This window comes from Rhodococcus sp. 05-2254-2, from assembly GCF_002259095.1.
Lineage (GTDB): Bacteria > Actinomycetota > Actinomycetes > Mycobacteriales > Mycobacteriaceae > Rhodococcoides.
In genome coordinates, this window is the sequence record NZ_NOZJ01000006.1 from 230,687 (window position 1) to 346,029 (window position 115,343).

General features: G+C 64.5%; 99 protein-coding genes, 1 pseudogene and 1 riboswitch (2 of these 101 running past the window's edge). Of the genes and pseudogenes, 61 read left to right on the forward strand and 39 right to left on the reverse strand.

The window, feature by feature from the left end:
- Positions 1–73 carry the start of a hypothetical protein gene (locus tag CH283_RS08755; protein ID WP_068047269.1) on the reverse strand. Its footprint begins 401 nt before the window's first position, so only the first 73 of its 474 coding nucleotides appear in the window; its start codon is at positions 71–73; its stop codon lies beyond the left edge, outside the window.
- Positions 74–153: 80 nt separating this feature from the next.
- On the opposite strand from CH283_RS08755, the gene CH283_RS08760 reads away from it, so the two are divergent.
- The 4 genes from CH283_RS08760 to helR all read left to right on the forward strand — a co-directional run bounded on the left by CH283_RS08760 (position 154) and on the right by helR (position 6,213).
- Entirely contained in the window at positions 154–642 is a 489-nt protein-coding gene (locus tag CH283_RS08760; RefSeq protein ID WP_094641768.1) for a hypothetical protein, read from the forward strand.
- Between the two features lie 2 nt (positions 643–644).
- Entirely contained in the window at positions 645–1,034 is a 390-nt protein-coding gene (locus tag CH283_RS08765) for a transcriptional regulator (RefSeq protein ID WP_255183148.1), read from the forward strand.
- A 604-nt stretch (positions 1,035–1,638) separates the two neighbouring features.
- Positions 1,639–3,834: a sensor domain-containing protein gene (locus CH283_RS08775; protein ID WP_094641764.1), complete on the forward strand. Its 2,196-nt coding sequence runs from the start codon at positions 1,639–1,641 to the stop codon at positions 3,832–3,834.
- A 231-nt stretch (positions 3,835–4,065) separates the two neighbouring features.
- The gene (gene helR, locus CH283_RS08780; protein WP_094641762.1) at positions 4,066–6,213 is read left to right on the forward strand and encodes an RNA polymerase recycling motor ATPase HelR; all 2,148 of its coding nucleotides are present in this window, start codon (positions 4,066–4,068) and stop codon (positions 6,211–6,213) included.
- On the opposite strand, the gene CH283_RS08785 is transcribed toward helR, so the two are convergent.
- Positions 6,210–7,103 (reverse strand): LysR family transcriptional regulator, encoded by an 894-nt coding sequence (locus CH283_RS08785; protein ID WP_094641760.1) that lies wholly within the window; start codon positions 7,101–7,103, stop codon positions 6,210–6,212. The genes helR and CH283_RS08785 overlap by 4 nt on opposite strands.
- A 72-nt stretch (positions 7,104–7,175) precedes the next feature.
- Between CH283_RS08785 and dapA the strand changes: the two genes are divergently transcribed.
- From dapA to CH283_RS08815, 6 genes are all read left to right on the forward strand, one after another.
- Positions 7,176–8,120 carry a 4-hydroxy-tetrahydrodipicolinate synthase gene (dapA, locus tag CH283_RS08790; protein WP_094641758.1) on the forward strand — a complete coding sequence of 315 codons (945 nt, stop codon included), beginning with the start codon at positions 7,176–7,178 and terminating at the stop codon, positions 8,118–8,120.
- A 6-nt stretch (positions 8,121–8,126) separates the two neighbouring features.
- The gene (locus tag CH283_RS08795; protein WP_094641757.1) at positions 8,127–10,511 is read left to right on the forward strand and encodes an ATP-binding cassette domain-containing protein; all 2,385 of its coding nucleotides are present in this window, start codon (positions 8,127–8,129) and stop codon (positions 10,509–10,511) included.
- Positions 10,512–10,544: 33 nt separating this feature from the next.
- Positions 10,545–11,099 (forward strand): isochorismatase family protein, encoded by a 555-nt coding sequence (locus CH283_RS08800; protein WP_094641755.1) that lies wholly within the window; start codon positions 10,545–10,547, stop codon positions 11,097–11,099.
- Between the two features lie 19 nt (positions 11,100–11,118).
- Entirely contained in the window at positions 11,119–11,796 is a 678-nt protein-coding gene (locus CH283_RS08805; protein ID WP_094641753.1) for a GAP family protein, read from the forward strand.
- A gap of 23 nt (positions 11,797–11,819) precedes the next feature.
- Positions 11,820–12,620: a HugZ family pyridoxamine 5'-phosphate oxidase gene (locus CH283_RS08810; RefSeq protein ID WP_094641751.1), complete on the forward strand. Its 801-nt coding sequence runs from the start codon at positions 11,820–11,822 to the stop codon at positions 12,618–12,620.
- 97 nt (positions 12,621–12,717) lie between these two features.
- Positions 12,718–14,121 (forward strand): NAD(P)/FAD-dependent oxidoreductase, encoded by a 1,404-nt coding sequence (locus CH283_RS08815; RefSeq protein WP_068047296.1) that lies wholly within the window; start codon positions 12,718–12,720, stop codon positions 14,119–14,121.
- 86 nt (positions 14,122–14,207) lie between these two features.
- On the opposite strand, the gene CH283_RS08820 is transcribed toward CH283_RS08815, so the two are convergent.
- The 8 genes from CH283_RS08820 to CH283_RS08855 form a co-directional block, all read right to left on the reverse strand.
- A complete protein-coding gene (locus CH283_RS08820) occupies positions 14,208–14,876 on the reverse strand; it encodes an urease accessory protein UreD (RefSeq protein ID WP_094641749.1) in 669 nt (222 codons plus the stop codon).
- Between the two features lie 6 nt (positions 14,877–14,882).
- A complete protein-coding gene (gene ureG / locus CH283_RS08825; RefSeq protein ID WP_094641747.1) occupies positions 14,883–15,587 on the reverse strand; it encodes an urease accessory protein UreG in 705 nt (234 codons plus the stop codon).
- A gap of 39 nt (positions 15,588–15,626) precedes the next feature.
- Positions 15,627–16,283 (reverse strand): urease accessory protein UreF, encoded by a 657-nt coding sequence (locus CH283_RS08830; protein WP_094641745.1) that lies wholly within the window; start codon positions 16,281–16,283, stop codon positions 15,627–15,629.
- Entirely contained in the window at positions 16,283–18,004 is a 1,722-nt protein-coding gene (locus tag CH283_RS08835) for an urease subunit alpha (RefSeq protein WP_094641743.1), read from the reverse strand. The genes CH283_RS08830 and CH283_RS08835 overlap by 1 nt, the downstream gene beginning before the upstream one ends.
- Positions 18,004–18,636, reverse strand: a complete 633-nt coding sequence (locus CH283_RS08840) for an urease subunit gamma (RefSeq protein ID WP_094641741.1) — start codon at positions 18,634–18,636, stop codon at positions 18,004–18,006. The genes CH283_RS08835 and CH283_RS08840 overlap by 1 nt, the downstream gene beginning before the upstream one ends.
- A gap of 85 nt (positions 18,637–18,721) precedes the next feature.
- Positions 18,722–20,002: a DUF6986 family protein gene (locus tag CH283_RS08845; protein WP_082898624.1), complete on the reverse strand. Its 1,281-nt coding sequence runs from the start codon at positions 20,000–20,002 to the stop codon at positions 18,722–18,724.
- Positions 20,003–20,007: 5 nt separating this feature from the next.
- Positions 20,008–20,424 (reverse strand): PaaI family thioesterase, encoded by a 417-nt coding sequence (locus tag CH283_RS08850; protein ID WP_255183164.1) that lies wholly within the window; start codon positions 20,422–20,424, stop codon positions 20,008–20,010.
- A gap of 267 nt (positions 20,425–20,691) precedes the next feature.
- A complete protein-coding gene (locus CH283_RS08855) occupies positions 20,692–21,453 on the reverse strand; it encodes a hypothetical protein (RefSeq protein ID WP_068047364.1) in 762 nt (253 codons plus the stop codon).
- Between the two features lie 181 nt (positions 21,454–21,634).
- Between CH283_RS08855 and CH283_RS08860 the strand changes: the two genes are divergently transcribed.
- The 3 genes from CH283_RS08860 (at position 21,635) to CH283_RS08870 (ending at position 25,073) form a co-directional block, all read left to right on the forward strand.
- Positions 21,635–23,110 carry a FecCD family ABC transporter permease gene (locus CH283_RS08860; protein WP_082898623.1) on the forward strand — a complete coding sequence of 492 codons (1,476 nt, stop codon included), beginning with the start codon at positions 21,635–21,637 and terminating at the stop codon, positions 23,108–23,110.
- A gap of 83 nt (positions 23,111–23,193) precedes the next feature.
- Positions 23,194–24,207 carry a FecCD family ABC transporter permease gene (locus CH283_RS08865; RefSeq protein WP_231893713.1) on the forward strand — a complete coding sequence of 338 codons (1,014 nt, stop codon included), beginning with the start codon at positions 23,194–23,196 and terminating at the stop codon, positions 24,205–24,207.
- Complete coding sequence (locus CH283_RS08870) at positions 24,204–25,073, forward strand: ABC transporter ATP-binding protein (protein WP_094641737.1); 870 nt, start codon at positions 24,204–24,206, stop codon at positions 25,071–25,073. The genes CH283_RS08865 and CH283_RS08870 overlap by 4 nt, the downstream gene beginning before the upstream one ends.
- A 9-nt stretch (positions 25,074–25,082) precedes the next feature.
- On the opposite strand, the gene CH283_RS08875 is transcribed toward CH283_RS08870, so the two are convergent.
- Positions 25,083–27,650 carry a bifunctional lysylphosphatidylglycerol flippase/synthetase MprF gene (locus CH283_RS08875; protein ID WP_373557663.1) on the reverse strand — a complete coding sequence of 856 codons (2,568 nt, stop codon included), beginning with the start codon at positions 27,648–27,650 and terminating at the stop codon, positions 25,083–25,085.
- 68 nt (positions 27,651–27,718) lie between these two features.
- A complete protein-coding gene (locus tag CH283_RS08880) occupies positions 27,719–29,020 on the reverse strand; it encodes an alpha/beta hydrolase (protein WP_094641735.1) in 1,302 nt (433 codons plus the stop codon).
- Positions 29,021–29,219: 199 nt separating this feature from the next.
- On the opposite strand from CH283_RS08880, the gene CH283_RS08885 reads away from it, so the two are divergent.
- The 4 genes from CH283_RS08885 to gndA all read left to right on the forward strand — a co-directional run bounded on the left by CH283_RS08885 (position 29,220) and on the right by gndA (position 34,258).
- Complete coding sequence (locus CH283_RS08885; protein WP_094641733.1) at positions 29,220–29,636, forward strand: BlaI/MecI/CopY family transcriptional regulator; 417 nt, start codon at positions 29,220–29,222, stop codon at positions 29,634–29,636.
- A 23-nt stretch (positions 29,637–29,659) separates the two neighbouring features.
- A complete protein-coding gene (locus tag CH283_RS08890; protein WP_094641731.1) occupies positions 29,660–30,616 on the forward strand; it encodes a M56 family metallopeptidase in 957 nt (318 codons plus the stop codon).
- Positions 30,617–30,892: 276 nt separating this feature from the next.
- Positions 30,893–32,638: a DEAD/DEAH box helicase gene (locus CH283_RS08895; protein ID WP_094641729.1), complete on the forward strand. Its 1,746-nt coding sequence runs from the start codon at positions 30,893–30,895 to the stop codon at positions 32,636–32,638.
- Between the two features lie 168 nt (positions 32,639–32,806).
- Positions 32,807–34,258, forward strand: a complete 1,452-nt coding sequence (gene gndA, locus CH283_RS08900) for an NADP-dependent phosphogluconate dehydrogenase (protein ID WP_094615060.1) — start codon at positions 32,807–32,809, stop codon at positions 34,256–34,258.
- A gap of 64 nt (positions 34,259–34,322) precedes the next feature.
- On the opposite strand, the gene CH283_RS08905 is transcribed toward gndA, so the two are convergent.
- Positions 34,323–34,793: a DUF4262 domain-containing protein gene (locus tag CH283_RS08905; RefSeq protein WP_094641727.1), complete on the reverse strand. Its 471-nt coding sequence runs from the start codon at positions 34,791–34,793 to the stop codon at positions 34,323–34,325.
- Between the two features lie 64 nt (positions 34,794–34,857).
- Here CH283_RS08905 and CH283_RS08910 point away from each other — a divergent pair, with 64 nt between their 5' ends.
- From CH283_RS08910 to CH283_RS08950, 9 genes are all read left to right on the forward strand, one after another.
- Positions 34,858–36,243, forward strand: coding sequence for a DEAD/DEAH box helicase (locus CH283_RS08910; protein ID WP_255183149.1), 1,386 nt, complete (start codon positions 34,858–34,860; stop codon positions 36,241–36,243).
- Positions 36,240–37,139 (forward strand): DMT family transporter, encoded by a 900-nt coding sequence (locus CH283_RS08915; RefSeq protein ID WP_094641725.1) that lies wholly within the window; start codon positions 36,240–36,242, stop codon positions 37,137–37,139. Before CH283_RS08910 ends, CH283_RS08915 begins: the two co-directional genes overlap by 4 nt.
- A gap of 11 nt (positions 37,140–37,150) precedes the next feature.
- Positions 37,151–38,587 carry a GuaB1 family IMP dehydrogenase-related protein gene (locus CH283_RS08920; RefSeq protein ID WP_094641723.1) on the forward strand — a complete coding sequence of 479 codons (1,437 nt, stop codon included), beginning with the start codon at positions 37,151–37,153 and terminating at the stop codon, positions 38,585–38,587.
- A 347-nt stretch (positions 38,588–38,934) separates the two neighbouring features.
- Positions 38,935–40,314, forward strand: a complete 1,380-nt coding sequence (locus tag CH283_RS08925; RefSeq protein ID WP_068047389.1) for a hemolysin family protein — start codon at positions 38,935–38,937, stop codon at positions 40,312–40,314.
- Positions 40,307–41,443: a hemolysin family protein gene (locus tag CH283_RS08930; protein ID WP_094641721.1), complete on the forward strand. Its 1,137-nt coding sequence runs from the start codon at positions 40,307–40,309 to the stop codon at positions 41,441–41,443. The genes CH283_RS08925 and CH283_RS08930 overlap by 8 nt, the downstream gene beginning before the upstream one ends.
- Complete coding sequence (locus CH283_RS08935; RefSeq protein WP_094641719.1) at positions 41,444–42,358, forward strand: 3-methyladenine DNA glycosylase; 915 nt, start codon at positions 41,444–41,446, stop codon at positions 42,356–42,358.
- Positions 42,359–42,423: 65 nt separating this feature from the next.
- On the forward strand, positions 42,424–44,598 hold the full coding sequence (locus tag CH283_RS08940) for a malate synthase G (RefSeq protein ID WP_094642349.1): 2,175 nt from the start codon (positions 42,424–42,426) through the stop codon (positions 44,596–44,598).
- A 67-nt stretch (positions 44,599–44,665) separates the two neighbouring features.
- Positions 44,666–46,324 (forward strand): substrate-binding and VWA domain-containing protein, encoded by a 1,659-nt coding sequence (locus CH283_RS08945; RefSeq protein WP_255183150.1) that lies wholly within the window; start codon positions 44,666–44,668, stop codon positions 46,322–46,324.
- 3 nt (positions 46,325–46,327) lie between these two features.
- Positions 46,328–47,467, forward strand: a complete 1,140-nt coding sequence (locus CH283_RS08950) for a metallophosphoesterase (protein WP_094641717.1) — start codon at positions 46,328–46,330, stop codon at positions 47,465–47,467.
- Between the two features lie 61 nt (positions 47,468–47,528).
- Here the strand turns inward: CH283_RS08950 and gcvP are convergent, their stop codons facing one another.
- The 12 genes from gcvP to idi all read right to left on the reverse strand — a co-directional run bounded on the left by gcvP (position 47,529) and on the right by idi (position 58,112).
- Entirely contained in the window at positions 47,529–50,420 is a 2,892-nt protein-coding gene (gene gcvP / locus CH283_RS08955) for an aminomethyl-transferring glycine dehydrogenase (RefSeq protein ID WP_255183151.1), read from the reverse strand.
- Positions 50,421–50,564: 144 nt separating this feature from the next.
- Positions 50,565–50,662, reverse strand: a riboswitch (glycine riboswitch).
- A gap of 12 nt (positions 50,663–50,674) precedes the next feature.
- Entirely contained in the window at positions 50,675–51,232 is a 558-nt protein-coding gene (locus tag CH283_RS08960) for a MerR family transcriptional regulator (RefSeq protein WP_094642346.1), read from the reverse strand.
- A gap of 396 nt (positions 51,233–51,628) precedes the next feature.
- Positions 51,629–52,102: a bifunctional nuclease family protein gene (locus tag CH283_RS08965; protein ID WP_068047418.1), complete on the reverse strand. Its 474-nt coding sequence runs from the start codon at positions 52,100–52,102 to the stop codon at positions 51,629–51,631.
- Between the two features lie 100 nt (positions 52,103–52,202).
- Positions 52,203–52,940 carry a transcriptional regulator FtsR gene (ftsR, locus tag CH283_RS08970; RefSeq protein WP_037189245.1) on the reverse strand — a complete coding sequence of 246 codons (738 nt, stop codon included), beginning with the start codon at positions 52,938–52,940 and terminating at the stop codon, positions 52,203–52,205.
- The gene (gene odhI, locus CH283_RS08975; RefSeq protein WP_032377955.1) at positions 52,937–53,434 is read right to left on the reverse strand and encodes an oxoglutarate dehydrogenase inhibitor Odhl; all 498 of its coding nucleotides are present in this window, start codon (positions 53,432–53,434) and stop codon (positions 52,937–52,939) included. Before odhI ends, ftsR begins: the two co-directional genes overlap by 4 nt.
- A gap of 213 nt (positions 53,435–53,647) precedes the next feature.
- Positions 53,648–54,052 carry a glycine cleavage system protein GcvH gene (gcvH, locus tag CH283_RS08980; RefSeq protein ID WP_068047421.1) on the reverse strand — a complete coding sequence of 135 codons (405 nt, stop codon included), beginning with the start codon at positions 54,050–54,052 and terminating at the stop codon, positions 53,648–53,650.
- Positions 54,053–54,093: 41 nt separating this feature from the next.
- Entirely contained in the window at positions 54,094–54,843 is a 750-nt protein-coding gene (locus tag CH283_RS08985) for a DUF881 domain-containing protein (protein ID WP_094641715.1), read from the reverse strand.
- A gap of 3 nt (positions 54,844–54,846) precedes the next feature.
- A complete protein-coding gene (locus CH283_RS08990) occupies positions 54,847–55,275 on the reverse strand; it encodes a small basic family protein (RefSeq protein ID WP_082898627.1) in 429 nt (142 codons plus the stop codon).
- Positions 55,272–56,141 carry a DUF881 domain-containing protein gene (locus tag CH283_RS08995; protein ID WP_094641713.1) on the reverse strand — a complete coding sequence of 290 codons (870 nt, stop codon included), beginning with the start codon at positions 56,139–56,141 and terminating at the stop codon, positions 55,272–55,274. Before CH283_RS08995 ends, CH283_RS08990 begins: the two co-directional genes overlap by 4 nt.
- Positions 56,142–56,176: 35 nt before the next feature.
- The gene (locus CH283_RS09000) at positions 56,177–56,779 is read right to left on the reverse strand and encodes a CDP-alcohol phosphatidyltransferase family protein (RefSeq protein ID WP_068047429.1); all 603 of its coding nucleotides are present in this window, start codon (positions 56,777–56,779) and stop codon (positions 56,177–56,179) included.
- 61 nt (positions 56,780–56,840) lie between these two features.
- Positions 56,841–57,476 (reverse strand): NUDIX hydrolase, encoded by a 636-nt coding sequence (locus CH283_RS09005; RefSeq protein WP_176460519.1) that lies wholly within the window; start codon positions 57,474–57,476, stop codon positions 56,841–56,843.
- A 27-nt stretch (positions 57,477–57,503) separates the two neighbouring features.
- Entirely contained in the window at positions 57,504–58,112 is a 609-nt protein-coding gene (gene idi, locus CH283_RS09010; RefSeq protein ID WP_094641711.1) for an isopentenyl-diphosphate Delta-isomerase, read from the reverse strand.
- A gap of 44 nt (positions 58,113–58,156) precedes the next feature.
- Here idi and CH283_RS28245 point away from each other — a divergent pair, with 44 nt between their 5' ends.
- From CH283_RS28245 to CH283_RS09020, 3 genes are all read left to right on the forward strand, one after another.
- A complete protein-coding gene (locus tag CH283_RS28245) occupies positions 58,157–58,315 on the forward strand; it encodes a hypothetical protein (RefSeq protein WP_176460520.1) in 159 nt (52 codons plus the stop codon).
- A 103-nt stretch (positions 58,316–58,418) separates the two neighbouring features.
- Complete coding sequence (locus tag CH283_RS09015) at positions 58,419–58,676, forward strand: hypothetical protein (protein WP_032398144.1); 258 nt, start codon at positions 58,419–58,421, stop codon at positions 58,674–58,676.
- Positions 58,673–59,935, forward strand: a complete 1,263-nt coding sequence (locus CH283_RS09020) for a cupin domain-containing protein (protein WP_068047435.1) — start codon at positions 58,673–58,675, stop codon at positions 59,933–59,935. Before CH283_RS09015 ends, CH283_RS09020 begins: the two co-directional genes overlap by 4 nt.
- A gap of 3 nt (positions 59,936–59,938) precedes the next feature.
- Here CH283_RS09020 and CH283_RS09025 read toward each other — a convergent pair whose 3' ends face one another.
- Both CH283_RS09025 and CH283_RS09030 read right to left on the reverse strand, forming a co-directional pair.
- Positions 59,939–60,700: an SDR family NAD(P)-dependent oxidoreductase gene (locus CH283_RS09025; RefSeq protein ID WP_068047438.1), complete on the reverse strand. Its 762-nt coding sequence runs from the start codon at positions 60,698–60,700 to the stop codon at positions 59,939–59,941.
- A gap of 26 nt (positions 60,701–60,726) precedes the next feature.
- Positions 60,727–62,523 carry an acyl-CoA dehydrogenase gene (locus CH283_RS09030; RefSeq protein ID WP_068047440.1) on the reverse strand — a complete coding sequence of 599 codons (1,797 nt, stop codon included), beginning with the start codon at positions 62,521–62,523 and terminating at the stop codon, positions 60,727–60,729.
- A 313-nt stretch (positions 62,524–62,836) separates the two neighbouring features.
- On the opposite strand from CH283_RS09030, the gene car reads away from it, so the two are divergent.
- Positions 62,837–66,364, forward strand: a complete 3,528-nt coding sequence (car, locus tag CH283_RS09035; protein WP_094641709.1) for a carboxylic acid reductase — start codon at positions 62,837–62,839, stop codon at positions 66,362–66,364.
- Between the two features lie 42 nt (positions 66,365–66,406).
- Here car and CH283_RS09040 read toward each other — a convergent pair whose 3' ends face one another.
- From CH283_RS09040 to CH283_RS09055, 4 genes are read right to left on the reverse strand one after another with little or no spacing between them, the layout of a single operon-like run.
- Complete coding sequence (locus tag CH283_RS09040; protein WP_068047443.1) at positions 66,407–67,987, reverse strand: regulator; 1,581 nt, start codon at positions 67,985–67,987, stop codon at positions 66,407–66,409.
- 9 nt (positions 67,988–67,996) lie between these two features.
- Entirely contained in the window at positions 67,997–68,710 is a 714-nt protein-coding gene (locus CH283_RS09045) for a cysteine hydrolase family protein (RefSeq protein ID WP_068047446.1), read from the reverse strand.
- A complete protein-coding gene (atzF, locus tag CH283_RS09050) occupies positions 68,707–70,539 on the reverse strand; it encodes an allophanate hydrolase (protein ID WP_094641707.1) in 1,833 nt (610 codons plus the stop codon). Before atzF ends, CH283_RS09045 begins: the two co-directional genes overlap by 4 nt.
- Before the next feature lie 57 nt (positions 70,540–70,596).
- Entirely contained in the window at positions 70,597–71,271 is a 675-nt protein-coding gene (locus CH283_RS09055) for a GntR family transcriptional regulator (protein ID WP_094642344.1), read from the reverse strand.
- Positions 71,272–71,374: 103 nt separating this feature from the next.
- Between CH283_RS09055 and CH283_RS09060 the strand changes: the two genes are divergently transcribed.
- Complete coding sequence (locus CH283_RS09060; RefSeq protein WP_068047452.1) at positions 71,375–71,671, forward strand: DUF503 domain-containing protein; 297 nt, start codon at positions 71,375–71,377, stop codon at positions 71,669–71,671.
- Positions 71,672–71,687: 16 nt separating this feature from the next.
- On the opposite strand, the gene CH283_RS09065 is transcribed toward CH283_RS09060, so the two are convergent.
- Complete coding sequence (locus tag CH283_RS09065) at positions 71,688–72,251, reverse strand: dihydrofolate reductase family protein (protein ID WP_068047455.1); 564 nt, start codon at positions 72,249–72,251, stop codon at positions 71,688–71,690.
- An 81-nt stretch (positions 72,252–72,332) separates the two neighbouring features.
- Between CH283_RS09065 and CH283_RS09070 the strand changes: the two genes are divergently transcribed.
- The 5 genes from CH283_RS09070 to CH283_RS09090 all read left to right on the forward strand — a co-directional run bounded on the left by CH283_RS09070 (position 72,333) and on the right by CH283_RS09090 (position 75,078).
- The gene (locus CH283_RS09070) at positions 72,333–73,484 is read left to right on the forward strand and encodes an NAD(P)/FAD-dependent oxidoreductase (protein WP_094641705.1); all 1,152 of its coding nucleotides are present in this window, start codon (positions 72,333–72,335) and stop codon (positions 73,482–73,484) included.
- Positions 73,485–73,503: 19 nt separating this feature from the next.
- Positions 73,504–73,794 (forward strand): hypothetical protein, encoded by a 291-nt coding sequence (locus CH283_RS09075; protein WP_068047475.1) that lies wholly within the window; start codon positions 73,504–73,506, stop codon positions 73,792–73,794.
- Between the two features lie 50 nt (positions 73,795–73,844).
- A complete protein-coding gene (locus CH283_RS09080; RefSeq protein WP_068282459.1) occupies positions 73,845–74,264 on the forward strand; it encodes a hypothetical protein in 420 nt (139 codons plus the stop codon).
- Positions 74,261–74,557, forward strand: a complete 297-nt coding sequence (locus CH283_RS09085) for a transcriptional regulator (protein WP_068282462.1) — start codon at positions 74,261–74,263, stop codon at positions 74,555–74,557. The genes CH283_RS09080 and CH283_RS09085 overlap by 4 nt, the downstream gene beginning before the upstream one ends.
- Positions 74,558–74,655: 98 nt before the next feature.
- Positions 74,656–75,078 carry a VOC family protein gene (locus tag CH283_RS09090; protein WP_068047305.1) on the forward strand — a complete coding sequence of 141 codons (423 nt, stop codon included), beginning with the start codon at positions 74,656–74,658 and terminating at the stop codon, positions 75,076–75,078.
- Positions 75,079–75,096: 18 nt separating this feature from the next.
- On the opposite strand, the gene CH283_RS09095 is transcribed toward CH283_RS09090, so the two are convergent.
- Genes CH283_RS09095 through CH283_RS09110 form a run of 4 tightly spaced genes read right to left on the reverse strand, consistent with a single transcriptional unit; the run spans position 75,097 to position 80,056 of the window.
- Complete coding sequence (locus tag CH283_RS09095) at positions 75,097–76,368, reverse strand: MFS transporter (RefSeq protein WP_094642343.1); 1,272 nt, start codon at positions 76,366–76,368, stop codon at positions 75,097–75,099.
- A gap of 13 nt (positions 76,369–76,381) precedes the next feature.
- Positions 76,382–77,014 (reverse strand): GyrI-like domain-containing protein, encoded by a 633-nt coding sequence (locus CH283_RS09100; protein ID WP_094642342.1) that lies wholly within the window; start codon positions 77,012–77,014, stop codon positions 76,382–76,384.
- A gap of 23 nt (positions 77,015–77,037) precedes the next feature.
- Positions 77,038–78,558 carry an amidohydrolase family protein gene (locus tag CH283_RS09105; protein ID WP_094641703.1) on the reverse strand — a complete coding sequence of 507 codons (1,521 nt, stop codon included), beginning with the start codon at positions 78,556–78,558 and terminating at the stop codon, positions 77,038–77,040.
- A 40-nt stretch (positions 78,559–78,598) separates the two neighbouring features.
- The gene (locus CH283_RS09110; protein WP_094641701.1) at positions 78,599–80,056 is read right to left on the reverse strand and encodes a purine-cytosine permease family protein; all 1,458 of its coding nucleotides are present in this window, start codon (positions 80,054–80,056) and stop codon (positions 78,599–78,601) included.
- Positions 80,057–80,184: 128 nt separating this feature from the next.
- Between CH283_RS09110 and CH283_RS09115 the strand changes: the two genes are divergently transcribed.
- Complete coding sequence (locus CH283_RS09115) at positions 80,185–81,693, forward strand: PucR family transcriptional regulator (protein ID WP_176460521.1); 1,509 nt, start codon at positions 80,185–80,187, stop codon at positions 81,691–81,693.
- A gap of 18 nt (positions 81,694–81,711) precedes the next feature.
- On the opposite strand, the gene CH283_RS09120 is transcribed toward CH283_RS09115, so the two are convergent.
- Positions 81,712–83,256: an alanine/glycine:cation symporter family protein gene (locus CH283_RS09120; RefSeq protein ID WP_094641697.1), complete on the reverse strand. Its 1,545-nt coding sequence runs from the start codon at positions 83,254–83,256 to the stop codon at positions 81,712–81,714.
- Between the two features lie 92 nt (positions 83,257–83,348).
- Positions 83,349–84,566: an EAL domain-containing protein gene (locus CH283_RS09125; protein WP_255183152.1), complete on the reverse strand. Its 1,218-nt coding sequence runs from the start codon at positions 84,564–84,566 to the stop codon at positions 83,349–83,351.
- Positions 84,567–84,745: 179 nt separating this feature from the next.
- Between CH283_RS09125 and CH283_RS09130 the strand changes: the two genes are divergently transcribed.
- The 20 genes and pseudogenes from CH283_RS09130 (at position 84,746) to CH283_RS28250 (ending at position 106,737) form a co-directional block, all read left to right on the forward strand.
- Positions 84,746–86,104 (forward strand): serine/threonine-protein kinase, encoded by a 1,359-nt coding sequence (locus CH283_RS09130; protein WP_255183153.1) that lies wholly within the window; start codon positions 84,746–84,748, stop codon positions 86,102–86,104.
- 30 nt (positions 86,105–86,134) lie between these two features.
- Positions 86,135–87,475, forward strand: coding sequence for a flavin monoamine oxidase family protein (locus tag CH283_RS09135; protein WP_094642340.1), 1,341 nt, complete (start codon positions 86,135–86,137; stop codon positions 87,473–87,475).
- Between the two features lie 123 nt (positions 87,476–87,598).
- Positions 87,599–89,047 (forward strand): alanine/glycine:cation symporter family protein, encoded by a 1,449-nt coding sequence (locus CH283_RS09140; RefSeq protein ID WP_255183154.1) that lies wholly within the window; start codon positions 87,599–87,601, stop codon positions 89,045–89,047.
- An 87-nt stretch (positions 89,048–89,134) separates the two neighbouring features.
- Positions 89,135–90,739: an SLC13 family permease gene (locus CH283_RS09145; RefSeq protein WP_094642339.1), complete on the forward strand. Its 1,605-nt coding sequence runs from the start codon at positions 89,135–89,137 to the stop codon at positions 90,737–90,739.
- Between the two features lie 186 nt (positions 90,740–90,925).
- A complete protein-coding gene (locus CH283_RS09150; RefSeq protein ID WP_094641692.1) occupies positions 90,926–92,989 on the forward strand; it encodes an AMP-binding protein in 2,064 nt (687 codons plus the stop codon).
- Positions 92,990–93,480: 491 nt separating this feature from the next.
- The gene (locus tag CH283_RS09155; RefSeq protein WP_094641690.1) at positions 93,481–93,918 is read left to right on the forward strand and encodes a carboxymuconolactone decarboxylase family protein; all 438 of its coding nucleotides are present in this window, start codon (positions 93,481–93,483) and stop codon (positions 93,916–93,918) included.
- A gap of 107 nt (positions 93,919–94,025) precedes the next feature.
- The gene (locus tag CH283_RS09160) at positions 94,026–94,241 is read left to right on the forward strand and encodes a response regulator (RefSeq protein WP_441344173.1); all 216 of its coding nucleotides are present in this window, start codon (positions 94,026–94,028) and stop codon (positions 94,239–94,241) included.
- A pseudogene (locus tag CH283_RS29120) lies at positions 94,217–94,309 on the forward strand (alpha/beta fold hydrolase); the annotation flags it as partial. The gene CH283_RS09160 and the pseudogene CH283_RS29120, both read left to right, overlap by 25 nt.
- A 117-nt stretch (positions 94,310–94,426) precedes the next feature.
- A complete protein-coding gene (locus tag CH283_RS28715) occupies positions 94,427–95,050 on the forward strand; it encodes an MFS transporter (protein WP_255183155.1) in 624 nt (207 codons plus the stop codon).
- On the forward strand, positions 94,999–95,994 hold the full coding sequence (locus tag CH283_RS28720) for an MFS transporter (RefSeq protein WP_255183156.1): 996 nt from the start codon (positions 94,999–95,001) through the stop codon (positions 95,992–95,994). The genes CH283_RS28715 and CH283_RS28720 overlap by 52 nt, the downstream gene beginning before the upstream one ends.
- A gap of 164 nt (positions 95,995–96,158) precedes the next feature.
- Positions 96,159–97,583 (forward strand): APC family permease, encoded by a 1,425-nt coding sequence (locus tag CH283_RS09175; protein ID WP_094641686.1) that lies wholly within the window; start codon positions 96,159–96,161, stop codon positions 97,581–97,583.
- Complete coding sequence (locus CH283_RS09180) at positions 97,580–98,815, forward strand: ROK family transcriptional regulator (RefSeq protein ID WP_176460522.1); 1,236 nt, start codon at positions 97,580–97,582, stop codon at positions 98,813–98,815. Before CH283_RS09175 ends, CH283_RS09180 begins: the two co-directional genes overlap by 4 nt.
- Before the next feature lie 72 nt (positions 98,816–98,887).
- Complete coding sequence (locus CH283_RS09185) at positions 98,888–99,778, forward strand: 6-phosphogluconolactonase (protein ID WP_217901100.1); 891 nt, start codon at positions 98,888–98,890, stop codon at positions 99,776–99,778.
- Positions 99,775–100,818, forward strand: coding sequence for a carbohydrate kinase family protein (locus tag CH283_RS09190; RefSeq protein WP_094641682.1), 1,044 nt, complete (start codon positions 99,775–99,777; stop codon positions 100,816–100,818). The genes CH283_RS09185 and CH283_RS09190 overlap by 4 nt, the downstream gene beginning before the upstream one ends.
- On the forward strand, positions 100,815–101,930 hold the full coding sequence (locus tag CH283_RS09195) for an aldose epimerase family protein (RefSeq protein WP_094641680.1): 1,116 nt from the start codon (positions 100,815–100,817) through the stop codon (positions 101,928–101,930). Before CH283_RS09190 ends, CH283_RS09195 begins: the two co-directional genes overlap by 4 nt.
- Positions 101,927–102,643 (forward strand): L-ribulose-5-phosphate 4-epimerase, encoded by a 717-nt coding sequence (locus tag CH283_RS09200; RefSeq protein ID WP_094641678.1) that lies wholly within the window; start codon positions 101,927–101,929, stop codon positions 102,641–102,643. The genes CH283_RS09195 and CH283_RS09200 overlap by 4 nt, the downstream gene beginning before the upstream one ends.
- 64 nt (positions 102,644–102,707) lie before the next feature.
- Positions 102,708–103,289 (forward strand): hypothetical protein, encoded by a 582-nt coding sequence (locus CH283_RS09205; RefSeq protein WP_255183157.1) that lies wholly within the window; start codon positions 102,708–102,710, stop codon positions 103,287–103,289.
- Between the two features lie 55 nt (positions 103,290–103,344).
- Positions 103,345–104,163 (forward strand): Fpg/Nei family DNA glycosylase, encoded by an 819-nt coding sequence (locus tag CH283_RS09210; RefSeq protein WP_094641674.1) that lies wholly within the window; start codon positions 103,345–103,347, stop codon positions 104,161–104,163.
- A gap of 311 nt (positions 104,164–104,474) precedes the next feature.
- Positions 104,475–106,166 (forward strand): DEAD/DEAH box helicase, encoded by a 1,692-nt coding sequence (locus CH283_RS09215; RefSeq protein ID WP_094641672.1) that lies wholly within the window; start codon positions 104,475–104,477, stop codon positions 106,164–106,166.
- Between the two features lie 409 nt (positions 106,167–106,575).
- Positions 106,576–106,737 carry a hypothetical protein gene (locus tag CH283_RS28250; RefSeq protein WP_176460523.1) on the forward strand — a complete coding sequence of 54 codons (162 nt, stop codon included), beginning with the start codon at positions 106,576–106,578 and terminating at the stop codon, positions 106,735–106,737.
- 33 nt (positions 106,738–106,770) lie between these two features.
- Here CH283_RS28250 and CH283_RS09225 read toward each other — a convergent pair whose 3' ends face one another.
- Positions 106,771–107,235 carry an SRPBCC family protein gene (locus tag CH283_RS09225; protein WP_068047344.1) on the reverse strand — a complete coding sequence of 155 codons (465 nt, stop codon included), beginning with the start codon at positions 107,233–107,235 and terminating at the stop codon, positions 106,771–106,773.
- Positions 107,236–107,509: 274 nt separating this feature from the next.
- On the opposite strand from CH283_RS09225, the gene CH283_RS09230 reads away from it, so the two are divergent.
- The 4 genes in view from CH283_RS09230 to CH283_RS09245 are tightly spaced (at most 25 nt apart) and all read left to right on the forward strand, a layout consistent with a single transcriptional unit that may run on beyond the window.
- Positions 107,510–108,454 carry a methionyl-tRNA formyltransferase gene (locus tag CH283_RS09230; RefSeq protein WP_094641668.1) on the forward strand — a complete coding sequence of 315 codons (945 nt, stop codon included), beginning with the start codon at positions 107,510–107,512 and terminating at the stop codon, positions 108,452–108,454.
- Entirely contained in the window at positions 108,451–110,163 is a 1,713-nt protein-coding gene (locus tag CH283_RS09235; protein ID WP_176460524.1) for an ABC transporter ATP-binding protein, read from the forward strand. Before CH283_RS09230 ends, CH283_RS09235 begins: the two co-directional genes overlap by 4 nt.
- Positions 110,160–111,920, forward strand: a complete 1,761-nt coding sequence (locus tag CH283_RS09240; protein ID WP_094641666.1) for an ABC transporter ATP-binding protein — start codon at positions 110,160–110,162, stop codon at positions 111,918–111,920. Before CH283_RS09235 ends, CH283_RS09240 begins: the two co-directional genes overlap by 4 nt.
- Positions 111,921–111,945: 25 nt before the next feature.
- Positions 111,946–115,343 carry the start of a non-ribosomal peptide synthetase gene (locus CH283_RS09245; RefSeq protein ID WP_176460582.1) on the forward strand. Its footprint extends 3,406 nt past the window's final position, so the window shows 3,398 of its 6,804 coding nt (coding positions 1–3,398); its start codon is at positions 111,946–111,948; its stop codon lies off the right edge, out of view.

The following is a 115,343-nucleotide window of genomic DNA, read 5'->3' on the forward strand; positions in this document are numbered from 1 at the left end:
CGCTGGTACCGATCACGGCTGTGAGCGCGCTGGCGAGGACGAGTGAACGAGTGACGACCGGATGCTTCTTCATGACCCTCCATGGATGTGCGCGGTGTACTTTCAGGAGTCAACGTAACACTTGCCTAGACGGAAAGTGTTAGAGTTGCCAACATGGAAAGCAATCAGTCGCCGGACGACGTGCGCGATCTGCTGGGTGCGCTCCACGCCGATCGCGTCTGCCTCGCAGATCGTCTCGCTGCACCGTCCTGGTTCTACCCGGTCTTCGCCGCCGTGACCGCTCTGCACATAGGAACGCCGGTATTGCCGGACAGCAACGTGGGTGCCGCATTCGCCGCCCTCCCGGTGGCAGCAGCCGCGACATTGGCTCTGCTCTACCCCCGGATATCCGGGGTGCGACCGGCGGCAGTAGGCATGGTGGGATGGGGTGTTCTCATCGGGCTCCTGGTGAGTGTGCTCGGCTCGTTGAGCGTGTCCTACGGTGTGATGGCGTCGCTGTCTGCGTGGTGGGTACTTCTGCCGCAGGCCGTGTGCTTTGTCGTCGTGCTGTTCGGCGGTCGTCTGTTCGACGGAGTGTACCGAACCCATCTGCACGCTGGAGGCATCCGGCAGCTCACCGGCCGCCGGTCCAGGAGTAACTGATCGTGACCGAAGATCCCGGTATCGGGCCGAAATTCGATTCCGTCATCCATGCTCCAATCCGCTTGCGCGTCTGCGGAATTCTGCGGCAAATCGACGAAATCGACTTCGCGGTCATACGCGACACACTCGAGATCAGCGACGCGTCGCTCTCGAAACATCTCAAAGCGCTCTCCGACGCGGGCTACGTCTCGATGAAGAAGACTGCGTCGCTGTCACGTTCGGACTCGAGGAGAGTGACATGGGTGAAGCTGACAGGTGCCGGACGGGAAGCGTTCGATTCTCATATCGCCGAGCTTCTTGTCATCGCCCACGGCCACCCGGAACCATCGCCGTCGCGACCACCCCTCGTGACGTGGAGTCCGACCTTCGGTGCCACACCCGAATTGGGCTGAACTGCATGTCACCGGGTGCAATTTCCACCACCCAGCATCCGAACGAACCGCCGCTGTACCGGCGACGCCGAGCCTGAGTCCGATCACCGCCATCGGCGACGACAGACTGCCCGTTGTCCGACCGGCACAGCCATCAGCTGGGGTCGGCCGCACAACGACGAATCGCCCCACTCCCCTGCACTCTGTGCTCACGTCGATCGGCTGACCGTGATCATCAACGGCGACAACCACTTCGGGGACGAGGTCGCACATCCATCCGTCGCTCGCATTCGTGTCGGGCAGCGTTCGTGCCGAACAGCGGACGGTCGTGCGGTGCCCGGGGTTGTTCGGATCGACAGTGATCGGCGTCGAACAGACGTACAAGGTGTGCGGTGAACGGCGCGACGACCTGCCTGGCTTACGACAAGTCCTGGCCGACAGATTCGAGCAGGTAGAGGTCACGATGGTGGGAAATGTGGCGTTCTTCGTCGCTCGACATCCCATCGAGGCACGACAACGGACAGACTGATACCCGGCGCGGACTGTTCGGGCACACTGACCACGAACGACGAATAACATGGACCCGGAGCCGCACGTATCCCGGCCCACACGGATCGGAGGGCCGATGTTCGATCTCCCGGGCGATCCGGTGAGTCTTCGATCCTTCCTGGAACGCTCCCCTGATTTCGTTGCGCTGTCCGATTTCACGGGGAAGATTCTGTACATCAATCCGGCGGGTTCGGAGCTGATCGGGGTCACGGACGTGGCCGATATCGGCCAGCTGTCGGCTTTGGATCTGCTGACTTCCGACGGACTCGATCTCACCGACGACATCGCCGCCGGTCTGCTCTCCGAAGGCAAGTGGGAGGGCTACTGCGAGCTGCGCCATCACGTGACCGGTACCGGCATGCCGGTCGTGGTGTCTTCCTATGTGATCAGTCGTGACGACGGTGGCCCCGACGTGGTCGTATCCACCATCAGGCACCGACACACGGTGGAACAGCGCAGTGCCAGGATGGCGGCCGACGCGGTGATCGCCGGTCGTCACGCGCTGGAGCAGAAGGCTCTCGCCGATCTGAGCCGATTCGCCGTCATCGCCGAGCTACCCAGGTTGCTCACCGCAGCAACCGACACGGCCGCCACCTTGATCGGCGTGGGCAACTCCGCCATCGCCCATCTCGAGCACCCGACCGATCCGTACTTGACCATGGACGCGGCCAGCGGTGCACTCGGCTTGCGTCAGAACGTTCCGTCCGGGAACGGTTCGTTGGTGGGATTCGTCCTGACGCTCTCGGAGCCTGTCGTGTGCAACGACAGTCACGCCGAGAAGCGTTTCCGTACCGACACGATGCTCTCTCTCGGCCTCCGCAGCGGCGTCGGAGTCCCCATCTTCACCGCCGCCGGAAAAGCATGGGGAGTTCTTTCCATCCACAGCGCCGAGGCCCGCCTCTATCGTGACGAAGAAGTGTCGTTTCTCAGTTCGGTGGCCGGCATCGTATCCGCGGCGATCCGACGGATCGACCTCGAACTCCAACTGCGACGACGTAGCACGCACGACGCCCTGACCGGTCTGCCGAACCGTACCCTCGCGTACGAGGTCATAGATTCGGCGTTGGACCGCGCCAGACAACAGTCAGGCACCGTAGCACTGCTTCTACTCGACATCGACGACTTCAAGATCATCAACGACAGCCTGGGACACGACGCCGGGGACAGAGCGTTGGTCAAGTTCGTCGAACGGCTCGCCTCGGCCATCAGAGACGCCGACACCATCGCGCGCCTGGGCGGAGACGAATTCTTGATCGTCTGCGAAGGCGTCGACAGCGTTGCTCACGCGGAGGAACTCGCTCGAAACATCTCGAGTTCCATCGCCGTTCCTTTCTCCGCCGAAGACGTGCCCATCCCCTTGAGCGCCAGCATCGGTATCGCGGTGTCCGAACCTGATTCGAGTCGGCACGAGCTTATCCACCGCGCCGACTTGGCCATGTACCGCGCAAAAGACAGTGGTACCGGTGGGCACGCAGTGTTCGATCCCACCGATCTCTACGATGCGGATCGCATCAGGTCGCTGTCGATCGATCTCCGAGCGGCGCTGCTCGCCGATGAACTCACTCTCGCCTACCAACCGTTGGTGGACATCGCCACCCGGAAGATCGTTGCCGTGGAGGCGCTCGCCCGCTGGAATCACCGCGAACTCGGGCCCATCGAACCGAGCGAGTTCGTCGGAGTCGCCGAAAGAACTGGTCTTGCAACTCCTTTGGGCGCGTGGGCGCTGCGTACTGCATGCACCGCCGCGGCGCGGTGGCGAACGTTCTCCGACATCGTGGTCCGCGTCAACGTCAGCGCGCTTCAACTCCGCGATCCCGATTTTCCCACCGAGGTCGCCTCGGTACTGGAAGAGACGGGACTGCCTGCCTTCGCTCTCGGCCTCGAGGTGACCGAAACCGTGTGGGTCGCCGACACCGAACGGGTCGCCGACACCGTCTCCGCCCTGCACGCCATGGGGGTGGCTCTCTTGCTCGACGATATGGGCAAAGGCCACAGCTCCATGTCGTATCTCGACCGCTACCCCATGTTCGAGTGCTTCAAGATCGACAAGTCGTACATAGCCCGGCTGCCGGCCCCTCGGGCACGTGCGATCGTCTCGGCAATCGTCTCGCTCGCCCGCGCATTCGACGTCACCGTCGTCGGCGAGGGAGTCGAAACCGAGGAGCAACTCGACGCACTGGCCGCCACCGGCTGCGACTTCGCGCAGGGATACCTCTTGGGTCGGCCGGTCGGTGCCGGAGCCATCGCCGATCTGCTTCTCGGCGATCGATGAACCCCCACCACGAGGGCAAGTTCGTGGGCCGCGCACCTGTGGCCTGATCCTGACTTCGAATCATTCGATGCACAGCCGGTTTCGTCGGCATTGGTGTCTGGGGACTGGATCGAAAGGGACCGTTACTTCCTGGCCCCTTTCAATGTATAGCGCACCCAGGGGCTTGCGGCAAGACCCCGTACAGGGCTCAGAATTGCACGCTGCAGCCACGTAGCAATCGATCGGAGTCCTGTGAAACATGCGTACCCGAGTGTTTTCGACCTACCCGACAATCTCGCGCGCAAGCGTGACTCGGCATTGATCGGCCAAGACGAGCAACACTTTTCAGCTATTCGCTCGAGTATCGAGAAGTCTCGTCTCGACACGTCGGCACGGCTGGAGGCAGCACAGAAGTCGTCGGGCCGAATGGGCCGAGAAGTGATGGAACGCGACTTCGAGATACACCGCTTGGGCGGCCGCCTCCGTTCACTGCGTCGGTACGGAGTCGATCTGTGCCTGGGTCGCGTCGTGACCACCGACGCGGACGAGCCGGTATACATCGGACGACTCGGACTGCTGGGAACCGCGGGCGAGCAACTCCTCGTCGACTGGCGCTCCCCCGCAGCCGAACCGTTCTTCGGTGCTACTCACGCCAATCCCATGGGGCTGCGAAGTCGTCGTCGATACAGGTGGACGAACGGCACCATCACCGACTACTGGGACGAGGTGTTCGATCTGACCGGACCGATCTCCGATGCTGCGCTGGACGATCAGTCCGCCTTCATCGCCAGTCTGGGTGCGGCGCGTTCACCTCGGATGCGCGACGTGCTGGGCACCGTCCAGGCAGATCAGGATGCGATCATTCGGTCGGACGCCCGCGGCGCGCTGGTCGTCGACGGTGGTCCTGGAACCGGGAAAACCGTGGTCGCACTGCATCGCACCGCGTATCTGCTGTACACGGAGACGCGTCTCGGACACAGCCGCGGCGGCGTGCTGTTCGTCGGCCCACACGAGCCGTACCTCGCTTACGTTTCCGACGTCCTACCGAGTCTGGGCGAGGACGGTGTGCAGACCTGTACTCTTCGAGATCTCGTCGCCGAAGGAACGAACGCGATCGACGAGACGAATCCTTCTGTCGCGCAATTGAAGGCGACCGAGAGCATGAGCGTGGCGATCGAAGCGGGCGTTGCGTTCTACGAGCAGCCACCGACTCGGACCATGATCGTGGAGACCGAATGGGCCGATCTGACATTGACTGCGGCCGATTGGGCCGAGGCCTTCGAGGCACCCGACCCCGGCACTCCACACAACGAGGCTCGTGAACAGGTTTGGGAATTGCTGCTGACGATTCTGATGGACCGCTACGACGGCGACGAGGCCCCGACCGACATACGAAAGTCACTGCAGAACAACGAGTCTCTGCGCGCGGAGCTGGAACGATCCTGGACGATCATCGATGCTCCCGACCTCGTCGCAGACCTGTGGAGCGTGCCGGCGTACCTTCGTTCGTGCGCACCATGGCTCGCCCCCGAGGACGTCCGCGCACTACAACGACCCGATCCGACGCGATGGACGGTGGCCGATCTCCCGCTGCTCGACGCCGCACGAATGCGGCTGGGAGATCCTGAACATGCACGGCGCATTCGGCGTCGGGAGCTGGCAGCTGTACACGAGCGCGCGCGAATGGACCGCGTCGTCGATGAACTCATGGCCGCCGACGACGACGAGATGATGGCTGCGCAGTTGCGGCAGGATGGGATTCGCGATGCGCTCGTCGATTCGGCGGGCTTCGAGGAGATCCCGTCGGATCCGTTGGCGGGGCCGTTCGCACACATCGTCGTCGACGAGGCGCAAGAGTTGACCGACGCCCAGTGGCAGATGGTCCTGCGCCGGTGCCCGTCGGGCAGCATCACCATCGTCGGAGACCGCGCGCAAGCGCGTCTGGGATTCGCCGAGTCCTGGCGCGAACGACTTCGACGGGTCGGACTCGACCGGGTCAGGATTGCCACCCTCGGCGTCAATTACCGCACCCCGCAGGAAGTCATGGCCGAAGCCGAGCCGGTGATCCGCGCGGCGCTGCCGGACGCGAATGTCCCGGTCTCCATCCGCAGTACCGGAGTGCCCGTCGAGTACGGAGACACGGCAGAGCTGGCGTCGATACTCGATCGCTGGCTGGAGTCGAACAACGACGGAATCGCCTGCGTCATCGGCGATCCCACGTTTGTCCCGTCGGAGCGCATCCGCTCGCTGACACCACAGTCGTCGAAGGGCCTCGAATTCGACCTGGTCGTACTCATCGACCTGGATTCGTTCGGCTCAGGAACAGCCGGTGCCGTCGACAGGTACGTGGCCATGACACGAGCGACCGGACATCTGGTCGTTCTGACCACTCAGCGCTAGGCCGCACCGAGGACGCCCAGCACGGCATGAATTGCCGGGCTGGCATCAGCGCTGCGCCGCCACGCGGCCTGCACCTCACGAGCGGGAGCGCGCTCGAGCGGAACCGCGACTAGACCGGCACCGAGCACCGGACGCGCGAGGCGAGGAACGAGAGCGAGCACGTCGTCCGCTTCGACCAGCGCGAGTTGCGTGGAGAAATCATCGACGAGATGGCGAACATCGATCTCGGCGGATGTCTCGGCGAACAGCCGCCGAAACCACTGGTGACAGACCGTCCCGGCCGGGCTCGTCACCCACGGGTACCGGGCGAGTTCCGCATGGGTCAACGCGGTCTCGCGTCGGGCGAGAGGGTGGGTTCGCTTCATGATCACGTCGCCGAAGTCCAGGTGAATCGGTTGGCGAACGACCGAGGGAGGAGCGGGTGCCGATACCCCGTCTGCATCGTGCACCAGCGCCAAATCTGCGGTCCCGGCATAGACGCTGTGCAGTGCACGATCCGGATCCTCCTCGCTGATGTGCACCGTCAGATCGGGATACCGTCGGTCCAGCTCGATCAGCGCGGGAGCCACCAATCCACGCACCGCGGTCGAGAAGCCGACCAACCGAACGACCCCACGAGCGACGCCCCCGTCGGCGGATCGAGCGGCCTCGACGCAGCGTTCCAGAGCGTCGAACACCTCCCCCGCGGACTCGACCACCGCCCGACCTGCGGGGGTGAGCACCACGCCTCTGCCTGCCTGTGCCAGTACCGGGGTGCCGATCTGCCGTTCGAGTCGTTTGATCTGCTGGGAGATCGCCGAGGAGGTGTAGCCGAGCTCGTCGGCGGCCCGCGCAAGAGTGCCGAGTGCAGCCACAGCGCGCAGTGCGTGCAGGGCGCTGGTATCGATCATGAAGGAACAGTACGCAGTAATGCCGAAAATGCATCGCTGGACCTCAGGTATCGAGCGGTCCACACTCGGACCATGAACACCAATCGGTCGCTCGCCTCGACGATCTTCGGTACGAACCTCGTCGCCATGGCGACCCCGATGCACCCCGATGGTTCACTCGACCGAGCCGGCGTCGATGCCCTTCTCACGCACCTGTCGGCGAGACGATGCGATGGCGTGGTCATCGCCGGAACAACAGGCGAGGCACCGACCTTGACGGGCCACGAGACCTCGCAGCTGATCGCTTGCGCCTGCAGGCATCGCGATCACGCTCTTCGCGTGATCGCTGGAGTGGGCACCAACGACACCTCCACGGGGATGGAGATGGCTCGGTCCGCAGCAGCAGCCGGTGCCGACGCACTGCTGATCACCGCTCCCTACTATTCGCGCCCCACCCAGGCCGGCATCGCGGAACACATCGTCGCCATCGCCGAAGCAGGTGGGCTACCCGTCATGGTGTACGACGTCCCGGCGCGCACAGGTGTGGCGATCGAGGCGTCGACGCTCGTCGAGCTCTCTCACCACCCGCTCATCGGTGCTGTCAAGGATGCCAAGGGTGATCTGTACGAGGCAATGACCGTCATGTCCTCGACGGACCTCGCCTACTACTGCGGAATCGACGAACTCGCACTGCCCTACCTCGCCTCCGGTGCAACAGGTTTGGTCAGCGTCACCGGAAACGTCGTGGCAGACCGCTATGCCGAGCTGATCGCGGCGATCCGCGTCGGCGACCTGGACCGAGCGAACGCAGTACAGCGATCGCTCCTGCCGTTGACCGACGCCGTCATGCGCACGACGCAGGGGGCCATCATGGCCAAGGCCGCGCTCGCCAGGATCGGCGTCATCTCCGACGCGACCGTGCGACGCCCACTTCTCGCATCCTCGGCCGCCGACCTGAGCCGACTCGACGTGGCCCTGTCCGCCACCGGATTCGATCAGGAATCGAGAAGCGAGCAGGTTTCGGTACGACTAGCGTGACTGCTCATGGCGACGAAGAAGGTCTCGGAGGGCTCGGCACGGCATGCTGCCGACAGTCACGATTCGATTCGTGTTCAGGGGGCGCGGCAGAACAATCTCCAGGACATCGATGTGGAGCTGCCCAAGCGGCGACTGACCGTGTTCACCGGGGTCTCCGGCTCCGGAAAGAGCTCGCTGGTCTTCAGTACGATTGCGGCCGAATCGCAACGCATGATCAACGAGACCTACAGTGCCTTCGTACAAGGATTCATGCCCACGCTCGGCCGCCCGGATGTCGACGTCATGGACGGACTCACCACGGCCATCATCGTCGATCAACAGCGCATGGGCGCCAATCCTCACTCCACCGTCGGCACCGCAACCGATGCGAACGCCATGCTGCGGATTCTGTTCAGCCGAATCGGAAAGCCGTACATCGGCTCTGCACAGGCCTTTTCGTTCAATGTCGCGTCGGTGTCCGGCGCAGGCGCGTACAAGGTGGACAAGGGCGGCAGGCAGACCACAGAGAAGAAGTCCTTCACCGTGACCGGTGGCATGTGCCCACGCTGTGAGGGCAGAGGCTCCGTCAGCGACTTCGATCTCACCGCTCTCTACGACGCGAGCAAGTCGCTCAACGAGAGCGCCATCACGATCCCCGGCTACAGCATGGAGGGCTGGTACGGCCGAATATTCCGCGGCTGCGGGTATTTCGACCCGGACAAGCCCATCTCGAAGTACACCAAGAAGGAACTCGACGACCTGCTCTATCGCGAACCGACGAAGATCAAGGTCGACGGAATCAATCTGACCTACTCAGGGCTCGTGCCGCAGATTCAGAAGTCGTTCCTGTCCAAGGACGTCGACGCCATGCAGCCCCACATCCGCGCCTTCGTCGAACGCGCGATCACCTTCACCACCTGCCCGGACTGCCTCGGAACCAGGCTCAACGAAGGTGCTCGGTCGTCGAAGATCAAGGGCATCAACATCGCCGACGCATGTTCGATGCAGATCAGCGACCTGGCGAAGTGGGTGAGCGGCCTGAAGGAACCGTCGGTGGCACCACTGCTGACCACACTGGGCGAGACTCTCGACTCGTTCGTCGAGATCGGGCTCGGCTACCTGAGCCTGGATCGTCCGTCGGGAACGTTGTCCGGTGGAGAGGCTCAGCGCACCAAGATGATTCGCCACCTCGGATCCTCGTTGACCGACGTGACATACGTGTTCGACGAGCCGACCACCGGTCTGCATCCCCACGACATCGAGCGGATGAACAACCTGCTGCTTCAGTTGCGCGACAAGGGAAACACCGTACTCGTGGTCGAGCACAAGCCCGAGACGATCTCCATCGCAGACCACGTCGTCGATCTGGGCCCCGGTGCGGGAAGCGCGGGCGGGCACGTCTGTTTCGAGGGCACCGTCGACGGATTGCGGCAGAGCGACACCGTCACCGGTCGGCATTTCGACGATCGGGCATCACTGAAGGAATCGGTGCGCGAGTTCTCCGAAGTACTCGAAATCCGCGGCGCGGACTCCCACAATCTGCGCGACGTGGACGTCGACGTTCCACTCGGAGTACTGGTCGTCGTCACCGGCGTCGCAGGCTCGGGCAAGAGTTCGCTCATTCACGGATCGCTTTCCGGGACAGACGATGTGGTGTCGGTCGATCAGGGGGCGATCCGTGGCTCGCGGCGAAGCAACCCCGCGACGTACACCGGGTTGCTCGAACCGATCCGCAAGGCGTTCGCCAAGGAGAACGCCGTCAAACCCGCATTGTTCAGCTCGAACTCCGAAGGCGCGTGCCCGACGTGCAACGGCGCTGGCGTCCTCTACAGCGACCTCGCGATGATGGCCGGGGTGGCCACGGTGTGCGAGGAGTGCGAGGGCAAGCGATTCCAGGCATCGGTACTCGAGTACCACTACGGCGGGCGCAACATCGACGAGGTGTTGTCGATGTCGGTCGCCGAGGCCGAGGAGTTCTTCTCCGACGGGCCGGCAAAACTGCTCCCGGCACACAGGATTCTGCAACGCTTGAACGACGTCGGACTGGGCTACCTGAAGATCGGCCAGCCGTTGACCACGCTGTCGGGTGGAGAACGCCAACGCCTCAAGCTGGCGACGCACATGGCCGACAAGGGCGGGATCTACGTGCTGGACGAGCCCACCACTGGATTGCACCTCGCCGATGTCGACAAGCTCCTCGGGCTGTTGGACCGGCTGGTCGATTCGGGCAAGTCGGTGATCGTCATCGAGCATCATCAGGCCGTCATGGCCCACGCCGATTGGATCATCGATCTCGGCCCCGGTGCCGGGCACGACGGCGGACTGGTCGTGTTCGAGGGCACGCCGTCCGATCTGGTGGCGGACGGTTCGACCCTGACGGGCAAGCACTTGGCCACGTATGTCGGGAGTTGACGTGCAACCGAACACGAGAACAAGGGAGACGCCGTGACCATCCTGCCCGACCGGACCGCAACCGCACTGGTGATCGTCGACGTGCAGAACGACGTGATGGTCGGCGTCCACGAGCGGCAGCGCGTCATCGACAACCTCGTGGCTCTGGTCTCGCGTGCACGGGAGACGAGCACGCGGGTGATCTGGGTGCAGCACTCCGCCGAGAAGGAGCTGCGCTTCGGGACGGACGGGTGGAAGCTTCTCGACGCTCTGCCCGTGGTTCCGGGCGATCCGATCGTCCACAAGAAGCACGGCGATGCCTTCGAGGACACCGGTCTCGAAGCCGAGCTCGCCGCCTCCGGTGTAGGGCATGTTGTCATCGCCGGAGCGCACACGGATTTCTGCATCAGGTCCACGCTGCACGGTGCCCTCGTCCGCGGATACGACGTGACGCTGGTGAGCGACGCACACACTGCCGAGGATCTGACCGAGTGGGGCGCGCCGCCACCTGCGCAGGTCATCGCGCACACGAATATGTACTGGGGCAACCAGACCGCTCCCGGCCGGACCGCCGAGGCCGTCGTCACCGAGAAGGTCACCTTCGACTGACCGATATCCTGGACCCTCCATGGTGACCTTGCTGCTTGCGCTTGTCGGATTTGCACTACTCGATTCACTCGACGTGCTGCTGATCGGCGTGACCGCTGCCATCGCTGTGCATTCGAGAACCACCCGCCGGTCTCCTTTCCGAGCCGGGCTGGCGTTCGTCGGCGGAGTGTTCACGGCCACGACCACGTTCGGCATCCTCACCGTTCTCGGCATCGACTTCTTCACCGATCTGTTCGACATCACCATCACTGCCACGCTCCGGTATCGCACGGAACTGGTTGTGGGGCTGGTGCTGATCGGTCTCGGTGCACTGCGCACCACCGAACGTCGCCCGCCGGCGTGGGCAGCCCGAGCCGGCTCGAGCATTCCCGTCGTTGCCCTGACCGGACTGACGATCGGTCTGGTGCAGGGCCCGACGGCAGTGCCGTATCTCGCCGGGTTGACGATGCTCTCGACCTACGATCCCCGTCCGCCGTGGTGGCCGGCCATCGTCGTCGTGTACTGCCTGATCGGGCTGCTACCGCCCATCCTCGTTCTGATACTGGCTTCGAGGAAGAGTCGCCGTTCCCGGCGGGCGTTCACCGCGACCGTGCGGGCTCTGACGCGGTACGGCCCGCCGACGGTCCGCGTCATCTTCGTCGTACTCGGTGTCGCACTCGTCGCCGACGCGCTCGTTCATGCCCGAGACCTCCTGTAGGTCGTCGCCGTAAGCTTCTGCGCATGGCACTCGATCATGGCGATCCCGGTGACGCCCCGTCCGTTCCCCCTCCCCTGGCCCCCGTCGTCGAGGACCGTCGGCCGTCCGCGGCCGAGGAAGCACGCACGATCGCTGCGTCCACCAACACCGCAACTCTTGCGAGCCTGACCGCGGACGGCGATCCCTGGGCTTCGTTCGTCACGTACGGATTGCTCGACGGCGCTCCGGTTCTGTGTGTCTCGCGAATGGCCGAACATGGACGCAATCTCACCGGCGATCAACGGATGAGCCTGTCGATCGTGGCACCGCAATCGCAGACCGATCCGCTGGCGTCGGGCCGAATCACGCTGGCAGGTGTGGTCGAGCGGCCGGAGGGCGACGAGCTGGCCGCAGCACGCGCGGCGCACCTCGACGGCGTACCGGCGGCGAAGTACTACCTCGACTACAGCGACTTCACGCTCTGGGTCATGCGCGTGCATCGGGTCCGGTGGGTCGGCGGATACGGCCGGATGGATTCGGCAACTGCCGAAGCGTATTCCCAGGCCGCGCCCGATCCGGTGTCGCCGACCTCCGCGTACGCGGTCGAGCACTTGAACGCCGACCATTCGAGTTCGCTGACTGCGATGGCCCGCGAACTGGGCGGCTTTCCCGATGCGACGTCCGCGGAGTGCACGGGAGCGGACCGCTACGGACTGGATCTGAAGGTGCTCACGCCGCGCGGAATCGCGTACACCAGGGTCGGTTATGCAACTCCGATCGACTCGGCTGCCGAACTGCGAGCCGCGACCGTGGAACTGGCGAAGCGCGCAGCAGCCGGCCGATAGGTGTGCGCTGCCACCACAGACACGACGACCTTGTCGAGACGTCGCGATCGATGGCGACTACCGTTGACCTCACACCGCAATCGTTAGGGAGCAGGTAATGAGCATCCAACCGCTCGAATCGAAGCGTCACCGCGTCGTCGTCATCGGTTCCGGGTTCGGAGGTCTGTTCGGCGTCAAGGCGCTCAAGAAAGCCGACGTCGACATCACCCTCGTCGCCAAGACGACACACCACCTTTTCCAGCCTCTCCTCTATCAGGTCGCGACAGGCATTCTGTCCGTCGGCGAGATCGCTCCCACCACCCGCGTCATTCTGCGCAAGCAGAAGAACGCCGAGGTGCTGCTCGGAGACGTGCTGAACATCGATCTCGAGGCCAAGACGGTCACGTCCAAGCTCCTCGAACGCATCACCGTCACTCCGTTCGACAGCCTGATCGTCGCTGCAGGCGCACAGCAGTCCTACTTCGGCAACGACCACTTCGCCGAGTTCGCGCCCGGCATGAAGACCATCGACGATGCACTCGAACTGCGCGGACGCATCCTCGGTGCATTCGAGCAGGCCGAACTCTCCGACGATCAGGAGGAGAAGGACCGCCTCATGACCTTCGTGGTCGTCGGCGCGGGTCCCACCGGCGTCGAGCTCGCCGGGCAGATCGCCGAGCTCGCCGATCGCACCCTCGACGGAGCATTCCGCAACATCGATCCGCGTGACGCCCGCGTCATCCTGCTCGACGCCGCTCCGGCCGTGCTGCCGCCGATGGGTGAGAAGCTCGGCCGCAAGGCTGCCGAGCGGCTCGAGAAGCTCGGCGTGGAAATCCAGCTCAACGCGATGGTCACCGACGTCGACAACGACGGCCTGACCGTCAAGGAGAAGGACGGCACGACGCGTCGCATCGAGGCGCAGTGCAAGGTCTGGTCCGCAGGCGTGCAGGGCAGCCCACTCGGCAAGCAGCTCGCCGACCAGTCCGGATCCGAGACCGATCGCGCCGGACGCGTGCTGGTCGAACCGGACCTCACCGTCAAGGGTCACCCGAACGTGTTCGTGGTCGGCGACCTGATGTCGGTCAAGGACGTTCCGGGCATGGCGCAGGGTGCCATTCAGGGAGCGACCTACGCTGCCAAGCTGATCAAGGCGTCGGTCAAGGGCCAGGACGATCCCGCCCAGCGGGCCCCGTTCAAGTACTTCGACAAGGGTTCGATGGCGACGGTGTCGCGATTCAACGCCGTCGCCAAGGTCGGCAAGCTCGAGTTCGGTGGATTCATCGCCTGGCTCATGTGGCTCGCTCTGCACCTGTACTACCTCGTGGGCTACCGCAGCCGCATCACGACCGTCATCTCGTGGTTCGTGACGTTCCTCGGCAAGGGGCGCGCGCAGATGGCGTCGACCGAACAGCAGGTGTTCGCGCGATTGGCCATCGAGCAACTCAACTCCCTCGAACGTGCGGGTGCCGTCAACACGGACGCAGCCGATCAGGAGCAGGAACGCGAGAAGGCCGCAGGCTGATCAGCAGCTGACCCGCCGCTACGACTACGACGCACGGGCCGACGACATACCGTCGGCCCGTGCGTCGTTCGTTTGTCGGGGCTGTCTCAGCCGAGCGAATCGATGGGCTGTAGACGACGCCCCACCGACGTACTCAGCGAACCGCCTCCGGCCAGCGCCAGCCGGACGGAACCGTCGGCCAGATCGACCTCGGACGCCCGGGTATCGGGATACCTCAGCGTGCTGGACATCGACAGCGGTGCCGACAATGCGTCGTGCGCAACAGATCCCGCGCCCAGTTCCACTCGATGGCGCAGCAGCGGGCTGCCTCCGACGTCGCATCGCATCGCACTGCTCCACTGTCCCGACGCTTCCTCGAAGCGGCCGATCTGCGTCCGCTCTCGCAACCACAACGTCGAATCCTGTTCCAGCACAACGGTGTTGATCACCGAGTGCGAGGCGTCGGAGACGACGACCATCGGTTCCGGGTCGAAGACCAGCGACGCACCTGCACCGACCTCGAAATGCCACTTCGCCGACGAGTGACGGTGCAGCCCACCGGGCATCGCCAACGACGCCGCGACACTGCGCACCTCCAGGTGCGCGCCGGCCGCCACCGAAATTCTGACCACGATGGTGTCACCGCCGAGAGGCGTTGCCGCCGTTCCGATCAGGTGAACTGTGTCCAGTCCCGTCTGTCGGCCGGCGAGTCCACCCACCGAGGTGATGCGTGGGCTCCGGCTGCGGCTCGCCTCGATGCAGAGCTCTGTGTGCATCGACGCTCAGTGTGTGTGGGCGTGCGCGTCGGCGTCGGCGATCACCTTCAGCTGCTCCCGCACCCACTCGAGCACCATGGTCGCGGCCGGATCGTCGGTGAGGGAGATCAGCGCAGTCGGGCGCCCCTCGCGTACCTGAGCCGCGTCCCGTTCCATGACACCGAGATCGGCTCCGACGTACGGAGCGAGATCGGTCTTGTTCACGACCAGCAGGTCGGAGAACGTCACACCGGGACCGCCCTTACGCGGCACCTTGTCTCCCCCGGCAACGTCGACGACGAATATCTGTACGTCGATCAGACCTGACGAGAACGTCGCCGTCAGATTGTCGCCACCGGATTCCACGAGAATCAGATCCAGGGGTGGGTTGTTCTCGATCAGATCGTCGATGGCGTCGAGATTGGCCGTGATGTCGTCTCGGATCGCGGTGTGTGGGCAGCCACCGGTCTGCACCGCCGTGATGCGCTCGTCGGGCAACACGGCGTGCCGACGCAGGAAGTCCGCATCCTCGGTGGTGTAGATGTCGTTGGTGAGCACGGCGAGCGAAAGTTCGTCGCGCAGTTCGCGGCACAGTGCCGCCACCAACGCCGTCTTCCCGGAACCGACCGGTCCACCGATGCCGACGCGCAGCGCGTCACCTGCCACCCGTGCGCGCTTGGGCCGATCCAAACCGTGGTCGTGGGGCTCACCGTCGATCAGGTGCGGGGGCATGTCGAACTCCTTGTCGCTAGAGAAAAAATGGATCCGTACTCAGGATACGAACAACGGCCGATCGCGGACGGCGTGGGCTTCGGCGAACATGTCCAGCAACGGATCCGACAACTCCATCAGCTCCGGTAGGCACTCGCACACCGCCGCGGTCACGTCGTCGCAGAAGTCGCCCAACCGAATGGTGCACGCCGCGACCTCGGCAGGATCGAGCGCGAGTAGACGCTGGGCGGCAATCGCCGACCCGGTCATGGTGATGTACACCTGGACGGCGGCCGTGTCGGCAACCGACAGGCCCGCCGCGAGTCCGACGTGTCCGGCGGCAACGGCCAGATGCGGCTTGCGGCCGATGGCCGCCCAATCTTGATGCGGCCAGGCAGATTTGGCCAACCGAAGCAGTCCACGGCCCTGAGCACGGGAGGCAGACCTGGCAGCCGGGGACGGGGTTCGGGCGTCGGACTCGGCATCGGCCTCGTCCGTGCTCGACGACCCGTACACCAGCGATGCGGCAATGGACGCCGTCGTGGCCCCGGAGGTTCGGATACGGCGTCGCAGAAACGCCTCGAGCGTCGCGATGTCTCGGACGAAGCCCGAGGCGATCGCTTCTTCCACTCCACCGGAGTGCACGTGGCCACCGGTGGGCAAGCGTGAATCTGCAAGCGAGAGCAGCGTCGTCACCTGTAGTCGGGCATCGGGCATCAGAAGAGGAAGTATCGCTGCGCCATCGGCAGTTCGGTTGCCGGCTGCTCCGTCCACACGTCCCCGTCGATACGCACGGTGAACGTGTCGGGATCCACCCGGATATCGGGCAGCGCATCGTTGAGTGCCATGTCGGACTTTCTGACACCGCGCACGTTCTTGACCGGAACCAACCGACGATCACAGTTCAGACGTCCGGCAAGTCCGTCCTCGATCGCCTGCGGGGCAACGAAATGCAGCGACGTCGCAGCAGCAGCCTTGGGTGACGCCCCGAACATCGGACGTGGTAGTTCGGGTTGCGGGGTCGGGATGGACGCGTTTGCATCGCCCATGGCAGCCCAGGCGATCATCCCGCCCTTGATGACCATGTGGGGACGCACCCCGAAGAAGGCCGGGTCCCACAGCACCAGGTCGGCGAGTTTGCCCGGCTCGATCGAACCGATCTCGTCGTCGAGGCCGTGTGCGACGGCCGGGCAGATGGTGTACTTCGCGACGTAGCGCATCACTCGGTTGTTGTCGGCTCCGTTGTCACCGGCCAGAAAGCCGCGACGAGACTTCATCACGTGGGCCGTCTGCCAGGTGCGCAGAACCACCTCACCTATACGGCCCATCGCCTGAGCGTCGCTGCCGATCATCGAGATCGCACCCATGTCGTGCAGCAGATCCTCGGCCGCGATGGTCGACGGCCGAATTCGACTCTCGGCGAAGGCCAGATCCTCCGGAATCGATGGACTGAGGTGGTGGCACACCATCAGCATGTCGAGATGTTCGTCCAAAGTGTTGACGGTGTGCGGACGCGTCGGGTTGGTCGAGCTGGGGAGGACGTGTGGCTGCGCCGCCACGGTGATGATGTCGGGTGCGTGCCCGCCGCCCGCCCCCTCGGTGTGATACGCGTGAATTCCGCGTCCCCTGATCGCATCGAGGGTGGTCTCGACGAATCCGGCCTCGTTGAGGGTGTCCGAGTGCAGTGCTGCCTGAACGCCTGCGTCCTCGCACACTCGCAGGCACGCGTCGATCGCGGCCGGGGTCGATCCCCAGTCCTCGTGCAGTTTGAATCCCGATGCGCCGGCGCGCAATTGCTCCCACATCGAGTCGGGATTGACCGTGTTGCCCTTGCCGAGGAGCACGATGTTCATCGGCCAGTCGTCCAGCGACTCGAGCATTCGAGACAGGTGCCATGCGCCCGGGGTGACGGTGGTGGCCTTGCTGCCTTCGGCAGGGCCGGTACCGCCGGCGATGACGGTGGTGATGCCACCACCGAGAGCCTCCTCCTTGATCTGCGGGCAGATCAAGTGGACGTGACAGTCGATACCGCCTGCCGTGACGATCTTCCCGTTGCCCGCGATGATCTCGGTGGACGGGCCGATGACGAGATCGGGATGCACCCCGGTCATCGTGTCGGGATTGCCCGCCTTGCCCAGCGCCACGATGCGTCCGTCGCGAATACCGAGATCGGCCTTGATGATTCCCCAGTAGTCGACGACGACAACCCCGGTGATGACCGTATCGGGAGCACCGTCGGCGCGGGTGGCTCGGGACTGACCCATCGATTCACGGATGACCTTGCCTCCGCCGAAGACGGCCTCCTCACCGGCGTTGCCGGGTCCGCCGCTGCGGTCCTCGGTGACCTCGATCAGAAGATCGGTGTCTGCCAAGCGAATTCGATCACCCGTGGTGGGGCCGAACAACTGGGCGTATCGACTGCGACTCATGCGCGCCATCAGCTGTCCAACTTTCCGGGAGGTGTCATGCTCAATCCGTGTACCTCGCGCGTGCCGCCGAGGGGCACGAGCCGAATCGTCTGTTCTATGCCGGGCTCGAAACGCACCGCCGTGCCCGCAGGGATGTCGAGGCGGCAGCCGTGCGCCCGTTCGCGGTCGAACTGCAGAGCTGCGTTCGACTGCGGGAAATGCACGTGGCTGCCCACCTGTACCGGTCGATCTCCCGCGTTGACGACGGCCATGAAGATCACCTCGGCGCCGTCGTTGATCTCGATGTCGCCTGCGACGGTGATGATCTCGCCCGGAATCAGGTGGCCGTCACCGCGCTTGGGTGAGATCGGCTCGTGCACCGTGATCAGCTTCGTACCGTCGGGGAAGGTCGCCTCGACCATGACCTCGGGGAGCAACTCGGGCACCCCGTCGAGCACGTCGTCGGCACCGAGAATCTCGCGACCCGAGGACATCAGGTCTGCGACCGAACGGCCATCACGGGCACCCTCGAGGAGATGATCGGTGATGACCGCGATCGCCTCGGGGTGATTGAGTTTGAGGCCGCGTGCCTGGCGACGCCGAGCGAGCTCGGCCGCGTAGCTGACGAGCAGTCGATCCTGCTCGTGCGGAGACAACCGCATTGGAGTTCTCCGTCCCGATCGGTGATGGTGCCCGGCAATTCTGACACGCCTACGACCCGCCGGCAGCGGAGCGCGCCGACGCATCTCATCCGAGCGGCACGGTCACCGATCGATCGAGCAGTCCCCGCAGCACGTTTCGGTCGATGCCGGCAGCCACGTTCTGCAACTCGGCGATGCCGAACGCGCCCGAATCCAGGCCCCGCACCAGAACGCCTGCCAACGCCTGCGCTGTCGCCGGCTCGTCCATCACCTCACCACCCTGGCGGTCGAGGTAGCTGCCCAGCCGAGCAGCAGCGACCGGCATGGCCTGACGGAAGAAGCCGAATGTCGCCGACCACCGCGTCACCAGGTGGCCGGGATGCATGTCCCAACCCTGATAGAAGCCGCGCTCGAGGGATCTGGTCACCAGCTCGAAATGTCGACGCGCCGATGCTGCCACCTGCGCGGAATCGCCCGTCGGCACCACCTGAGTCGAACCGTCGCACACCCATACCCCGGTTTGCGCCGCCGCCGCCAGCATGACGTTCTTCGCATGGTCCGCCACCGGATGGGCCAGTGACTGCTGCGCAGAGGTGATTCCGCAGGCGGCGCTGTAGTCGTAGGTCCCGTAGTGCAGGGCGGTACAGCGGCCGTCCGCCCTGGTGATCGCCTTCGCGAGGGTTGCCGTTCCGTCGGCCCCGATCACCGCCTGTGGGCTCTCGATCTGCAGCTCGAATCGAAGGGCGCGCTCGGGCAGGCCGTGCGCACGCTCGAGTTCCTCGCACAGGGCGACCACGGCGGCTACCTGCGAGGCGGCACGGAGCTTGGGTACGGTGAACACGAAGCCGTCGGGCACTCCCCCGGCGCCGTCCAGGACCAGCTCGAGGGTCCGAATCCCACGCCGACGCTCATGTGCGGCAAGCCCTTTGGCACGGATCCCGAGCCACGTCGGACCGGCCGGATCTTCGGCCAAAGTGGACAGAGCTGCCCCGACTGCGGTCGCGTGGCGGTCCTCGACGGCGTCGGATCGCCATCCGTAACCGTCCTCGAAATCGAATCTGAGGTCCTGGATGGGCGCACTTCCGAGTCGGTCGCGTACGAGAGGTAAGGCGTTCTGGGTGTCGAGTCCGGCGAACGCCTCGGGGTGGGCGTCCAGGATTGCCAGAGCGGCAGCACCCCATTCGGCGGGCACAGCCGCCGACGCATCCGAGGCCGATACGTAGACGGTGTGAGAGGGCTGGCCACCGACTCGGTCACCCGGATAATGCTGCGCGAGTTCGTCGTCGATGGGACCGAACAGTGATTCGAGGCGATCGAAGGCGTCGGCAGTCAGTGAAGTTGCGCCCGGCCGGATGGAAGAGTCGGCGCTGTCGCTGTGTCCCGTCATGGGCATCACTGTCCCAGATGCGCCGTGTTTTCGATATTCGCCAGCCGGACCTTGCCTTGAGCAACCAGGCGTCCACTCTCGTCCGTCATGTCGACCTGCCAGAGCTGCTGGGTGCGGCCCCGATGAATCGGATGTCCGTGCGCGGCCAGGGTTCCCGATCGAGTCGCGCGCAGGAAGTCGGTGTTGTTGTTGGTTCCGACCACGTGCCCCCGGGAGCCGAACCAGGCCGATCCGCCGATACTCGCCACCGACTCGACCACCGAGCACAAAACCCCACCGTGCATGATTCCGGCCGGCTGATGGAGCTGCGGAGTGACGGTCCATTCCGCGCGCACCTCATCGCCGGACACCTCGAGGTACCGCAGGCCCACGACCCCGTCGAATCCCCGTGCACACAATTCGGTGAGCTGTTCCGGCGTCATGGTGTCGAAGGAGGTCGCCCCCGTGGTGCCGTTCGAGTCCGTCATTGCTGTGCCTTCCGGTTGCGTCGAGAGGGTGGCCGACTCGGCAGTCGGCTCCCGTTCAGAGATACACGACGATGGACCCACAAAAATCGGTGGGCCTCTCGTTCGCGAAGAACGAGAGGCCCACCGTGGCAAGGACCGGGAGTCACTGCAGCCCTCAGGACTCCGGCGCGGTCCGTTGGTACGAAGTCAGCATAGGCAAACCTTAGTTACGGCGCAAGGCCTTCACGATGCCCGCAGTCTCGCGCGGCCAGGAACGCCGACGCGTGACCGCACGGGTGCCCCGGCCGCGACCATGGCGTCGAGCAGCATCTGACCCCGGCGCGCACCTGCCGATGCGCTCGCCCCAGCCAGAATCGGTACATACGTCGAGGCCCCCAGTATTGCGTCGCCGACCAGAGCCCAGAAGACACGCGCATCCAGCGGTGCGCGGTCGGCGATCGCGCGGAACACCGCGCCGAGCGACGTCGTGCATCGATGTGCAGTCCAGACCAACAGAGCCTGCTCGCACGGAAGTGTGACCGTGCCGGGCTCACCCGCGGCGGGATCCTCGGCTAGCACGCGCAGGATCGGCGATGTCACTCCTGCCCAATCGATCCCGCCGTCACTGTCCATGTGGATCCACAGATTGTCGATGCCCGGATCCCAGGCTCGCGCCTCCAACACCAGCAGCGCGGCCACGCGCCCGACGACGGCATGGATCAGAGCCGTAGCGACCTGCACTGCCGCAGCTTCGGGAACATCGAGATCCTCGAGCGATCGTCGGTACATCTGCTCGACGCGACCGTCGTCGAGACCCACCGCCAACTGCCACCAACGGCGCTTGCCCTCGTTCGCCATCGCTGCCACCGCGTACATCCGCGGGTAATCGGGGTTGAGTGCACGCAGGGTCGCACACGAGTCGGCCAACAGCGCCGCCCCGCCGGATCGACTCGAGAATCGATGCACATCGGCCCAACCCGTATACGACGCTGCTGCAACTGACACCTGATCGCTCCTCAGTTTCCCGGCGGGTGCACGCGTCACACCCCTACCCACTCAAAGTAGGTTAGCCTAACCAGATCATAAAGCGGTCAGGCACCGCTACCCTTACCTCACCTCACGCGCCGAGGAAGGGTTCCGTAACCTAAACCGTGTCCCTTCGAAACAGCGAGGAGTCACGAGCACTGTGACAACAGCTCCGCTACTCGGCCCCCACGGCGCACGCCGGTCTTCCGACGAGCCGTACGGGACCGAGGACGTGCCCACCGGGCCGCCGCCGCGTAGCTCTCGCCTCGCTGCAGCCGCGATCGACGCACTGATCGTGCTGATCCCCCTGTTCGTCGGCTGGTCGATCGTCGACGCGCTTCGTGACGACAACGGTGGCGGCCAGGCGGACCGATTCGTGTTCGGCACCATCGCGGTGTGCGTCGCGGCGGCTCTGTTCGTCTGGAACCGCGGATACCGCGACGGCAACGAAGGCCAGAGCACCGGCAAGCGCTGGCTGGGGCTCACGCTGCGAGACACCTCGACCCACGGCCCCATCGGCGCACGCCGGGCTCTGCGTCGTCAGTTCGGGATCGACACGTCGTCGTCGGAGGTGGTCCGCGACAAGACCGCGGCAGCAGAAGGATTCGAGCCCGTTCCCAAGGACGGCTCGGTCGCCGCGATCCGAAGGCGCAGGTTGCTCGGCCTGGCAGTCCTGGTCGTCGCGCTCGTGGCGGGCATCCTCGCCAGCATCGCCATCGGCGCGCGGCCACTGACGTTCGCCGAAATCGCCCATGCGCTGCTGAATTCGACGGGCACCGACACCGACATCATCGTGCGCACGTTGCGGATCCCACGCACGGTGCTCGCACTGGTCGTCGGCATCGCACTCGGCATCGCAGGCGCTCTCATCCAGGGGCACACCCGTAACCCGTTGGCAGACGCCAGCCTGCTCGGCCTCAATTCCGGGGCGGCGTTCTTCGTCGTCATGGCCATCTATCTGTTTCGGTTCACCTCGCCGAGTCAGTACCTGTGGTTCGCGTTCGCCGGTTCGGCGGTGGCGAGCATCGTCGTCTTCGGACTGTCGTCGATCGGGTCGGGCAGATCGAGCCCGGTCAATCTCGCCCTGGCCGGAGCCGGCGTCGCATTCTTTCTCTCGGCGATGACCAACGCCGTCGTGTTGCTCGATCAGACCAGCTTGGACGGCTACCGCTTCTGGGTGGTCGGATCCGTTGCCGGACGCGGCCTCGACGTACTGTGGCAGGTCCTGCCGTTCCTGGTGATCGGCGTCCTCATCGCACTGGCGAGCACCCCCGGCCTGAACGTCATGAGCCTCGGCGAGGACGTCGCACGATCGCTCGGGACCAACATCGCGATCACCCGAACCGTCGGCATCCTCGCCATCACGCTGCTCACCGGTGCAGCGACCGCAGCATGCGGGCCCATCGCGTTCGTCGGCCTCGTCGTCCCGCACATCGCCCGCGCGGTGACCGGACCCGACTACCGCTGGCTCGTCCCGTACGCAGGCCTCATGGGCGGAGTGATGCTCATGATCGCCGACGTCATCGGCCGGGTCGTGGTGCGCCCGGGCGAGCTTCAGGTGGGCATCGTTCTGGCACTGATCGGAGCGCCGTTCTTCATCGCTCTCGTCCGACGCCGGAAGTTGGTCGGCTTGTGACCGCCGACCTGCAGTCCCCCACACCGACGCCCGGCGAAGGCGGCGTTCGCACCCGGCCTGCGTTCCGCCTCGGTCCGATCTCGATGGTTCGACGGCCACTGATGGTCCTGACGACCGTCCTACTGGCTGCGGCGCTGGTGCTGGTCATGTGCGTGAACATCGGCCGAGGCGACTTCCCGCTGTCGATCGTGCAGGTCCTCGACGTTCTGCTCGGCGGCGGTTCGAGGATCGAACGATTCATCGTGATGGACCTGCGGCTGCCCCGATCACTGACCGGGCTCCTGGTCGGGGCCGCTCTCGGTATATCCGGCGCGATCACGCAGTCGATCTCCCGCAACGCCCTCGCCAGCCCCGACATCCTGGGCATCACGGCCGGTTCCAGTGCCGCGGCCGTCGCGTTGATCGTGCTCGGCGGTGGCAGCAGCTTCAGCGGGCTGCTCGCCACCCTCGGTCTTCCTCTGGCGGCATTGATCGGCGGGCTGCTCACCGCCATCGCGATCTACACCCTCGCCTGGCGCAAGGGCGTCGACGGATTCCGCCTCATTCTGGTCGGCATCGCCGTCAACGCCATGCTCACCGCGGTGATCGGCTGGCTGCTGATCAGCGCCGACATCAACGACGTCTCCCGTGCTCAGGTCTGGCTCAACGGGTCACTCAACGGAGCGGACTGGTCCGCGGTCTGGCCGGTGGCCATCGCGGTCGTCCTCGTCGGCGGCGGCACCGTCGTCGCGACGTTCACGCTGGGTGCCCTGAGACTCGGCGACGACAACGCACGATCGCTCGGGGTTCGTCTGCAACACAGTCAGGCCATGATGCTGCTCGCGGCCGTCGCACTCGCCGCGATCGCCACCGCCGCCGCGGGACCCATCGGATTCGTGGCGCTCGCCGCTCCCCAAATAGCGCTGAGGGTGCTGCGAACGCCCGGCCCGCCGATCATCGCGTCGGCACTTCTCGGGGGACTGCTGGTCGTGGCAAGCGATCTGATCGCGCGCACGATTCTGCCGGTGGAACTCCCGGTCGGCATCGTCACCTCGGCCCTCGGTGGACCGTTCCTGCTCTACCTACTCGTTCGCAGTAACCGAAAGGCCTCCGTATGACCACCAGCCACACCTCGCGTCTGATCGCGAACGATCTGAGCCTCGGGTACGGCGACCGCACCATCGTCGAACACCTCGATCTCGAGATTCACACCGGTGTCATCACCACGGTCATCGGACCCAACGGCTGCGGAAAGTCGACGCTGTTGCGTTCGCTCGGCCGTCTGCTCAAGCCCAAGGCCGGCAGCGTGATGCTCGACGGTCGGGCGATCTCGTCGATGAAGACCAAAGAGGTGGCCCGCACCCTCGGAATGCTGCCTCAGGCGCCCACTGCTCCCGAAGGACTGACCGTCGCAGATCTCGTGTCACGCGGTCGTCACCCCCACCAATCGTGGATCCGGCAGTGGAGCTCGGACGACGAGGCAGAGGTGGCGAACGCACTCGAACTGACCGGAATCAGCGACCTCGCCGACAGACCCGTCGACGAATTGTCCGGTGGCCAAAGACAACGCGCCTGGATCTCGATGGCACTGGCCCAGGGCACCGACATCCTGCTGCTCGACGAGCCGACCACCTATCTCGATCTGGCGCACTCCATCGAGGTCCTGGATCTCGTCGACCGCCTGCACGACGAACTCGGCCGCACCATCGTCATGGTCCTGCACGATCTGAACCTGGCAATCAGGTACAGCGACCGGTTGATCGTGATGAAGCAGGGCCGGATCGTCACCTCGGGCAGGCCACAGGACGTCATCTCCGAGCAGCTGCTGCTCGACGTGTTCGGCCTCGAAGCCGCCGTGATAGACGACCCGATGTCCGATCGTCCGCTCATCGTTCCGATCGGCACCCGCCACGTGTACGGGTCGGTCGGTGGACCCGTCCGGGCCGAGAGTCGCGCCGCCGCAGGGGCTTCCACCGAGCGGTAGCGCGGGCTCTCACCGCTCGATCATCGTGCGTACCAGCTTGACACCCTGACCGATCGACACGTCGGGCAGATACGCCCGGCCGATCGCATTTCCGATGCTGGGCAAAGCGGCCGGATCCGCGAAGGTCATGTGCATCGGTTCGTAGCGAGGCTGGAACTTCGACTTGAACGCCAGTAGGGAACGGAATCCGTAGACGGGTTCGAGGGTGCGTCCGAGGACGTCGAGCAACCGCTCGAGCAGCCCCGACAGCGTGGACTGCTCGGCGCTGGAGACGTGTTCGGGTTGCTTCTCGTCGACCTTGGCCAGGGGTGCGCCCGAGAGGCTGAGGAATCGGGCGCCTTCCTGTTCGAGCAGCAGGGCCGCCGATGCGATGAGGAATTCCATCGTGGGCCGGAAGCCCTCGGATCTGCGTCTCATGAAGTCGAGCGTCCATCCGACGATGACGCCGTCCTCGTACACCGGCATCCACGAGGTCACGCCGTGCACGGTCCGGTTCTCGTCGACGGCGATCAGGCACCGCACGTTCTCGTCGTCGACCTCCTCGAGACCGCCGAGAGTAAAGCCCATCTCGGGCATACCCTTGTCCGCGACCCATTCCTCCGAGATCGCAGTGATCTGGTCCGTGATCGCCAGCGGTGCAGAAGGAAAGCGGATCCACTCGGCGACGACGCCGGCTTTCTTCGCTCTGTTCAGCGCAGTCCGCACGTCCTGGAATCGCTTGCCGGTGAACGCAATGCCGTCGAGGTCCAGAACCGTTTCCTCACCGACCTGGATTCCTCCCCAACCGAGAGAGTCGGTGATGCGGCGGACGTCGGGGGTGACGGAGTAGAAGCACGGGATCCACCCGTTCTCGGACGCGAACTCGGCGAACTCGACGACGTTGTCCCGCAGGGACTCCCGCGGACCGACGGGATCCCCGGTGGTCAGTGCGACGCCGGAGATGACGCGGTAGGCGACGTAGCTGCGACCGTCGGAACCGAACCAGTACTTGTTGCCGCGCCACGTCGTCATCCACGACAGAGCGGACCCGCTGCTCGACATCAGCAAAGCGCGCGCACGTTCGGCGGCGTCGGTCTCGGTGCCGTACACCGGGGTGAGGAAGGTACTCGCAGCGAGCACGCAGACCACCACCCAGAACACCACGCCGGTCCACTCGAAGAGCAGGGTCGTCGGCGTGCTCTGCGGGAGCAGGGCAGGTTCGAGCCATTGCAGGTAGACCGGGGGAACCAAGCGTTGCGGGAAGTCCACCAGCAGTCCGCCGAAGGACGGCGAATCGGCGAAGCCACCGCGGGCCAGATACCCACCGATCGAGTAGATCAGGGCGAGTCCTGCCGCCACCCCGACCACCGAGGCCGCCCATCGACGGTAGGTACCCGAAGGCGCCGACACGTCGAAGAACTTGCGGGTGACGATCAGAACGAGCAACACGATCAGGGGCAGCAGAAACGGTACCGCAGTGCGGTACGCCGTCGGCGATTCCAAGCCGTAGAACAGCGACTGGTCGTCACCGGACTCGAGAAACCGAATCGCGAAGTTGGCCACCGACAGTGCGAGCAGAATTCCCTGCGAGACCACCGCCATGGCCCACGCGAAACGCCTGCCTCGACGCAGGCCGTCACTGACCACCAGCAGGAACAACGACGGCATGATGCTCAGGATGGTCGGGCCGACTCCCCCGAGTCTGAGATCGAGCAGACCACGACGGCATTCGACCGGGTCGGTGGTCGCGTCGGCGCAGATTTCGCGCACCTCCGCCGCCGTGTACGGAACCCCCCGCACCACATCACGAAGTACCGCGAACGGCCCGACAGCGTTGGGGCTCAGGGCCGCCAGTACCGGACCGAGGGCGCTCGCAGCGACAATCAATGCAACCAGCACCCGTCCTTCGCGTCGGGTACCCGCCAGTCGAGGGCCACGTGCGGATCGACCGACGATCCACGGGCCCACGACCAGGCCGATCACCGCCGCAGCGAGCCGAACGACGTCCTGCAGGTGTCCGCCGAACAATGCCAACGTCACCAGCAAGGCCAGCACGCCGACGCGGATTCGCCTGCGCCACAACGTATCCATTCGCGAGGTCGCGACCAGGACCACACCGAAGATCCAGGTCGTCGGGCCCACAGCGGTTCCGACGTGCAACCGGAATCCCCAGTCCGCGTCGAAGGTCTTGGCCAGAACCGCGAGACCGAGGCCGAACAACGAACCGGCCACCTGCGTCACGAACGCAGCGACGGCGAAGCGACGGGATCCGATACGGCGCTCGATCGGTGCGGCGGCCAGCAGCACCCCGACCGTGGCCACCACACAACCGGCGATGTTGGGCGCCGCCAGACCCGAGGTGAGCGGGGTCCACAGGTGCCAGTGCTCGAACGGCATGATGCCCACGGCGAAGTACTTGTCCATCTCGCCGCGGTTGTCCACGACCGCGGCGACGATGCCCATCACCCAGACGACGGCGAGCAAAGTGAAACTGACCGGTGCTCCCACGGCACCGAACACGATGAGCGCCCACACCCGCCGAAGCTGGCGCATCACTGCAGACGCACCGGACCTCAGGGATTCGGTGCGCGCGGACATCCACGACGGTTCGGCGGGTGTGGATACTTCGGCGTCGGCCGCAGACGGTCGATCCGGATCGGTCACGTTCACGAAATCAACCCTGTTCTCGTCGCCAGCCATGGCAGCTCACGTCGGAGGCCTTCCGACCACACCGCGAAGCTGTGTCCGCCCGGTACTTCGACGTACTGCACGTCCATTCCGGCGGCCTTCGCCGCGTCGTACATCTCCTGTTGGCCCGGTTTGTAGTCGTTGTCGTCGGACCCCACGACGAAGATCCCGGCCGACTCGGGGTACTGACGCGATTTCAGCAGGTCGAGTGGGTTTACAGCGGCGAACGCTGCCGCATTTCCGCCGAATGCCTCCCGGATGGTGCGATCCCTGTCGCCGAGACTGGGCTCGGTCTGACCCGACAGGTCGAGGAACGTGGGATAGACGTCAGGATGATTTGTCGCCATCTGGATGGAACACGTTCCGCCGTAGGACAGTCCACCTATCGCCCAGTGTGCGCGATTCGGATCGACCTGGAGAGCACTGTCGATCCAGTCGGGTACGTCGCGCGACAGGTACGTGTCGACGTTGCCCAGCGGAGAGTCGACGCACAGCGGGTTGTCGATCGGCGAACCGGTGCCGTCGGCCACCACCACGACCGGCGCCAGGCCGGCGTGGTCTCGGGCGAAGTTGTCCATTGTTTCGGCGAGCTTGCCGCCGTTGAGCCAGTCCTCCGGGTCACCCGGTTGCCCGGCCAGGAGTACGAGTACCGGCAGCAGCGGACGTGGATCGGAGAAATAGGCAGGGGGAAGGTATATCTGCGCATCTCGAGCAGAGAAATTCGATGCCGTGGCAGGGATGGCAGCCGAGGTGATCCGCCCCGCGGACGGCATTCCTGCCGGTGAGGTCCACACAGAATCGAGCGGCGTTCCGGTAACGGTCCGAGAGACCGCTCCCGGCACGTCGGAGAACTGAATGCGGCTCGCGGGCTCGACTCCCAGCGCAGTACCCACGGTCGGATACGCCTCGAACTTCAGGTTGATGTTCAGCGCCGAGACTGCGACGACGAGCACGGCCGCAACCACCGACGCGAGCGTACCCACGACCCCATGCGCCGCCACCGAGCGTGGGATCACCGCGAACAGGGACGCGATGCCGACACCGATCCAGACATAGATGGACGTCTCGATCGGATCCGGGAGCGGTCGCCACACCTTTTCGACGATCAGGTAACCGATCACCGTGACCACGACGGCCGCCGTTGCCGCAATCGGTAGCCCACGCGTCATGTATCGCCGCGAGCGGGAGACGAGCAGCCAAACACCGCCGAGCACTCCGGCGACCACAACGATGACAGGCAACGGTCCGTCGATCAAAGAAAGAGAATCGAACCAATCCACGTGAGAGCTCCGCTCGTCTGACGGATTCGGACCGAGATGCGGCACGAACTACCGTCAGAATATTCGTCCGCGACACCGCGCCGATGATGACCCGCCGAAATCGGGCACCAGCGACTATGACCGAACGCACACCGCCTCGGCGCTCGGTACTACCACGAGTAGTACGCATCCGCGTCGGACTAGCCGTAGACTCGGACGAATGGCTGGTCTTGGTGAACTAGAGCGCGCAGTGATGGACCATCTGTGGGAGTCGTCGGATCCCCAGACCGTTCGACAGGTCCACGAGGCACTCGCGACGCATCGCGAACTCGCGTACACGACGGTGATGACGGTGCTGCAGCGGCTGGCGAAGAAGAAGTTGGTCGTCCAGCAACGCGACGACAGAGCGCACCGCTACGCACCGTTGCACGGCCGCGACGAGCTGGTCGCGAGCCTCATGGTCGACGCGCTGTCGCAGGCACCGGCGTCGGGTGGACGCGCAGCGGCACTCGTGCACTTCGTCGGTCAGGTGGGGGCCGACGAAGCCGACGCCCTCCGTGAGGCGCTTGCCGCGTTGGAAGTGGCACAATCGACATCGAAGTCCCCTTCGGCTGGAGATCGCCGTCCGACGGACTGACGCTCGCGGCAGTAGGTGAGGACATGAACTCGACGACTGCGCTGGTATTCGCAGTACTCGCGCTGATCCTGGCTGGGCCGGTTCCGGCAGTGCTCGCGCGCGCGAGTTGGCCGTACCGGTCACCGCGCGCCGCCCTGGTGCTGTGGCAGGCAATTGCTCTCGCCGCGGTGCTCTCGGCTTTCAGCTCCGGCCTCGCGATCGGCGGACTGCTGCTCGTCCCCGGACCTGACGGTCGTCCCACGACGGCACCGACCGACGAGATCGACGCGCTCGGTTTACCCCTGTGGACTCTGTACGTCGTCGTCCTCGCCATCACGCTCGGCATCGGCGCCAAGCTCATGTTCTCTGTCGTTCGGGTAGCGGTCAGAACCCGTCGCCGGCGTTCGAGGCATCGCGTGCTCGTCGATCTGCTGGATCGAACAGACTTGGGAGAGAACCCTTTTCGCGGCCTTCGCGACGCAGACATCCGGGTACTCGACGCGGCCGAACCGATCGCGTACTGCCTACCCGGTCTGCGTCAGAGGGTGGTCCTGAGTCGAGGTACGTTGGCCAGCCTGTCCGAGGCCGAGGTCACTGCGATCCTCAGCCACGAGCGGTCACATCTGCGCGCCCGCCACGATCTGGTTCTCGAAGCGTTCACCGCCGTCAACGAAGCCTTCCCGCGGATCGTCCGTAGCAAGTCGGCGCTCGGCAGCGTGCAGCTGCTGGTCGAGCTGCTCGCAGACGACTCGGCGGTCAAGGTCACCGGTCCCACTCCGTTGGCCAGGGCATTGGTCACGTGCGCGGGGTCCACCGCCCCGCGTGGTGCAATGGCCGCCGGAGGGCCGCACACCCTCATCCGTGTGCAGCGCTTGAGCGGCCCGGGTAGCGATGTGCGCATCGCGGCGGCGGCCTACGCGGCGGCCGTGGTGATCCTGGTTCTTCCTACGATCTACGTCGCCATGCCGTGGCTGGAGGAACTGAGCAAGCTCATCGGGTGAGCTCGCACGCGGTCGGGGTCGCACAGGTCACATCGACTCGAGTCGAACAATTGGCGGTACGTCCCGTACAGTAGAGACCGGTCGCCATCGCGACCTAGCAATCGAAATGGCACAAACAGCCCCACTTTATGCAGTTCTCATCTGCATTCTGATGGCCAGGTGACAGTGCCCTGGCTCGTATCAATGTGTTCTGGCTGTTTTCGTGTTTCCCGGTTCTTCGGGTGCTCTCAGCTTCGGGCTTATTGGCGTGCCCGTAATCCGGAGAGGCTTTACTGCGTGACCCACGCTGTTTCCAACACACCCGTTTCCACCACTTCCGACACCACGGCAGTCCCGACGCCCGTAGCGGCACCGGCCTTCACCTTTGCCGATCTCGGACTGCCCGAGGCTGTCGTCGCCGCATTGGCGCGCAACTCGATCACCGTGCCCTCCCCCATCCAGGAGAAGGCGCTTCCCGACGCGATCGCCGGTAAGAATGTCCTCGGTCGTGCGCAGACCGGCTCGGGTAAGACCCTGGCCTTCGGCCTGCCGATCCTGCAGCGCCTGTCGCTGCACACCGATCGCCCGGCCGCCAAGCGCCCGCGTTCGCTCGTGCTGGTCCCCACCCGCGAGCTCGCCTTCCAGGTCGTCGAATCCCTCGCTCCCTACGCCAACGCTCAGGGCCTGCGAGTCATGCCCGCCGTCGGCGGTACCCCGTTCAACAAGCAGGTCGAGCAGCTCCGCCGCGGAGTCGACGTCCTCGTCGCCACTCCCGGCCGCCTCGCCGATCACCTCCGCCAGGGCACCTGCATCCTGGACTCCATCGAGATCACCGCGCTCGACGAGGCCGATCAGATGGCCGACATGGGCTTCCTGCCCGAGGTGCGTGCAGTGCTCGCCGATACCCCGGCAGACGGACAGCGCATGCTGTTCTCGGCCACTCTCGACCGTGAGGTTCAGTCACTGGTACGCCAGTTCCTGCCCGATCACGTCGAGCACTCCACCCAGGACGGCAAAGCCAGCGTCCGGACCATGGATCACTACGTCCTCATGGTCGACCGGGGTCAGAAGGATCTCGTTCTCTCCGAGATCGGTGCTCGCGAAGGCGGTCGCACCATCATGTTCGCGCGTACCAAGCTGGGCTGCGACGGGATCACCGATCGCCTCCGTGCGCTCGGTATCGCCGCGGAGTCGCTGCACGGCGGCAAGGCTCAGAACCAGCGCACCCGCGTTCTCGAGCGTTTCAAGAACGGCCGCACCCCCGTCCTCGTCGCTACCGACGTTGCTGCTCGCGGAATCCACGTCGACGGTATCGACCTGGTCGTCCACGTCGATCCGCCCGCAGACCACAAGGACTACCTGCACCGCGCAGGACGCACGGCACGCGCAGGCGAGAAGGGCACCGTCGTCGCGATCGTGCTCCCCAACCAGCGTCGTCAGGTTCTGCGTCTGACCGGTATGGCCGGCGTCAAGGCCACTGCCGTCAACGTCTCGCCCGGTTCGGCCGAGCTGAACAGCATCACCGGGGCGAAGAAGCCGACCGGTGAGCCTCTGCGCGCCGAGTCCGCTCCTCGTGACCGGAACAGCCGTCCCGGCTACCAGGGCTCCAACCCCCGTAGCGGCGGCGGATACCAGGGCTCCAACCCCCGCAGTGGCGGCGGATACCAGGGCTCCAACCCCCGCAGTGGCGGCGGATACCAGGGCTCGAACCCGCGCAGCAGTGAGGGCTACCAGGGTGACCGTCCCCGCACCGGATACCAGGGCTCGAACCCGCGCAGCAGCGAGGGCTACCAGGGCTCGAACCCGCGCAGCAGCGGCGGATACCAGGGCTCCAACCCCCGCAGCAGCGAGGGCTACCAGGGCGACCGCCCGCGTCGCTCCGAGGGCCGCGGCTACGAGGGTCGTGGATCCGACAACCGTGGCTCCGACAACCGTCGTCCCGCGTCCGGCCCCCGCCAGGACGAGCACCGCTCCGGAGGCTTCCGCAGCCGCACGGAACGCCGTTCGTACGACGGTTTCGACGGTCCGGCTCGCAGCCACTGATCGGTTCGTCACCGTGAGGTCGTGACCCGACCGGCACAGCACCACTCGAACACAACGGGTGCCGCATTCTTCGCGAATGCGGCACCCGTTGTCGTTGCCGGTGGTCGGGTTCGGCACCGGCCGGGGGGTTGGCTCGCGCGAAATCTCTCGGCAGGGAAAGCTGTCTGTATGACCTCAGCAGCAGAACCGACAGAACTGGCTCAGATCGGAGTCACCGGACTCGCCGTCATGGGCTCCAACATCGCCCGCAACTTCGCCCATCACGGCCACACCGTCGCATTGCACAACCGCAGTGTCGCCAAGACCGATGCCCTGATCGCCGAGCACGGCACCGAGGGCAACTTCGTTCGCACCGAAACCATCGAGGAGTTCGTCGCCGCTCTCGCGAAGCCGCGCCGAGTGCTCATCATGGTCAAGGCAGGCGACCCGACCGACGCGGTGATCGAGGAGCTCGCAGGCGCGATGGAGGAGGGCGACATCATCATCGACGGTGGTAATGCCCTCTACACCGACACCATTCGTCGCGAGGCGGCCATGAAGGAGCGCGGACTGCTCTTCGTCGGTGCCGGCATCTCCGGCGGCGAAGAAGGCGCGCTCAACGGACCGTCGATCATGCCGGGTGGTCCGGCCGAGTCCTACAAGGCACTGGGTCCGCTATTGGAATCGATCGCAGCTCAGGTCGACGGCACGCCGTGCTGCACCCATATCGGCCCCGACGGCTCCGGACACTTCGTCAAGATGGTCCACAACGGCATCGAATACGCCGATATGCAACTCATCGGTGAGGCGTACAACCTGTTCCGCGACGCTCTCGGCTACACGCCGGCTCAGGTAGCGGACGTGTTCACCGAATGGAACAACGGTGATCTGGAGAGCTACCTCGTCGAGATCACCGCCGAGGTTCTTCGGCAGGTCGACGCCAAGACCGGTCAGCCTCTCGTCGACGTGATCGTCGATGCTGCCGAACAGAAGGGCACCGGTCGCTGGACGGTCAAGGCGGCCCTGGACCTCGGGGTTCCCGTCACCGGTATCGCCGAGGCGGTGTTCGCTCGGGCTCTGTCGGGGTCACGCGCTCAGCGCAAGGCAGCCGTAGGACTCGCCTCGGGAACACTGGCCGACAAGCCGACCGACGCGGAGCAGTTCACACACGACATCAGTCGGGCTCTGTACGCGTCGAAGATCGTCGCCTACGCACAGGGCTTCGACCAGATCGCCGCGGGCAGTGCCGAATACGACTGGAATCTGCATCCCGGCGACCTCGCCACGATCTGGCGCGGTGGCTGCATCATTCGCGCGCGGTTCCTCGATCGCATCAAGGACGCGTACGACGACAACGCCGAACTGCCGAGCTTGATCCTGGCCCCGTACTTCCGTGATGCCATCGAGAACGCCATCGACAGCTGGCGTCGGGTCGTCATCACCGCGGCTTCGTTGGGCATTCCGGTCCCCGCGTTCGCGTCCTCGCTCTCCTACTACGACGCGTTGCGGGCAGAGCGTCTACCTGCCGCTCTGACACAGGGACAGCGAGATTTCTTCGGGGCGCACACCTACGAGCGAACCGACTCGGAAGGAAAGTTCCACACTCTGTGGAGCGGCGATCGTTCCGAAATAGAAGCCTGACCGACGACCGCCCGCCGGTGGCGCTGCGTGCATCACGCAGCGCCACCGGTGCTGGGTACCCCGGTCAGACGGGCACCGGCCCGAGTATCGGTTGGACCACCGTCGACGGGATGCCCTCCCACGGCAGGGCACCTTCCAGGTCCTTCCACACCGCCTGCACCGCACTGAAGCACCCTTGGCCGTACACGTCGGATGCGGTGTACAGAATATCCGCACAGTCCGGTACGTCGATGGTGAACAGCTCGAATCCTGCTGCAGTGCAACCGATTCCGGATTCGACCTCCAGCATTCCCGAGACCACCGATGCGCCGAGCGAATTGAGAATTCTCGAGGACTCGTGCGGCCCGCGCCCCGTCAGGACGATCTCCGGGCTACCGAAATTCGTGAGACCGACCGTGTAGCAGAACGCCGGATGGATACCGTCGGGATCGACTTCCGATTCGACGTACTGCAGGGCCCAGCCACACCTGTCGATGGTGCGTATCACGCCCTCGATGTACTCGTCGACGCTGTAGCCCTGACACATCTTGCACATAGCTCCCCCACACTCTGCGTGCGATCGCCCCCTCGGCAATCACGGTGTCGAACGCCGATCGAACATGCGTTCTGCCCCGAGTATTGCGCGGGGCACCGACAAGAAGATTCCGACGCACGGCCGACGCAGCGGTATGGTCACAGCCATGCCGGGTCAATCCGTTCGATCGTTCGCAGAACTGGGACTGCCCGTGGTTCTCGTGCACTCGCTCAGGAAAGCGGGTGTCTCCGAGCCGTTTCCGATCCAGTCCGCCGCCCTGCCCGATGCGCTCGCGGGCCGCGATGTGCTGGGCCGTGCTCCGACCGGATCCGGCAAGACTCTCGCGTTCGGGCTTCCGCTGCTCGTGCGGCTTGCCGGCCGACGCAGCGAGCCCGGTGCACCGCGTGGACTCGTGCTGGCTCCCACTCGCGAACTCGCGCTCCAGATCCAGGAAGTGCTCGACATCCATGGTGCGACGTTCGGCCTGCGCAGCGTCGGCGTGGTCGGCGGCGTTCCGCTCGAGCGCAATGTCCGAGAGATACAGCGCGGAATCGACATCGTGGTGGCCACACCCGGTCGCCTCAACGATCTCCTCGAGCGTCGTTCGATCACGTTGAATCGGGTGGAGGTCACCGTGATAGACGAGGCAGATCGCATGGTGGACATGGGCTTTCTGCCCCAGGTCGATTCACTTCTCGCTGCGACACCGACCGGCGGCCAGCGGTTGCTGTTCTCGGCGACCCTGGACGGAGACGTCGACCGCCTGGTCGAGAAGTTCCTCAGCGATCCGGCCGAACATTCCACCGCGGAGTCGGTGAGCGAACCCGACATCGCACATTACGTGTTTCGAGTCGATGCTGCCCGCAAGACAGAAGTAGCTGCGGCACTTGCCAACAGGGACGGTCGCACGTTGCTGTTCGTCCGCACCACTCACGCGGTCGACCGGCTCACCGACGACTGTCGCCGGCTGGGTGTATCGGTATCGTCGTTGCACGGCAACAAGACTCAGGCGCACCGCACACGTTCGCTGGCCGCCTTCGGCGACGGCGCATCGACTGCGCTGATCGCGACCGATGTCGCGGCACGTGGGGTTCACGTCGACGACGTCAGCCTCGTGGTCCACGTGGACCCACCACTGGATTCCAAGGACTACGTGCATCGCGCAGGTCGCACCGCCCGCGCCGGATCCAGCGGAACCGTCGTGACGTTGGCTACGGCCGAACAGGTGGATCACGTGTGCGCGATGGCGGGCGATGCCGGTGTCTCGGCAACGGTGGTCGACACCGAGAGCGATCCCACCTCGTGGCGTCGATTGACCGGGGCGCGTACACCCATCGGCAGGCCGCTCCCGGCCGAAGCGGTCGAAGCACCGGCACAACGTGGATCGCGGCGCGGTGCTGCGCCCGTCCGACACGAGCGAGGCGAGCGGACCGGGGGCAGGCGGGGCGGCAACAGAGGACGACGCGGGTGACCGCCTCGTGGTTGTCGATCGCGCTCGCCCTGGTTTCGGCATTCCTGTTCGCCTGTGCGTCGGTGGCACAGCAGAGCGCCGCGGCGTCGGTCCGCGAGGGAACGTCACTGCTCTCGGCTCTGATCCGAAGCCCCAGATGGTGGGTGGGCGTACTCGGCGACGGGGGCGGCTACGCCGTTCAGATCGCTGCACTGTGGGTCGGTTCGGTCCTGGTCGTGCAGCCGTTGCTCGTCACCGCCCTGCTGTTCGCACTCCCGATGTCGGCGAAATTGGCGGGCCGGGTTCTCCCTGCTTCGACGTGGGTGCTCGCATTCCTGCTTGCCGCCGCCCTCGCGGTGTTCATCGTGGTCGGCGACCCCAGCGAAGGTGACACCGACGCCCCTCTGTCCGACTGGATCGTTCCTCTGATCGTCGCCGCGGTCGTGATCGGCGGCGCAGCAGTGGGAGGTCTGCTCCTGACCGCCCCCGGTGTGCGGGCCCTGTTGCTCGGAGCCGCAGGAGGGTTGCTGTTCGGTCTGGCCGCGGCTCTGACGAAGTTGGTCACCGACCTCGTGGAGAACGAGAGGTTCGGCGCGTTGACGGCCTGGCAGACCTACGCCCTCGTCGGATCGGGAGTTCTCGGCTTCTACCTCCAACAACGCGCGTTTCAAGTCGGTCCGCTGTCCGCGTCCATGCCTGCCGTCACGATCGGCGAGCCCCTCGGCGCTGCGTTCATCGGCATCACGGTCCTGGACGAGCGAATCAGAACCGACGGGGCTTCCCTCGCCGTCATCGCCGTAGCGGTGTCCGTCATGATCGCCGCGACGATTCGACTGTCTCAGACCCAGGCGTCGACTCGCATCGAAAGGGAGACGGTGGACGGGGCGTCGACCCCGCCGATCCAGCCCGACCGGTAGTCTCGATCAACGTGCAGTTCCTCGATGGTCATCAGCCGCCCTACGATCTCACCTACGACGATGTCTTCCTCGTCCCCAACCGAACCGACGTCACGTCGCGATTCGATGTCGACCTCAGTACGGTCGACGGCTCGGGAACGACCATTCCGATCGTCGTATCGAACATGACCGCGGTGTCGGGTCGGCGTATGGCCGAAACCGTCGCACGTCGCGGAGCGATCGCAGTGATCCCGCAGGATCTCCCCACCGAAGCCGTCGCCGAAACCGTCGCATTCGTCAAGAGTCGCGACCTGATCGCGGACACACCGGTCGTCCTCGGCCCCAACGCATCCGTGTCCGACGCTTTGGCGCTGATGCACAAGCGTGCACACGGGTCGGTCGTGATCGTCGAACACGGCAAGCCGATCGGAGTCGTGTCCGAGGGTGCCTGCGCCGACGTCGACCGATTCGCGCGGCTCAGTTCCGTGGCGTCGGCCGATTTCGTGCGAGCCCCTCGCCACGCGTCGCCCAAGGAAGTTTTCGAGCTGATGGAGGCGGCACACGCCCACCTCGCCGTCGTCGTCGAGAACGACGGCTCCCTGGCAGGTGTGGTCACCAGGACCGGCGCGATCAGAACCGGAATCTACGCGCCTGCAGTCGACGCGTCGGGTCGCCTCCGTATCGCTGCTGCGGTCGGCATCAACGGCAACGTGGCCGAGAAGGCGACCGCACTGGTCGAGGCCGGGGCCGATGTGCTCGTGATGGACACCGCTCACGGGCATCAGCAGAAGATGCTCGAAGCCCTCGCTGCCGTGCGCTCCCTCGATCTCGGCGTTCCCCTGGCGGCCGGCAATGTGGTGTCCGCGCAGGGGACGCGCGATCTGGTGGAGGCGGGCGCGGACATCGTCAAGGTCGGTGTCGGGCCGGGAGCGATGTGCACGACACGCATGATGACCGGCGTCGGACGCCCCCAGTTCTCGGCTGTCGCCGATTGTTCGGCTGCGGCAGCCGAACTCGGGGCTTCGGTGTGGGCCGACGGCGGTGTACGCCACCCACGTGACGTTGCTCTCGCACTGGCTGCCGGCGCTGCGAACGTCATGATCGGCTCGTGGTTCGCCGGCACGTACGAGTCGCCGGGCGACCTGCGGGTGGACGCATCCGGCAATCGGTACAAGGAGAGCTTCGGTATGGCGTCCAAGCGAGCCGTTGCCGCCCGTACCGCCACCGATGGGGCGTTCGACCGGGCTCGCAAGGCCTTGTTCGAGGAGGGCATTTCCAGTTCGCGGATGCGCCTCGATCCCGATCGGCCCGGTGTCGAGGACCTGATCGATCACATCTGTGCCGGAGTTCGCAGTACCTGCACGTATGCGGGAGCCCGTTCGCTTGCGGAGTTGGCCGAACGAGCTGTTCTGGGAGTCCAGTCCGCTGCCGGATTCGCCGAAGGACGGCCCCTGCCCTCCGGGTGGTGATGGTCGGGCACGGTTAGACTCACCCACAGCAAACACAGTTGTTCGCGCTCGTCACTCGTCGGACATTCGAGCATTCGATTCCCGACGTGTGGCGGAACGGTCGGCTCCTCACGGGGTGGGACCACATCGCGAACCGGACAGAAGGGAATCAGGTGCCCGAGGCACCCACTATCTCGGTTGCCGTAGCGGCAACTGCGGAACAACACGACGACGGTTCCACTTCGGAGGGATCCTCTATCGAGCCGGGAGAGAGACCCGGCGACCCAGATTCCGGCAACCACGTGCATTCCGGCGGCGCGATGCTCCTGTCCCAGCTTCGACGGTCCCGGCTCAGGCGGAGCTGACGCGTGGCACTTCTTCTGACCATCGTCAGCCTGCTCGGTTTCGTCGCTCTGACGGCCGGGACCGCACTGTTCGTTGCGGCCGAGTTCTCTCTGACCGCTCTCGAACGCAGTGCGGTCGAGTCACAGGCCGACAACGGCGACCTGCGCTCACGCCAGGTATTGCACGCTCACAAGACACTGTCGTTTCAGCTGTCCGGTGCCCAACTCGGCATCACCATCACGACACTGATCACCGGTTACCTGGCCGAACCTGTGCTGGCCGGCTTCATTCGGCCGCTGGCCGACGCGCTGGGCGCATCCGAGACCCTCTCCGCAGGCATCTCGCTCGCGGTGGCGCTGATCCTGGCCACGTCGTTCTCGATGATCTTCGGTGAGCTGGTTCCCAAGAACATCGCCATTGCGAAACCGATGTCGACCGCTCGTGTCACCGCCGGTGCAATGGCCGGGTTCTCACTGGTCTTCAAATGGGCCATCAACGGGCTCAACGGTTCGGCGAACTGGCTGGTACGCCGGCTCGGGATCGAACCGGCGGAAGAACTGAGATCCGCGCGATCGCCGCAGGAACTGGGTTCGCTGGTCCGCACGTCGGCGCGGCAGGGATCGATCGACGAGAACACCGCCCGACTGGTCGATCGATCGTTGCAGTTCGGTGATCGCACGGCCGAGGAACTGATGACGCCACGAGTCAAGATCGAAACGCTCGCCACCGACGCCACGGTGGCCGATTTGATCGAAACGGCGGCGCGGACCGGCTTCTCGCGCTTTCCGGTGGTCGACGGCGATCTGGACGACACCATCGGCGTCGTTCACATCAAGCATGCGTTCACCGTCGCCGGAGCGCACCGTCGCTCGACGACGGTCGAGTCCCTGGCACGCGACGTTCCTGTCGTACCGTCCAGCCTCGACGGCGACGCGGTGATGGAACGGGTACGCGCCGACGGTATGCAGGTCGCGCTCGTCGTCGACGAGTACGGCGGCACCGCGGGCATGGTCACGATGGAGGATCTGATCGAGGAGATCGTCGGTGACGTGCGCGACGAACACGACGAGCCGGAGCTCGACGTCTCCAGGTCGGGCGACGGATGGGACTGCGCAGGCCTGCTGCGTATCGACGAGGTCGCGTCGGCCACGGGGTATTCCGCGCCGGAGGGCGAGTACGAAACCATCGGCGGTCTGGTTCTGACAGAGTTGGGTCGCATTCCGACCGAGGGGGACGCAGTTCTGTTGCCTCCGCCGGCGAACGAGGATCCGCTCGAACGAGACGGCGGTTGGGTGGCACGGGTGATTCGGATGGACGGCCGTCGCATCGACCGGGTGGTGCTCCTGCCCGTCGACGCGGCAGCGGTGGCTCGGATGAGATCGGACGGTGAGATCGATGGGTGATTTCCTCGGAGTCGGTCTCGCCGTTCTACTGCTCGCCGGCAACGCATTCTTCGTCGGAGCCGAGTTCGCACTGATCTCGGCCCGGCGGGATCGTCTCGAAGCGCTGCTCGCGCAGGGCAAGAAGCGCGCTCAGAGCGTGATCGAGGCCGGTCAGAACCTGTCGCAGATGCTCGCCGCTGCACAGCTCGGCATCACGATCTGCTCTATCCTTCTCGGTCGTGTGGCAGAGCCTGCAGTGGCACACCTGATCGAGGTTCCGCTCGAGGCAGTCGGCATTCCCGAGTCCTTCCTGCACCCGATCGCCTTCGCCATCGCGTTGACGCTCGTGGTCGTTCTGCACATTCTCATCGGTGAGATGGTGCCCAAGAACATCGCGATCGCCGGCCCGGAGAGCACCGCCATGATTCTGGTGCCCATCCATCTGCTGTTCATCAAGGTGGCGCTGCCGCTGATCTCGTTCTACAACATGTGCGCCAACCTCACCCTTCGACTGCTGCGGATCGAACCCAAGGACGAGCTGAGTTCGTCGGTGTCGGCGGTCGAGTTGTCGCAGATGATCGGCGAATCACGATCCGAGGGATTGATCGACGCCGAGGAGCATCGACGATTGCGGCAGGCGCTCGAGACGTCCGGCCGAACGGTGGGTGAGGTTCTGATTCCCTCGCACCAGGTTCGCAGTATCGAGTTGTCCGGTCCCGATCACACCCTCGGACCCACCCTGGGCTCGGTCGAACGAGCCGTCATCGAAACGGGATTCTCGCGCTATCCGGTTCGCGACGCCTCGGGTGCACTTGTGGGCTACCTGCACCTCAAGGACGTACTCGACGACATGGCCGACGAGTCGGCAGGACCGGACACGGTCATTCCCCGCAGTGAAGTGCGAGCACTGCCGGTGGTCTCCATCGACACGGTGCTCGACGACGCGTTGACCAAGTTGCGTCGGGCCAGCAGCCACCTCGGTGCCGTGCACGACGCGACCGGTGCCACGGTCGGTATCGTCGCGCTCGAGGACCTGGTCGAGGAGTTCGTCGGTACGGTTCGGGACGGCACACACCGGGTGGCCGGTCCCCGTCCGGGTCAATCGTCGTCCAACTTCAAGCCTGCGACCACTCCCCCACGGAACGCGTGAATGCCCAATTCGACGTTGGTGAGCGAAGGGCAGTGGACCGCTCGTCGTGTTGCGCATACGGCGCGGGTGGAGAACCTCGTCGGTGATTATCTGACCGACCGGGGCCACGGCGGCGTCCATCCGGTGCTCGATTTTCTGTTCACCTACTACAGTCACCGCCCGGGTCAGCTACGCCGATGGAATCCAGGTCACGGCGTCGTACTCACCGGCGATCGTGCGCGTGACTACGCGGAGTTCGCGTCCTACGAGCAGGTGGACACCGCCGACGGCCCGGGTTTTCGGGTGCGGTCGGATCTGGTCGAGCGTCGACGATCGAGCATCGAATTCACCCTCGGCCTGCTCTCCGCCACCCGAGACAGGCCGCCGGTGCTCGGATGTTTCGGACTGCACGAGTGGGCGATGGTTTACCGCGGGGGAACGTCGGCGCAGCGTCACGAGCAGGTGCCACTGCGTCTGGGACACGACGGAACCGATGCCGTGGTCGATTCGATGACGTTGCGGTGCACTCACTACGACGCCTTCCGCTTCTTCACTCCCGATGCTGCGCCGCGCAATGCTCTTACGCTGTCGGCGGAGTCGCGTCTGACATCCGAGCAACCCGGGTGCATTCACGCCTCGATGGATCTGTACAAGTGGTGCTACAAGCTCGGACCGCTGATCGATTCCGAGTTTCTCACCGACTGCTTCGAGCTGGCTCTGCACGCGCGAACGATCGACATGCGCGCGAGCCCGTACGACCTGAGTGACTACGATCTCGAACCCATTCGAATAGAGACCGCGGCCGGACGAGCGGAATATGTGCGCGCGCAGGGAGAGTTGTCGAGCGAAGCGGCACCTCTGCGCTCGGCGTTGATCGCTCGATGCCAGAATTTACTGATCGGCGGCGAGTTCGGCGTCGGACCTACCGCCGAGTAACATCGACAGCGTTGTCGTGGGGACACCGGTCACCGGTGTCCATGACCGGAAAGAGTGAGGAATTCATGACCGATCGTGTGCAGGCTGGTGGACTTCAGGTCGCCAAGGTCCTATTCGATTTCGTCGAGAAGGAGGCGCTGCCGGGTACCGACGTGGATTCGGATGCCTTCTGGACCGGTGCCGCGTCGCTGATCGCCGATCTCGCTCCCAAGAACAAGTCGTTGCTCGCTGTCCGCGACGAGATCCAGGGCAAGGTCGACGCCTGGCACGGTGAGCACGCGGGGCCGAACTACGACCGCGCCGCGTACAAGGCATTCCTGAAGGAGATCGGCTACCTGCTCGACGAGCCGGCCGACTTCCAGATCAGCACCTCCGGTGTCGACACCGAGATCACCACCACGGCCGGACCGCAGCTCGTGGTGCCGGTGCTCAATGCCCGGTTCGCGATCAACGCGTCCAACGCACGGTGGGGCTCGCTGTACGACGCTCTCTACGGAACCGATGCCATTCCCGAGACCGACGGTGCCGAGAAGGGCACCAGCTACAACAGGGTCCGCGGCGACAAGGTCATCGCCTTCGCGCGGGACTTCCTCGACGAAGCGTTGCCCCTGAGTTCCGGTTCGCACGTCGGTACCACCGGATACGTCGTCGACGCAGCGTCTCTGACGGTGACTCTCGCCGACGGAAGCACCGTCGGGCTGAAGGATCCGTCACAGCTGCTCGGCTACCGGGGCACCCCGGATGCGCCGTCGGCGATCCTGTTCGTCCACAACGGCTTGCACTTCGAGATCCAGATCGACCCCGAGAGCCCGATCGGCAAGACCGACGGCGCGGGAGTCAAGGACGTTCTGCTCGAGTCCGCTGTCACCACCATCATGGACTTCGAGGACTCCGTCGCTGCAGTCGATGCGGACGACAAGGTCCTCGGCTACCGCAACTGGCTCGGTCTGATGAAGGGCGACTTGACCGAGGAAGTCTCCAAGGGTGGCAAGAGCTTCACTCGTGCGATGAACAAGGACCGCACCTACACCTCGGTCGACGGTTCGGAACTGACACTGCACGGTCGCTCGCTGCTGTTCGTCCGCAACGTCGGTCACCTGATGACTTCGGATGCGATCCTCGATGCCGACGGCAACGAGGTGCCCGAGGGAATTCTCGACGCGCTGTTCACCTCGCTGGCCGGTATGCACTCGCTGACCTCGGACAACGTGCTGTCCAACTCACGCACCGGTTCGCTGTACATCGTCAAGCCCAAGATGCACGGACCGGACGAGGTCGCGTTCACCGCGGAGCTGTTCGGCCGTGTCGAGCAGGTCCTCGGCCTTCCGACCAACACACTCAAGGTCGGCATCATGGACGAGGAACGCCGCACGACGGTCAACCTCAAAGCGTGCATCCAGGCCGCATCCGAGCGGGTCGTGTTCATCAACACCGGCTTCCTCGACCGCACCGGCGACGAGATCCACACCTCGATGGAGGCGGGTCCCGTCGTACGCAAGGGCGCGATGAAGGGCGAGAAGTGGATCGCGGCCTACGAGGACTTCAACGTCGACACCGGTCTGGCTGCAGGCCTCGAAGGCAAGGCGCAGATCGGTAAGGGCATGTGGGCCATGCCCGATCTGATGCACGACATGCTCGAGCAGAAGATCGGCCACCCCAAGGCCGGAGCCAACACCGCGTGGGTTCCCTCGCCTACCGCTGCGACCTTGCATGCCCTGCACTATCACAAGGTCGATGTTTTCGCCCGCCAGCACGAGATCGCACAGGCCAAGCGGGCCAGCGTCGACGACATTCTCGAAATTCCTCTCGCGCCGTCCACGGACTGGACCGACGAGGAGAAGCAGAACGAGCTCGACAACAACTCGCAATCGATCCTGGGCTACGTGGTGCGGTGGATCGACCACGGCGTCGGCTGCTCGAAGGTGCCCGACATCAACGACATCGCACTCATGGAAGACCGTGCAACGCTGCGTATTTCGAGTCAGTTCATCGCGAACTGGCTGCGCCACGGCATCGTCACCGAAGACCAGGTGCGCGAGTCGCTGAAGCGGATGGCACCGGTGGTGGACCGCCAGAACGAAGCCGATCCGACGTACAAGCCGTTGGCTCCCGACTTCGACACCAACATCGCTTTCCAGGCTGCCAGTGACCTGATCTTCCAGGGCACCAGCCAGCCCAACGGCTACACCGAGCCGATCCTGCATCGTCGCCGACGGGAGTACAAGGCCGTCAACGCCTGACGGACTTGTCGATCACGTGGGTGAACATCGGAACACAGGGCGCGGGCGATCGATAGCCGCCGGACCCGTGATCGTCGTGATCACGATCGCGGTGCTGGTCGCGGCCGTCTTCGGATGGTTTCAACTGCGGGATCGTATCTTCGACCAAGGGGTCGAAGCTGCCGACACATGTGTGGAGGGATCGGCGGTGCTCACTGTCGCCGCCGATCCCGACATCTCCGGACCCGTCGAACAACTGGCTTCCCGGTTCAACGACACCGCACCGGTGGTGCGAGATCACTGTGTGACGGTGCGGGTTCGAGCTACCGCCTCCGATGCTGTGCGGACGGCATTGAACGCCGGTATCGACAACTGGGACGTCGGCGCACTCGGTGCTCGGCCGGGCCTGTGGATACCTCGATCGTCGGGTGACGTGGAGGCCGTGACCGACCGCGGGGCAGTCGACGGCACCCCGCGGCCACTGGCGTCGAGTCCGGTAGTGCTCGCAGTGCCGTCTGCCGTGGCCGACGCTCTGGCCACGGCAAGTTGGGCCGACCTGGTCCGCCTGCAACGTGATCCGCAGGCATTCGGCCTCGGCGAGTGGGGCGCACTCCGTCTCGCACTACCGACCGGATCCGATTCCGGCGCAACCACACTGGCGCTCGCCGCAATCGCTGCCGGGATACGCGAAGATCCGACCAGCGAATTGACCCTGGAACAGGCCTCGTCCAGAGAAGTGGTCTCGGCCGTGTCGGAGCTGGCCGTCACCGACACCGGAGCCTCCGCGACGTCCGAATCCACCACCTACGACGCGCTCGCGGCACTGGAGAACGCGCCCGGCTCCGATGCCCCCGTCCACGCGGTCCCGGTCACCGAGCAGCAACTGGCATCGACCGATTCGTCGACGTTGACCGCCGTCGAACCTCAGGGCCCCACTCCCGTTGCCGATCATCCCGCGGCCGTACTCTCCGGCGACGAGACATCGACTCGGGCGGCCGCCGCGTTCGTCGATTTCGTCCGGCAGCCGGACGGTGCGCAATTGCTCACGGATGCGGGCTTCGGCGTCGGCGAGACCCAGGACGCCGATGCCCTCGCTGCTCCTTCCGGATCGGTGGCCGACGCACTGCTGGCCGTGCTGCGAAGCCCGGTCCTGCCGCGCCGCGCCACGGTGCTGCTCGACGTATCCGAGTCGATGGGCACGTCCGAAGGCAGCGCGACTCGGCTGCAGAACACGGTTCGCGCTCTCGGCGAGCAGTTCCAGCGAGTGCCCGACGCCACCGAGCTGGGGCTGTGGAGCTTCGGCGAGGATCTGGACAATTCACTCCCCTTCCGGGTCGACGTTCCGACCGGGCCGATGTCGGCTGCGATCGGGCCGACGTCCAGGCGGGCTGCTCTGGAATCCAGCGCGGCCGCGTCGACGCCCGCGGGTGCGTCGTTCACGTTCGCATCCGTGCTGGTCGCGTACGCCGATGCTGTGGCCGGATACGTTCCGGGCCGGGTGAATTCGGTGGTCCTCGTCACCGATGGACCGGACGATTCGCCCATGTCCCCCGAGGAACTGCTCACCGACCTGAACTCGGTGTCCGATGCCGCGCGTCCGGTCGCAGTGAACGTGGTGATGATCGGCGACAACCCCGACGCGACTGCGTTCACCGACATCGCGGCCCGTACCGGCGGCACTGCCACGACCGTACCGACGTCCGATTCACCGGAATTCATCGATCTACTCGGAAAGTTGCTGTACTAGAACATGTCTCGTGTAATTTTTGTCGGCGTTTTTCTACTCCTCATCACCCTGTTCCTGCACTGGCGGTTCCTCTCCTTGACCAGGATGCCGACACGTCCCAAACGAGCTGTCGATGCTGCACTGGCACTGCTGTGGCTGGGTGCGGTGATCGGTTTCGGCAGCGGCGTGGAGTTCGATCCGTCCTGGGCACGAGGACCCGCCTTCGTCGGCCTCAGTTGGCTCGCCGTGGTGCTGTACCTGTTCCTGGGAACGATTCTGGTGGCCGTGGTCTGCACCGTCGTGAGAGTGGTGTTCGCGGCTCGTAAACGCGATTCGTCCGCTGTTCGACTGCGGGTGTCGCGGATCGGATCGGCGGCGGTGGCACTCGTCAGCGTGGTTGCAGTGGGATACGGACTCGTCGAGGCGGCGACTCCGCGTGCGACGAACACCGACGTCGTGCTCGACAGGCTACCGGCCGAATTCGACGGCGTCCGAGTGGCGTTGGTGTCGGATCTCCATGTCGGCCCCTCCCGCGGCGTGGATTTCGTGCAGAAGGTCGTCGATTCGATCAACGCCCAGAATCCCGATGTCGTGGTCCTCGACGGCGATCTCATCGATGGGACGGTTGCTCTGGTGGGAGAAGATCTCGAGCCGCTGCGCGATCTCGAAGCGCCGCTGGGAGTGTTCGCCGTCAGCGGCAATCACGAGTTCTACGCGGGCGACGGCGGCGAGTGGCTCGACTTCTGGTCGACGCTCGGCATCGACGTGCTGCGAAACGAGCGTACGACGATCACTCGTGGCGACGCTGCCATCGATATCGCCGGCATCAACGACGCCACCGCACCGGCTCCGTACGAACCCGATCTGGCCGCGGCATTGGACGGGATCGATCCTGATCGTTTCGTACTGTTGATGGCACATCAGCCGTTGCAGGCGGTGGAGGCATCGGACTTCGGAGTGGACATGCAAGTGTCCGGTCACACTCATGGGGGTCAGATCTGGCCGATCCGTTATCTGGTGCCGTTACAGCAGCCCAGTGTCCAAGGGCTGGACACGATCGGCAACACCACGCTCTACACCACCCGCGGTGCCGGCGCGTGGGGTCCACCGGTGCGGGTGGCCGCTCCGCCCGAGATCGCAATGCTCGAACTCACTCGGGGCTAGAAGCCTCCGACTCCACCACGCCAGAGCCCGCCACGTCGCTGTGGCGGGCTCTGTTCTCGGCTCAGGCGAACGCCTCGATCGGTGGGCACGAGCACACCAGATTGCGGTCTCCGTGGGCACCGTCGATGCGACGCACCGCCGGCCACACCTTCGGACGGTCGTAGCCCGCCGGGTAGGCAGCGAGTTCCCGTGAGTACGGGTGATCCCACTCGGTAACCAGACTCCGAGCGGTGTGCGGTGCACCTCGAAGTGGGTTGTCGTCGACCGTCCATTCGCCCGATCCGACGCGATCGATCTCTCCCCTGATGGCGATCATCGCATCGCAGAACGCGTCGATCTCCTCGAGGTTCTCGCTCTCGGTCGGCTCGACCATCAGAGTTCCCGGCACCGGGAAGCTCATCGTGGGCGCGTGGAAGCCGTAGTCCGCCAACCTCTTCGCTACGTCGTCGACGGTGACTCCGGTGTCCTTGGTCAAGCCCCGCAGATCGAGAATGCACTCGTGGGCAACCATGCCGTTGTCGCCGGTGTACAGAACCGGGAAGTACTCGTCGAGGCGACGGGCGATGTAGTTGGCCGACGCGATCGCCGTCAATGTCGCCTGCCGGAGCCCCGTCGCACCCATCATCGCGATGTAGGCCCACGTGATCGTCAGGATCGAGGCGCTGCCGTAGGGGGCACCGGACACCGTCGGTCCCGAACCGAGCTGCGGGGCCAGTGGGTGACCCGGCAGGTACGGCTGCAGGTGCGACCGCACACCGATGGGCCCGACACCGGGCCCGCCGCCTCCGTGTGGGATGCAGAACGTCTTGTGCAGGTTCAGGTGGCTGACATCGCCGCCGAATCGGCCCGGGCGCGCCAGACCGACGAGAGCGTTGAGGTTGGCACCGTCGACGTACACCTGACCGCCCGCGTCGTGGACCGCAGCACAGATCTCGGAGATCTCGTGCTCGTAGACGCCGTGGGTGGAGGGATAGGTGATCATGATCGCCGCGAGGGTGTCGGCGTGCTCGGCGATCTTGGCGCGCAGGTCATCGACGTCGACGTCACCGTTGGGACGGCAGGCCACCACCACCACGCGCATCCCGACCATCACCGCCGAGGCTGCGTTGGTGCCGTGGGCGCTCGACGGGATCAAGCAGACGGTGCGTTCGGCATCGCCGTTGCCGAGGTGGTAGCGGCGAATTGCGAGCAGCCCCGCGTATTCACCCTGGCTTCCCGCATTGGGCTGCAGGCTGACCGCGTCGTAGCCGGTGATGTCCACGAGCCACCGTTCCAGATCGGCGATCACCTTCAGCAGACCGGGCACATCCGAGGACGGAGCGAAGGGGTGCTGACGGGCGAACTGCGGCCAGGTGATGGACTCCATCTCCGCGGTCGCGTTCAGCTTCATCGTGCACGAACCCAGCGGAATCATGCTGCGATCGAGCGCAATGTCCTTGTCGGACAACGCACGCAGGTAGCGCAACATTGCCGTCTCGGTCCGGTACCTGGTGAATGCCGGGTGCGTGAGGTACTCCGAGGTTCGAGTCATGTTCGCCGGCAACGACTCGGCCCCGGAACCTGCGGTTTCTGCACCGAACGCGGCGAGCACGTTCGCGATGTGCTCGGGCGTCGTCGCCTCGTCGCACGCGACGGCCACGTGGTCGGCGTCGACAAGCCGCAGATTGATCCCGCGTTGCTTGGCAGCGTCGACGACGGCCTGAGCCTTACCCGGGACGGCCGCCAGGACGGTGTCGAAGAAGTCCGTGTGCACCACCTCGATACCTGCTTCCCGCAGGCCTGCCGCCACGGTTCGAGCACGCGCATTCACCCGAGTTGCTATGGCACGCAATCCGTCTGCGCCGTGGTAGCTGGCGTACATCGCGGCGACGATGGCCAGCAGGACCTGAGCGGTGCAGATGTTGGAGGTCGCCTTCTCGCGGCGGATGTGCTGCTCGCGGGTCTGCAGCGCCAGCCGGTAGGCGCGGTGGCCGTCGGCATCGAGCGAGACCCCGACCAGTCGGCCGGGCAGCTGACGGGAATGACCCGACCGCACTGCGAGGTAGCCGGCGTGCGGTCCGCCGTATCCCATCGGAACACCGAACCGCTGGGTGGTTCCGAAGCAGACGTCTGCGCCGATCTCACCGGGCGGGGTCACCACGGTGGCAGCGAGCAGGTCCACTCCCACTGCAACCAGGGCCCCCCTCTCGTGCGCGGCCTCGATGATCGCCGTGTGATCGACTAGACGGCCCGATGCTCCGGCCAGCTGCGCGAGCACACCGAAGAATTCTCCGTCGGGTAGTCCGTCGGTCAGATCGGCGTAGACCAGTTCGATGCCCAGCGGCTCGGCGCGGGTGGCCAACACGGCCTCGGTTTGCGGGAAGACATCGGAATCGACCAGTAGCCGAGGCGACTTCGACGCCCTGTTCGCGCGCCGCATCAAGGTCATGGATTCGGCGGCCGCCGTCGACTCGTCGAGCATCGACGCATTGGCCACGTCCATGCCGGTGAGGTCGGCAACCATGGTCTGGAAGTTGAGCAACGCTTCGAGTCGCCCCTGGCTGATCTCCGGCTGATACGGCGTGTACGCGGTATACCAGGCCGGGTTCTCCAGAATGCCTCGGGTCAGCACCGGCGGGGTGAGCGTGTCGTAGTAGCCCAGGCCGATCATCGACGTCGCCACGGTGTTCTGCCCGGCGAGGTCGGCCAGTGCTGAGAGCACCTCGTGCTCGCTCAGCGCGGGCGGTAGCGTCGCCAAGCCGTCGGGAACGCCGTCGACCACGGTATCGAGGATCGACGAAGGAACGGCCTTGCGGGCCAGCTCGTCGAGACTGTCGACGCCGATGGTGTCGAGGATGCGGACCAACTCGGTGGCGTCGGGGCCGATGTGACGGTCGACGAAAGTGTGTGCGGGCGAGCCGGTTCGGTCGGTCACGATGTGCTCCCAGGACGAGGCGTCGGACGGCCGAGGCATGCGCTCCGGCCGCTCCTCCCCCTCTGTCGTGTGCCCGCTGACGCGTGCGCCTGAGAGATTCGGTCGGACACGGCGCACCAGTGAAGCGCGCCGGCACCTTTCCCCTTGGGCGGGTGGGTGCTCCCACCACTTTCCAGAGTTGTCGAAGCCCACACGGTCCGTGTGCCTGAGAGATTGACGGGGAGGTATTGCTCCTTCGGCGTCCGAGACTGGATGCCTCGGAACTCTCCCGCGCGGGCGCGACGAAAGAAAGTCTAGCCGGTCTTGCGGCTCGCGCGATTCTTGCGGCGCGACGCCAACTCGTCCTCGGGGCTCGGCTGGCTTTCACCGCCGTCGGCTCGTTCGGCCGGGAAGTCGGCGATGGTACCGGTGAGCTCGCGCATCGCACCGTTCACGGCAATACCGAACACGCCCTGCCCACCCTGGAGCAGATCGACCACTTCTTCTGCCGACGTGCACTCGTAGACGGTGGTGCCGTCGGAGAACAGCGTGATGTTGGCGAGATCGCCCACCCCGCGCTGGCGTAGGTGATCGACGGCGACGCGGATGTTCTGCAGTGAGATACCGGTATCGAGCAGCCGCTTGACGATCTTGAGGACGAGCATGTCCTTGAACGAGTACAGCCGCTGGCTTCCCGATCCCGCTGCGCCGCGGATGGACGGGACGACGAGCCCGGTGCGGGCCCAGTAATCGAGCTGACGGTAGGTGATGCCGGCGATCTGGCACGCACTCGGCACGCGGTAGCCCACGAGTTCGTCGGGCACGGAGTCGTCGGGGAACAATCCCGGTTGAATGTCCTGGGGCGATTCGATTCGGGCGCTCGACGCCTGGTCGGGGGTGTCGACCCGAGCATCGGCACCGACCGGCGTGTCCTCGGTCCGGCCTGCGGCTTCGGACTCTCGACGGCCGTGATGCTGCTGCGGCTGATCTCCCACTGACTGCTCCCTCTCGGATGTCTCACTGCGTTCGGATCGAGTCAGTACTGCGATCCGTCCGGGACACTGGAAATGCCTCGGTGTACTCGCGTGAAGTCATACCGTGTACCAGGCCAGAGTACGCCTCGGCAGGTATCGAAGAGGCGTGAACCGAACCCGGATGGGTAGCGACGGCGATGAACTTCACTGGCACGAACGTTATGGGGACGTTCGTGCAGATTCAACGCAACGCGCCGTAAACCTGAACCTAAAGTTGAGGTTGAGACTCTTCTGTTACCCGTCGGTGGCTTTGAAGTCGTCCGGCGATACCGAGTCGAGGAACTCCTTGAACTTCTCGACCTCGTCCTCACGCTCGTCGGGCATGATCAATCCGGCTTCGGCGAGCACGGGCTCGTCGGCGAAGATCGGTACCCCGGCCCGCAGTGCGATGGCTACGGAGTCCGACGGCCGAGCGGAGACCCTGATGTCCTTGTCGAACACCAGATCGGCGTAGAAGGTGCCCTCCTGCAGGTCGACGATGCGCACCTCCTTGAGCTGGTGCCCGAGCGCCGAGATCAGATTCTTGACGAGATCGTGGGTGAGCGGACGGGCCGGCTGCACACCCTGCTGCTCCAAAGCAATTGCGGCAGCCTCGGTTTGGCCGATCCAGATCGGGAGGTACCGGTCGCCGTCAGCCTCACGCAGCAGCAACACGGGCTGGTTCTGCGGCTGTTCGACACGAATACCGACCACACGCATCTCACTCATCGTGTCTACCTCTCACCTCGAGAAATTCCGGGCTGCACTGAAAACTTGCTCAGCTCGTCGCTGCCGAGTCTATTGGAAGTCGGAACGACGCGAGCGAGCGTCACCGGTCGAGTGCACCGCGCACCGCGGCTTTGACCAGGCAGGTGTGCAAGGTCAAGGACAGTGCAGCCAATTCGCGAATCATTTCTTCTGCGCGATCGCGTGCACCGGCGTCTCGGCCCTTGGCCACGGGTCCAGCAATCTGCGCTACCAGACCGGCCTCGCGGTCCGCCGCGAGCTTGAAGGCGCGAAGGTGGCGCACCTCGAGACCGAATTGCAACATCGCGTGCGCCGTCCGAGCGAGCGTCACCGCTCCGTCGTCGTAGAAACCGGCCTGCCCCGGAGTGATCAAGCCGGCTCGCAACAGCTCGGTCAGAAACGCATCGTCGATCCCCGCCTGAGCGAGTAGATCTGCCTTGGCGATGCGGACCTCACGATCGGGAAGGAACTCCTCGGGAGAGACCTCACCCGCGGCAACCGTCAGCGACCGCGGACGCTTGACCGACGCATCGGCCCGTTCGACGGTCGCGACCCCGTGGTCGATGGCTTCGAGTTGTTCCTTGATGACCTTGAGCGGCAGGTACTGATCGCGCTGCGCGGTCAGCACGAAGCGCAGACGCTCGCAATCGGCGATGGAGAACCGCCGGTACCCCGACGGTGTGCGTTCCGGCGAGATCAGCCCCTCGGCTTCGAGGAATCTGATCTTCGAGATGGTGACATCAGGAAAGTCGGGCCGAAGTCGATCGAGGACGGAGCCAATCGACATCCCCCCGTTGGACTGCTGCCCGACGGCGGTCACTGGCTTCCTGCACCCGCAGACGCGTCGCCGACCTGAGATCCGTTGCCGCCCCGCGGTCCGGTGAGGAACACCAGCCGGAACTTGCCGATCTGGACCTCGTCGCCGTTGGCCAGCACAGCGGAGTCGACCGGCTCCCGGTTGACGTACGTGCCGTTGAGGCTGCCGACGTCGACGACCTGGAAGTCGTCCTCGTCCTGCCGGAACTCGGCATGCCGACGGCTGACGGTGACATCGTCGAGGAAGATGTCACTGTCGGGGTGCCGACCGGCCGAGGTGGTGGGCTGGTCGAGCAGGAACCGTGATCCGGCGTTGGGTCCTCGCTTGACGACGAGCAGCGCGGCACCGACAGGCAACCCCTCGACACCCGATACCGGAGCTTCGGTGCTCTGGGCGGCCGCGGAGTTGTCCAGCTCCTGCAGGAAATCTGCACGGAAGACCGAGGTGGTCTCTGCCGGTGACTCCCCGTAGTTGCTGTCGTTGTCGTTCTGGCTCACCGTTACTCCTTCTCAGTCCGTTCACCCGAGGCAGAGAACGCCGCGGGTAACGCAGTACATGGTCTTCACATCAGGTGTTGCTTGGCGTTCGGTGTTGCGTAGCGTCGTACAGCTTGCTGGACCTTCGCCCCGACAGGGTATTCGCTCGGTGTCGACCGTACCCCGCGCAGTGGTGGCCGTGTGGCCTGTTGGCTGGTGTCGACAGCCGGCCGATCACTCGGCCGTGATGAGAGCATATCCGGCGGCATCGAGCATCTGCGCCAGTGCCGCGTCCAACTCCTCCGGTGTCGAAACCTCGAGGTCGATCAGCCAGCCTCCGGTGTAGGGTCCCGAGTTCACCTTCTCCGGTTCACCGTCCAGATCCTCGTTCACGGCAACCACTTTCGCGGTCAGAGGGCTGAACACGTCGGACACGCTCTTGGTGGATTCGACCTCGCCGAGAGACGCGCCCGCGGTCACGGTGTCGCCGATCGAGGGAAGCTGAACGAACACCACGTCGCCCAACTGCGCCTGCGCGAAATCGGTGATACCGATTCGCACCGTTGCAGGCCCCGTCCGCTGCACCCACTCGTGCTCGGGGGTGTAGTACAGATCAGCTGGTGTGTCGATGTCGCTCAACGCGGCATTCCCTTCGATCGTGGCCCGGGGCGAGCGGGCGGTCAGTTACCGGGCTGAGCGTATTGACGCGGGCGCGGATCCCGCAAGGCGGACACCGTGACCTGGTCCGACTGCGCGATGTTCGACGTCGCACCGTTGCGAGTCACCGTGTCGACGACCCCGCCGGGAATGTTCAGTGCCGACGCGAGAGTCGGCGAATCCCCGATGGCAGTGAAGGTGTAAGGGGCCCGCAGTTCTCGACCGTCGACCACGATCCGACCCGCGGAACCGGCGATCCACGAATCGACGCCGATGCGCACGGCATTTCCGCCGCCCTCGATCTGGAGCGCTTCGGCACCTGCTGCGCGCAACTCCTGCATGGCGTCGAGCAGCACCTCCGATCCCACGCCCGAGTTCGGGTCCTCGATCACCAGTGTCACCCCCGGCCCCTGTGCCGCGACGGTACCGACTTGAATCGACAACGCGGACAATCGTTCCTGAGCTTCCGCCACCGCCGCCTCCGATCCCGATCCGGACTGACGCAGCGTCGCCAGAGTGGCCTGCAGGGTGCTGATCTCGTCCCGGATCGACGCCTCGCGTCGGGTCAGGGTGTCCAGCACGACCAGCAGGTCCTCGGGCCGAGAGTTCTCCAGGCCATCAGCGGTGCTCGTCTCTCGTACCTGCGTGGCCAGGCCGATTCCCAGGACGCACAACAGCGCGAGCGCGAGAACACCGAATGCCGCTCCGCGCCTTCGTCCCTCTGCACCAGTACGTCGCGCGCGCCATCCGTGCCGACCGCCGCCTGCCGTCATGATCTAGGCACCGAACAGACGCCTGCGCAGGGCGGCGGCGTTGCCGAAGATGCGGATGCCGAGGACGACGACGATTGCCGTGGACAGCTGAGTTCCCACTCCGAGCTGATCGCCGAGCCACACGATCAGAGCCGCGACGAGGACGTTGAAGACGAACGAGATCACGAACACCTTGGCGTCGAAGATGCCGTCGAGGAAAGCCCGTACACCGCCGAACACCGCGTCGATCGCCGCGACGACGGCAATCGGCAGATAGGGAGCAACCACGGCGGGAACCTGCGGGCCTGCAACCGTCCCGATGACGACGCCGACGATCAGTGCGGCGATCGCGGCAACAGCGTAGACCCCGTGGGTGGGGGTGATCGGCGAATCGGACGGTTCGTGCACGTCGGACTCCGCCGGGTGGGCACTCGGTGGATCGTGCTCCGTCATCGTCGGCCTACCTCCTCTGCCACGAACGACTCTCTCACAGCGGCGGGACCGAGTTCGAGATCGGTTGCCGGGCGTACCGTGAATCCGACGTCGTACAACTGCGCCACCGTACTCATTCGCAGATAGGCGTCGCTGACGACGAACTGGACCTGGATGCGTTGGGGCGGCCCTATCGCCTCGATGGCGTAGGGCGAGTCGATCGGGCGATTGTCCAGCAGCATTGCCCCGCCTGCCTGCCGGATGGTCACGTTGGGTCCGACGCGAATACCGTCCACCGACACCGCCTCGGCCCCGCTCGCCCACAACGAATTGACGATTGCAGCGATGTCTCGATCCAGCACGGCTGCGCCCGAACCTCCACGAATCGACCGATCCGACGCGGCGTCCTCGGCCACCGGCTCGGTGACGACGACAGAGAGCCCAGGGCCGGTCACCGAATCGATGCCGGCGGCGGATTCGACAGCACTCAACCGGTCCAGCAGGGCACTGCCCGTGACATCGGACTGCAGAGCTCTGTCACGCTCCGAGGACACCTGCTCGACCAGTGCCTGTAGTGTCGCTTCCAATTCGGCGCTGCGATCCTGCGCGGCGCGCACAGCAGCCGACGCATCGGAGCCCGCACGGTCCACATCGGCACCGCCGGAAGCCAGCTGCGAGAACGCGATACCGAAGATCACCCCGACCACGACCGCACCGCCCAACAACCAGAGCGCCGCAGGTACTCGCGGCTTGCGGGTGTGCTGCGCCGTACGTTCGGCAGCCGCCGCGCCGTATCCCGGGTCCAGATGGTCGGTCAACAAGGACGTCAGCAACGACGGAACGGGATTCCTCTTGACCTGCTTTTCCGGTCGTTCCGCAGGCTCCACTCCTGACCGTCCCGGTCGTTCCGCAGGCTCCACCGTCAGGTGCCGGCCACTGTCGGATCGACTGCCCTGGCGACAGCGATCGCCTTGCCGAGGTACAGCAGACCGGTCCAGATGTACAACGCGGTGCCCCAGATCAGCAACGCGTATCCGAGCGGTCCTGCGGCATCGGCCACCGAATTGCTGCCGGCAGAGACCAGGAGGACCGGCAGCGCGATCATCACCACGAAGGTCGCGGCCTTACCGAGATAGATGACGTCCGGAGGCGGGAGGGATCTGCGGCGATAGACGAACATCGTCAATCCGAGTACGGCATCGCGACCGATGAGTATCGCGGCAACCCACCACGGAATGATGCCGCGCAGCACGAACGCCACCAGGGTGCTGACCACGTAGAGCCGATCGACCAACGGATCGAGAACTGCACCCAGCTTCGATGCCTGACCGAGCATGCGAGCCAGTTTGCCGTCGAGCCAATCGGTTCCACCGCTGACCAGCAGGAGCACCAGCGCCCACCCGTCGGCCTCGGGGCCGAGCATGAGGTAGAGAAACAGCGGAACACCCAACAGCCGGATTGCGCTGAGAAGGTTGGGAACGGTCGCGATGCGATCCGATACCTCGAGCTCACGGTCGTTCGTCATCGGCGATCACCTCCTTCTCGTGCTGCTCGTCGCGGCCTGCCCGCTCGGGCTTGCGGCCACGTTAGCGCCACGCGAACACCGGCTGCTCGAAGTCCGCGACTCGGGTGTGTCGACCATGCAGTGCCACTTCACGGAACTGATGGACGATCGCGCCGGTCGGAGCATGGATGGCACCCCTTCGGTACGGCCACCGAATGACCGGACGCGTCGATTCGGGTATCGACACGAATTGGGCGTCGACGTCGAGTTCGTCGACTGTCACCTCGAACACTTCGGCCACCTCGTCCTCGCTGGGCAGCAACGTGGACGAGTAGTCGCCGACCCACACCACGAACGGAGTGATGACGTATCCGGATCGGGTGACGTAGTCGTCCAACCTACCGAGCACGTCGGTCTCGTCGGCACGAATTCCCAACTCCTCGGCCAATTCCCGCAGACAGGCCTGCATCCGAGACTCGCCCGGGTCCACACCTCCGCCGGGCAACGCGTATTGGCCCGGATGTGCGCGCAACCGATCCGGCCTCCTCGTCAGCAGCATGCGCCTGTCCCCCGGCGGTCCACCGACCGCAACGGCAACGGCGGCGGCGCGGAGTCCGTCCGTTTCGGCGGTGCGGTGGGAGAAGCGGGCGAGTTCGCGCGCGACGGAGGCACGATCGAGCAGGTCCTCGTTCGGCCTGTCGGAATTGTCGACGGTCACAGCACGAACCCTAGAGGCCGGGCAGGATCAGCGGGTGTCGGCAGGACGGGCAGCAGGGGGAAGCATCTTGTCCGGCGATGCCGGCCAGCCGAGTGGCTCGTCGGCCAGAGCGGTCAACTGTTCCACCTGCGTTCGGCACCAGGGTGATACGTCGATGGTGCCGCCCCGCACCCCCGCGGAGAACTCACGCCACGACACCCATCGAGTCTCCTCCACCTCGTCCGGATCGGGATCGAGTGTCGCGTGCTCGTCGACTCTCACGCGGTACACCGGGCATATCTCGTTCTCCACGATTCCGTTGTCCATGACGGCCCGGTACCGGAAGTGCGGCAGTACCAACTCGGCGGATTCCGCATGCAGGCCCAATTCTTCGCCGATTCGGCGCAGTACGGCGTCGTCGAGTTTCTCACCGGGTGCCGGGTGGCCACAGCACGTGTTGGTCAGCACCCCTGGCCACGTCGTCTTGCTCGACGCTCTGCGTGTGAGAAGAACTGCGCCGTCCGATCTCACCACGTAGCTGGAAAATGCCAGGTGCAGTGGCGTGTCCAGCGTGTGGACGGTGGTCTTGTCGTGCGTGCCGACGGCGCGGCCTTCGTCGTCCAGCAGCACCACGTGCTGCGCTCGGGATCGATCCATCGTTCCATCGTCCCACGGCCTGCGCGGCGGTCTACTGTCGAACCATGGGACGTGACGAGAACACCGACAACGAGAACCCGACAGACGCCGAGAAGGCATCGGACACGCCGAAGGGCGGCCGACCAGGACCCGTGGACGGCGGCGGCGGAGGCGGAATGGCGACGCGGGAGAACGCGCCCGAGATCGCCGACGACTCTGCCTGAGATTCGTCACACCACCGCTGTTTGAGAAACAGAGTTTGCGTCAATACCTCCGATGTTCTCGCGCTGCGCGGGCACACGAACCTCCACGACCGGAAGGACCTCGATGAGCATCAACGACGACGACATCACCACCACGGGCGGAGCCGCAGGCGAAGGACCCGCCGACGGCGGATCGAACCCCGGTGGCCATGACGGCGGAGCAGACGGCCCCGCCGGAGCCGGTGAAGGACCCGCCGACGGCGGATCCAACCCCGACGGTCACGACGGCGGAGCAGACGGCCCCGCCGGAGCGGGCGAGGGCCCGGCCGACGGTGGATCGAACCCCAACGGACACGACGGCGGTGCGGACGGTACCGCTTGAGCACTGAGTCGAGCGGCGAGCGCGGATCGGATCATCGGTCCGCGCTTCGTCGTCTCACCGGTACCGACTTCAGGACGTTCGCGGACCGGTTCTGGGGTACAGCTCCCAAACTGACCCGATCCGCCGAGCTGTCGGACTCGTTCGACGATCTGATGACACTCGACGCGGTCGACGAGCTGATCTCGGAACGCGGAGTACGCACTCCTTTCGTGCGGATGGCCAAAGACGGTCGGTTGCTGGACAAGTCGCAGTTCACGTCGTCCGGCGGGTTCGGTGCCGAGGTAACGGACCAGGTCGACTCCGCAGCGGTGCTGGCAGCCTTCGCGGCCGGAAACACGCTGGTACTTCAGGGCCTGCATCGGCTGTGGCCGCCGCTGATTCATTTCGTCGGTGATCTCGTTCGCGAGCTGGGCCACCCCGTGCAGGTGAACTCGTATGTGACACCGGCTGCATCGCAAGGATTTTCACCGCACTACGACGTACACGATGTGTTCGTCGTGCAGATCGCGGGCACCAAGCGGTGGAGCATTCACTCCCCGGTGCACGTGCATCCGCTGAACAATCAACCGTGGTCGGACCGACGGTCGGCCGTCGAAGACCACGCATCGAACACTCCCGAACTGGACGTTGTCCTCGAGCCCGGCGATGTGCTCTACCTGCCGCGCGGGTGGATCCACTCGGCGCAAGCGCTCGGTGACACAACCGTGCACCTGACCATCGGCGTGGCGTCGTACAACGACTACGACCTCGCCCACCACGTGCTGAAGTCGCTGGGCGACGTCGAGAGTCTGCGCGCTCCCCTTCCCGCCGGCCTCGACCACTCCGACCCGGAGTCCATCGCTGCGCATGTACACCGAGTCGTGGACGCCATGCGCGCCGCGCTCGACGAGATCGACCGAGACCCCGACGCGATACGTCGACTGGCCGAACGCGTCGCTGATCGTCACGACGAGCTCGTCCGACCGGAACCGGTGCGCCCACTGGCAAGCGTCGCTGCAATGGGAGCGTTGCGGGGCGAGGATTCGATCCGACTACGGCCCGGCGTGTTCGCGCGTGTCGTGCGATCGGCCCACGCAGTGTCCGTGGTCGTGCGCGCCAAGACCGTGACGATGCCGCCCCAGTGCGCAGACGCTCTCGACCTGCTGAACCAGGGCGCACCGTGCCGCCTCGATGCCCTGCCCGGACTCGACACCGACGACGCGTTGGTGGTTGCGCGCAGACTGATCCGCGAGGGCATCGCCGTGCCGGCCGAACGATAGCCGTCAGGTGATCGTGATTCCACCGTCGACCGCGATGGTCTGACCCGTCACGTATCCCCCGGCGTCCGAGGCGAGCCAGATCGCGGTTGCAGCCAGTTCTTCGGCATCGCCCTTGCGTCCGAGAATCATTCGCGGAGCCATCGAGTCGAGGTATCCCGGCTGGTACGAGTCCGTCATCTCGCTCTGGAAGAAACCTGGCGCAATAGCGTTGACTCTGATGCCTTTTCGCGCGCCCCACTGCTGCGCCAGATCGCGGGTGAGGCCGATGATCGCTGCCTTGCTCGCGCTGTAGGCCGCCTGCGGAAGGCCTGCGGTGGTCAGCCCCAGAATGCTGGAGATGTTCACGATCGAACTGCCGGGCGCCATCACCCGTCCGCAGGCCTGCGCTGCCCAGTACGACCCGTTCAAGTTGATGTCGATCACCGAGCGGAACTGCTCGGGTGTCTCACGGGTTGCGGGGTAGGCCGTGCCTACCCCGGCATTGTTGATGAGAATGTCGACCTTTCCGAACTCCTTCACCGCGGCCTCGACCATCGCGGTGCACTGGTCCGGGTCGACCACGTCGGTGGCGACCGTGATCGAACGCCCTCCGACGCTGTCGATCAACTCTGCGGTCTGCGCCAACTTGTCCACTCGTCGTGCGGCGAGCACCACGTCAGCTCCCGCCTCGGCGGCTGCCTTGGCGAATGCCACGCCCAGTCCGGAGGAGGCACCGGTGACGATGACGACGCGTCCGTCCAGGCGAAATTTGTCCAAGATCGACATGTTCGATGAATCTCCTTGTTTTCGACTCAGAACCAAGCGGGTGACATATCGAGGGTGGTGCGGTCCAGTCTCGCCAACAGATCGAGCTGAACGTCCACCTTCGGCAATTCGTAGACGTAGAAGTATTTCGCTGCAGAACGCTTTCCGTCGTAGAAGTCTCCGGACTTCGTGCCGACCGCCAGCAACTGCTCGAGCCACATCCAGGCGATGACGGTGTGCCCCATCGCTTCGAGGTAGGCCGTGGAGTTCGCCAGCGCCACGGCGGCGTCGCCGGTACCCCACACTGCCGCGGTGACCTCGACGATTCTGTCCAAGCGTGCGTGCAGTTCGGCGGCGTACCGAGCAGCGTCACCGCCTGCTGATTCGGCCCGCGCCACCGTCTCCGCGATGTGTTCGGCCAGCAGAGCCAATCCCGCGCCGCCCTGCATGATCACCTTGCGCCCGAGCAGATCCAATCCCTGAATACCGTGTGTGCCTTCGTGAATCGGGTTGAGGCGATTGTCGCGGTAGTGCTGCTCGACGTCGTAGTCGCGGGTGTATCCGTAGCCGCCGTGCACCTGAATGGCCAGGCTGTTGGCTTCGAGGCACCACTGAGACGGCCAGCTCTTGGCGATGGGCGTCAGTACGTCGAGCAACAGTGTCGATCGTGCTGCTTCGGCATCGTCGGATGCCGAATCCTGATGGTCGACCAGACGCGAACAATAGAGTCCGAGGGCCAGCGCGCCTTCGACGTACGACTTCTGCGCCAACAACATTCGACGAACGTCGGCGTGTTCGATGAGCGCGACAGGGGGTGCTGCCGGATCTTTCGCACCGAGCGGTCGTCCCTGAGTACGCGTCTTCGCGTACTCGACCGACTTCAGGTAACCGACGTACCCGAGCGCGATGGCCAGGAATCCGACACCGATACGGGCCTCGTTCATCATGTGGAACATGTACGACAAACCACGGTTCTCCTCGGCGACGAGGTAGCCGACAGCTCCGGATTGCCCACCGGGAGAGTGGGTTCCGTCGCCGAACGCCAGCAGGGTATTGGTGGTACCGCGGTTGCCCATCTTGTGATTGAGTCCGGTCAACACGATGTCGTTGCGTTCGCCCGTACCGCCGTCGCCGTTCGGGAGGAATTTGGGAACGATGAACAGGGAGATTCCCTTGACTCCTGGCGGTCCTCCCGGGGTCTTGGCGAGCACTAGGTGGACGATGTTCTCGGTGAGTTCGTGATCTCCACCCGAAATCCACATCTTGGTACCGGTGATGCGGAAGCTACCGTCGTCCTGCGGCACTGCCTTCGTCGTGATGTCCGCCAGTGACGATCCGGCCTGCGGTTCCGACAGACACATGGTTCCGAACCAGCGCCCGTCCAGCATCGGCCGGACGTAATCACGGACTTGATCCGGCGTGCCGTACGTCGCGATCAGGTTGGCGTTGGCCATGGTGAGGAACGGGTACGAGGAGGTCCCGGCGTTGGCGGCCTGGAAGAACGCCATCGCTGCCCGAGAGACGGTCGCAGGCAGTTGCATCCCGCCTATCGACTCGTCGAACTGCCCGGCGATCAGACCCGCGGACGCATAGACATCGAGCGCTTCCTTGACTTCGGGTATCAGCTCGACCGAACCGTCCGCATTCATCGTCGGCTCCTGCGCGTCCGCCTTCTTGTTGTGCGGCGCGAAGTGCTTGCGGGCGATGTCCGCACTGAGGTCGAGGACCGCGTCGAAGGTCTCCTTCGAGTGCTCCGCGAAGCGCGGTCGAGCTGTCAGTGCCGCCACGTCCAGCCATTCGTACAGCAGAAAATCCAGGTCGCGTCGCGAGAGGACGTCCGACATTCACTTCTCCGATCGCGAGGGGTGACAGGTGCGCGACGGTGACGAGCACTGTGACGCACATGACTGTGGTTTCACCATACAAGTCTCGATCTCCCGCTTTCACCGAGTACCCACGGGAGCTGCCACCCCCCATGAGAGTCCGCGATCCGGGCCCCAAAAGTGCAGTGAGCCAGACTTTTACGACTTATCGGACTATGAGGAGCGTCACGATTGGCGAGATGCCCGACGGCATATACTTACCTTTGATAACGATATTGAGCGACAATCGCGAGGTCCCCGAACGATCGGCGGGCTTCGTCGGAGGGAGTCGAGCATGCCGCACACACTGGACGTCGACAGCCGACAGGATCGACAGAGCAGGCAACGCAGTCGGTTCCAGGAGCTGCACGAGACCGACCGGGAGTTTCGAGCCGCGGAACCGGACAGCGCCGTGGCCGATGCCGCCCAGGAGTTGTCGCCCAACCTGGCCCGAGTGGTTGCCGAGATCATGACGCGTTACTTTGATCGGCCGGCCCTCGGCCGCCGAGCTCGAGAGATCATGAAGATCGACGACGTCGACACGTTTCACCTTCTCCCCCGGTTCGACACCATCACCTACGGCCGAGCCTGGAGCGATGCCGGCGCACTGGCCTCGGCGCTGACGCACGACGCATTCGGTATCGCGCGAGGAGACTTCTTCGCAACCCTGGGATTCGCGAGCGCCGACTATGTCGTCGCGGAACTGGCCACGATCCGACTCGGTGCGATTGCCGTTCCGTTGCAAGCCGGTGCCACTGCAGGCCAGCTCTCGGCCATCGCCGACGAGGTCGAACCCGTCGTTCTCGCAGCAGATGTCGACAACTTGTCCGTTGCGGTCCAGGTTGCCACGCATTGTCGGTCCATTCGGCGAATCGTCGTCCTCGACTACGACGCTGCGATAGACGCGCACGCACGGACCATGAAGTCCGCGCTGGTCGATGCCGAGCAGGTGGGAGTCTTCGTCCGGCCGCTCACCGACCTGGTTCGCGACGGCGCGCAACTGCCGGAGATCCCGCTCCCCGACGACGAGGATCCCGACCGACTCGCGACGCTGATCTACACCTCCGGCAGCACCGGAACGCCCAAGGGAGCGATGCACACCGAACGAATCGTGTGCGGAGCCTGGACCGGTGCCTGGCACCACACCGGAGCTTCCTCCGAATCCACGGACCAGCCGGCTTTCCCTGTCATCACTGTCGACTATCTCCCGATGAGTCACCTGGCCGGGCGTGGTCTTGTCTTCTCGACGCTGGCGGCCGGCGGCACCGTCCACTTCGCAGCGGCGAGCGACCTGTCCACCCTGTTCGAGGATTTCGCGCTCGCTCGGCCCACGATGGCCCTGTTGATCCCGCGGGTGTGCGAGATGATTCGGCACAACGTCCTCGCCGAGATCGACCGAGAGGTCGAACGCTCTGCAGGTGGCGATGCCGACAGGACGCGTCGAGAGATTTTGGAGCGCAACAGGATCGAGCAATTCGGTGGACGTGTCCTGGCAGCGATGGTCGGCACCGCACCGATTGCTCCCGAGGTCAAGGACTTCGTCACGGAGCTGCTCGATATCGAGGTCCGCGACAACTACGGCTCCACCGAAGCCGGGATGGTGTTGCACGACGGCGTCGTGCAACGTCCACCGGTGATCGAATACAAGCTCGACGATGTGCCCGAACTCGGTTACTTCTCCACCGACACACCGCATCCGCGCGGTGAGCTCCTGCTCAAGACGGCGTCCATCATTCCCGGTTATTACAAGCGTCCGGACGTCACGGCCGACGTCTTCGACTCCGGGGGCTTCTATCGCACCGGTGACGTCGTCGCCGAGATCGAGCCGGACCGACTCGCCTACGTCGACCGACGCAAGAACGTTCTGAAACTGGCTCAGGGCGAGTTCGTCGCACTGGCGCGCCTCGAATCCCTGTTCGGTACCAGTGAGCTGGTCGATCAGATATTTCTCTACGGCAACGGCCAACGGGCGTATCTGTTGGCGGTCGTCGTTCCGGCCCAACCGGATACCACCGCGGGTTCGGTCATCGAATCGCTGCAACGGATCGCACGCACGGAAGCGCTGAACTCGTACGAGATTCCGCGTGAGGTCATCATCGAACACGAGCCGTTCACACAGGAGAACGGACTGCTGTCCGGTGCGGGCAAGCAACTGCGTCCCAAACTCGCCGAACGTTACCGAGACGAACTCGAGCGTCGCTACGCAGAACTCGAATCGGGTCAGAACGACCGGCTGCGCGAGCTCAGGCGCAGTGGTGCCGATGCCCCGGTCCTGGCCACGGTCGGCGATGCCGCCCAAGCCCTGCTGGGATGCGCTGGGTCCGATGTTCGCCCCGATGCCCACTTCAGCGACCTGGGCGGAGATTCGTTGTCGGCGTTGACGTTCTCGACGCTGCTCCGTGAGATCTACGACGTCGATGTTCCGGTCGGTGTGATCACTGGGCCCGCCATGGACCTGGCAGCGCTGGCCGAGTACATCACCTCGGCCCGCGACACCGATTCCGACACGGCCACTTTCGAATCGATCCACGGCCGCGGCGCAACCATCGCCGAGGCGTCCGACCTGCGACTGTCGGCATTTCTGGACGACACCCTCCTCGACGCAGCGCACCACATCCCGGGCCCGCGGGACCAGACCAGCACAGTGCTGCTGACCGGGGCCAACGGATACCTCGGTCGCTTCCTCTGCCTGGAATGGTTGGAGCGCATGGCCGAGGTCGGCGGAAAGGTGATCTGTCTGGTGCGCGGACGCTCCGATACCGACGCGCGAGCTCGACTCGATGCGGCCTTCGACAGCGGCGACGCAGACCTGTCGGAACGCTATCGAACCTTGGCCGACGCTGCGCTCGAGGTCGTGGCAGGCGATCTCGGGACACCTCGGTTCGGCGTGGACCCTGACGCGTTCGAGGCGCTGGCCCAACGGGTGGATCGCATCGTGCACCCTGCAGCGCTGGTCAACCACGCACTGCCGTACGAGCACCTCTTCGGCCCCAACGTCGTCGGCACCGCCGAGGTGATTCGGCTGGCGCTCACCGACCACGTCAAGCCGGTGACCTACCTGTCGACGGTGGCCGTCGCAGCGGGCGTCGAGAATTTCCGGGAGAACGGCGACATCCGTGTGGACAGCCCGTCGCGAGCTGTGGACGATTCCTACGCCAACGGCTACGGAAACTCCAAGTGGGCCGGTGAAGTGCTGTTGCGCAACGCGTTCGACGAGTTCGGCCTGCCGGTGTCGGTCTTTCGCTCGGACATGATCCTGGCGCACAGCAGATGGACCGGTCAGCTCAACGTGCCGGACGTGTTCACGCGTCTGATCCTCTCGGTCGTCGCAACCGGCCTGGCTCCTCACACGTTCTACGCCACCGACACCGGGGCACCGACCGACGAGAAAGGGCGACCGCTGGCCCACTACGACGGTCTGCCTGCCGATTTCAGTGCTTCGGCCATCACGTCGATCGCGGGCGGGGATACCTCTGGCTACCGAACGTTCGACATCCTCAACCCACACGACGACGACATCTCGCTGGACACGTTCGTCGATTGGATGCGTGACGCAGGTCGCGACATCGAGATCGTCGAGAACTACGACGAGTGGTTCGAACGGTTCGGTGCCGCAGTCGAGGCATTGCCGGAGAAGCAGCGTTCGCACTCGCTGCTCCCCCTGATCGACTCGTACGCACACCCGCAACACCCGTCGTCCGGGGCGATGCTGCCCGCCGACGAGTTCGCCTCGGCCGTCGGGGACATTCCGCACCTCGGGCGCGAGTTGATCGAGAAGTACCTCTCCGATCTCGTGGCGCTCGAGCTCGTGAGCACGCGCTAGAGCAGTTCCCGATGCGGGCCACGCGGCCCGCATCGGGAAGCCCTACTCCCCGACCGGTTGTGGTTCGCCCGTCTGCTTCGGGGCGGGAATCAGCCGCGAGTACGCCAGACACACGAGCCCGAAGAACAGATAACCCAGGGCCACTTGCGGGTTGGCTGCCCACCCCACCTCGTGTGAGTGGATCAGACCGACCCACGACAGTGCCGCGGCCACCCCACCCGCTGCTGCGGCGGCGAGAAACCGTTTGTCGAGAACGAACGTGACGATGGTGCCCAACATCAGTCCGGCGAGTACCGCTCCCGATCCGAACGTCTTCAGCCCGTCGTAGACGACACCCGCCTGACCCAGTGCCTCACTGCCCACTTCGGTAGCCGATGTACCTGCCGCGCTGAGTGCGTTGTCGATCAGACCCACCGCCCACTCCGCGAGGTTGGGAAGCAGCGCCACCACCACCGCGATAGCGTGCAGCTTCGGCACCGACTGGAATGCCTGGGCACCGATCAGCAGTCCGATGTACAGCAGAATCGGAACGATCGCGGGAATCGGCAGCAACGTCGCCAGCAATCCGAACAACCCGAGAAAACACATCAACCCGATCGCGACGCCCGATGCGACCGAGTATCCGGTGCGGCCACCTGCGTCCTTCCAGCCGGGATGGCCGATGTAGACCGCGGGCGGGAACGGCGATCCGAACGCCGAGCCGACGACCGCACCGAAGCCGTCCGCGAGCAGCACACTGCGCAGGTTGTAGTTGTCTCCGGCAGCGGACGCGCTTTCGACGTTGCTCATCGCCTCGGTGAAGTTGTAGACCCCCAACGGAATTGCGGTGGCGAGCAGGGGTGCCAGGTTACCGAGACCGTCGAGCAGGAGATCGAGGCGCAGATCCGGAAGGCCGAGCGCGATATTGCTCGCCGCCTCGGTCACGTCCGGCACGGACATGTATCCGCCGATCCAGCCGATCGCCGTGCCCACCAGAAGCGCCGCGAGACCCACCGGAATGTTGCCGGGCAACTTCACGTCTGTGAAGAAGCCGATGAGAATGATTGCGAGAACGGGCAACCCGATCCAGGCGGCCTCCCACATCTGCGCGGCCGGGCGCATCGCGATGAACGTGATGGAGATGCCGGCCAACGTACCGAGCATTGCCGCGCGCGGGGTGATCCTGCGAATGTAGGGCCCGACGAACGCTCCGATCATGACGATGATGCCGATCATGAAGGCCCAGGCGAGTCCCGCCGCCCACGCCTGAACCGCGTCGCCCGTCGCCAGGTAGACCGGGAGCATGACCACGAACACGACGATGAACATGTGCGGCACGCTCGGACCGTAGGGTAGCGCAGTCACGTCGGTTCGGTTCTCGCGCTTGGCAAGTCGACGAGCGAGAACCATGTAGTACAAGTTTCCCAGGATCAGTGCGATTCCGAGAGCAGGCAGCAGCGTCCCGAGGACGTCGCTTCCTGGAATACCGACCACTGCGATGCTCAAGGTGGTCAGAGTGAGAACGTTGACGAGGATGTTGAAGCCGAGTCCGAAGAATGCGTTGGTGTCGCCTTTCGTCCACCACGAGAGGGTGAACGAGGGCGACGAGCCTGCAGCGGGTGAGTCTTTGACGTCCATGGTCATGTTCTGGTCCTATCGGCTCGCAGAAGTGGGAACGAACGCGACCAACGCGGCAACGACGTCCTCCGACGGCGCGGTCCACCCGAAAATCCCGCCTTGAGCCGAGATCATCTCGAGGCCCACTCGCTGGAACTCCGGGAAATACGAACCGACACAGTCCGTCACCACGAGGCATTCGTATCCTCGATCGTTGGCCTCCCGCACCGTGGTGTGCACACACACCTCCGTCGTCACACCGGTGACGAGCAGGGTGGTGATTCCGGCGCTCGTGAGAACCTCGGAGAGCTCGGTGGCGTAGAACGCCCCTTTGCCGGGCTTGTCGATGACGGTCTCGCCTTCGAGTGGTGCCAATTCGTCGACGATGTCGTGGCCGTACTCACCGCGAACGAGTATGCGGCCGAACGCTCCCCGATCTCCGATGCGCCGAGAGGGCGCGCCGCGGCGCAACTTGGCCGGCGGGCAGTCCGACAGGTCCGGCAGATGCCCCTCCCTGGTGTGGATCACCGGTATCCCGGCCTCCCTGGCCACCGCGATGAGACCCACGAGTGGTTCGATCACGGTTCGGAGCTGGCCTACATCGTTGCCGAGGCTCTCACCGAATCCCCCTGGAAGCAGAAAGTCCCTCTGCATGTCGATGACGAGCAGTGCCGTCGTCGACGCGTCGAGGGTGAACTCCGATGGCGACGCCGACGGTATCGAAACTACCGGTGTATGTGTTGAGGTCATGAGATCTCCTGTGCTGCAATGGAAGTGTCGTGAGCAGAACTGATCGCCCGGGAATATGCCCGCCAGCCACCGAACTCGCTGATGTCGTCGACGGTGTGTCCCTCCGCACCGGTCTGCACAGTGGCATCGCAGACGTAGCCGAGAACGTCGGAACCGTCGGCCAGCAGCACTCGTCCCAGAGCGAGTACCGCCGGCATTCTGCCCGCGAGTACCGCAAGAGAAGTGGCGGGCAGACGCCACCTCTCCACGTCGATTGCGCTGCCGCCGAATGGAACTCGCAACAGACCGGGTGTCGGATCGGCGGTTCCGATCCGAAGCAGTGTGTACGTCGGCGCGGTGCACGTGGCCTCGACCAGGGACCCGCCCAGCTCGACGAGCTGCGGGTTGGCGCGCTCTCCTGACAGATGGTGCCCGGCAACGACGATGTCGATGGTCCCGACCGCCGGCTCTCCGCCAGCGAGAGGCGGTGAGACGGTGCGCCCCTCTCCGAGCAACCGGGCCGCGACTGCGAGAATCGTATCGTCGGCCAGCGCAGGCCCGATCACCATGAGGCTGACCGGTCGACCGTCCTCGGTGAGCCCGGAGGGAACCGCTACGGCGGTCAGGTCGAGAAGGTTCCCGAAGTGGGTGTAGTGGCCGAGCTTCGTGTTGCACGCGATGGGGTCCGCGAGTACCTCGGGCACGGTGAAGGTGGTACCGATGGTCGGCACGATCATCACGTCCATCGATGTCCAGAGCTGCGCGACGCGAGCGCGAAGGTCTTGCAGCGTCTGCAGGGCACGGAAGGCATCGACGGCGTTGTACCGCCGTCCACCCAGGAATATCTCGCGGACGACCGGAACGATGGAATCGGGCTTGTCGGTGAGGAATTCGTCGAACTCGACCAGCCGCTCGGCAACCCACGGTCCCTGATACAGCAGCGATCCGGCATCGAGAAACGGAGTGAGATCGACTGCGGTGGTCCGTAATCCATGCTCGGGAAGCGACCGGCGCGCGACCGAATGTGCATCGAACATGGCTGCGTCGCCGAAAAAATCCAACTGCTGCAGGTCCGGTAGACCCACAGTGACCTCGTGCCCGTCGAACTTCTCTCCGCGGCGACGCGACCAGCCGTCCGCTGGATCCTCGGCGCACATGACGTCGAAGACGAGATCGAGATCCTCGACCGTCGTCGCCATCAGGGTGATGCAGTCCAGCGACTTGCACGCGGGGACGAGTCCGACGGTGCTGATCAGGCCGCGTGACGGTTTGTACCCGACGATGCCGTTGAGCGCTGCGGGCACTCGCCCCGATCCTGCGGTGTCGGTGGCCACGCAGAACGGCACCTGCCCGAGGGCGACGGCCAGTGCCGAACCGGAGCTGGACCCGCCCGAGATCATGTCGTTGCCGTAGACGCTCCGCGGAATCGGGTGCGGCGTGCGCGTTCCGTTCAGCCCGGTCGCGAACTGGTCGAGGCTGGTCTTGCCGACGAAGATGGCTCCGGCGTCGACCAACGCCTGCACTGCCGGGGCCGTCGAATCCGGCGTGTACGCGTAGTCGGGACAGGCGAGAGTGGTCGGGTATCCGGCCACGTCGATGCTGTCCTTGACGCCGAAGGGAATTCCGTACAGGGGTAGCGACACCGCATCGGGTCGCGCTTCCAGAGCCGCGGCGGCCGCGAGCAGTTCCGCACGGGCCACGATGGTGATCCACGTTCCGTCGTCGCCGCGCGCAGCCACGGCGGTCGAGAAGGCCTCCACCGTTGCCGTGGGAGTCGAGGCACCGGTTCGGTACGCCGCGAGCATCTCGGCAACGGTCGGGCCGAGTACCGGTCCAAGGTCTGAATTCATACCGTCGATTGTCGACAGTTTTCTGTTACTGCAGGTTGTTGCCGTGTTTCGAGTCTGTTAGGAAGTACTCTCGAGATGCAGGTAGGTCAGCTCGCCGTGCTGCTTCAACGCAGCGAGCGCCACCGACAGATCGTTCGATTCGATGGCGTCGAGCAACCACTCGTGACGCCGGATCCCGTCGACCGGATTGGCTACTCGGGCTTCTTCCCTGAGATTGCGGGCCATCGGTAGCTGCAACTTCAGCAGGATCGGGGCATACGCCACATCGAGTTGGCGACTGCCTGCCAACGCCACGATGGCTTCGTGGAAACGCCGGTGGGCGTCGTCCTTGCCGAGGGTGTCGCCCCGCGCATCGGCGTCACGCATCTCGTCGAGCGCCGTTCGTACCGGCGCGAACGCACCGTCGCGAGACGACGCGAGCGGGAGCGCGCGCTCGAGCGCATGCCGTTCGAGAACCTGACGCAGCTCGAAGAGTTCGAGAATGTCCACTGTCGACCACACCGTCACTCGAAACCCGCGACGTGGAAGATGTTCGACGAGACCCTGCTGAGCCAACAGGCGCAACGCCTCACGTACCGGTGCTCGGCTGATCCCGAGGCGCGCGCACAGGGTTTCCTCGACCACTCGGGATCCGGGCTCGAGCGCACCGCTGAGCACCTCGGATCGGACTTGGCGAGTCGCCATTTCGACAAGGCTGGGCGGCAAGGAGCCGTGTTCCGCCGGTGCAGCCATGCCGCCAGTGTACGAACATGTTCGGCGAATGGTGCGCATCCGAAGCATCGCCGAGTCGAATCCCGAGTGCTCGGGTATCCCCCAGCGTTAGGATGGTCGGTATATGTGGATTGGATGGATAGAATTCGACTTCCTTCTCGGAGACGTTCACTCACTCAAAGAGAAGCGCTCCGTGATCCGGCCGGTGATCTCCGAATTGCAACGTAAGTTCGCGGTGTCGGCCGCGGAGACCGATCATCGAGAGTTGCACAGACGAGCAGGTGTCGGCGCGTCAGTCGTAGCAGGCGATCGCGACCACGTCACCGAAGTTCTCGACCGAATCGAGCGCGTGGCGGCCTCACGTCCCGAGCTGCAACTCGTCTCCGTGCGGCGGCGCACCATCCGAAGCGACGACATCTGAGGCCTGCCCCGCCCGGTCATCGTCGTACGTCGAACACCTGCTTCTGAATTCCGTTGCCGTAGACCTCGTGTTCGACCAGTTCGAGATGCGTGGTGTCCTTGTCGGCCTCACTGAACAATCGTTTTCCCGCCCCGAGCAGGAGTGGAAAGACGAGCAGGTGGTACCGATCGACGAGTCCGGCGTCGGCGAGACTTCGCCCCAGAGTGGCGCTGCCGTGGATCGAAATCGGCCCACCATCGGAGTCCCTGAGCTCGGCAACGTCGTCGATACCGCGCAGAATGGTTGCCGGCCAGCGTGAGTCGTCCTGTTCGAGCGTTGTCGACACCACGTACCTCGGCATCGCGTTGTACCCGGCGAAATCGTCCATGGTGGGCCAGATCGGCGCAAATGCCTCGTACGAGGTGCGGCCCAACAGCAGCGCCGTGGCCTCTTCCTGCTCACGTCCTTTGATCTCGTACGCGGCCGGGTCGAACTCGATGCCCTGAAACGTCCACCCCGAGTTGCGATAACCCACCTCGCCGCCCGGTCCCTCCATGACGCCGTCGAGCGAAACGAACGCGGTCACGATCACAGTGCGCATGGACGGTCCTTACCGGTGCTGGGATGCGGGTGCCGGAATCGTAAACCATCCGCCCGCCGAATCCGTCGATACCATCGACCGATGATTGCCAGCGACATGTCCCGCCCGGCGTGGGACGACGACCCGGCCGTGTCCGGCTGGCCGGGCCTGCCCGCACTGGAGCGTGACGGCACCGCGGACGTCTGCGTCGTCGGCCTGGGAGGCTCGGGTCTGGCCGCTGTAACCGACCTCGTGGACCGTGGTCTCGATGTGGTCGGTATCGACGCAGGACGGATCGCTGCCGGTGCCGCGGGCCGCAACGGCGGATTCCTGCTCGGTGGTCCGGCGACTTTTCTGCACGCTGCGCTCGCAACCTGGGGCCCGTGTGCGGTGGATCTGTATCGAGCGACTCTGGCCGAGATCGACTCTCTGGAAGAGATTCTCGGATCCGACGTCGTCCGCCGTACCGGATCCATCAGGCTCGCGGGAGTGCCCGGCGCGCCGGTCGAGCTCGCTGATTCGGAGGATTGCGATGCGCTGGCACAGTGCCTGCGCGAGAACGACATTGCCGTCGAGCAGTATTCCGGCGAGTTGGGGCGCGGGATCTTCCTACCGGACGACGCGGTGATGAATCCTGCGCGTCGCGCGCTGGGGTTGGCGTCGATCCTCGCGGGCCGCGCCCGGTTGTACGAGAACACGCCCGCAACCGCCATCGAGCCAGGAGCAGTCACGACGCCGAGTGGGGTGATTCGGTGCGGCCTGGTTCTCGTTGCCGTCGACGGTCGGCTCGAACAGGTACTCCCCCAGCTCGACGGCCGGGTTCGGACCGCGCGTCTGCAGATGCTCGCCACCTCGCCCGTGACGCCGAGACGACTGCCCTGCCCCGTGTACGGACGATGGGGATACGACTACGCGCAGCAGGACGCGTCGGGACGGCTGTATGTCGGGGGCGGTCGTGACCTCTTCGTAGACGACGAGTGGACACCGTCCGACGAACCGACCGCCCAGGTGCAGGACTACATCGAATCTGTCGCGACATCGTTTGCAGGAGAATCTTTTTCGGTTGTTGCGCGTTGGGCTGCATCCGTGGGATTCACCGCGGACGGGCGCCCGCTGTGCACAGTCGTCGACGACACCGTGGTCGCATTCGGCGGCTACAACGGGACAGGCAATCTGGTCGGCCCGGTCACCGCTCGTGCCGCCGTTGCGCTCGGGCTCGACGGGATTGCAGTGCCGCAGTATCTGAGCAGCTGACGCATGGCAGTGTGGACCCATGGCCGAAGAACCGGAACGCACCGAGGACGGTCGCTACATCGTCATCAAGGGTCGACGTTGGCGCGCAACGGATCCTGACATCCCCGAGGATCGCAATGCCGAACTGCGGTCGATCCTGATGGCGTGGCGCAGGGAGGTCAAACGGACGTCGGGCGCACCGGAATCTCGGGCAGGGGTGCACGCCACCAAAGTCGCCCTCGGCGAGCGTGGAACGCCGTGGTGGGAACAGTCCGACGACGAACGACGAGCCCGCTGGGAATCGGAAGTATCGCGGCCTGCCGACACCTGACCCTCGCCAGATGGTTGCCATGATGGAAACTATCCAATACAGTTTCCACCATGGAAAGCATCGGAAGACCCACACCTGCCGAAGCACGGACAGCCCTCGACGACATCGACCGAGTTCAGCGCGCGGTACGAGACACTCCGTGGCCGATCTGGCTGTACCCGGTCAACGCGGTGCTGCTTGCCGTTTTCGCACTGACCGCCCTTCTCGACAGCCAGGCCGCGCCCCTGGGGGTCGCCGCGGTGATCATCGCGGTCAACGTCATCACCGGATATCGGATGGGGACGCCGTGGGCCCTACCCACCAACAGAGGCTTCCTCACCTGCGTGGCGCTCTCGGCGCTCTGCGTCGCACTGGCGCAGGCTGTCGGGAATCCCGGCGGACCGGCCTGGCCTGTGCTTCTGCTCGCCATCGCAGCTGCGTCGATCTACTCGATCGGATCGATCTTGCACTACCGCAGCACACGTCGATGACGAGCGATCTCGATCCCATCATTCATCCCGCACACCGGCTCCGAATCTGTGCCCTTCTGGCCGCGGCCACGACGGTGGAACTCTCGATCGTCAAGGAACACAGCGGGTTGAGCGCATCGGCGCTGAGCAAGCAGGTCGCCGCGCTGGTCGATGCGGGATACGTCGAGCAGCAGCGATCACGCACGGACTCGCGTCGACTGTGGTTGTCGTTGACGAAGGACGGTAGAACGGCGTATCGGCACCATGTGGCTGCACTCCGCACCATTCTGGCCGATACCGACGCCTCCATCTGATCTTCTGCGGTGACTTTCCGTCGTGGTGCGTGTCTACTGTTTCGACGGATGCCGTCGACGTAGTTCAGCCCGCTCGTTCAGCGAAGAAGGAGACTTCGATCATGTCCATTCTCAATCCCTACCTGTCGTTCCGAGACAATGCCCGCGAGGCAATGGAGTTCTATCGGTCGGTCTTCGGTGGCGAGCTGACCGTCACCACGCTCGGCGAGGCCAATGCCAGCGAGGATCCCGCCGACCAGGACAAGGTCATGCACGGCCAGCTGACCACCTCGAACGGCTTCACTCTGATGGGAGCCGACACGCCGTCGTCGATGGAGCACACCCCCGGCAACACCATGAGTGTCTCGCTCAGCGGCGACGAGGAGGACGAACTGACGGGCTACTGGAACAAGTTGGCCGTCGACGCGCAGTTCACCATGGGTCTCGAGAAAGCTCCGTGGGGCGACACGTTCGGAATGTTGACCGACAAGTTCGGTGTCCAGTGGATGGTCAACATCGCAGGATCCAACACTGGGAGCTGAGCGCCGACGCGGCCGCTCCTACACGACGACGGTCTTCGGCGGGATCACCTGTCGGAGACCTTCGGGCCCGCAGCCCCGATCGAGGGCCAGCAGCAACAGTACACAGCCGATACCGGACAGGACGAGCGCGGAACCGAACATCGCCGTGTAGCCGAACAGGTCTCCGACCACACCGGCGGCGATCCCGGCGGCACCCTGCGCGAAGACGATCGCGCACGCCATCAGCGTGTAATCGCTTCCCGCGAAGCGCTTCTCGGACGCGTCCATCATCAGCGCGAACACCGCCACGGTGGCCGCACCACCGAGCACATGTTCGGTGATGTTGGCGGTGACCAGAAGCGGAAAGCCGCCTACACCGAGGGACGCGACGACATACAGGGCAAGGCTCAGCGTTTGGCTCACTCCGCCCACCAGCAGGGCCCGACGACGTCCGTACCGAAACGCCAGCCATGCCCCGAGTGCGGCTCCTCCGACCGCAGCCACCGAAGACAGACCGCCCTCGACCAGCGCTATCTGGGGCAGCGACAGACCGCTGTCCGACAGGAACGGACCCACGAGGGCCGATCCCATCGAGTTGCCGAACTTGAACCCGATGATCAGCAGAATGAATGCAATCATTCCGGGTCTGCGAAGCCGCGACCACCAGGCACCGGCCAGCCGCCCCGGCCTCGGTCGCTCGGCGTGCGGATCGGAGTCCGCGTCGGCCGCGTCGAGTTGTCTGCGCATCCACCACACGGGGAGCGTCGTCAGCACGATCAGCAGTGCCATCGCAACGAACAGCGCGCGCCATCCGGCGAAGGTGAACAGCCACAACAGCAGTCCGCCACCGCACACCATGCCGATGCGGTAGGCACCGACCTGGAGTCCGTTGCCCAACCCGCGCTGCGCCGCGGTGAGCGTGCGCACCGCGATGCCGTCGGTCGCGATGTCCTGCGTCGCCGACAGAGCATTCATGACGAAGATCCCGACGAACAACCAGCGCAACGTCGAGGACAGATCGAGGAACGACAACGCCAGTGCCACCGCTGCGGCCGAACACTGCAGCGAGAGCAGCCACCGCCTCCTGGATCCATACCGATCGACGTACGGTGCCCAGAGGAACTTGAGCGCCCACGGCAGGAACAACACACCGGTTGCGCTGATCTTCACCAAGGAGAACCCCGACTCTCGGAGCACCACCGGCAAGGCCTGGGTGAAGAATCCGAACGGCACTCCCTGCGCGAAGTAGAGCGCACCCAGGAGAGTGAGGGTCCCGGCGGTGAACGACGCCGGGCGCACCGCGTTGGTCATGACGGCCATCGTGTCAGAGCGACGCCGACTCCGCTGAATGCGCTACCGGCTGGCGAAGGATGGTGCGCAGCTTCGCAGGTTCGACCCGGCGCGGATCGCTCAGGTAGATCTCGTGATGTCTGCCCGTCATCGTCAATCCAGAACTGGGGATGTATCGATGATGGAGCTCGTCGAGTACCGGTGTCTCGTCGTCGTAGGACCCGATGTGCAGCGTCTGTACGCACAGTCCCTCGTCGAGAGTCTCCAACCGAACCCTGCTCGACGCATCCGAGTTGCTCTTCGAGGCGGCGGTCGCCACTGCCGCCTCGAACATCGGACGGTCGATCCAGTCCGGCACCATGATCATGGCGGTCCAGTTCCACTCGCTCTTGTCCCTCTCGGTGGTGAACGACGTCATGTTCTCGGCCCACCACAGAGCCTCGAGCGGCGGGACGACGTAGTCCCGTTCGAGATCGTTCTTGCTCGCGAACTTGACTGCATAGGCCACGGGGTAGAGCGCCCCGATTGCTTCGGCATACTCCGGCGCGGTGTTCGGATCGCCGTGTCCGTCGAGCATCAGGTAGGTCAGCGGCGGAACGACAAGGGTACGAAAGATGTTGTGCCGTGCCGAATATGCGTCGAGCGTCTTCTTGAAATCGACCTTCATGACACCCGCTCCGGCACCGCCGTTCAGACGAGCCACGCGCGTTCGTCGTCGCTGAATCGGTTGACGGTGCCGCGGGTCGCAACCGCTCTGTCGTACATGGCCGCCAGCGCATCCAGCAGGGGCTTGTTCAGCGAATCGAGTGCATTCTGGCGTGCCACGATCTCGTCGAGGCGCTCGGCGAGTTCGGCCAGCACCGCCGACCGGTCGACCGTGGTGACGCGTCCGCCCTGGACAACGATCCGGCCCGCCACGATCACGATATCGATCGAGGAACCGTTCTCGGAATACACCAGTTGCCGGTCGAGCTTCTGCCGAGGCGTGAAAGCCATTGTGTCGAGATCGAAGATCACCAGGTCGGCCTGCATCCCCACCTCCACGGTGCCCACGGTGTCCTGAAGGAACGCACTGCGGGCCCCGCCGACGGTGCCTGCATGTAGTACCTCGTCCACCGTGGGCCAGGTGGTGAAGTCCGGGTTGGTCACCTTGTGCAGCAGCGCAGCAGCTTTCACGACGTCGAGCATGCGGGGAGAATCACTGCTCGAGCATCCGTCGGTTCCCAACCCGAGGTTCACGCCTGCGGTACGCAGGGCATGCCACGGGGCGATTCCCGATCCGAGCTTGAGATTCGAGATCGGATTGTGCGAAATCGACGTACCCGCCGTGGCGATCATCGACATGTCGTTGTCGGTCAGCCAAATGCCATGCGCCAGGGTGGTATTGGGCGACAGTGCGCCGATCCGACCCATGTATTCCACCAGGGAGCCGCCGTACATCTCCGTTCCCGTGACCAACTGAGTCTTGGTCTCGAGGACGTGAATATGGCATTCGGCGTCGAATTCGGCCGCCAACTGCGTGGCACCGACCAGAAGCTCCGCACCGCACCGTTGCGGTGCGGACGGCGCGACCATGTATCGCAGACGCCCGTTGCCTCGACCGTGATACTGCTCGAATGCTTTCCTGCTGAATGCGAGGTACTCCTGCGTGGTGGGAACCGGATGCGACCGAATCTCGGCCGTGACCTCCGGCGACAGATGATCGGCGATGAACGGCACAGTATCGACGAACGGTTTGCTGATCACGTGTCCGGAAATGTTCGCTCGGATGCCGATCTCCTCGTAGGCGTCGAACACCGCCGACAGTTGCGCCCAATCCTGAGTCGGGTTCTCGAGAACGTCGTCGACGATCGTCGTCACGCCCGCTTCGAGGGACTCGATTGCGAACAACGTGCTGCGCAGACGAACCAGATCGGGTTCGACGCGACTGTCGCCGAGGATCGGATACGCGATGGCCATCCACATCTCGAGGGGCATGTTGTCGTATCTGCCCTTGTAGAACGTCTCCCAGGAATGGGTGTGTGCGTTCACGAATCCCGGTGTCACCAGCCTGTCGCGGCCGTCGATGATCGTATCGCCGTCGCCGGGTTCGAGATCGGCAGCGATTGCAGTGACGACGTCGTTCTCGATCCGGATGCTGCGAACGATCGGTTCGGATCCGGTGGATGCGTCCATGGTGATGACGTGCGCGTTCCTGATGAAGATTCCCATGTTTCCTTCCTTGACTGCGCGGCGCGATGACGGCTACGAGCTATTCGACCGGCTGTGGTGTCGGAGCCTGCTCTTCGGGCTGTTGCTGACGAATCATCCACTGCCGATGAGATTTTCGGGCGAGAAGGTAGTAGGTCGATGCTGCAGCACTACTGCCGACGAGCCACGAGATGTCGAGACCGCCGAGCGCCTGCGAACCGAACCCCTGCAATGCCGGGACCATGCCGTTGAGAAACATCCAGGTGCCGAAAATTCCCACGGCGAACGCCGCGAGTGCACGCCAGTTGACGTCCTGCATCCTCGTCGAGCCCACGTCGTCGAACAGATGGCCGTAGCGGGTGCTGGCGCGCTCGAAGATGTAGTAGTGCACCAGCATGATCGCGCCCCACGTCGCCACCCAGCCCACCACACCCACGAGCCAGGCGTCGAGGGTCTGCGCCGCATCTTCCTGGAAGACGAAGAACACGCTCGCAGCCAGTGCGAGAACGCCGACGACAAGGTTCAAAGTGCGCCGACTCAACTTGATATCGAGGGCCTGCGCCGTCACACCGAAGCTGTAGACGTTGAGGACGTTCGTGGCGATGGGGCCGTGCAGAACCAACAGCAGCACCGGGATGGCGAGCGCACCGAAGTTCTCCACGATCAGCTTGCCCGGATCGACGGAACCGTTGGTGGTGGCCAACGTCGCGCCGAGCACACCGAGCCACACGACGGGGATCAACTGTCCCAGTGCACTGACCAGGTACAGCTTGCGTCGCGGAACACGCGTACTCACGAAGCGGGAGTAGTCGGCGGCGTAGGTCAACCACGTCAGTCCCCAGCCGATTCCGATGGCCGTCATCACAGCGGACATGGCGACGATGCGCTCGGTGCCGGCCAGCGCAACTCCGTCCGGACCGGAGTAACTCCAGTCGATGTCCAGGTGGAACCAGGCCACGATCGACATCAGAACCAGCACCACGACGGTCGGCGGAACGGTCCAGCGCTCGAATGCCGCGATCGCCCGGTATCCGGCCATGGAGATACCGACCTGAATCGCCATGATGACTGAGGCCACCGCGACCTTCCATCCGACGTTCGCGGCGTCCGGGTCGACCCAGCCGAGTTCGCCGAACAGTGCCATCACCAGGTCGAGGACGATCCAGGTGTTCACCGCGCACCAGCCGACGACCACCACGGCCTGGACGGCGGAGGGAACGTAGTTGCCTCGACGACCGAAGACCGAACGGCCCAACAGCATTCCGGTCGTTCCCGTTCGTTGTCCGAGTAGAACGAAGAATCCGAAGATCGCCATTCCGATGACGTTTCCGAGGACGAGCACCGTCAGGGTATCCGCCAGGCCGAGGCCCATGCTGATGCCGAGCGCGCCGAGCACCCAGTTGATCGGCGCGATGTTCGCACCCGCCCATATCCAGAACTGACCGGACAGCGCGGTGGTTCTCTGGCTCTCGGGAATCGGCTGGAGCGAATCCTCGACGTCGTGGGAATGTGTGGTCACCGTGAACTCCTCGGTATGCGGTCGACCGGCGGTTCGGTCGGCCTCGTGAGAAGCCTGCTGCCCGTGTGTTTCCCGAACCCTTACGCAATGTAAGCCACTCGTAACGGCGGGTGGACAGAATGTCACCTATGAATGTGCTCGACGCCTTCGATGACGTCTATCTTTCCGCGGCGCGACCCGAGCTCGTCGCGGGAAGGCGTTCTGCGTCGCGGTCTCTGCGGTGGGTTCATGCCAGCGAGCAACTCGACATCGCACCGCTCTTGCGCGGTGGGGAGCTGATTCTGATGGAGGGTGTGTACTTCGGCGGGTGTTCCGACGCCGATCTGGTGACGTACCTCGAGTCGATGAATGCCGCGGGAGTCGTCGGCATCGCGGTGGAGACGGGGGGAATTCTCGACGTCGTTCCGCCGCTTCTGGTCGAGCATGCCGAACGGATCGGCTTTCCGGTGGTGCATCTCCGACGCCGTGTGCCGTTCGTACAGGTATGCGAGAGCATCAACAGTCAACTTGCCGACTCCGCTCTGCGTCGGCTGCAGATGGCAAACCGTATGTCTCGGTTGCTGTCGGCCTCGATCGAAACGGACGGGGCGGTGGACGCCGTTCTCGATGTGCTCGGTGCCGAGACTCGGTCGTCGGTGACGCTGCATTCGGCGTCGGGAGATCTGATCGGGCAATCCGGACTCGTCACCGAGCCATCCGATTTCACCTCGTTCGAGGTGCCCGTCACCAGTGGTGGTCGGGACGTCGCGGTGTTGACCGTGGCTCCTGGACCCGATGCCGACATCTATTCGATAAACGCCGGACTGGAGAGAGCTCCGGAAATTCTGTCGATCGCGTTGCTCAGTTCACGCCCGGCCAGGGTGGAAGACCGACTGCGTACCCGCTTCTTCTCACTGTTGTCGGCGACGAATTACCCCGCCTCCGATGTCACCGATCACCTCGACGGCGTCGCCGAGCGCATGGGTATGCCCGAACACGACGCCTACCTGACGGTGTCGGTCGAATTCGACCACGACCCGGCTGCCGGCACGTGGCAGCGCACAGTGGGGTCGGTGTCGCCGCACAACTGGTGCGAGAAGATCGGCGACCGACACGTCGCTGTTCTCGGTTTCGCCGGTCAGGAGATGCTCGATGCCCGACGGCCGGTTCTGCTGTCGATGTTGCAGACGACGCAGTTGCGTATCAGGCGAGCCGGTGTCGGTCCGGGAGCCTCCGATCGCCACGGTCTGCGCCGGTGTTTCGACACCGCCACAGCAGTGCTCGCGCTGGACCTCGGCCCTCACGACCGCATCCGCGATGCCCGCAATTTCGCACTTGCCCTACTGGTGGAGTCGATGTCGGGGAAATCCACGGTCGAGAAGTTCGTCCACGATCAGATCGGACCGTTGCTCGCCCACGATCGGGAGCGGCACGGAGAGTTGTACGTGACCCTGCTGGCCTACATCACCCATTGGGGTAGCAAGACCGAGACCGCGAAAAGCCTTCGGATACAGAGGCAGACGCTCTATCAACGGCTCGACAGGCTGTTCGACGTTCTCGGTCCACTACCGGCAGGCTCCCCCCGATTCCCGGGGATCGCCACTGCGGTGTTTCTCGAACAGGCCCGCCGCCAGGGCTGTACCGTCCCCGGCGGCTGACCCGTCGACCGATCCTTCTCACACCTCGGCGTCGACCTTGTCCGGCTCGCCTCGACGCATCGCCAGGTACTCGGAGAGTTCGCGTTTGACCACGGGCAACAGCAGGTACAGGCCGGTGATGTTCACCAATGCCAGCAGGAACAAGGTGGCGTCGGCGAAATCGAGCACCGAGCCGAGGGACAGTACGGTTCCGATGACGGTGAACATGCAGAACATCACGTTGAAGAAGGTCCGCGAGAAGCGGCTGCGTCCGAACAACGACGTCCACGCCTGCAGTCCGTAGTAGGCCCAGGTGATTGCGGTCGAGAGCGCGAACAGAGCTACCGCGAGAGTCAACACGTACGGGAACCACGGGAGCACGGTCTCGAAGGCGTCGGAGGTGAGGGTGACACCGCCGGCGGGAAGCTCACCGGTTTCGGCGACGATCGCGCGCTGATCCTGCCAGGTGACGGTGTTGGCGATCACGATGGTCAGTGCGGTCGCGGTACAGATGACAACCGTGTCGATGAAGGGCTCGAGCATGGCCACGAAGCCCTCGGTGACCGGATGCCTGGTCTTGACGGCCGAGTGCGCGATGGCCGCCGAACCCAGTCCTGCCTCGTTCGAGAACGCGGCGCGCTGGAATCCGATGATCATGACGCCGAGTACGCCGCCGGCCACACCCTCGGGCGAGAACGCACCTTCGAAGATCGCCGTGAACGCCGTGGGGACGGAACGGAAGTTGACGGCGATGACGACGCCGCACGCGACGATGTAGATCAGCGCCATCGTCGGCACGAGCTTGGCGGTCACCGCCGAGATCGACTTCATGCCGCCGATGATGACCAGTCCGATGATCAGCGCGACGACTATGCCGAACACTGCTTTGGCTCCGTCGGAAGCGAGGAATCCATCGTCACCGCCGGTGACGGAGCGGACCTGCGCGTACGTCTGGTTGGCCTGGAACATGTTGCCGCCGCTGATGGCGAAGAACGTGATGACGATGGCGTAGAAGACGGCCATGACCTTGCCGACCTTGGCCAGTCCTCGCTCTGCGAGACCCTTGGTCAGGTATTTCATGGGTCCGCCGGAGACGGTGCCGTCCTCGTTGATGTCTCGGTACTTCACGCCGAGCGTGCACTCGACGAACTTCGATGCCATGCCCAGCAAGCCGGCGAGGATCATCCAGAGGGTGGCACCGGGTCCACCGAGTGTCACGGCGACCGCGACACCGGCGATGTTGCCGAGACCGACTGTTCCGGACACCGCGGCGGTGAGAGCTCTGAAGTGGCTGACTTCGCCGGGCGCGTCCGCCTCGTCCTCCTTGCCGCTGACGAGAATCAACGCACGCTTGATTCCGCGGACCTGGATGAACTTGAACGCCACTGTGAAGACGACGGCACCGACGATGAGCCAGAGGACGATCAGTGGAACAGCGGCTCCGCCGATGTTCACGGTGAAGAAGACGAGATTCGACACGGCAGCGGAGATCGGATCGAAGGCATTGTTGATCGCCGTCTCGATGGAGCTGATCGTGCCTCCGTCCGCGGCCAGTAAATCGGTTGCGAGGGGGTGAGAGCTCATGGCTTCGAGTGAACAGCACGTTGACCGCAGAAGACGCCATTTACCGAATTTCGAGCAATAATTTACGCGATCTTGACGAGACGCCCGCGGGCTCAGACCGCAGATCTGGCCGGTATTCGTCTCAAAAGCACTGTTGCAGCATCCAGTACGACATGACGGTCGTAGGTCAGGCGGTAGTCGTACATGGGGGTGCCGTCCTCGGCCGTGCCTCGCTCCACCGCAATGAGCGCCACACTCGACATCGGAGCAAGAATCACGATCGAACGCTCCAGCGCCAACGGTTCGTCCGCGCCCACCACCACAGCACGGAAGCTGGGCGCAGGCGGCGCGGCATGCGAGTCGAAGACAGCCGTCAGCGCGGTCCGGGTGGCGAGGTCCTCGAACATCGCCTCGCGTGCAGGCGTCAGGCCGGTGGACGCGCTCACCGTCGCCAGTACGACGGTCGAGGAACCGGTGCCGTATGCACTGTGCAGCAAACTGTTCTCGATGGCGTCGAGCAGTGTGGAATCCGCGTGCCTGCGGGCGCCGAGCGAATGGGTGAGCCCGTACGGCGTGACCGCCACCGGGGCGCGCACGGTGACCGTTCCATCCAGGTCGAGCGAACGGACGGGTTCGGGTACCTCACCGAAATCCGGGAGAGGGGCCGGTGTGCCGTAGAGGTATCCTTGCCCCAGAACGGCCCCCATCGCGCGCGCATAGCTCTCGTGCCGCTCGGTTTCGATCCCCTCGGCCAGGACCAGGGCACCGGTACGTTCGGCCTCGGCGGCAACGGCAGCGACGATGGCGGCGGTCTCGTTGCTCGAACGCCCCTGCACCAGAGCCATGTCGAGCTTGATCACGTCGGGACGCAGCAGCGGGATCAGCGCCAGGCTGGAGGAATCTGCCCCGACATCGTCGATGGCGACTCGCCACCCCAGGTTTCTGGCGTGCTCGGCCGCCCTCAGCAGACCCGCCGGATCACCCATCAGATCACGCTCGGTGATCTCGACGATGATCGACAGCCGCGACGCGTCGGCGAGCATCGGTAGGTAGTCCCGAGGAGGAGGTGCATCGAGGGCAACAGGTTCGGCATTGACGAACAGCGCGAGCTGATCGGGATAGCCGGACTCGACGGCACCGCGGAGCGCGCTGAGTCTGCACCGCCAATCGAAATCGGCGGTGACGCCCTGCGCGCGTGCCACCCCCAACAGTTCCGGTGGCGGGATCGGCGGACCTTCTCCGCAGGTCCGCACCAACGCTTCGTACCCTACGACGGCGCGCCCGTCGAGCAAGACGATCGGCTGATAGACCGACGTGATGTCGATCGACACCGGCGAAATTGCGGCACTCGTCGAGCCTCGACACATGGGTGGACCCTCCCTCGATACTGATCGATCGGTCCCCACCCGGGTCATCATCTTGCCCGACTGCACCGTGATGTCCACAGCCGACTGCGGTCTGCACGTCGATCGACTGGTTATAAGGTGCTCGAAGGACTCGACGAACGGCGGTGACGACAGTGGGAGCGGACTCTCGCCCTCGTGCCCCTCACGACCGCCTCTTCGCGGATCGATACCGACTGGGCACCGTGTTGGGACGCGGCGCAATGGCCGACGTCGTGCACGCCGACGACGACGTTCTCGGCCGGTCCGTAGCGGTGAAGATATTTCGCCACGGTGAGCCGCCGGACTCTGCACAGCGCATCGATGCAGAAATTCGTACTCTCGCGTCGCTGTCGCACCCGGGTCTGGTGACGCTGTACGACGCGGGCACTGCACTCGACGACAGCGGGATGCCGGTTCCGTACCTGGTGATGGAGCTGATCGACGGTCCGACTCTGAGTGCGTATCGCCGGAGCCGATCGATGAACGCCGCACACGTCGCGCGGATCGGTTACGAGTTGGCGGAAGCTCTCGCCTACATTCACGACCGGGGTGTGGTCCATCGGGACATCAAGCCGGCCAACATTCTCGTCGCGCAGGCACCGGACGTGGGCGTGGGGCAATGCGCCAAACTTGCCGATTTCGGCATCGCCCGTATCGTCGACGCCGAACGACTCACCGAGCACGGCACCACAGTCGGTACTGCGCACTACCTCAGCCCGGAGCAGGCAACGGGTACGTCTGCCGGCCCGCCGACGGACATCTATACGCTGGGTCTCGTTCTCATCGAATGCCTGAGCGGCACAATGGTATTCGAGGGAAGCGCCGTGGCAGCAGCGGTGGCGCGCCTGCACCGCGATCCCGACGTCCCCGAGGGGCTCGGACCGGACTGGCACGCGCTGTTGACGGAGATGACAGCCAGACGCCCGGAGGATCGACCGGACGCAGCTGCAGTTGCCCACCGACTGCGCGCGCTCTCGCGCAGCACGACACCTCTTGCTCACACTGCCGTGATGCCCGTCGAACCCATCGACAGGGCTGCGCCCACAACATTTCCAGCGTCGGCTACGGCCGAATCTCCCCGCCGACGATGGATGATCCCGGCGGCAGCGGCTCTGTTCGTTTCGCTGGGCGCGGCGATCGTCTGGGTCGCAGTGGGCACGGGTGATGAGCCGGAGCCCATGTCACCTGCGACACCGACTCCGACAGTCGTGGAGTCGCCGACCGTTGCGGCCACAACACCTGCACCTGAGCCCGCACCGGCGACCTCGATCCCGGTCGTCTCGAACCCGCCCGAGCCTGCACTCGTCCCCACATCGAATCCGGATCCGATCGAACCGGCCGCGCCTGCACCGCTACCGCCGGGAAACGGCAACGGAAAACCGGGGAACGGCAATTCGGGAAACGGCAACGGCACCAGTGGGAACGGCAATTCAGGAAACGGCAACAGCGGGAATGGAAACGGCAATTCCGGCCGAGGGAACTGACCCCACGGCCGTCCGAGGACAGGAGTGACGGTGACACACGTCGATACCCTCGTGGTCGGGGCAGGTATTTCCGGCTTGGTCGTTGCGAGACTCCTGCATCGTGCCGGTCAGCGAGTCGTCGTTCTCGAGGCCAGAGACCGCGTGGGCGGTCGGGTCTGGACGATGCGGACCGCCGACGGCATCCTCGATGTCGGCGCGTCCTGGATTCACGGAACGGACAACAACCCTCTCGCCGATGCCGTAGACGCCTTCGGAATGCGGACAGTCGAGTTCACCGTCGGTAGCTACCAACCCGACGGCAGGCCCATCGCGTACTACTCCCCCACCGGGACCAGGTTGAGCGACGAGTCCGCCGCGCAGTTCGGCGCCGACGTTCACCACTTCGACGAACTGTTCGCCGCAACGGTTGCGACGTCGTCCCCGGGAACGTCGTTCGGAGACGCAGTGGAAGCAACTCTGACGCAACTGGATTGGAACATCGACCGACTCGAACGAGTTCGCGAGTTCCTCGGACATCGAGCCGAGGAACAGTTGGGAGTAGGAAAAGACCTCCTCGACGCGCACGGTTTGGACGACGACGCCATCGAGGGCGACGAAGTCGTGTTCCCCGACGGTTACGACGAGCTGGCGGTTCGATTGGCCGTGGGGCTCGACGTCCGGCTCGAACACGTGGTGAGGCAGGTCCGTTGGGGTCGAGACGGAGTTGGGGTCGACACCGGATCCGGGACGTTCTCGGCCGAGCGCACTGTGGTGACGGTGCCGATCGGAGTACTGAAGTCGCCGACGTTCACCGTGGAACCGCCTCTACCGGAACCTGTTTCGGGTGCACTCGAACGACTCGAGATGAATGCCTTCGAGAAAGTGTTCCTGCGGTTCCCCACCAAGTTCTGGGACGAGAACGCCTATGCCGTTCGGCAGCAGGGCGAAGCCGGGCGCTGGTGGCACTCCTGGTACGACGTGACCATGCCCCAGGGACGTCCGACGCTTCTGACGTTCGCAGCGGGTACCTGTGCGCAGCAGACTCGGCACTGGTCGGACGCGCGCATCGCGGACTCGGTTCTCGAGGCGCTGCGTGGCCTGTACGGCGACCGGGTCGTTGCACCGGACCGCGTGTATGTCACTCGCTGGCAGGACGATCCGTTCTCGTACGGTTCGTACTCGTACATGACGGTGGGTTCACGTACGCGCGATCACGACGACCTCGCCACTCCGATCGCAAACGTGCTTCACCTCGCCGGTGAGGCGACATGGACCGAAGATCCGGCAACGGTCACAGCGGCGTTGAAGTCGGGACACCGTGCAGCAGAACGTATTTTGGGCCGGTCGATACCGTTCGACGACATCTGGGGCACCACGGAGCACCGACAGTAGGTTCCGAACTCACCCCGCGCGTCTGTAGTTGGGTGCAAACTTTCGACCATCTGCGAGTAATGTGCTGTCGACGCACCCACACACCGAGCACTCCAGGATGGCACCGTGGATACCGTCAGTTCAGTGATCGACTTCTTGGCAGATCGTCTCTACAGCGTCTTCCTGATCTACTTGTTGATCGGCGTCGGACTGTACTTCACCGTTCGCACCAAATTCGTTCAGATTCGGCTTCTTCCGTCGATGTTCAAGGCCATCGGTGGATCTCGGTCGGACGCCGAGGGCGGCATCTCGGCGTTCCAGGCCTTCTGTGTCGGTCTGGCGTCCCGAGTGGGTACGGGAAACATCGCAGGAGTCGCCATCGCGATCACTCTCGGCGGACCGGGAGCCATCTTCTGGATGTGGCTGGTCGCGGTGGTCGGCATGGCGACGGCGTTCATCGAGGCGACTCTGGCGCAGATGTACAAGGTGCGCAATCCCGACGGGAGCTTCCGAGGCGGTCCCGCCTACTACATCCAATTGGGTCTGGGTTCGCGTCGATGGGGAATCGTCTTCGCGTGCCTGCTGATCTTCGCTTTCGGCTTCGCGTTCAACATGGTTCAGGCGAACACCATCACCGAATCGTTCTCGTCCACGATGAACATCGATGCCGGGTGGATCGCGGTGTTCCTGGTGGTGCTGTCTGCGCCGATTCTCTTCGGTGGTGTCCGGCGAATCGCGCGGGTGGCCGAGTACCTGCTCCCCGTCATGGCTCTGGTGTACGTCTTGCTCGCACTGGTGATCGTGGCGATGAACATCGGCGAGATCCCGACGGTCTTCGGTCAGATCGTCTCCAGCGCATTCGGTTTGAACGAGGCGATCGGCGGCACGACGGGTGGAATCCTGGCCGCCATGCTTAACGGCGTCAAGCGCGGACTGTTCTCCAACGAGGCAGGCATGGGCAGCGCGCCCAACGCCGCAGCGACCGCGACGGTGTCCCATCCGGTGAAGCAGGGTCTGATCCAGTCGCTCGGAGTCTTCTTCGACACCATCGTCATCTGCAGTGCGACAGCGTTCATCATCCTGGTCTCGGGCGTGTACGACATCAGCAACCCGAGCGGAGTGGCGGGCGCGGTTCTGACTCAGGACTCGATCTCAGCTCAGCTGGGCACGTGGACCACGATTCCGATGACACTGTTGATCTTCACGTTCGCGTTCTCCTCGATCCTGGGCAACTATTCGTACGCCGAGATCAACCTCAATTTCCTCGGAGTCGAGGGCAAACTGCTGAACCTGTTGCGCACCATCGTCCTTGCAGCCATCGGCTTCGGCTCCCTGTCCGCGCTGACGACGGTATGGGCACTCGCGGACGTCGCCATGGCGGCCATGGCAACTGTGAACCTGGTAGCCATTGCGCTGCTGGGCAAATGGGCCTTCGGTGCGCTGGCGGACTTCGAGGCGATGCGGCGCGACGGTCGCGACGACAAATTCGTCGGACGCGGAAACAGTCATCTGCCGGGCGACCTACCCGGCGACGTGTGGGATCCGGTGCTCGACAACGATCCGGCGGCGAACAAGCCCGACGTCGCGCGGTAAGCGAGGCGGCCGTCGCCGCTGTTCGATTCGGACCTTCCGGACAATTCACGCGTTAGGGTGATGAAACGTCCACACCGAGGAGGTTCCATGACACAGGTCGGCGACGACGAGAAGGCCGGGCGCGCATCCGAAGGCCACGACTTCGACGAAGTGGATCGGAGATCGGCCGGAGAACGCGAAGACGAAGTGCAGCCCGGTCGCCGCAAGCGGCAATGGGTCGGACTCGGCGCAGGCGTTCTGTTGGCACTTGTCGTCTATCTGGTTCTCCCGGAGGACGTGGCGCACCCGGCACGGCTGACCGCAGCCACCGCGGTATTGATGGGCATCTGGTGGATGACCGAGGCGGTGCCCATCCCGGCGACCGCACTGCTACCCCTCGTCATCTTTCCGGTATTCGATTCCGGCGTCGTCGTCAACGACGTCGGTGCCTCGTACGGCAACAACATCATCTTTCTGTTCATGGGCGGCTTCCTCCTGGCGCTGGCCATGCAACGGTGGAATCTGCATCGCCGTATCGCGCTGCTGACGGTCAACGCCATGGGCACCAAACCGACCATGGTGATCGCCGGGTTCATGATCGCGACCGGCTTTCTGTCGATGTGGGTTTCCAACACGGCCACCGCTGTGATGATGATTCCGATCGGTGTCTCGGTCCTCGTTCTGGTTCTCGACATCGGCAGGAAGGCCGGAGCTGTACCCGGCTCCGACGGTGAAACGAGCCCGGACGCCGAGACCATCACGCAGGCGGTCATCAAGAGCAACTTCGGCACCGCTCTGATGCTCGGTATCGCCTATGCGGCATCGATCGGCTCACTCGGAACGATCATCGGCACCCCGCCCAACACCTTGCTGGTCGGCTACCTGGAGGGTCAGGGAATCACCATCGGATTCCTCCAGTGGATGATCGCCGGCGTTCCGCTCGCGGCGATCCTGCTCGTGATCGCCTGGTTCCTGTTGACCCACGTGATGTTCAAGCCGGAGATCGACGACATACCCGGCGGCAAACAGCTGATCAGAGGTGAACTGGACGCCCTGGGCAGGATGTCGCAGGGAGAGATTCGGGTCGCGATCATCTTCTGCCTGGCGGCCGCTTCCTGGGTGGGGGTTCCGTTGCTCTTCGACAGCCCGCCGATATCCGACACCGGAATCGCCATGACCGCAGCTCTCCTGCTGTTCCTGCTTCCCAGCGGCAGCAAGAAGGGTGTGCGTCTGATCGATTGGGAGACCGCCGTCAAACTCCCGTGGGGCGTGCTGTTGTTGTTCGGCGGCGGGCTCGCCCTGTCGGCACAGTTCGAGTCCAGCGGCCTGACGGAGTGGATAGGTAGCGTCGCGGGCGGTCTCGACACGATTCCAGTGGTCATGTTGGTCGTCGTCGCCACGGCCGCGATCATCTTCCTGACCGAGATCACCAGCAATACCGCGACGGCGGCGACTTTCCTCCCGGTAGCAGGGGGCGTCGCGATGGGCATGAACATCGACATTCTGGTCCTGACCGTCCCCGTAGCGCTGGCAGCGACCTGTGCGTTCATGCTGCCGGTCGCGACTCCACCGAATGCGGTGTCCTATGCCAGTGGATACATCACGATCGGCCAGATGATGCGTGGTGGTTTCTGGCTTAATCTGATCGCCATCTCGTTGATCACCATTGCCGCGTACACGGTGTTCGCGTGGTCGCTGGGCATCCAGTTCTGACGCGCTGGACAGGGAAAATCCACGATCGAAGACCGACTTCGGCTGATTTCGCCCAGACAAGCGTGCTTCGGGTTTACGATGGCGACTTCATCCAGGCGGATGACCCGTTCCAGGTGCGCGCCGCCATCCCCTGGTCGGTGTTGAGTCGGCGTCCCTGCCGGCTCGGCAAGGTACGGGGGGTGGGGCATGGTCTCGGACGTCATCGACTGCAGCACGGTCTTCGCACACGACATCGAGCAGGTTTGCGGGGTCTTGAGCGCGGTCGAGCTGTTCCCACGCTACTTCCCCGGGCTCGACTACTGCGTGCTCCGTGAATCCACGGCCGGCTACCGGTGCGGAGTCGGCGGTGTCGAGCACGCCCTCGACCTGGTGGTGAACAGACGAAACCGGCCGATCATCACCATCGAGCACGTCGAGTCCGGCGGATTCATCAGATTCACCCTCACTGCGCGCTCGGTAGGCGAGACGAAGATCGATGTCACCGTGTTCAGAGCGGGCCTCGGCGGGTCGTACTCGCCCCAACCCGAGCACAACCGCGCGGTGGTCGACTGGGTGGTGGGTGGTCTACGCCGACTGGACAACTGCCTCTCCGGCACCTCGACGTCGATCGTGTCCAATACCGGGGATTCTCGGTCACTCCCGTTGGCAATCATGAAGACGATGGTGGGAACCGGCGTCATTCGTGCTGCACGTCCCGACCGCGCGTACAAGCAGCTGAACTCACTGGCGAAATGGGGCTTCACTCTGGGCGGAGGCTTCGCGGCTGCAGCAGCGAAGTCGCCGAACGCGATTGCCTTGATCGACGACCGAGGGACTCGCACTTTCGCAGAGATCCACCAGCGATCGCACCGCATCGCCGCAGGTCTCGATGCGGCTGGAATCAGTCCTGGTAGCACCGTCGGCATTCTGGCCCGAAACCACTCCGGCATGATCGAGTGCACCGTCGCGTGCGGCATGCTCGGGGTCGAGGTGGTCCTTCTCAACACCGGTCTCGCTGCCCGCCAGATCGAGACCATTTCCGCCCGACACCAGCTCCGAGTGCTGTTCGTCGACGACGAGTTCGACTCGATGGTTCGCTACCTGCCCGACGACGTCACTCGTGTGAGCCTGTCGTCTCATACCGCCGTTCCGCGTCGACGCACCCTCGAACACTTCGTCGCAGCACCGTCCGCGACGTTCACGAGGCCGGACAGACCCGGTTCGGTGGTCGTGTTGACCTCGGGAACCAGCGGGTCACCGAAGGGTGCGGTTCGTCCCACACCGAAGGGCTTCGGAACTGTTGCAGCCATGCTCTCTCGCATGCCCCTCCGGATGAACGAGACGATGTTGATCGCGGCACCGATGTTCCACAGCTGGGGGTTGGCGGCACTGCAGATCAGTACGCCGCTGCGCGCCACGGTGGTTCTTCAGGATCGATTCGATCCGGAGGACTGCTTGCGGGCTATCGAGGCGCACCGTTGCACCTCGCTGATCGCAGTTCCGATCATGCTGCAGCGGATACTCGACCTGCCCGACGAGGTCCGATCACGCTACGACACTTCGAGCCTGCGCGTCGTCGCATGCAGTGGGTCGGCATTGACCGGATCGACCGTGAGCCGCTTCATGGACGTCTTCGGTGACGTCCTCTACAACTTCTACGGTTCCACCGAGGTCTCGTGGGCAACGATCGCCACCCCCGAAGACTTGCGCGCCGCCCCCGCCACTGCCGGGCGCCCTCCGCTGGGTACGACGGTCGCGGTACTCGACGCGGACGGTACTGCCGTTCCGGTGGGAACCCTCGGTCGAATATTCGTCGGCAACGACATGCTCTTCGACGGGTACACCAACGCCCAACCACCGTCGACGGCGTCCGCCCGCGGAGCTGCGCTGATGGATACCGGCGACCTGGGGTACATCGACTGCAACGGGCGGCTGTTCGTCTGCGGCAGGGACGACGAGATGATCATTTCCGGAGGCGAGAACGTCTTTCCCGGCCCCGTCGAGGATGCCATCGCCAATCTTCCTCAGGTCGGCGAGGTCGCGGTCGTCGGTGTGCCCGACAGCGAATACGGGCAGCGTTTGGCCGCATTCGTCGTCGGCCGCGGATCGGCAGGCCTCGATGCGGACATGGTGCGCGCCTACATCCGAAATCGGTTGAGCCGCTTCTGCGTTCCCCGCGACATCACGTTCCTCGACGAGCTACCCCGAACGGCGACCGGCAAGGTGATCAAGAGGATGCTGATCGAGCCGCCCACCGCCGCTGGGATGTAGCCCTCAACCGAAGGCACGGGCAGCGATGGCCAGCCCCTCTGCCGATGCGTTGCAGCTTGGGCACCCTCGACGCCCACACACACACCGCTAGGATTTACTCGATCACCACCTCCTTCCGATCGTTCACTTAGTGCCGCGCTTTGTACCTACTGTCTCAGTTGCTTAACTATTCAGAATCTGAGACTGTTGTTCGCGACACGGAGGAACGCGAATCGCTATGTCGAAGGCATCGGAAGACCCCCGAGAGGGAAGACCCGCGCAGGACCGAAGCGCGCATTCTTCCTTCCTTCAACTGTTCCTCGAAGCAACTCGCGCAGAACAATTCTCCGACGACACACAGCCTTCACGCGACGACGGTGACGGTGGACCGGTTTCACTGCGCTGAGCCGGTCCCAGGCCCGATAGTCGTGGTCGAGTTCGCCTCCGCCTGCGGTTCCGATGAAATCCCCTGCCATGATCTGTCGACACCGCAGACAAGGGAGAGGGACGCCATGATCGACGAAGAATCCACGAATCGGAACAGGGGACCACGCTTCGAGGACGGACTCGAGGTCCGCCAGAACGTGATGGGCGAAGACTACGTCGACAAAGCGTTCGCCAATGCCGCCGACACCGACTCCGCTGCACTGCAAGACTTCGTCACCGACACCGTGTGGGGCAGCGTGTGGACGCGGCCCGGACTCGACTACCGCAGCCGCAGCCTGCTCAACCTCGGAATCCTCATCGCGCTGCGCGCCCACGAGGAACTGGCAGGACACGTGCGCGGAGCTCTCCGCAACGGCCTCACCCGAACCGAGATCACCGAAACCGTCATCCACACGGCGGGGTACTGCGGTGCGCCTGCCGCGCTGGCGGCGATGCGCGTCGTACAGAAGGTGCTCGACGCCGAACTTGGGCCGCTCCACACACCCGCGTCGAACGACCGATGACGGCACATACTTTCGCTTGAGATATTTCGATTCGATGCGGTCCGGGGAGCAAGATGTCCGACATTCGAGTGGTGATCGCAGACGACGACGTGCTGCTGCGCGAGGGCATGTCCAGCCTGCTCACCGACGCAGGTCTGAGCGTTGTCGGCCGAGCAGGCGATGCCGAGGAACTGCTTGCGCTGCTCGCCCGAGACCAGCCCGACCTGGCGATCATCGACATCAGGATGCCGCCGTCGTACACCGCTGAGGGGCTCGATGCGGCATTGCGTATCCGGTCCGAATTCCCGGACGTGGCGCTGTTGCTGTTGCCTACGATTGTGTGAAGGCCTTCTCGGAGACCGACTTCACCGAGGATCTCAAAGCGCTCACCGTTCCGATGTTCATCGCGAAGTAAACACAGCCGCCCAAGGTGGCGACCACTGTCGCCACCTTGGTCCGACTCGAAAGAGAGCGAAGATCATTGAACACGATTGCTGGTACATCGGCATGGGCTCCGCCACGAAACACTATGTACCGCAGCCTGTTCATCGCGCAGTTGGTCTCCAACATCGGTGGGTGGATGCAGACCGTCGGTGCCCAGTGGTTCCTTGTCGAGCGAGAAGCGTCGACCACCGTCATCGCAGCTGTGCAAACGGCCAGTCTGCTCCCCACCCTGCTGCTGGCCCTGTTGGCCGGGGCGTTGGCGAATGCGCTCGATCGCCGGGTCCTCCTGATCGTCGTCGGATTCGCTTCGATGCTCACCGCAGGCATTCTCACCGCACTCGCGTGGACCGACACCTTGTCGCCGTGGGGATTGCTCGCATGCACGTTCGTTCTTGGTTGCTGGTCGTCTCTGTCCGCTCCTGCATGGCAGGCGATTCAGCCGGAACTGGTCCCGCGTGAGCAAATTCCGGCGGCGTCCGCGCTCGGGGGTGTCACCGTGAACGGTGCGAGAGCGATCGGGCCGGCACTGGCCGGAGTCCTGGTGGCCGTCGCCGGTCCGACGTTCGTGTTCGCTATCAACGTGGTGTCCTTCCTTGCCACGCTGGGTGTCTTGATCGCGTGGAAGCGCCCCCGCGACGTCGTCGTGGATCGAGAGGGTTGGCAGAGTCGATCGTCTCCGGGCTGCGCTACATCCGATCCGGTCCGGTGATTCGGCGAATCATCCTGCGCTCGGCGCTGTTCGCATTTCCGGCGTCCGCGCTGTGGGCGCTTCTACCGTCGGCTTCGTCGGCGGTCCTCGGGCTCGGGGCCGTCGGGTACGGCGTTCTGTTGGGTGTCCTGGGTGTCGGAGCCATCGCGGGCGTCGCGCTGACGCCCGTGTGGAGGAAGAACTTCGGTGCGAACACCCTTCTCATCGGTTCGGCTGTCGGATACGCCGTCGGGATAGCGGCAGTTGCGTGGCTACCGTTGTGGTTGGTGGTGCCGGCGCTGTTGCTCTCGGGCATCGCGTGGATCACTACCTTGACCGCACTGAACGCATCGATCCGACTGTCGCTTGCGTCATGGGTGCGTGCTCGCGGTATGTCGGTGTACCTGCTGGTGTTCATGGGCACGCAGGCTGTCGGCTCACTGGCGTGGGGTTGGCTGGCGTCCAGAATCGGCATAGTCGATGCACTGGCGGTGGCGGTCGGTGTACTCGTTGTGGTGGCGGCCAGTGTTGCGGTGCTCCCCTTGCGCCCCGAGACGGGGACTCTCGACCGAGCTGTCTCCGTTGCATGGCCCACCCCGACGGTCCTGCTCGAACCCGTGCCCGAGGACGGTCCGGTGCGCGTCGCCATCACCTATCGAGTCACCAAAGACGCTGTCAGCGAGTTCATCTCGTCGATGGCACCGGTGGGCGCTGCACGGAAACGAACGGGCGCGTATTCCTGGAACCTGTACCGCAGCCTGGACGTGGCCGACACGATGGTCGAGCAATTCACCATCCCGTCTTGGAACCAGTATCGGCGTCAACGAGAAGAGCGATGGACCGGATCCGACCACGAGGTGACGCAAAACGCGATGGGCCACGTGGTCGGAGGCACTACCCAGTCCGAAACACACGACATCGCGATTCCAGTGCGCACCGGAACTTCGGGGTGGCACCGGCGCTAGCCGATCGCGTGTCGCACCGGTAGGACTGCGCGCTGAATATCGAATGTCCGTTCCGTGAAATTTCGTAACTCATTAGTAACGCCTGCGCTATTGCTGCAGGTCATGGCGTGGCATACGTTCTCTAATGTTAAGTACGGACAGTGTCCGATCTAATTGGGAGCGACATGACAGAAGCAACATCTCACCAATCTCTGAACACCAACTCGATCGGCCTCGTCCAAGGAGTGTTTCAAGCACTCACGCACATGGGACCGGCATCGGGAGTGGCGTCGTCACTGCTGATCGCAGTGTCGTTCGCCGGACCTGCGACACCTCTGGCGGTTCTACTCGCCCTGGTCGTCGTGCTCCTCGTCGGCGTAGCCGTCGGCTCGTTGGCCCGCGTGTTCAGTTCTGCAGGCGGCTTGGCGGACTACGTCGAACAGTGTCTCGGGCGGCGCGCAGGCACCTTCGTCGGGTGGCTCTATGCACCGCTCGAGCTCATGATCTCCCCTATCGTCTTCGTGTTCTTCGGCCAATTCGCGTCGGGAACGATCAATTCGTCGCTGGGTGTGAACATCCCCTGGTGGGCCTTCGTCATCCCTGCCGCACTACTGGTTTGCTTCCTGAACGTCCGCGGGGTCAAGCAGTCGACTGCCACCGGTGTCGTGTTCGGAATCGCGGAGATCGGCATCATAGCCGTGCTGGCGGTATGGATGATCGTCGACGGAGGAGACCAGAACACCCTCGCCGTCTTCGATCCGTCCAATGCCCTCGAACCCGGCTGGTCCGGCATCTTCAAGGCCGTGGTGTTCTCGATCCTGGCATTCCAGGGATTCGAGACCGCCGCACCACTCGCCGAGGAAACAAAGGACGCTCGCCGAACCATTCCCCGCACGATCATGTACTCCGCGTTGGCATGCGGGTTGTTCTACTTCCTGTGCTCCTACAGCGCAGTGATCGGTTGGGGTCCGAACAACATGGCCGACTTCGCTTCCGCAGACAGCCCGTGGATCGACTTGGCGCACAAGTTCTGGGGTCCACTCTGGGTGCTCGTTTTGTTCGCCCTGGTCAACAGTTTCATCGGAAATGCGAATGCCGGGACCATCGCCGCCTCCCGAATCGTGTTCGCGTTCGGCCGAATGGGTCGACTACCCGCTCGATTCGGTCGAACTCATCCCACCCACGCGACACCGACTTTCGCCATCTACTTCCAAACCGGCCTGACCATCGTCGTTGCGCTGGTGCTCGGACTGGCTCTCGGTCCGGTGGCCGCCTTCAGCGTTCTCGGAGCCATGATCACGGTCTTTGCTATCATCATCTACATCATGACCTGCATTGCATGCATCGCGTACCACACCCGCGATCGTGCATCGCGAGGCACCAATCTCCTTGTCCACGTGGTTCTGCCGTCCCTCGCGGTTCTCATCCTGCTCGCACCGCTCTACTACCAGTTCTTCCCGTGGCCGTCGTACCCGGGCAATCTGGGGAACATCGCGGCCATCTGCGTGGTCACCGCCGCTGCAGTAGCTGCATTCCTCTCCACCGGGCCGACTGCGGTCGAGGGGACAGTCGTCGAACCTCTCGCGGTCGATTCGAGGGACCGCGGGTGAGCACAGCTCCGTTGTTCGACAGTCCGCAGCGTGCGAGAGTGCGCAACCGCCGTTCGATTCTCGATGTGGTGCACAGTAATCGCGGCATCACCAGAACGCAGCTGGGCTCGATCATCAAGCTGTCCAAGACTTCCATCAAGGAGATCTGCGACGACCTGATCGCCCAGGGTCTGCTCGAGGAATTTCAGCCCAGATCCGCGGAGCGTCAACAGGGCCGTCCTGCACTGTCTTTGAGAGTCACCACCCATCACGGAGTGCTACTGGGGATCGATATCGGTGCCGACAAGGTGAGCGCGCGCTCGTCCACCTTCGCCGGTGATGTACTCGACTCTTCCGAGGTACGGACTCGCCGCGAAAAGCCCGATAGGGCTTACCTTCTCGGACTTGTCGAGCAAGCCGTATCGGCAATCCGCCCCACCGGACGCGGTACTGCCGAACAGTTCCACACCGTCGTCGTCAGCACCCCCGGCGTGGTGGATCCGCAGACGAATGTCGTCAGCCTGGCTCCGCAGATCGCCGGGTGGGACGGACTCGACCTTCGTGCTGCAGTGGCCGAGTGCATCGGAATCGATCCGACAAGGGTGTTCGTCGAACGTCAGACGGACCTGTCGGTACTCGCGGAATCCATTGCGGGAGCCGCGAAAGGGATCGATACCGTCCTGTACGTCCATCTCGGGATCGGCATCGGCGGTGGAATCATCGTGCGAGGCGAGTTGAGTCGAGGTGCCTCCGGCGCAGCAGGCGAGCTCGGCTATCTGCCACTCAGCTTCGGCGACGAACCACCCGCAGGCAGCCGGATAGGTGCCTGGGAATGGGCCGCGGGTGGTCGTGCGTGGGCAAGACACGGCCGTGCCGCAGCAATGGAGCCCGGTGGCGCTCGGTTGTTGGAATTGGCAGACGGTGACGCCGACAGTGTCGACGCCGAAGTGATCTTCCGCGGCGTTCGCGAAGGTGATACCGCATCTGTGGATGTCTTCGACCGGATGGCCTATCGAATCGCGGCCGGTATCGCCGCGGCCGTGTGCGTCATCAATCCCGAACGCGTTCTCGTTGCCGGTGGATTGTCCAAAGGCGGGGAGCTGCTTCTGGATTCGCTGCGAGACGATCTGAGCACACTCGTTCCGATCATGCCGGACGTCCAGCTGGCGACGTTCGGCGGCGACGGCGGCGTTGTCGGCGCGCTACACAAGGCAACTGCACGCGCGTTCGACGCGCTCAATCCCCTGCCCTGATCCAGGGCTTTCGTTCACAGGGCGGGCTCGATGCCTGCCCACATCATTCGTAGTCATCGAAGGAGAACTGCTGTGCAAAAAATCTCGAAGTCGTCCCTGCTCGAATGGTGCTCTGCACCTGCGTCCGAGTTGGAGAATCACCCCGACCGTCGGGTTCCCTTCCGCATGGTCGAGGACTCGAATGCCATGGGTCGCATCATGGCTCAGGAATTCGTCGATTCCATTGTGGCCGCACAACAGGACGGCCGCTCGTATCGAGTGATCCTCCCGTGTGGGCCGACCGCGTGGATGGCACCGTTCGCTCGGATGGTCAACAGCGGCAGGGTGAACCTCCACAATCTGGAGGTGTTCCACATGGACGAGTGCCTCGACTGGCAGGGCCAGGAGGTGCCCTCGAATCACCCCTACAACTTCCGAGGCACGATGGAACGCGACTTCTACGGCGCGATCGACAGTGACCTCCGCCCACCGATCGAGCAGCGTCACTGGCTCAACCCGGATACTCTGCTGCACATATCGGCGGCACTCATCGCCGAGCCCGCGGATCTGGCGTACGGCGGATGGGGACAGGACGGCCATGTCGCCTACAACCAAGCTCGACGCAATGCATTCAGCGAGATCAGCGTCGACGATCTGAAGAATTCCGTGGCACGCATCCAGGACAACAACGTGGACACCATCATTGCGCTCTCACAGCGCACACTCGGTGGCGCGTATCAGTTCGTGCCGCCCATGTCCGTGACGCTGGGTATGCGAGAGATACTCGCCGCTCGCAAGATTCGATTGTTCAGCGACACAGGTGCGTGGAAGCAGACCGCATTGCGAGTGGCCCTGTTCTCCGATCCGACACCCGAGTATCCGGTCACCCTGCTTCAGGACCACCCTGATGCCCTTCTGACTGCCACCGTCGCAACCGCGGAGCACGTCATCTCGCTCAACCCGGCGTGGGACCTTTCCCAGTGACCGGCGAACAGCCACATCCGTACGACATCGTTATCGGCACAGGCGGTTTGGGAACGGGCACGTCGTTGGCGCTCGAGGGCAATCACACCCTCGGGCGCGAGGAGAGCAGAACCGTCCGAATGCTCGATGTGCAGGACCGGTGCAAGCTGCACATCATCACCCATTACATCGCTCGGCTGGCACCCTCGTCTCTTCGCGTCGTGCCGGTCGGGCGGGTCGGCAACGACGCGATGGGCCACTCCGTTGTCGCAGAACTGGCCGCCGAGGGAATGGACGTCGCTCACGTCGGCGTCGACGACAGCCGTCCGACGTTGCATTCCGTCTGCTTCGGCTATCCCGACGGCGACGGTGGAAACCTCACCGTCGGCGACTCGGCCAGCTCCGCCGTCACCTCGGCGGACATAGAGTCCGCGGAAGCGCTCTTCGCAGAGCACGCGGGGCGCGGCATCGCCCTGGCAGCGCCCGAGGTCACCCTCGACGCTCGTATTACGCTGTTACGCAGCGCTACTCGACACGGATTCCTTCGATTCGCATCCTTCCTGTCCGGAGAGATCCGACAGGCGGCAGCCGACGGAGTACTCGATCTCGTCGACGTGCTGGCGATCAACATCGACGAAGCTGCAGCACTGTCCGATCACAGTGCACCGGGCGATCCGCAGCGCGCCGTCGATCGAGCCTGCACCGATCTTCGGCACGCCAATCCGAATCTGAGGTTCTGTATCACCGGAGGACGGGCCGGTAGCTGGGTGTGGGATGGCGACACCCTTCATCACCAGGAGCCCGTCACCGTGGAAGCATCCAACACCGCGGGTGCGGGAGACGCACACCTCGGCGGACTCATTCTGGGGTCTGCAGCAGGCCTCGATCTCGTCACCGCGAACGAGGTGGCCACGGCGCTGTCTGCACTGAGCGTGACGAGTGCCGACACCATCAACACCGACATCGACAACGACCTGCTCGCAACGTTCGCACGGCGTCGAGGACTGTCGGGGACCGATCGCCTGGGCACAGTTGTCGGCGGAGGGGCGGTGGCCCGATGAGCACTGTCGAGCTCCGGCCGTTCGGGCGTACTCATGACGACCGCGCAGTGCAGCGCGCCGTCCTGTGCAACGACCGTGGAATGACGGCATCGATCCTGTCCTACGGTGGGATTCTGCATACTCTCGACGTTCCGGACCGGGACGGTGAGACCGCCAACGTCGTGCTCGGTTTCGCGGATCTGGGGAGCTACGAGGCGTCGAACACGTACTTCGGCGCTCTGATCGGCCGCTACGCCAACCGAATTCTCGATGCGACGTTCGCGCTGGGCGATGCAACCTACGTACTCGATCGAAACGACGAGTTCGGGACGGTGCACGGCGGCAGCAGCGGTTTCGACCGTCTGGTCTGGGACATGGAGGCCATCGGCAGTTCCGAAGCGGTCGGAGTTCGTTTGTCGACCGTCAGCCCGGACGGGGACAACGGTTTTCCTGGAAACCTCACCGTCGAGGTGGCGTACGAACTCATCCGCGACCGCAACTCTCTGCGAGTGACCTACACCGCCACCACCGACGCAGCGACTGTGGTCAACATGACCGGTCACAGCTATTTCAACCTTGCCGGCGAGGGCTCGGGAAGTGTGCTGGACCATCTGCTCGAGGTGCACGCCGACGCGTTCCTTCCGGTGACGTCGCAGCTGGTTCCCACCGGCGAATTCGCCGCCGTCGAGAACACTCCGTTCGACTTCCGACAGTCACGGCTCATCGGAGACCGTATCCGGGACAACCACGAGCAGCTGGTTCTCGGTCGAGGGTACGACCACAACTATGTGCTGAGGAAGGAATACTCTCCCAACGCCTTCGAGTGTGCGGCAGAGCTTGTCGAGCCGATCTCGGGTCGAGTTCTCGCGGTGTGGACCACTGAGCCGGGGCTCGACGTCTACACGGGCAACTTCCTCGATGCATCTCTGGTGGGCACCAGCGGTCGCATCTATCGCCAAGGAGATGCCATCGCTTTGGAGCCGGAGCATTTCACGGACTCGCCCAACCGCCCCGAATTCCCCTCCGTCGAGCTGTATCCCGGCGAGACCTACCGAAGTGCGACCGAATATCAATTCGGCATCGTGGAATCGGACGACGAAACACGGGACGACGAAACAGGAGACGTGGCATGACGATCGACGCGAACATCGCATCCGCGCGGGTGCGTGTGGCAGAGCTGCACGCCGAGCTGGTCCGAAACGAGCTCGTCGTGTGGACCGGCGGCAACGTGTCCGAACGGGTGGTCGGCGGCGACCTGATGGTGATCAAGCCCAGCGGCGTCGTATACGACGACCTGGGGCCCGAGGACATGATTCTGTGCACCCTGGACGGGCAGGTGGTCCCGAATTCGACTGGTTCACACAGGAACCCGTCGAGTGATACCGCTGCGCACGCCTACGTGTATCGGAACATGCCGGAGGTCGGCGGAGTGGTGCACACGCACTCCACGTACGCAGTCGCGTGGTCGGCACTGGGTACTCCGATACCGTGCTGCATCACTGCGATGGCCGACGAGTTCGGTGGACCGATTCCGATCGGCCCGTTCGCCGTCATCGGTGACGATTCGATCGGGCGCGGGATCGTCGACACTCTCCGCGGCCATCGCAGCCGCGCCGTGCTGATGGCCAATCACGGGCCCTTCACGATCGGGACCGATGCACGTGATGCGGTGAAGGCGGCGGTGATGGTCGAGGATGTTGCCAAGGCGATGTACGTAGCTCGCCAACTCGGAAATCCCGACCCGATTCCGCAGGAGTCCATCGATCGGCTCTTCGCCAGATACCAAGGTGTGTACGGACAGCCAGACGCGCAGCCGATCGTAACTTTTCGACACCGTGATCGGTGATCCATCGATTCGAAACCGCTGAGCACCGGGATCCCACGTCCACCCCATGCGACACAATGACAACGTGAGCTTCGAATTGTGTGAAGACGCGTCGGCCGGTCAGTGGCTGATCGATCAAAATCTGCCGTGGTACACGTTGGCCGGTCGGGGTCCGATCGGGTTCGAGAAGTACGCGCGGGTGTTGTTCATACCCGATCCGGACTTTCCGGGGCAATCCACCGGCGACGTCGAATTCGAGCAGAAGATCAGCGAACTGGCGCAGGTCGGCGTGGTACTCGACGTCCTGTCTCGATACACGACCACGCCGGACGAGTGTTACTTCGCTCTGTGGGACGGGTGGAGTTCGATCGACATCGCCTCACAGCCGAAGTTCGAGGTCCCGAACCGTGACTACTTTCTCTTTCGAGGTTCACTCGCGGACTACGAGAGTTGGAGCAGCGACGATCCACTCCTCTGGCCGTATGGCGACTCACCGGATCCCGCGTTCATCTGGCCTGCCGATCGTGCGTGGTGCATCACCAATGATGTCGACCCTCACTTCGCCACGGTCGCCGGCAGCGCCGAGGCCGTCGACCGCGTTCTGGCCGACACGGCCATCGATACCGTCACCGACCACCCCGACATCGAGCCGCCTTACTGGGACTGATCCACTCGGATCGGTCGGCCGCGCATACTGCTCACGAATTGGGTACCCCGGATCCATGCCCGAACTACCCGAAGTCGAAAACGCCCGACAGGTCGTCGAAAAAGCCCTCGATCGTGTCATCGTCGACATCGATGACACCGACTCCTTCGAATGCCGACCGCACATGCCAGGCGATATTGCCCGTGCACTGACGGGCGGGAAACTCACCGAGGCGCGTCGACAGGGCAAGGCGATGTGGTGCGAAACCGTCACGGCCGACGGCTCGAGCGGCCCAACCCTGGGCATTCACCTCGGCATGGGTGGACGTGTCATCGTCACCGCTCCCGACGGGGCACGGACGTCGCAGTACGGAGGTGGCGATCCCCACGTCGGTGAGCGCCCGACCGACAAACCGGAGTGGACGCGCTTCTCCATGACGTTCGACGATGGTGGGCAGCTTCGACTCTTCGACAAGCGCCGCCTCGGCCGTGTTCGACTCGAACCCGACATCGACGCCCTCGGACCGGACGCCGCGGAGATCACACGGGACGACTTCCGTAACCGAATCGGTTCCAGCGGTGCGCCTCTCAAAGCGCGACTGCTCGACCAAGCGGCAATAGCGGGAGTCGGCAACCTACTGGCGGACGAGGTGCTGTGGCAGAGCGAGCAATCTCCCTCCAGGCGCGCCAAGACGCTCACGACGGAGGAACTCGACGAACTGCGTGTTGTTCTGCGCCGAGCGATCAGATCCGCGATCAAGAAGGGTGGTGTGCACACCGGGGAGATCATTCCGTTCCGAAAAGCGGACGCGGCGTGCCCTCGATGTGGCGCGCCGATGGCTCGCGGAACGGTGGGCGGCCGCACCACGTGGTGGTGTTCTCGCGAGCAATCCTGATCCGGTCCATCGCGCGGATCATTCTCGATGGCACTGCAGGACAATAATTTTCGGAAACGTCAAGCTGCTTCCGGATGCGGCACAATGCGACCGGACGGCGTACGGTGTTGGCAGCTTCGGACCCAGCCGGGGCAGCGAACTTCGCCGGAGGGTGCATGCGTTCGACCGCCCACACAGTCCCAGCCCCGCACGTCACCTATCTGCCGCACCGTCATTGTTTTGCCGTCTGGCACAGCGCTCCGCAGGCGTCGCTTCGAGGATGAGCCACTCCCATCGAGCTCGCACTTCCCGGCGCGGATGGAACCGTTGCCGTGCGCTCTGTGGAAGCGCAACTCGTAGCCGCGAACGGTGGTGAGCTGCGGACCGCAGCCGGCTCTACGGGAGATCCTTCGGCACGGGGATGGTTGTCGATCTTGGACCACATCGAGCACAACCCTGACGTGCGTCTGGTTCCTCCAGCGCTCGTCGACGCACTTCCGCCTGCCGCACATGCAGTTCCCAATACCGGCGGCTCCAGCGTGCTGACCGCACATGGTGCCGCTGACGCGCTCCGCGCCAGCCTGCGCATGCAGAACGATCTGACCGAGAGTGCGTCGACCTTCACACCGAGGCCCTATCAACTGCACGGTGCGTCATGGGTGCCGACGGTTCAGGAGATCGGCGGCGGTGGAATCCTCGCCGACGAGATGGGGCTGGGCAAAACGCTCCAGGCCATTTCGCACATGATCGTCGGGGCGCGGCGAGGCGAGGGCAGCTATCTGGTCGTCTGCCCGACGTCGTTGATCAGCAACTGGCGACGAGAAATCGAGAACTTTTCCGACGGCGAATTGGTCGTCAACGTGTACCGCGGACCGTCCCGCACCCTCGCGACATGCGCGGACGCAGGCGCGGTGTCAGTCACCGGTTACCCCACCCTGCGCACCGACACGGACCGATTGAGTGACATATCCTGGAACACAGTGTTTTTCGATGAGGCACATGTCATGAAGAATTCGCAAACCAAAATAGCTCGCGCAGCGCGTCGACTGAAGTCCACCACGCGGATCGCCCTGACCGGCACGCCCGTCGAGAACCGAATGGACGAACTTCGGGCACTGATCGATCTCACCAATCCCGGACTGCTCGGAACTCGCACGCGGTTCACCCGCCGGTTCTCGGCACCCATCGAGCGGGGCGGCTCGGCGGCCGCACTCGCACAACTGTCGAGCACGATCGCGCCGGTCGTCCTCCGCCGGACCAAGGCCGAGGTTGCGACAGATCTGCCGCCGAAGCACCACATCGATGTCCTCTGTCCGATCTCGAACGAGCAAGCATCGCTGTACAATTCGACTGTCGAGGAAGCATTCGACACCGGCTTCGGTACCAACCGCGGCCGTGGAACGGCGGTGCTGGCGCTACTGACGTCGCTCAAACTGATCTGCAACCACCCGGGCCTCGTCAACGGTGACTTGTCTCGGTCGGCCGATCGCTCGGGCAAGCTCGACAGGCTCACCGACATCGTCGAGGAACTCGCCGAGTCCTCTCGCGCTGCACTCGTCTTCACCCAGTACCGCCGCACCGGAGAGATCCTCGCCGAGCACCTCGAAGGCCTCACCGGAGCCCCGATTTCCTTCTTTCACGGCGGGCTCGACGTGGACGAGCGCGACAGGATGGTCGACGAATTCCAGAACAGCGAGCGATCCCCCGTGATGGTTCTCAGCCTGAGGGCGGCGGGGTACGGCCTCAATCTCACTCGTGCCAGCACGGTGATTCACTACGACAGGTGGTGGAATCCCGCGGTCGAGGCGCAGGCCACAGACCGGGTCCACCGCATCGGGCAGAAGTCCGGGGTGACGGTCATGGCACTCACGACGGAGGGAACGCTCGAAGAGCACATCGCATCGCTCCATACCCGTAAGAAGGCCATCGCTGGATTGACCGAGAACAACAACGAGCTGGCTCTGGCGGCGCTCGACGACTCGACGTTGCGAGAAACGCTGATGCTGCGCGCGGTGAGCCGCTGATGGCTACGACACCGCAGCCTGCGACCTTCGGGTCGACGCCCTAAGGGAAGGACTGGATCCGGCGAGTCGAACCCATTGCAGTCATCCGACCGAATCCGATGCTTCCGCGAGCACGAAGCCTGGTGCGCAACGAGGCAGTCGCCGTGGACTCCAGCAAGATCGGCGGGTTTCGCTGCGTCGTATCGGCGGGCAAAAGGTCGAGATCGCACAGATCTCCGTCCCCCGCTACGGTGCGGCCGAACGGAAGTCGGTGCTGCGCATCCTCGCCCGCTACACGCGCGGGGGCATAGCCATCGGTGACCTCCCCGACGAGGTCCACGCCGAACTCGTAGCGAGGAAGCTACCGCCGGTCCCCGACACCTGCGAAACGTCCTGTACCTGCTCCGGAAGAACGCAACCGTGTCTCCACGTGACGGCCGCTACGTACGCCATCAGTCTGATCGCCGATCGGATTCCGATGTCGGCACTGGCCGTCCGTGGAGTCGATCTCACGGCCACTTCCACGTCGACGGACTCCCGGCGGCGTTGGATGCCGATAGAGAGTGTCGACGCCACAGCGTTGTACGGCTGAGCTGAGGCTGTGCGTCCCAGAAGAGTCGTTGGGTCAGGACGTCGCTTCGACCGCGAGGCGACCCAGTGTGTCGTTCAGCTGATCCTCGGTGACCAGAGGGAACTTGATCTGCTCGAGCAACTTCTTGTCCGTGACCTTGGACCAGTCGTAGGTATGACGGACCAGCGTCTCGTTCGGGCCCTGAGACTCGAGCTCCCACAGCCATTCCCAGCCGGGAGGCTCGTTGCCTGCGGGTGCCGTCGTCCATGCGACCAGCTTGTCCTTGATGTAGCCCGTCACATGGTTGTCGGTCTGGTACTCGCCGCCCATGTGATCGCCCTGCATGTTCATCGTGAACTTCTCGCCGACCTTCTGAATTCGGTCGGCGTGGTCGACGCTTCGTACGAAGCCTGATCCATCGAGCGCCTGATGCCGCTCGGGGTTGGTCAGCACGTCGAAAACAGCGTCGACGGGAGCTTCTATGGTTCGTTCGACTGTGACTTTCGTGTTGTCGGTCATTCTTCCTTTGTGCCCAGAGTTCGACACGTTCAATCGCGGCACCGCCGGAAGATTCGATCGAACCGTCGTCACACCTCGTCCCAGCTGGGCTTTTTCGTCGACGGCTCTGCAGTTCGGGGCCACTTCGCCCACCCACCTGACTCTGCAGTTGATGGTAGGCTAGCCTAACTCTCGGCCCGGGGTGATCGATCGCGTACGACGTGAATCCCCGGTGGCCACGTACAAGGCGAGGCACTGTGCCACTTCGTCGGAGCAGAAACATGGAGATGAGCCAATGCGGGTAGTGCTGTTCGGTTTCCAGACTTGGGGTCACAAGACGTTGCAGACGCTCGTGGATTCACGCCACGACGTCGTCGCGGTAGTGACGCATCCGGTCAGCGAGCAAGCGTACGAGAGCATTTGGTCCGATTCCGTCGAAGATCTCGCACGCAATCACGGCATCGAGGTGTACTTGGCGAAGCGCCCCGACAAAGCCTTGGAGGAACGTCTGCAGCTGTGGGCACCGGACATCATCGTTGCGAACAACTGGCGGACCTGGTTGCCTCCCGAGATTTTCGCGATGCCTCCGCACGGCACGGTCAACCTGCACGACTCATTGCTTCCCGCCTTCACCGGATTCTCTCCGGTGATCTGGGCGCTGATCAGTGGTGCCGCCGAGACCGGACTGACGGCGCACCGAATGGACGGCGAACTCGACACCGGCGATGTCATCACCCAACGAGCGGTTCCGATCGGACCGAGGGACACCTCCACCGATCTCGTCGAGGCGACGATCGACTTGATCCCCGAGGTGCTGCTGGACGCACTCGAGAGTATCGAGAACGGCACGGCCACATGGACTCCGCAGGACCTGACGAAACGAAAGTTCTTCCACAAACGACACGAGTCGGACAGCTGCATCGACTGGACCTGGCCCGCCGAGGACCTGGACAGATTGGTTCGTGCGATGTCCGATCCCTATCCCAACGCCTACACCTTCCACAGAGGCCGAAAGCTTCGAATCATCACTGCTCACGTCTCGGACGGTATCTACGGCGGAACACCCGGTCGGATATTCATCAGGGAGGGCGCGGGAATGGTGATCGTGTCCGGCCCCGAAGCCCACCGCGGCACCAACCACGGACTCGTCATAGATCGCGTGCGCACCGAAAGTGGGGACGATGTCGATGCGCTCGACTATTTCGTGACCGGCGGCGGCTACCTCACGCCCACGGCATGAAGGACGAGGTGACAGGCGGGCGAATCGTCCGTCGAACACTGACGCGCAACAAGCGCAGAGTGAGCATCGGAACACTGCTCATCTGCATCCACCAGCTTGCCGAGACTGCAGTTCCGATCGCGTTGGGGTGGATCATCGACTCGGCGATTTCCTCGGGCGACGTCCCCTGGTTCGTCCTCTCGATCGTCGGACTTGCAGCGTTGTTTCTTTGTCTGACAACGGCTTATCAGTTCGGTATGCGGTTCCTCAACGTCGCTCTGCAGCACGAGGCGCACCGCATACGAATGGAGGTCACCGGTCGAATTCTCGATCCGCGTGGTCTGGACACAACCCTGCGGGGTGGTGAGCTACTGACCATTTCCAGTACCGACGCCGAACAGTCGGCATGGTTCCTGGATCTGTTCCCGCGCATCGCGGCTGCTGCCACCGCCGTCGTCGCCACGGCCATTGCGTTGATGGTCATCGACGTGCCGTTGGGACTCGCCATCTTCATCGGCACCCCGATCTTCGTCGCCGTGCTTCAGCTCGTCGCACCGCGGGTGACCAGGCGGGCAGCCGAGCAGCAGCGAACGGTCGCCGAGGCGACTGCGCTGGCCACCGACCTCGTCAGCGGGCATCGGTCGATCGAAGGTATCGGCGCGGAAACCGTAGCGGCGACGCGCTATCGACAAGCCAGCGCGAAAGCCCTCGGTGCAGCACTGCTCACGGCGAGATCGCTGGCGACGCAATCGGGGATCACCACTGGCGTGAGCGCGGTGGTTGCTGCATCCGTCGCGGGGCTAGCCGGCTACTTCGCTCTCATCGGACGCATCACCGTCGGAGAATTGATTGCCGTCGTCGGTCTGGCGCAATTCCTCATCGAACCACTGGGTGTGTTGTCCTCCACCCCGGCGATCATCGCCCGGGCGCGGGCGTCGGCCGATCGCGTCGCCCTGGTACTGGGAGCGGATCGAATTCTGCACCACGGCAACCAGCACATCACCGGCAAGCGGCTCGATCTCGGACTCCGCGGCGTCACGCACCGGTCATTGCAGAAGATCGACCTCGACATCGCGGCTGGGGAGACAGTCGGAATCCTGGCGTACGGGTCCGAGGACGCCGAGTCGATCGTGGCCGTTCTGTCCGGGCAGGTTTCGGCTGCCGACGTCAGCGGCGATGTTCTGCTCGCAGGCACGCCCACCCGCGACATCGAACTCGCGCAGGTCCGAGCAGCAATCGTGGTCGAACCACACGTCTCCGACCTGTTCGCCGACACGGTGAAGAACAACATCACCGCCGGACGCGGATACACCGACCGACAGCTCGACGGAGCGCTTCGCGCCTCGGGTGCAGACCAGATCGTCGACAGTCATACCGACGGTCTCGAACAGCGGCTGACCGAGAGGGGTGCCAATCTGTCCGGGGGACAACGACAGCGCATCGCGCTGGCACGGGCCCTGTTCGCCGAGCCTCCCGTACTGGTGCTGCACGAACCGACCACCGCAGTCGATTCGGTCACCGAACACACCATCGCTCGGGGTATCGCGACTCTTCGTCACGGGCCGAACGTACGGACCCCGAAAACGACGATCATCGTGACCAGCAGTCCTGCATTGCTGTCCGTGGCTCACCGGGTAGTGGTGATACGTGACGGCCGAATCGCGGCGGACGCACCCCATTCAGTTCTCCTCGAACGGGCCGAGGGCTATGCGGAGGCGGTGCTGCGATGACCGACGACACCCGTCTGCCCGTCGCAACCGCCGGACGATCGTGGTCGTGGCTACGCGGACAACTCGCGGCCAGGCCAGGGTTCGTTGCCCTGACTCCATTTGTCGGCATCGTCTCCGCCGTCTCGGCTCTGGCACCGATCCTGATTCTCGGTCGCCTCGTCGACGAGGTCGTCGCGGGCGGGCCGCCGGGCCGGATCGTGATGGTGGTGGTTCTGGTCATGATCGCCGCAGGCGTCAACGGGGTGTTCGCCGGACTGATGGCTTACCTCGTGGCGAAACTGGGCGAAGGCGTGGTGGCACAGCTGCGCGAGCAGGTGGTGACCCGAGTTCTCGCCCTCCCCACCCGCACGGTAGAACGGGCGGGACGCGGAGATGTGCTCTCGCGCATCAGCGATGACGTGTCCCAGGTGACCCGCGCCGTCAACGGCGTACTCCCTGCCGTGGTGAACGCGGTGTTGTTGATCGGGGTGTCCGTCGTGACGATGTACGGCATCGACTGGCGTCTCGGGCTGGCCGGCAGCTTGGCACTACCGTTGTACGTCACCGCTCTTCGGTGGTATCTGCCGCGCAGCGGCCCTCTCTACGCTGCCGAACGGGCCGCGATGGGCGACCGTTCGCAGGCGCTGATCAGCAACATCCAAGGCGCGCGCACGGTGCGCGCGTACCGCCGCGAAGACACTGCTGTCGCGTCCGTGGAGACGGAATCCGAACGCGCCAGGGACTTCTCCATCGCCACGTTCACACTGCTGACTCGCTTCGTCGGCAAGGAGAACCGCGCGGAACTGGTGGGTCTCACCATCATCCTGAGTACTGGGTTCTTATTGGTCAGAGGCGATCTCGTGACTCTGGGCGCAGTCACCGCTGCAACGTTGATGTTCCATCGACTGTTCAACCCGCTCGGTACGGTGCTGTTCCTGTTCGACGATATCCAATCCGCCGGTGCCAGCCTCGATCGTCTCGTCGGCGTGGTCGACATGGCATCGACTCGAACGACAGGTATCGACGCCGAACCTGTCGACGCGACGTTGGAACTATCCGACGTCACGTACGCCTACTCCACCGGGGGCGACGTTCTGCACGGAATTTCGCTCAGCGTTCCGGCCGGAAGTACGGTGGCAGTGGTCGGCTCGACCGGTGCCGGAAAGACGACTGCCGCGCTTCTCGCAGCGGGGTCCCTCGAGCCCGACCGCGGCTCGGTCACGTTGGGCGGCATCCCGTTACGTGATCTCGGTACCGACCGACTCAGGCGGCACATCTCGATCCTCTCGCAGGACGTCCACGTCAGTGCCGGCCCTCTCGCCGACGATCTGAGGCTCGCGGACGCGGATGCCGACGACGCCGCTCTGTGGGACGCCCTCGATCGGGTCCGAGCTGCCGACTGGGTCCGGGCTCTACCGGAGGGCCTCGACACACGCATCGGGGAGAACGGGCATCCGCTCAGTGCATCCCAAGGGCAGCAGCTCGCACTGGCGAGACTGATTCTGTCCGATCCCCCGGTCGCAATACTCGACGAAGCGACCGCGGAGGCCGGCAGTAGCGGAGCCCGCCTGCTCGAAGAAGCCGCATCGGCGGCGACAGAGGGCCGGACCACGGTGATCGTGGCGCACCGGCTGACGCAGGCCGTGGCAGCAGACACGGTCGTGGTGCTCGAGCACGGCCGTGTCGTGGAATCCGGCACCCACGCCGATCTCGTGACAGCAGACGGTCGATATGCGCGTCTCTGGTCGGCATGGTCGGGCAAAACAGATGTCGAGTAGACGCACCCACGACGAGGAGACCCGGATGACCATGCTCGACGCACCTCGAATCACCCCCGCACAGAGAGCCGTCTGGACCGCCGCGCAGATCGACGCAGGCGAGGGCACGTACTCGCTGGCGTGGCGACTCGAGCTCCCCACGACCACCGACCCCGTGCGTCTTCACAGTGCGGTGTCAGCCACGCTCGCCGGGTTGCCGCATCTCGATCGCGCATTCACGCCGTCCTCGGACGGTGACCTCGACATCGTCGACGCGGTGCCCGGACGCATCGAGACACGTGCGACGTCCGGATCGGACACGCACATCGATTCCCTCGTCACCGAGGCTCGGTCCAGGATCGGGTCGTCGGACACCGGCCCGATGCATCACCACATCGTCGCCGCCGCAGAAGACGGGCGGCTGTGGTGGATCCAGGCTTACCACCACATCGTGATCGACGGCCTTTCGGTCACCGCACTCACAGAACGGGTCGCCGACGTCTACAACGATGTTCGGACGGACCGATCCACGCGTCCTCGCACCGACACCGCCTCACCGAACGACGACCGCGACTACTGGGATGCGGTGGTCACGAGCCTGCCCGAAGATCGGGGTCTGCTCGAGCACACAGGACTGACGGTGTCGCACATCGCGGTCGAGCTACCGGAGAACGTCGTCGACCGCGTGCTCGCGTTGGCCGATCGCTCGCGCACGTCGCCGCGCCGCACCCTCGTCGGTCTCCTCGGCGCATACGCCGCAACGACGAGACCCGTAGGGCGGCAACCCATCCGCTTGGCAATCGCCGGCCATGCCCCGGCGGAATCTCCGATCGCGATGACCTCGACCGTCGTGCCGTTCGTGCTCGAACACGAGGGCAGGACCGTCGTCGACGTGCTGGCGGACGTCGATTCCACCTTGACGCGGATGCGACCTCATACCGCCGTCGCACCCGATGTGGTGACCGAGCTGCTCCGGCTGCGGCGAGGAGACTCTGCGCTGATCGCTCCGGGAATCAATGTTCTGGTGGCCGAACGTGACTCGATGTTCGGAGGCGAGCGCGCGCGACTGCGTCAGAACTGGCTCGGGCCTGTGACGGACCTCGAGTTCGTGGTCGAGGGCACCATCGACCGTGCGAACCCTCGAAGTTCGTGGCTGGCAATGGAACTACGAGGTGCCGGCGCAGAGACGGAGATCCGAGCCCATGCGCACGCGCTGGCGGTCTTTATCGATGCCGCGACCACCGCACCCGATGCTCCGATCGACTCGTTGCCCCTCGCATCCTCGCAGCAGCTGCAGACGCTCGTCACCGACGTCAACGAGACCGGTCACTGCCTCGCCGAGCAGGACGTCGTGCAGATGTTCGAGGAGTGGGCGGCGCGGACAGGTGACGCGACCGCCGTCGTTGCCGGCCCAACCCGTCTGACCTACGCCGAGTTGAGCCACCGCTCGAGCCAACTCGCGCACTCGTTGGTGGTGGCGGGAGTCGGACCGGAAGCACGTGTGGCCATCGACATGACTCGGTCCGCCGAGATGGTCGTCTCCGTCATGGCCGTTCTCGCGGCAGGAGCAGCGTTCGTCCCGTTCGACCCGCAATGGCCCCAGGCCCGCAGGGCTGCGGTGGTCCGTGACGCGAACATCGGCGTGGCATTGCGCGGCCCAGGAAGCTCGGAGTCGAACGAGCACACGGAGGTGCTGTCGATAGCGGTGGCCCTCGACCGATGGGAGCACGAGAGCCGACCGGTCACCCCGCCGTCGGGAGTGGTCCGTCACGGAGCCGGCCTGGCGTACGTCATCTTCACCTCGGGCTCGACGGGTCGGCCGAAAGGTGCCATGATCCGGCACGAGGCCATAGCCAGCCGGATGAAATGGCAGATCGAGCACATCCTGAAGGTGGGCCCGGGCGATGCCAGCCTCTTCAAAGCACCACTCGCATTTGATATTTCGATCAACGAGCTACTGCTCCCGCTGTGCTCGGGAGGAACCGTCGTCGTAGCGGGACCCGGCGAGGATCGGGACCCGCAGCGATTGCTGGAGTTGATATCCCGTGAGCGCGTGACCTTCGTGTATCTCGTCGCCTCCATGCTCGACGTGCTCCTCGAGACCAGCGCTGGGACCGACGCGATGGCAGGGGTTCGTCACGTCTGGTGCGGCGGCGAAGTTCTCACTCCGGAGTTGTTCTCGCGGTTCCGGTCTCGCATGACCGGGACCCTATACCACGGGTACGGGCCGGCCGAGGCGACAATCGGGGTCTCCCACGTGGTGTACGACGGGACCGGATCGGACCGAATCTCCACCTCGATCGGACAACCGAATCCGGGTTGCCGGTTGTATGTGCTCGACGACCGCCTGCGACCACTCCCCGTGGGCATGGGCGGCGAGCTCTACGCGGCGGGTGACCTGCTCGGACGCGGCTACGTCGGCGCGTCGGACATGACTGCCGCGAGATTCGTCGCAGACCCCTTTGCCCGCGAGATCGGCGACCGCGCCTATCGAACGGGTGACCGCGCTCGCTGGACGGAAGGCGGAACACTCGACTTCCTCGGCCGAGCGGACAACCAGGTCAAGATCCGCGGCATGCGGGTGGAACTCGAAGAGATCGAAGCCGCCGCAGCCACTCATCCCCAGGTTCGCGCTGCCGTCGTGCTCGTGCACGCAACTGCAACACCCGTTCTGTGCGGCTATGTGATCCCCACGGACGACGCGAACCCGAACTCGGACAACCTTTCTCGCAGTGTTCTCGCGCATCTGACGACGCTGCTGCCCCAGCACATGATTCCCGCACATCTGATGGTGCTCGAGGCGTTTCCCACGACCGTCAACGGCAAGGTCGACCGCCGCGCCCTGCCGGTCCCGGATGTCGGAGGTGCGCCGGCGGGCCCGCTGACCGACGGTCAACGGCGATTGGCCGAACACATCGCGGCCTTGCTCGGTCGCGACGCCGGCTCGCAGGCGCTCTTGGATTCCATCGGACCCGACAGCGACTTCTTCGCCCTCGGCGGAGATTCGCTGGCCGCGATGCGTCTGGTGACCAGGGTCAATCGGGATCTGAACCTACGGATATCGGTGCGAGCGGTGTTCGATCACCCGACGGTCGCGAATCTGTCTGACTACATCGACGCAGCGGAACAGCCGCCGTGCGCCGACAGTGAAACGAATATCGACGAGACGGTCAACATCGACACGCGCACCCGGCCGATGAACGCCGGAGAGCGACGAATGTGGTTGGCGGACAGACTCAGCGGACACGGCGGAACCTACACGGTACCGCTGGTGTTCAGGGTCGCCGGTCCCCTCGACCTCTCCGCTCTCGAACAGGCACTCGCCAACGTCACCGCACGTCATCGATCTCTGCGGTCGTTGTACGTCGAGAACGACGGAGCACTGACGGTCGAGATCCTCGACCCGAGTGACGAACGTTCGGCCCCTGCCCTGCGACGTCACGC

Coding starts and splice junctions, on each gene's coding strand:
- CH283_RS08760 (WP_094641768.1), top strand. CDS start 154: ATGGAAAGCAATCAGTCGCCGGACGACGTGCGCGATCTGCTGGGTGCG.
- CH283_RS08775 (WP_094641764.1), top strand. CDS start 1,639: ATGTTCGATCTCCCGGGCGATCCGGTGAGTCTTCGATCCTTCCTGGAA.
- CH283_RS08785 (WP_094641760.1), bottom strand. CDS start 7,103: ATGATCGATACCAGCGCCCTGCACGCACTGCGCGCTGTGGCTGCACTC.
- dapA (WP_094641758.1), top strand. CDS start 7,176: ATGAACACCAATCGGTCGCTCGCCTCGACGATCTTCGGTACGAACCTC.
- CH283_RS08795 (WP_094641757.1), top strand. CDS start 8,127: ATGGCGACGAAGAAGGTCTCGGAGGGCTCGGCACGGCATGCTGCCGAC.
- CH283_RS08805 (WP_094641753.1), top strand. CDS start 11,119: ATGGTGACCTTGCTGCTTGCGCTTGTCGGATTTGCACTACTCGATTCA.
- CH283_RS08810 (WP_094641751.1), top strand. CDS start 11,820: ATGGCACTCGATCATGGCGATCCCGGTGACGCCCCGTCCGTTCCCCCT.
- CH283_RS08815 (WP_068047296.1), top strand. CDS start 12,718: ATGAGCATCCAACCGCTCGAATCGAAGCGTCACCGCGTCGTCGTCATC.
- CH283_RS08820 (WP_094641749.1), bottom strand. CDS start 14,876: ATGCACACAGAGCTCTGCATCGAGGCGAGCCGCAGCCGGAGCCCACGC.
- ureG (WP_094641747.1), bottom strand. CDS start 15,587: ATGCCCCCGCACCTGATCGACGGTGAGCCCCACGACCACGGTTTGGAT.
- CH283_RS08830 (WP_094641745.1), bottom strand. CDS start 16,283: ATGCCCGATGCCCGACTACAGGTGACGACGCTGCTCTCGCTTGCAGAT.
- CH283_RS08835 (WP_094641743.1), bottom strand. CDS start 18,004: ATGGCGCGCATGAGTCGCAGTCGATACGCCCAGTTGTTCGGCCCCACC.
- CH283_RS08840 (WP_094641741.1), bottom strand. CDS start 18,636: ATGCGGTTGTCTCCGCACGAGCAGGATCGACTGCTCGTCAGCTACGCG.
- CH283_RS08845 (WP_082898624.1), bottom strand. CDS start 20,002: ATGACGGGACACAGCGACAGCGCCGACTCTTCCATCCGGCCGGGCGCA.
- CH283_RS08850 (WP_255183164.1), bottom strand. CDS start 20,424: ATGACGCCGGAACAGCTCACCGAATTGTGTGCACGGGGATTCGACGGG.
- CH283_RS08865 (WP_231893713.1), top strand. CDS start 23,194: ATGGTTCGACGGCCACTGATGGTCCTGACGACCGTCCTACTGGCTGCG.
- CH283_RS08870 (WP_094641737.1), top strand. CDS start 24,204: ATGACCACCAGCCACACCTCGCGTCTGATCGCGAACGATCTGAGCCTC.
- CH283_RS08875 (WP_373557663.1), bottom strand. CDS start 27,650: ATGTCCGCGCGCACCGAATCCCTGAGGTCCGGTGCGTCTGCAGTGATG.
- CH283_RS08885 (WP_094641733.1), top strand. CDS start 29,220: ATGGCTGGTCTTGGTGAACTAGAGCGCGCAGTGATGGACCATCTGTGG.
- CH283_RS08890 (WP_094641731.1), top strand. CDS start 29,660: ATGAACTCGACGACTGCGCTGGTATTCGCAGTACTCGCGCTGATCCTG.
- gndA (WP_094615060.1), top strand. CDS start 32,807: ATGACCTCAGCAGCAGAACCGACAGAACTGGCTCAGATCGGAGTCACC.
- CH283_RS08905 (WP_094641727.1), bottom strand. CDS start 34,793: ATGTGCAAGATGTGTCAGGGCTACAGCGTCGACGAGTACATCGAGGGC.
- CH283_RS08910 (WP_255183149.1), top strand. CDS start 34,858: ATGCGTTCTGCCCCGAGTATTGCGCGGGGCACCGACAAGAAGATTCCG.
- CH283_RS08930 (WP_094641721.1), top strand. CDS start 40,307: ATGGGTGATTTCCTCGGAGTCGGTCTCGCCGTTCTACTGCTCGCCGGC.
- CH283_RS08935 (WP_094641719.1), top strand. CDS start 41,444: ATGCCCAATTCGACGTTGGTGAGCGAAGGGCAGTGGACCGCTCGTCGT.
- CH283_RS08940 (WP_094642349.1), top strand. CDS start 42,424: ATGACCGATCGTGTGCAGGCTGGTGGACTTCAGGTCGCCAAGGTCCTA.
- CH283_RS08950 (WP_094641717.1), top strand. CDS start 46,328: ATGTCTCGTGTAATTTTTGTCGGCGTTTTTCTACTCCTCATCACCCTG.
- gcvP (WP_255183151.1), bottom strand. CDS start 50,420: ATGCCTCGGCCGTCCGACGCCTCGTCCTGGGAGCACATCGTGACCGAC.
- CH283_RS08965 (WP_068047418.1), bottom strand. CDS start 52,102: ATGAGTGAGATGCGTGTGGTCGGTATTCGTGTCGAACAGCCGCAGAAC.
- CH283_RS08985 (WP_094641715.1), bottom strand. CDS start 54,843: ATGACGGCAGGCGGCGGTCGGCACGGATGGCGCGCGCGACGTACTGGT.
- CH283_RS08990 (WP_082898627.1), bottom strand. CDS start 55,275: ATGACGGAGCACGATCCACCGAGTGCCCACCCGGCGGAGTCCGACGTG.
- CH283_RS09000 (WP_068047429.1), bottom strand. CDS start 56,779: ATGACGAACGACCGTGAGCTCGAGGTATCGGATCGCATCGCGACCGTT.
- idi (WP_094641711.1), bottom strand. CDS start 58,112: ATGGATCGATCCCGAGCGCAGCACGTGGTGCTGCTGGACGACGAAGGC.
- CH283_RS28245 (WP_176460520.1), top strand. CDS start 58,157: ATGGGACGTGACGAGAACACCGACAACGAGAACCCGACAGACGCCGAG.
- CH283_RS09015 (WP_032398144.1), top strand. CDS start 58,419: ATGAGCATCAACGACGACGACATCACCACCACGGGCGGAGCCGCAGGC.
- CH283_RS09025 (WP_068047438.1), bottom strand. CDS start 60,700: ATGTCGATCTTGGACAAATTTCGCCTGGACGGACGCGTCGTCATCGTC.
- CH283_RS09030 (WP_068047440.1), bottom strand. CDS start 62,523: ATGTCGGACGTCCTCTCGCGACGCGACCTGGATTTTCTGCTGTACGAA.
- car (WP_094641709.1), top strand. CDS start 62,837: ATGCCGCACACACTGGACGTCGACAGCCGACAGGATCGACAGAGCAGG.
- CH283_RS09040 (WP_068047443.1), bottom strand. CDS start 67,987: ATGACCATGGACGTCAAAGACTCACCCGCTGCAGGCTCGTCGCCCTCG.
- CH283_RS09045 (WP_068047446.1), bottom strand. CDS start 68,710: ATGACCTCAACACATACACCGGTAGTTTCGATACCGTCGGCGTCGCCA.
- atzF (WP_094641707.1), bottom strand. CDS start 70,539: ATGAATTCAGACCTTGGACCGGTACTCGGCCCGACCGTTGCCGAGATG.
- CH283_RS09055 (WP_094642344.1), bottom strand. CDS start 71,271: ATGGCTGCACCGGCGGAACACGGCTCCTTGCCGCCCAGCCTTGTCGAA.
- CH283_RS09060 (WP_068047452.1), top strand. CDS start 71,375: ATGTGGATTGGATGGATAGAATTCGACTTCCTTCTCGGAGACGTTCAC.
- CH283_RS09065 (WP_068047455.1), bottom strand. CDS start 72,251: ATGCGCACTGTGATCGTGACCGCGTTCGTTTCGCTCGACGGCGTCATG.
- CH283_RS09070 (WP_094641705.1), top strand. CDS start 72,333: ATGATTGCCAGCGACATGTCCCGCCCGGCGTGGGACGACGACCCGGCC.
- CH283_RS09075 (WP_068047475.1), top strand. CDS start 73,504: ATGGCCGAAGAACCGGAACGCACCGAGGACGGTCGCTACATCGTCATC.
- CH283_RS09080 (WP_068282459.1), top strand. CDS start 73,845: ATGGAAAGCATCGGAAGACCCACACCTGCCGAAGCACGGACAGCCCTC.
- CH283_RS09085 (WP_068282462.1), top strand. CDS start 74,261: ATGACGAGCGATCTCGATCCCATCATTCATCCCGCACACCGGCTCCGA.
- CH283_RS09095 (WP_094642343.1), bottom strand. CDS start 76,368: ATGACCAACGCGGTGCGCCCGGCGTCGTTCACCGCCGGGACCCTCACT.
- CH283_RS09100 (WP_094642342.1), bottom strand. CDS start 77,014: ATGAAGGTCGATTTCAAGAAGACGCTCGACGCATATTCGGCACGGCAC.
- CH283_RS09105 (WP_094641703.1), bottom strand. CDS start 78,558: ATGGGAATCTTCATCAGGAACGCGCACGTCATCACCATGGACGCATCC.
- CH283_RS09115 (WP_176460521.1), top strand. CDS start 80,185: ATGAATGTGCTCGACGCCTTCGATGACGTCTATCTTTCCGCGGCGCGA.
- CH283_RS09120 (WP_094641697.1), bottom strand. CDS start 83,256: ATGAGCTCTCACCCCCTCGCAACCGATTTACTGGCCGCGGACGGAGGC.
- CH283_RS09145 (WP_094642339.1), top strand. CDS start 89,135: ATGACACAGGTCGGCGACGACGAGAAGGCCGGGCGCGCATCCGAAGGC.
- CH283_RS09150 (WP_094641692.1), top strand. CDS start 90,926: ATGGTCTCGGACGTCATCGACTGCAGCACGGTCTTCGCACACGACATC.
- CH283_RS09155 (WP_094641690.1), top strand. CDS start 93,481: ATGATCGACGAAGAATCCACGAATCGGAACAGGGGACCACGCTTCGAG.
- CH283_RS09160 (WP_441344173.1), top strand. CDS start 94,026: ATGTCCAGCCTGCTCACCGACGCAGGTCTGAGCGTTGTCGGCCGAGCA.
- CH283_RS28715 (WP_255183155.1), top strand. CDS start 94,427: ATGTACCGCAGCCTGTTCATCGCGCAGTTGGTCTCCAACATCGGTGGG.
- CH283_RS09175 (WP_094641686.1), top strand. CDS start 96,159: ATGACAGAAGCAACATCTCACCAATCTCTGAACACCAACTCGATCGGC.
- CH283_RS09195 (WP_094641680.1), top strand. CDS start 100,815: ATGAGCACTGTCGAGCTCCGGCCGTTCGGGCGTACTCATGACGACCGC.
- CH283_RS09200 (WP_094641678.1), top strand. CDS start 101,927: ATGACGATCGACGCGAACATCGCATCCGCGCGGGTGCGTGTGGCAGAG.
- CH283_RS09210 (WP_094641674.1), top strand. CDS start 103,345: ATGCCCGAACTACCCGAAGTCGAAAACGCCCGACAGGTCGTCGAAAAA.
- CH283_RS09225 (WP_068047344.1), bottom strand. CDS start 107,235: ATGACCGACAACACGAAAGTCACAGTCGAACGAACCATAGAAGCTCCC.
- CH283_RS09230 (WP_094641668.1), top strand. CDS start 107,510: ATGCGGGTAGTGCTGTTCGGTTTCCAGACTTGGGGTCACAAGACGTTG.
- CH283_RS09235 (WP_176460524.1), top strand. CDS start 108,451: ATGAAGGACGAGGTGACAGGCGGGCGAATCGTCCGTCGAACACTGACG.
- CH283_RS09240 (WP_094641666.1), top strand. CDS start 110,160: ATGACCGACGACACCCGTCTGCCCGTCGCAACCGCCGGACGATCGTGG.